Genomic DNA, 113,886 nt, shown 5'->3' with positions numbered 1-113,886 from the left:
TACATATCGAGCGTGTACGTACAGAGGACGACGGAGACCCGCATCGTCTTCGGGGTAGTCCAGGCGGGATAAAAGAGGTTTCCGTCGTCGGCGGGACCCGGCGAGGCCTGCAGATTCCAGTCGTAATGACAAGGCATATGGTTGCGTTGGCAGTGCGTGTTGGTAATGAGTAGCGACGCTTCGGGAGGCCCCTCCATCTCCCGAGAAGACGCGTTGGCGTACGCCAGGGAGTGGTATCACGTCGCTGCGCTCGCGCTCGTCATCGTGTTCATGTTCGCGATACGGGTGCAGGCGTGGCAGAAATTCATCGTCAACGGGAAGGTGTACTTCTCCGGAAACGACCCCTGGTACCACCTCCGGCAGGTGATGTACACGGTACAGCACTACCCGAGCGTCATGCCGTTCGACGTCTGGACGGGCTTCCCGACCGGGAAGACCGTCGGTCAGTTCGGCACGCTCTTCGACCAGATCGTCGCGACGGTCGCGCTCGTCATCGGCCTCGGAAGCCCGTCCGACCACACTATCGCGATGACGCTCCTCTTCGAGCCGGCAGTCGCGGGCGCGCTCACAGCGATTCCCGTCTACTTCCTCGGGAAGCGCCTCGGCGGCCGCCTCGGCGGCGTCGTCTCCGCCGTGGTCCTCGCGCTCCTCCCCGGCCTCTTCCTCGGCCGGAGTCTCGTCGGCGTCGCCGACCACAACGGCACGGAGCCGCTCTTCCAGGCGTTCGCCGTGCTCGCGACGATGGTCGCGCTCACCGCCGCCCAGCGCGACTACCCCGTCTGGGAGCAGGTCGTCGACCGCGATTGGGACGCCCTGCGCAGCGTCGTCGGGTGGAGCGCGCTCGCCGGTGTCGCCACCGGCCTCTACCTCTGGGTGTGGCCGCCGGGCGTCCTCCTCGTCGGCGTCTTCGCCGCGTTCTACACCGTCGCGATGTGCGGCGAGTACGCCCGCGGGAACAGCCCTGACCACGTCGCCTTCGTCGGCGTCATCAGCATGGTCGTCACGTTCGTGATGGCGCTCGTGCCGGTCGGCGAGAGCGGGTTCGCCGCGGCCGCGCCGACCCTCCTCCAGCCCGCGCTCGCGCTCCTCACCGCCGGCGGCGTCGTCTTCCTCGCGTGGTTCGCCCGCGAGTGGGACGAACGCGCTGTCGAACGCGAATACTATCCGGCCGCCGTCGTCGGCATCCTCATCGTCGTCGCCGCTATCTCCGCGGTCCTCCTCCCCGGCGTCTTCGACAAGCTCGTGAACCAGCTCGTGCGGTTCGTCGGGTTCACGACCGGCGCGACGACCCGGACCGTCGGCGAAGCGCAGCCGTTCCTCGGCGGCGCGTCGACCGGCGCGGCAGAGAAGTTCGCCACCATCAGCCAGCAGTACGGCGCGACGTTCTACACGGCGCTCCTCGGCGCGGCCGTCCTCATCTACGAGCCGCTCGTCCGCTCCGAGAAGACCAACGAACTCTACTACGCTATCGTCTCCGTCGTCGCCATCGTCCTCGTCTTCTTCTTCCCTAACCTCATCGTTCCGGGCGTCGCCGGCGCGCTCGGCATCGACGCGACCTTCCTCGGTATCCTCGTCGTCGGCGGCCTCCTCTTCGGGGCCGTCGGCCTCACCGACCGGTCCGCCGCGGCGAAACTCCTACTAGTCTATGGGATGTTCATCGTCTCCGCCGCCTTCACGCAGGTCCGCTTCAACTACTACCTCGTCGTCCCGGTCGCCGTCCTGAACGGCTACCTCGTCTACTGGATCGCCGACCTCCTCTGGAACGGCGAGTTCAACGCGAGCGACATCCGCGGCGACCAAGTCATCGCCGTCGCCGTCGTCCTCCTCGTGCTCGTCGTCCCGCTCGCCGCCCCCGTCTCCGCGTGGACGGCCGACGACCCGCACGTCACGCAGGCCGGCGCGGCCGCCGACTCGAACGGCCCCGGCTCGGTCGTCGGATGGGACTCCATGCTCACGTGGATGAACTCCTCCACGCCCGCGGAGGGGAACTACAACGGCACCGGTAACGCCGACCAGCTCGACTACTACGGCACGTACTCGAAGACCGACGACTACCAGTATCCGGACGGCGCGTACGGCGTGATGTCCTGGTGGGACTACGGCCACTGGATCACGACGAACGGCGAACGCATCCCGGTCGCCAACCCGTTCCAGCAGAACGCCGAAGTCGCCGCGAACTTCCTGCTCGCGCCGAACGAGACGGCCGCGCAGGACGTGCTCAACAACCTCGGTGAGAGCGGCGAGCAGACGAAGTACGTCGCCGTCGACTGGAAGATGGCGACGACACAGGGCCAGAACGGGAAGTTCTTCGCCCCGACCGTCTACACGTCGATGAACGTCTCGCAGTACGACTACTTCCAGAACTTCGCGAAGGTCTCGAGTCAGAACGGCCAGCTCGCCTACGAGCAGAACCTCGGCACCGTCCACACGCAGAAGTACTACGAGAGCCTCATCGTCCGGCTCTACCGGTACCAGGGCTCCGCCGTCCAGCCGAGCCCGGTCGTCGTCGACTGGGACTACACGGCGCGGACGAACGACGGGACGCCCGCCGCTCGCTACTACCAGCAGAACGGGCAGAACGACACGGCGTACAAGCAGTTCAACTCGATGCAGGCCGCGCGGAACTACGTGCAGAACGACTCCGTCGACCAGTTCGGTGAGCCGACGAGCCAGGTCGGCGGCGTCGGCAAATACCCCTCGGAGTTCGTGCCCGCGCTCCAGCACTACCGCATGGTCGGGACGAGCACGGACTACGCGCCCGCCCGCCAGGTCATTCAGGGTGAGCGCTTCTCGAACATCCCGACGTGGGCGAAGCTCTACGAGCGCGTCCCCGGCGCGACCGTCCAGGGACAGGGCCCGGCGAACAGCACGGTCCGCGCGAGCGTCCAGATGGACGCGACGCGCATCGGCCAGAACGCGACGTTCACCTACACGCAGTACGCGCAGACCGACGAGAACGGTGACTTCACGATGACGCTCCCGTACTCGACGACCGGCTACAGCGAGTACGGCCCGGAGAACGGACACACGAACGTCAGCGTCCGCGCGACCGGCTCGTACGAGTTCACGGCCGGCCAGCAGGTCGTCATGAAGAACGGCAGCCTCCAGGTCGTCCCGGCCTACTCCGCGAACGCCAGCGTCTCCGAAGGCCAGGTCATCGGCGAAGACCCGAGCGCGGTCACCGTGACCCTCGAACAGACCGCCAGCCAGCCCCCGACCAACTCGACGTCCGGCACCTCAACGTCAGGTGACACGACGGCGTCGCTCGTCGAACCCGACACGCTCGACGCCGACACCGCCGCACTCGCCTAACCCACGATGCCTGCACGCGACCTCGCCGTCGTGTATCTGAAGGGCGCGTGCATGGGCGCGGCGGACGCGGTTCCGGGCGTCTCCGGCGGCACAATCGCCCTCATCACGGGCATCTACGAGCGCCTCGTGAACGCGGTCGCGTCGCTCGACCCGCGCGACGTTCTCGCGCTCGTCCCGCTTCTCGCGGCCGCCCGCCACGCCGAGCCGCGCGCGGAACTCCGCGCGGAGCTCCTCCGGATGGACGTTCCCTTCCTCACGGTGCTCGCGGTCGGCGTCCTCTCCGCGGTCGTCACCGTCGCGAACGTCGTGACGGCGGCGACGGCGGTCGCGCCCGGCCCGACGTACGCGTTCTTCTTCGGGCTCGTCGCCGCCTCCGTCGTCGTCCTCCGCGCCGACTTCACACTCAGTAGCCCGCGCCTCCTCGGCATCGCCGTCGCCGGATTCGCGCTCGCGTTCCTCGTCAGCGGGCAGGCGTCCGGCGGCACCGGCACGACGAACCTCCTCGTCGTCTTCCTCACCGGCGCGCTCGCCATCTGCGCGATGGTCCTCCCCGGCATCTCCGGCTCCCTCATCCTCCTCACCATCGGCCAGTACCTCGTGATGACGACCGCCGTCCACTCGCTCACCCGCGCGCTCTTCCGCGGCAACCTCGCCGCCGCGACCGACCCCTTCCTCGTCCTCGCCGTCTTCTCCACCGGCGCGCTCATCGGCCTCCTCACCTTCGCGCGCGTCGTCTCCTACGCCTTCGACCACTACCGCACCGCGACGCTCACCTTCCTCATCGCGCTCATGGCCGGGTCGCTTCGCGCGCCCGGCGAACAGGTCCTCGCCGAAACGCCCGCGTGGACGCCCACCGCCGTCGCGGCGCTCCTCGCCGCCGCCGCCGTCGGCGGCGGCCTCGTCGCCGCCCTCGACCACTACACCAACGACCTCGGCTACTGACCCCGCCGCCTCGTTCTCTCCGCACTTTCGACGTCCGCACGTCCGGGGAACTTCGATCCGCCGGCCCGCTCACTGCCCCGTCGCTTTTAGTCGCTCCCCCGCTCCGAACGATCACGCCACCGCTCACGCCTCCCTCTTGCGGTCGCTCGGCGTTCGCGTGTCCGGTGCGTCTCGGCCGCCTTCCGCGGCCTCCGAAGCAGTCTCACGCGTCGCTCCTGTAGTCGCTCGGCGTTCGCGTGTTCGGTGCTTCTCGGCCGCCTTCCGCGGCCTCCGAAGCACCTACACCTAGAAGTCTGGGAGGTCGTCGGGGGCGTCGTAGTCGTCTTCCCAGTCGACGTACTCGTGGAGCTCGTCGGCGATGATGCGGCCGAGCGTGGCGAGTTCGGCGTTGATGGCGGAGACCTGACTCCACGAGTCGAGGTCCGGGTGGAGGCCGCGTTCCTTCCAGTCCTCCGGGATACCGGGGGTGTGGTAGCCGACGCGCTGCGCGAAGGAGTCCCAGAAGAAGTCGAACTCCTGGAAGAGCCCGAGGTCGCGCGCGATCTCGTACTCGGCCTCGTCGAGGTCGGCGTCGGCGGCCCACTCCTCGATGGCGTCCGCCCACGCGCCTTCGGCGAGGAAGTCGTCGAGGTCGTCGCGGTGGGTGTCGGTCGGGTTCACCTCGACGTCGTCGTACTCGCTCACGTCCTGTTCGCGCGCCAGCATCGGCGGGTCCGGGAGGTCGTCCGGGTCGATCATGACCGGAGGTTGGCGGAGGGAGCGGTTAAACCCCGCGTCACCCACGACGCCCGCTCATTCGACGTGGTCGGGCTCCTCGGTGAGCGCGTCCTCGCGGAGCTCCTCGCCCTCGACGCTGTCGACGGTGAGCGGCGGGACCTCGTTCGGCTCGCCGTCGTCGTCGATGGCGACGTAGACGAAGTAGGACTCCGTGGTGAGGCGCTTCTCGCCCGTCCGGGGGTTCTCGGCGTACGCGCGGAGGCGGACGCGGACGCTCGTCGTTCCCGCCTGATAGACGTACGCCTCGATGGCGGCGGTGTCGCCGATGGGGACGGGGCGTTTGAAGTTCACCTCGTTCATGCGCGCGGTGACGACGGGCTGGCCGGCGAAGCGCATCGCGGACATCGCGCCGACCTCGTCCATCCACTTCATCACGTTCCCCCCGTGGCAGGTCCCGTTGATGTTCGCGTGGTTCGGCTGCACCATGAAGCGGTTCTCGATGACGGTGTCCAGAACGTCCATACCCGAGGTAGCTCGTAGGCGGGGAAATACTCACTGTCCTCGGTGGCACAGCCCCGAAGTACATCACGCCGGCGACCGAAGACGGAGTGAATGACGTCGCTCCTGGAGCAGTACGGTATTCACTCGGTCTCGGAACTCCCGCTCGTCACCGACACCGGCCACATCTCCCACGTCAACGCCTTCGACCGCCACCGCGAACACGAGATGCGCGCGGCGGTCTCCCGCATCCTCACCGAACACGGCCTCGCGGACGCCGTCGCCGGCGAGCAGGTGAACTGGCAGCAGGCGATGACGGACGCCGAACGCCTCCCCCGCCATCACCGCTCGAAACTCCGCGAGCTCCGCGACCGCATCGAACGCGACTTCCCGAGTCTCGTCGAGATAACGGTGGACATCGACGGCGACATCGACTACGCCGCCGGCCAGTTCGTCGGCTTCCGCTACGACGGGCGCTCACGGGCCTACTCGCTCTCCTCCTCGCCGAACGACGACGACCTCGCGCTCTGCATCCGGCGGGTGCCCGGCGGCCGCATGACGGACCACTTGCTCTCGAACGCACAGGTCGGAGACGACGTGACGATTCGCGGCCCCCAGGGCCACTTCACGCTCGACGAGGACTCCACGAAGGACCTCGCTTTCCTCGCGACCGGGACGGGCGTCGCCCCGCTCCGCGGGATGATTCGCTACCTCTACCAGGAGGACTTGGCCGAGGACCGCGACGTCTGGCTCTTCTACGGCACCGCGTGGAAGGACGACCTCGCGTACCGCGAGGAGTTCCGGCAACTGGACGAGGAACACCGCGGGTTCCACTTCGTCCCGACGCTCACGCGCGAGCGGACGGTGACGACGTGGCGCGGCGAGACGGACTACGTCCAGCAGACGTTCTGCAAGTACCTCGCCGACGGCGTCGACCCGGCCGGCCTCAACGCCGACCTCCGGAAGTGCCTCCGCGAGGCCCCGAACACCGACGCGCCCGCGACCATCGACCCCGACGAACTCCAGGTCTACGCCTGCGGCATCTCCCTCATGGTCAACACCTTAGAGGACGTCGTGCACGCCGTCGGCGTCCCCGAATCCGACGTCTACTCCGAGGGGTTCGGGTAGTCACTCGACGACTTCCTCGACGGTCACGCGGTAGAGCGTCCCGTTCCGCTCGACGTAACGCGGGTGTTCCGCGGCGAGGGCCTCGAAGCCCGCCGGTTCGTTCTCAGTCGTCCCCTCCCACTCGACGGTTCCGTTCTCGATGGCGCGCCGGAGGACGTCCCGGTCGGCGGGCCCGACGGGGGCGTTTTCGAGCGCGGTGACGTGGTGCTCGCGAACGTACGCCTCCCACGCGGACTCGTTCGACGCGACGGTGTCGAGCGTGTAGGTGACGCGATACCGGACTTGCTCGCTCGTCCGCGACGGGTCGAGTTCGAACTTCCAGAGCGTCCCGTCGTAGCGGACGACGTGCGTGTCGCCGTCCGCGAGCGTCGCGTTCTCGGGGACGGTCCCGTTCCGGAAGTAGTGCCAGTAGCCGATGCCGTGGTAGCCGTCGTAGGGGCCGCTGGAGATGCCGATCGTCGCGGCGACGGCGCGGCGGTCGGCCCGGGAGAGCGCGCTGTCGTTCACCGCGCGTTCGCGGTAGGCGTCGAGTTCGTCGCCCTCGTAGGAGTTCTCCAGTGGTCCGTCGGCGTGCACGAGGTGGGCGGTCACGCTCTCTCGCGTGGTTACGGTGGCGTTCACGCGGGCGTACGTGCCGTTCACGGCGACGAGCTCGCCGTCGAGGCCGAGGTTCACGTCGGGCCCCATCTTCACGCGGGACGCGGACCCGTTCGCGGCCGCGCGGCGGACGAGCCGCGCTTCCTCCGCGCGGTGTCGCGCGAGGTCGTCCGGCGTCCGCGCGACGTCGGCCGCTGCGTCGTCGAGCGATGCGGGTGACGCCCGAACCGTGTACGCGCGGTAGTAGCCGCCGTCGCCCAAGCCGGTGGTGGTCTGTGTACCGTCTGTCGTCGTGGTGGTCTGTGGGTTGGCCGGCGTCGTGGTCGTCGTGGACTGTGTCGTCTGTGGGTCGTCCGGCGTCATCGTCGTCGAGCCGCCCGAACAGCCCGCGAGGACGAGGAGCGCGACGACTGCGAGAGCGCGGAGGGCGCGCGACATACGTCGAACGTCCGATGGGTTCGGGATAGGTTTTGTGTCGGCGCATCCGCCCGCCGACCCCGCGAGCGGGAGGTGGGGTCGCGAGCGCGCGAGCCGACGCCGAGTCAGTGAACGACACACGTAAGGACGCGGCGAGGACTACGAGGAGTAATGAGCGATTCCGCCGCGTCCGAGCGTGGGTCGGTCCGCGTCGTCGGGACGGCACACGTCTCTCACGAGAGCGTGGAGGAAGTCGAACGCGTCATCGAGGAGGAGGAGCCGGACGCCGTCGCGGTCGAACTCGACGAGGGCCGCTACCGGCAGATGAAGGGTGAGACGCCGGACGACATCGACCCGAAGGACCTCCTGCGGGGGAGTATGGCCTTCCAGTTCCTCGCGTACTGGCTGCTCTCCTACGTGCAGACGCGGCTCGGCGAGAAGTTCGACATCCAGCCGGGCGCGGACATGCTCGCGGCGGTCGAGACCGCGGAGGCCCTCGGTATCGAGGTCGCGCTGGTCGACCGGAACATCCAGGTGACGATTCAGCGGTTCTGGACGCGGATGGGGATACTGGAGAAACTCCGGTTGGTCGGCGGGCTCGCGCTCGGCGTGGCGGACGGCTACACCATCGGCGCGGCGCTCGGCGGGTTCGTCGGCGTCTTCGCCGGCATCGCCGCGGAAGCCGTCGCCGGGCCGTTCCTCGTCGTGCCGCCGACGCTCTCCTCGGCGATTCTCACGGCCGCACTCAGCGTGCTCGCGAGCGTCGTCGAAGTCGTCGCCATCGCGCTCGCCGCCGCGCTCGTCGGCGCGGCCGTCCTCGGGACGCTCCTCCGCCTCACCGAACCCGAGGGCACGGACGTCGAGGAGCTCGACATGGCGGAGCTGATGGACCAGGACGTGGTCTCCGTGATGATGGACGAGTTCCGGCGGTTCAGCCCGAACGGCGCTGAAGCCCTCATCGACGAGCGCGACGCCTACCTCGCCCACGGCATTCACGCCCTGCGGATGCAGGGGAAGGACGTCGTCGCCGTCATCGGCGCGGGCCACCGCGAAGGCGTCGAAGCCTACCTCGAAAACCCCGACAGCCTCCCGCCCATGGAGTCTCTTACTGGTCGTGCGGAGAAGCGCTTCAGCCTCTTCAAGGCCGTCGGCGTCCTCATCACCCTCGGCTTCCTCGTCTTCTTCGCCCTCCTCGTCATGGCGGGCGTCTCCAACCTCGTGTTGCTGAAGGTCTTCGCCGCCTGGTTCCTCTTTAACGGTATCTTCGCGGGCGGCCTCGCCTACGCGGCGGGCGCACGCCCCCAGTCCGCGCTCGTCGGCGGCCTCGTCGCGTGGCTCACCAGCCTCAACCCCCTCCTCGCGCCCGGCTGGTTCGCCGGCTACGTCGAACTCCGCTACACGAAGGTCAGCATCTCGGACATCTCCACGCTGAACGCCCTCCTCAGCGACGAGGAGCGCCCCGTCCGCGACCTCTTCGCCGACATGCTCGACGTCCCGCTCTTCAAGCTCATCGCCATCGTCGCCGTCACGAACCTCGGGAGCTTCGTCGCGAGCATCCTCTTCCCCTTCGTCGTCCTCCCCTTCGTCTCCGGGTTCGACTCCGTCGACGCCGTCACCGCCGCGATGCGCGCCGGCATCCAGAACAGCATCGACCTCCTGACGAGCCTCGCATGAACGTCACCCGGACCGAGCTCCGCGACCTCCTCGTCGCCTGGGTGGCGCTCGGCGTCGCCTTCGCCTTCCTCCAGCTCCGCCTCGACCCGACGGAGCTCGTGACCGTGTTCACCGTTCCGGGGTTCTACCGGCTCCTCGCGGTCACGATGCTCACCGCGGGCGTCGGCTTCCTCCTCCACGAACTCGCGCACAAGGTCGTCGCCGTCCACTACGGCCAGTACGCGGAGTTCCGCGCGGACTACGGCATGCTCCTCCTCGCCGTGGCGAGCGGCCTCGCCGGCTTCCTCTTCGCCGCCCCCGGCGCGGTCCACCACCGCGGCCGCCTCACCGACCGCCAGGGCGGCCTCATCGCGCTCGCCGGCCCCGTCACTAACCTCGTCCTCGCCGGGGGCTTCTACGCCCTCTCCCTCGCCGGCGGCGTCGTCGCCGCCGTCGCCGGCTACGGCGTGACGATCAACCTCCTGCTCGCCGGCTTCAACATGCTCCCCTACGGCCCGCTCGACGGCCGGAAAGTCCGCGCGTGGAGCACCGCGGTCTGGGCCGCCACCGCCGTCCCCTGCGTCGGCCTCGCCGTCTACGTCCTCTTCTTCTGAACGCGATTCACGGCGGACGCGGCTAGCGGGTTAGTTCGCCGGGGCGAGCCAGGTGAGCGCGAGGCCGACCGCGGCGAGCGCGGCGGCGTAGCCGAAGGCGGCGACGTAGCCGGAGCCCTCGATGAGGGAGCCGGCGGCGATGGGCGCGGAGAACGCGCCGAAGATGGAGGCGGCACCGAGGAGGCTGAGCGCGGTGCCGGCGATGGTCTCGTCGACGGCCTCCCGGACGTAGCTGTAGAGGATGCCGATGGAGAGCTGGACGGCGAACCCGGCGACGACGAGCGCGGCGAGGAGGACGGTGACGTCGGTGACGAACGCGACGACGGCGACGACGGGGAGCGTGACGAGGAAGGACGTGACGACGATGGGGAGGCGGCGCTGGCCGAGGTAGCGGTCGGAGACGACGCCGCCGGCCGCGCGGGAGACGACGCCCATCGCGGGGAAGACGGCGACGACGACGCCGCCGGCGGCGAGGGAGACGCCGAGGTCCTGGGAGAGGTAGGTGGGGAGCCAGGAGTTGAAGATGAGGAAGAGCGAGTAGGCGGCGAAGCCGAAGGCGCAGCCGTAGCGGACGGCGGGCTCGGAGAGGGCGGCGCGAACATTACGAAACGCGGAGGTCGCGGCGGGGGCGTCGACGGGGTCGGTGCGGCCGTGGGCGAGCGCGAAGAGCGCGAAGCCGCCGAGGGCGGCGACACCGAAGAGCCCAATGGCGACGGGCCAGCCGGCGGCGTCGGCGACGCGCGGGCCGAAGAGCTGGCCGACGGCGAGGCCGGCGGGGGCGCTCGTCGTGAAGAGGCCGAGGGCGGTGCCGGCCCGGCTCGAGTGGAACGTGCGGCCGACGAGGTTCGAGCCGGCGGTCCAGATGCCGCCGATGGCGACGCCGGCGACGACGCGGGAGGCGACGAGGGAGCCGAAGGCCCCGTCGACGCCGGCGTAATAGCCCCAGACGCCGGCGACGGCGACGACGAGCGTGCCGACCGCGCACACGGTGTAGTCGCCGTAGCGGTCGATGCCGACGCCGACGCCGAGGTTGGTGAGCGACCAGGAGAGGAAGGCACCGCTAATAACCCAGGCGGCGGTGGCGTGGTCGACGCCGGTGTCGGCCATGATGAGCGGGAGGACGCTCGACGGGACGATGAGGTAGGCGTTGACGACGAAGGAGAGCACCCAGATGCCGGCGAGCGTGAGCCAGGGGTCGAGGCCGGCGTCCTCGCGCGCGCTCATCAGCGAGCGGTCCAGCCGCCGTCGGCGGCGAGACACTCACCCGTGAGGTAGCTCGCCGCGTCGCTCGCGAGGAAGACCGCCGGCCCCGCGATTTCCTCCGGCTCCGCGAACCGGTCGAGGGGCGTGCGTCGCTCGATGGACGCCCGCAGCTCCTCGTTCTCCTGGAGGTCCGCGGTGAGGTCGGTGGCGACGTAGCCGGGCGCGAGCGCGTTCACGCGGACGTCGGGGGCCCAGTCGAGCGCCATCGACTTCGTGATGCCGACGAGCCCGTGCTTCGAGGCGACGTAGGGGTGCTGGCGCGGGAGGCCGACGAGGCCGCCGACGCTCGCGACGTTCACGACGCTCCCGCCGCGCTCGCGCAGTGAGGACGCGGCCGCCTGCGTGCAGCGGAAGGCCGCGCGGAGGTTCACGTCCGTCACTTGATCGTAGGCGTCCATCTCGACCCGTTCGGGCGTGCCGAGCGCGCCCTCGGCGTTGATGCCGGCGTTGTTCACGAGGACGTCGACGCCGCCGAACTCGGCTTCGACGCGCGCGAAGGCGTCGTCCACGGCGTCGTCGTCGGTCACGTCGAGCGGCGCGACGAGCGAGTCCGCGCCGCGCTCGCGGACGGCGTCGGCGGCCGCTTCCACGTCCGTCTCGGTCCGCGAGGTCGGGACGACGGCCGCCGCGTTCGCGTCCGCGAACCCCTCGCTTATCGCGCGGCCGATGCCGCGCGTCCCGCCCGTCACCACTACCACTGCGCCGTCGAGGTCGAACGAATCGAGCGTCACACTCTCTCTCCCGTCGCCGCGGGCAAAGGCGTTCGCCCATCCGAACCCAACGACCCTGCACATATCGAAGACGTTTAGAGAGTGAGATACGCACAGTCGTGTATGTCTGAGGACGACGAGTCGCTGACGTACGCCGACGCGGGCGTCGACATCGAGGCGAGCGAGGCCGCGACCGCCGCGCTCGTCGGCGCGACGAAGGGACTCGACGACGACACCGCCTACGCCGGCCTGCTCGACGTCGGCGACCGCTACCTCGCCCTCGCCACCGACGGCGTCGGCACGAAACTCCTCGTCGCCGACGCCGTGGGGGAGTACAGTACAGTGGGAATCGACTGCATGGCGATGAACGTCAACGACCTCGTCGCCGCCGGCGTCGACCCGGTCGCGTTCGTCGACTACCTCGCCATCGACGACCCCGACGAGGCCGTGATGGCGCAGATCGGCGACGGCCTCGCCGCCGCCGCCGAGGAAGCCGGCGTCGTGCTCGTCGGCGGCGAAACGGCGGTGATGCCCGAAGTCGTCAAAGGGTTCGACCTCGCCGGCACCGTCGCCGGCCTCGCCGCGAAAGGCGACGTCTTCGAGAACGACGCGGAACCCGGCGACGTCCTCGTCGGTTTCCCCTCTTCGGGGGTTCACTCGAACGGCCTCACGCTCGCCCGGAAGGCCGCCACGCGCGACGGCGACTACGACGACCCGTACCCCTACGACGGCTACGAGACCGTGGGCGAGGCGCTCCTCGAACCGACGCGCATCTACACCTATCTCCTCGACCCGCTCCGCGAGGCCGGCGCGAACGCGGCCGCGCACGTCACCGGCGGCGGCTGGACGAACCTCTCCCGGATGGGCGACCACCGCTATTCAGTGACGGACCCGCTCCCCGCGCAGGACGTCTTCGCGTTCGTCCAGGAGCGGGGGAACGTCTCCGACGAGGAGATGCACCGGACGTTCAACATGGGGACGGGCTTCGTCGCGGCGATTCCGGACGCGGACGCCGCCGAGGCGCTCTGCGACGCCACCGACGGACAGGTCATCGGCGCGGTCGAGGCGGGCTCGGACGTCGCGGTGCGCGGGCTGACGCTCGACTAAGCGGTGAGCGCGTCCCGGATGCGTTCGCGGTAGATCCACGCGCCGAGCGCGACGGCGGCGAGCGCGGCGAGCACGACGAGCGCGGTGTCGTAGCGGCCGTGTGCGGCGTTCGACCCGGCGTACGCCGCGGCGAAGAAGCCGGGCGTTCGGCCGAGCGCGGCGACGGCGGTCATCTTCTTCACGTCGAGGTCGGTGAGGCCGGCGACGAAACAGACGACGTCGTCGGGGAGGCCGGGAATGAGGAAGACGCAGAAGAGCGCGAGGAGGCCGTGGTCGTGTGAGAAGGCGTCGAGCCAGCCGAGGGCGTCGTCGTGGAGGACGCGTTCGACGTACGGGCGGCCGAAGCGCCGGGCGAGCGAGAACGCGACGTAGCTTCCGATGGTCGCGCCCGTGACGCCGTAGACGGTGCCCCAGACGGGGCCGAAGAGGTAGCCGGCGACGAAGGCGAGCACCTGCCCGGGGATGGGCGCGGCGACGACCTGCACGGCCTGCAGGAGGACGAACGCGAGCGGGGCGAGCACGCCGAAGCCGCGGACGAATCGCTCGACGGCGGCGGGCGTCGCGAGCACGTCGACGCGAGTCACGAGAAACGCGAGGAGGAGGCCGGTGGCGGCGAGCGCGAGCGCGGCGACGAGCGCGCTCCGCTTGGTGTCGTGCGTGCGGAACAGCCGGCGGGGGCGAGGCATTTAGGAGACGCGCGCGGCGACGTCGGCCTGCGTGATGATGCCGACCGTTTCGCCGTCCTCGGTGACCATGACGGCCTTGTAGTGGTCGAGGAGGCTCGACACCTCTTCGAGCGTCGCGTCGGGGGAGACGGTCGGGAAGGACTCGCTCATGACGTCGCGGACGGCGAGGCTGCCGGCGTCGTCGCCGGCGTGGACGACGTCGCTCTCCGAGATGGAGCCGACGGGGACGCCGTTCGTGAGGACGGGGAGCTGGCTGAAGCCGGCGTCCTGCATGCGGTCGACGGCGTCGCGGACGGCGTCGTCGGGGGAGACGGTGACGAGGTCCTCGTGCATGAGGCTGCGGGCGCGCACGACGTCGCCTTCGGCTTCGTCGAGCGCTTCGACGATGCGGCGGAGCGTGGAGAGTCGCGGGTCGACGTCGCCGCCCTCGATGCGGGCGATGAGGGGCTGTGAGACGTCGGCGCGGTCGGCGAGTTCGGCCTGCGTCAGGCCGAGTTCGGTCCGGCGCTCCCGGAGGTCCTGCGGCGTCGGGAGGTACATACCCGCTCATAACCACAGGTAATGAATAAAGCTTTGGCTCCGCGGTCGTCCGCCCGGCCGCCGGATTTTTTGCGGCTTCGTGGGAACCCCCAGCTATGACCGACTACCACATCCCGAAGGGCGTCGACTTCGATACCCTCCGAGAGATCATCGCCGGGTGGGCCGAGGCGGGAGCCGCGACGGAGCCGAAGTACACGTCGGACGTCGAGTCGGTCACGGGGATCCGCGACGCCGTCGGCCGGCAGAGCCGCTTCCTCGAATCGCTCGGCGTGCTCGAACGCCACGACCGGGAGCACGAACTCACGCAGGACGGACGAGAGCTCGCTGGCGCGCTCCTCGAAGGGAACGACGACCGCGCTCGCGAGCACGCCCGCGCCCTCCTCGCCGACTGGCCGCTCACCGAGGAGGTGCGCGACGCCGTCGCCGACGCGGACGGCGGCGTCCCGGAAGTCGACCTCGTCGAGACGACCGCGGACCTCGCCGGGAAGGACCTCGAAACCACCCGCGTCGAACCCGGCATCGAGACGCTCCTCGACCTCTACGAGTGGACGGGGCTCCTCGACCGGGACGCCGACGACAGATACCGCCTCCCCGCCGACGAGAGCGACGAGGCCGGGTCGGCGGACGGCACCATCGAGGCGGTCGAGCGAGCGGGTGAAACCGCACGCGAAGCGGTCGACGCCGCAGCGACCGCGCGAGAGGCGGTCGAAGATACAGGTGAAGAGACGTCGGCCGGCGAGCCGGTCGAGGCAGCGGAGACGCTCGAAGAGACGATCGAGGACGTCGCGGAGCAGACAGTCGCAGAAACCGCCGAATCGACGGCCGAAGCGGCCGCGCGAAACGTCGCCGAGACCACAGCGCGGGAGACCGCACGAGAGGCGGCTCGCGAGGCCGCCGAGGAGGCCGCGGCGAAGACCGCGCGGAACGTCGCCGCCGAAACCGCGGCGGAGCGGGCGGAGTCGGCCGCCGAGGACGTCGTCGGGGACGCCGCGGACGAGCTCGACGAGGCCGCCGAAACCGCCGTCGACGCGGCCGAAACCGCCCGGTCGGTGGCCGAGGAAGTGGAGACCGAGGCCATCGAGGAGACCGCGAGAGCCACCGCCGAGGAGACGGCGGCGTCAGTCGCGCGGGAGGTCGCGGCGCGGACGGCGCGCGAGACCGCGAGAACGGTGGCGGAAGAGGCGGCGGCGGAGGCCGCCGAACAGACCGCCGCGCGAGTCGCCCGAGACACCGCGCGCGACGCCGCACGTGAGGCCGCGGAGGACGTCGCGGCGTCAGCCGCCGAAGCGACTGCAGCGGAGACGGCCACCGAGACAGCCGAAACACTGGTGAGCGAAGCGACCGCGGACGTCGAGCGCGCCGCCGAGGCCGCCGCGGACGCCGCCGACGCGGCCCGCGAGGTCGCCGCCGCACGCGAGAGCAGCGAACCGGCGACGAGCACGGACGCGGAGTCGGCCGAGGACGCGGCCGCGGGCACCGGTGACGCCGCGGAGGAACTCGAGTCGGCTATCGAGTCGGTCGGGACCGAACCCGCAGAGGCGGTCGAGTCGGCTGTCGAGCCGAGCGGGACCGAACCCGCAGGGGGCGAATCCACCGAGCCGGTCGAAGCCGGCGGTGAGGAGGTCGAAGATGCGGTCGAGACAGCGGCGCGCGACCTCTTCGAGGACGCGGTCGAAATCTCGCTCGGTGACTCCGGCGTCGAGCTCTCGGTCGACGAAGAGTCCGGCGTCGAGATTCACATCGACGACGACGTCGACCTCCGAGACATCGACCTGCCGGACGACCTCCAACTCGGCAGCGACTCGCCGCTGGGAGTCGACATCGACCACGAGAACCTCGAAACCGACGGCGGAACGGTCGACGACGACAGCGCGGTCGAACTCGTCGAAGACGACGACACGGTCCGCATCGACATCGACGCCGGTCCCGGCATCACCATCTCCGTCGGCAACGACGACGCAGCCGGGAACGAGGGCGGACGGGGACCCGAGAGCGCGGAAGAAGCGGGCAGTGACGACGAAGCGGCCGCCGACGAGGAAAGCGTGGGAGAGGCGGCCGACGAATCGAATACGGGAGGCGAAGCCGGCGAAGACGGCGAGAGCGCCGCCGAAGACGCTGACGAAGCGGGGGGCGAGGACGGTGACGAGGACGCCGCCGAAGAGGCCGGCGAAGCGGGCGATGAAGACGGTGGAGCGGAGGGAGCTGCGGACGCCGACGGAGCAGGCGGCGAGGAGAACGGGGAGGAAGTCACCGAAGGTTCCGGCGAAGCCGAGGGTGAGGAGAGCAGTGAAGACGTCGCCGAGGCGGGTGTGGAGGGAGTTGGCGCGGATGCCGAGGGCGTGATTTCGGATATCGCGGACGCAGCGGAGGAGGCGCGGGAGGCGGCGGCGGAGGCGAAGGCTGCGGCGGAGCGGGCGGAGTCGGCGGCCGAGCAGGCGGCGTCGGGCGGTGGCCCGGCGGTGTCGGCCGGTGAGCCGGCAGCGTCGCAGCCACACGCGATTTCGCTGGACCTCGACGTCGACTCGGAGGACTTAGAGGCAATCGTTCGCGGGCTACGGGAGGGACTGACGGCGGAGGACGAGTGAGAGCGGTCGCTCTCGGCTGTGAGAGAGCGGGGTCGGAGAAGTCCTAGTCGTCCTCGGGTTCTTCGACGACTTCGATGACTTTGAGCGGGACGTCGCGGAGCGCGCCGCCGACTTCGCTCTTCGCGATGCGTGAGGCGTGTTCTTCGGAGTCGGCGTTGAAGATGGTGAGTTCGAGGACGAGGCCGACGAGCGCGGTCTCGGCGGCGAGGAAGGCGGCGTCGAGCGGCTCGGCGCAGGCGGGACACGAGGTGACGCCGGCTTCGACTTCGACGTAGTCGAGGTCCTTGTCGTTCAGACGCTTCCCGGCTTCGCTGACGGCGACCCCGATAGCGTCGTCCGAATTCTCGACGTCACGGACGAGCCAGGCCGCCTCCATGGCGACGACGTAGTTGCTCATACGCACTGGTGTGGCCGAGGGTAGTCGTGCCTTACGGTTCACGTCCCGACCAAAGCGACCACCGGGAGCGACGGGAGGGACGTGAACTAAGGAGCGCTAGCGACCGTAGTTCAGATTCCGAGCGGGAGCGAGGAGATCTGTGCGGAGGTGTGGAACGCGACCAAAGCGACCACCGGGAGCGACGGGAGGGACGTGAACGAGGGGGGCGTCGGCGGGGGGCGTCGACGGCCGGTTCGCGGGGCGGACGTTACGCGAGAGCGCTGTATAACTTAGAGAGACGAGTGAGGAAAGGACGGGTGGGGCTACGGGAGACCACGGGCGACATCCAGTTCGGTTTACTCGGGTACTGGCTGGGTTGAATCGCAAGACTGCGTCGGGTTCGACGGGGCGTCGGGGGCGGAAGTCATTTATAGGGGATGTCGCGTGAGGAGGAGGTAAGCCAATGCAGTCACAGGTCGCCCGTTTCACGACGGCGGTCGCCTATCAGACCAGCCTCGCAGTCGGTATCATGCTCCTCCCGTTCGCGCTCGTGGCGCGTCGGATGGGGGTGACACTCCCGGTCGGCCGGCTCGTGGAGCGCGCGGAGGGCGCGTACGAGTCGACGCGCTGAACACCGGAAGGGTTGCTTTTATCAGTTAGCCACCTGTACGAACACCCAATGTACAACCCCAATCAGTCGTCGGATTTCTCCCGTAACCTCGACCGGTTCCAGGGTAAGTTCGAGAACCCGTACGGGCCGGAGCTCGGGGATATGCCGCAGAACGAGATGACGCAGGCGGACATGGAGAACGTCAACAAGACGGGGACGACCATCGTCGGGATGGTCACGCAGGACGGCGTCGTGATGGCGTCCGACCAGCGCGCGAGCCTCGGCGGCCGCGTCGTCTCGAACAAGAACGTGCAGAAGGTCGAGGAGATTCAGCCGAACGCGGCGATCACTATCTCCGGGAGCGTCGGCGGCGCGCAGTCCTTCATCCGCTCGCTCCGCGCCGAGGCGAACCTCTACGAGGCGCGTCGCGGCGAGTACATGAACATCCCCGCGCTCTCGACGATCGCGTCGAACCTCCTCCGCGGCGGCCCCTTCTTCGTCGTCGTCCCCATCCTCGCCGGCGTCGACGACGACGGCGGGCACGTCTTCAGCCTCGACCCGAGCGGGTCGAGCATGGAGGATAAGTACACGGCGCAGGGCTCCGGGATGCCGTACGCGCTCGGGACGCTCGAAAACGAGTTCGAGGACGGCATGACGACGGACGAGGCCGTCACGGTCGGCGCGAAGGCCATCAACGCCGCGACCGAGCGCGACACCGCGTCCGGCAACGGCATTCACATCACGAAGATCACGCGCGAGAACGTCGAGATCTCCGCGTACGAGGACGTCGACGAGCTCCTGTAAGTCGACGAGAACCGACGACCCGCCGCTTTCTCTTTCGCTCACCCGGTGAGCGATTGCGCCGTCGAGACCGGAGCGCTGGGTCGGTCAGTCGTCCATATTCTGCCCGCGCCCCACCCAGTCCGCGAAACTCCCCTCGAGGAGGGTTTCGTGTTGGTTCTGGAGGTACTCGAACTGCATCTCGTAGACGGCGTTGGTGAAGTCCGCGCCCTCGTCTAAGTGTTCGCTGACGCGCGCTCGCTTCCACATGGCGGGCGTGACTGCGTGGCGGGCGCGCTGGCGGAGCGGCCAGAGGTATTTCGCGGCGGCGGTCTCGGAGAGGCCGCGGTCGGTGAGGCCGGCTTCGGCCTGCTCGAAGAGGTCGGTGTAGAGTTCGGTGTGGTCGGTGGTGGTGTCGCCGTCGGCGGTGACGTAGGTGAGGTCCGCGCCGATGCCGTTCCGCGCGGCGTTGTAGAAGTTCGTCTTCGCGGTCTCCCAGTCGAGGTCGTAGAGCGGGTGGTCGCGCTTCACCATGGATTCGAGGAGGCCGGCGAAGAGCGCCTGCACGGCCATCGTGTCGCGGACCGTGGGCTGGCAGGGAATGGGGCGGAACTCGATGCGGGCGTTCGCCTCCTCTTTCGTCGCGCCGCCGAAGACCGGGCGCACCCACCGCCAGTACGTGCCGTGTTTCATTCGGAAGTCCGCGAACTCGTCGTCAAAGCGGCCCTGGCGCTCGACGGGCATCGGGACGATGACGGGGTCGTCCGCGACCATGTCGACGAGGTCGAAGACCGTGTCGGCGTCCTCGGGGAAGCGGACCTTCTCCTGCTTGCCGGGGACGTTGAGGACGTCTTCGAAGACGCCGATGCGGGATTCGTCCCAGCCGTCGGCGATGATGTCCTCGCTACTCGCGCCGTCGTCGTAGAGGTCGGGCGGGAAGAACGGGGAGTTCCCGGTGAGCGCGACGAGCGGGGCGGCGATGCGGAGCGCGTACGTGTAGTAGGTCGCGAGGTCGACGGCCTGCGGGACCTGGTAGTGCGGCTGGATGGAGGTGATGAGCGCCTCCGGCATGACGGTGTCCGCGTCGAGGGAGACATGCGGAAAGTCGAGTTTCATCCCCGCGGGCTGGTCGGTGTTCGCCATCGCTTGGTAGCGCGCGGAGCTGCTCATGTTCGTCGCGAGGCGGACGCCGTCGGCTTCGATGCTGTCGGCGAGGTACTCGCTCGCGGTTTCGCCCTCGGGCGGGATGGTCCAGAGGGCGTCGCTGACGAGGTGGAGGCCTTCGGCGTCCATCGGGCCGGCGGCGGCTTCGAGGCGGGATTGGACTTCGGCTTCCTGGGCGTCGAGGCCGTACTCGTTCAGCGGCTGTGGCGACGCCGTCATCTCGGCGTTGTGCAGGCCGAGTTCCTTCTCGAACCCGACGTATTCGAGGAGGCGACGGGGGATGCGGGCGAGCGCGCCGTCGTCGTTCACGGCGTAGAACTCGTACTCGAGGCCGATGATGGCCTGCGGGTTGTCGAAGGTCCCGGCTTCGAGTTCGGTCTTGATAGTCTCGGCGTCCGCGCGGACGCGCTCCTGGAAGGCCTCGGGGTCCGTGTCGAGGACGTCGTGGATGTCCGCGAGGAGCTCCGGTTCGGGCATACCCGGGAAGTTCGCCCGCGAGGACTTCAAACCCGACGGCCGCGGGTCGCCGCCGTTAAATCCGGCGTCGTCTAACTCCTCTCCGATGGAGTTCAGCGAGTTCGTCGAACACGCCGCCGCCATCGAGGCGGAGCCCGCGGACCTGGAGACGGTCGACCTCGTCGCGGCGCTCCTCGCGGACGCCGGGGGCGACCTGGAGGCGGTGACGCGGTTCGTACAGGGCCGGGTGTTCCCGGCGTGGAGCGAGCGGAAACTCGACGTCGGCCCGGCCGCGGTCTACGAGGCGCTCGCGCAGGCCGCCGGCCCGAACGTCACCGCAGGCGACGTCGAGGACCGCCTCGCGGACGTGGGCGAAATCGGCGCGGTCGCGGCGAGCTACGACCTCGACAGCCAGCGGGGCCTCGCGGCGTTCACCGGCGACGAGAGCGAGGATGACGCGCTCTCGCTCGCCGACGTCGTCGACGAACTCGACGCAGTGGCGGAGACGGAGGGGTCGGGGAGCGATAAGGAGACGGTGCGCCGGCTCTTCGGCCTGTTCAATCGGTGTTCGAGCGAGGAGGCGAAGTACCTCGCGCGGCTGGTGCTCGGCGAGATGCGTATCGGCGTGGGCGAGGGCGCGGTCCGCGACGGCATCGCGGCGGCGTTCGGCGTCCCGGCCGAGCGGGTAGAGCGCGCCCTGCAGGTGTCGAACGACTACGGACTCGTCGCCCGGACGGCGCGCGACGCGGGCGAAGCGGGTCTCGACGGCATCCACCTCGAAATCGGCCGGCCGGTGCAGGCGATGCTCGCGCAGGCCGGCACGGTGACCGACGCGCTGGACGCGTGGGAGGAGGCGGCCGTCGAGACGAAGTACGACGGCGCGCGCGTCCAACTCCACTACGACGGGGAGGACGTCCAGATATTCTCGCGGAACATGGAGGAGGTGACGCACGCGCTCCCGGAGGTCGTGGAGTTCGCCGAGGCGGAACTCCCCGTGCCGGCGATTCTCGACGGAGAGGTCGTCGCGGTCGACGCGGACGGGAATCCGCGGGCGTTCCAGCACGTCCTCCGGCGGTTCCGGCGGAAACACGACGTGGCGAAAGCGCGCGAGGACGTCCCCGTCGAGCTGCGGGCGTTCGACTGCCTGCACGCGTGGGGCGACGACCGCCTCGACGACCCCCTTGTCGACCGCCACGATGCGCTCGACGCCTTGCTCGGTCACACGAACGCCGTCTCCGACCTCTCGGTCTCCGGCGACGTCGAGGAGATCGAGGCGTTCGAAGCCGAGAGCCTCGACGCCGGCCACGAGGGCATCATGTTGAAGAATCCTCGTTCGCACTACTCGCCGGGGAAACGCGGACAGAACTGGCTGAAGCGCAAGCCCGACGTGGAGACGCTCGACCTCGTCGTCACCGGCGCGGAGTGGGGCGAGGGCCGCCGCGCCGAACTCCTCGGGACCTTCCTCCTCTCCGCGAGAACAGAGGACGGATTCGAGACCATCGGGAAGGTGGCGACCGGCATCACCGACGAAGAACTCGCGGAACTCACCGACGTACTCGAACCGCACGTCCGCCACGAGGAGGGCCAGACGGTCGACATCGAACCCGCCGTCGTCTTCGAAGTCGGCTACGAGGAGATCCAACAGTCACCCACGTACTCCTCGGGGTACGCCCTCCGCTTCCCGCGGTTCGTCACCGTTCGCGAGGACAAGACGCCGGCGACGGCGGACTCCCTCGAACGCGTCGAACGCCTCGTCGCGAACGACTAAGGACGGCCCGCGAGACATGGGGGTATGCGCGAACAAGACCGCGTCGCCGACTTCTTCGACGAACACGACCTCGAAGGCGAACCGGCGTACCAGCTTCTCGACCTCACCTCTGAGGTCGGCGAGCTCGCGAAAGACGCCGTCGAATCCACCGATTACGGCGCGAGCGGCGAGGTCGAGGTGAAGTCGGACGAGGTCGGCGACGTGCTCTTCAGCCTCCTCGCCGTCGCGAACTCGCTCGACCTCGACGCGAGCGCCTGCCTCGACGAGGCCATCGAGAAGTACGAATCCCGCATCGAGGCGACGGGAACGGCCTCTTCCGGCGAATGACTGCGGCGTATCGGGCGGCCGTCGTCGACCTCGACGGCACGGTGCTCTCCGGCGAGTCGCTCCTGCCGGGCGCTGCCGACGGCCTCCGCGCGCTCCGCGACCGCGTCGAACGAATCCTCTTCGTGACGAACAACCCCACGCGGAGTCCGGAGGCCTACGCGGAACACCTCCGCGACATGGGCGTCGAGGCGACGCCGGACGAGATTCTCACCTCCTGCGACGCGACCATCGCCTACCTCCGCGCCCACCACGCCGACGACGCGCTCTTCGCCATCGCCGAGGAGAGCGTCACGAGCCAGTTCGAGAACGCGAACCTCGACCTCGTCGAGGACCCGACCGCGAGCGACGCCGTCGTCGTCGGCTACGACCGCGGCTTCGGCTACGACGACATGACCGCCGCCATCCGCGCGTTCGACGCCGGCGCGACGGGATTCGTCGGCACCGACCCCGACCACACCGTCCCCAGCCCCGACGGCCCCGTCCCCGGCTCCGGCGCGCTCGTCCACGCCGTCTCCGGCGTCGTCGACCGCGACCCCGACGCCATTCTGGGAAAACCCTCGGCGGAGACCGCGGACATCGCGCTCGACCGCCTCGGCGTGAACCCCGGAGCGTGCCTCATGGTCGGCGACCGCCTGAACACCGACGTCGCCTTCGGAGACGCCGTCGGGATGACGACCGTCCTCGTCCGCACCGGCATCGCGACCGACGCCGACCTCGCCGACAGCGACGTCGCCCCCGACTACGTCCTCGACGGCCTCCGCGACATCGCCGCCGTCCTCTCCGACTGACGAAACGTTATCCCTCCAGCGGGTGAACTACGGGGCGTGACCGTTCACTTCGCCGGCCTCACGCTCGACTGGCTCGGCTACGCCACCACCCGCATCGAGAGCGACGCCGACCAGTCCGCCGAACCGGGTCGGAAGCGCGACGGCTCCGTCGTCTACCTCGACCCCGGCCGGTACGGCGTGCTCGACGACTACGACGCCCGCGACGGCGACGTCGTCTGCGTCACCCACGACCACCACTACGACTCCGACGGCATCGAACGCGTCGCCGAGGAGGACGCGACCATCATCGTCTACGAGGGCGTCGACACCGCGAACATCGACCGCGACGTCACGCCCGTCGACGACCTCGATTTCTCGGTCATCCGGCTCGGTGAGCGCGACGAAACCGTCGTCGGCGACGTGTCCGTTCGCTCCCTCCCCGGCTACAACGAGGTCGGCGGCCCGAACGACGACGGCGACGGGAACGTCCCGCACCCCGAAGGATTCGGCGTCGGCTACCTCGTCGGCGTAGGTGAAAAGAACGTCTTCTACCCCGGCGACTCGGACGCGCTCGGCTTCTACGACTCCCTCGTCGTCGACGTCCTCCTCCCGCCGATCAGCCACTCCTACACGATGACGCAGGATGACGCCGCGGCGCTCGCCGGCCGCCTCGACCCCGGCCTCGTCATGCCCGTCCACTACGACACCTTCGACGCCCTCGAAGCGGACGAAGACCGCTTCGTCGCCGACGTCGCGCACGAACAGGTCCCCGTCGTCCTCGACGACCCCAACGAGCAGTAGCCCGTTCGGACTCCGCTCCCCAAGACCCATTACGCTCTCGCGGAGAGTCCGAGTATGCGTCGCCGCGCCCTCCTCGCCGCGCTCGCGTCCGGAGCCGCCGCTTCCGCCGCCGGCTGCGTCCGCGCGCCCGGCTTTCGGCCGCCCGTCCCCGACCCCGACGCGGACGCCGCGCTCGCCGTCACCGACTTCGACGTCACCACGGAGAAAGTCGCCCCGGACTACCGGTGGCTCGTCCGCATCACCGGCGTCTACTCGACGGACGCCGTCGGCCGCCACTTCACCGACCCGGTCGTCGTCGACGTCGCGGACATCGACGACCCCGAGATCCGCGACGCCGTCGAGCGCACGCTCCGAGACGGGGAGTACCGGACTAATTCGATTCCGGACGGTCTCCGCGACTTCGTCGCGCGCACCGACCTCGTGACGTGGGCGGCGAACACCGCCGCCGACGCGACCGCCACCCACTGGAGCCTCGGCGTCTTCGACGCCGACCCCGGCAGTTCGCCCGCCGTCCAGTTCGACGCCCGCGTCACCGACAGCGGCGTCAGCGCCGACGACCCCGCCGCCATCGAGTTCTCGCTCACCAACGTCGGCGGCGAGACCTACGCCGTCTTCAGCGGGACCGTCCCGCCGTTCAGCCTCCTCAACGCCACCCGGCCGAGCGACCTCGGGAGCGAGAGCCCGACAGACTTCCTCCTCTGGAACGACCGCTACGCCGACGACGAGTGCGTCGGCATTCAGGACGACCGACTCGTCGTCTGCGCCATCGGCGTCCGCACCCCCATCGAGCCCGGCGAGACGATCACCCGCGAGTACGCCATCGACCCCGCGAAACCTCGTACTCGCTCGCTCGGCCCCGGCGACTGGACGATTTCCGACACGCTCACCTATCACCGCGAGGGCGAGGCGCAGGGACCGAGCACGGAGGTCGAGTGGCGCGTCGACTTCACGCTCGAAGACGTCGAGACCGAGTGACACCGACAAGGTAGAAGGCGTGTCGCCGCGTCGAGTCGAGCGATGCTCCACAACCCCGTCCACTACGTCGACGTCTTCGCGCAGGACCGGTATACGGGGAACCAGCTCGCCGTCGTCCGCGACGCCTCGGCCCTCGACGCGGCGGAGATGCACGCGGGAGACGAACTTCTCCGAAGCCGCGTTCGTCGAGTCCGAGGAACCCGTCGACGGCGCGTACCCCGTCCGCATCTTCGACCCCGCCGAAGAGCTGCCGTTCGCCGGCCACCCGACGCTCGGCGCGGCGAACGTCGTCCGCGAACACGTCGCCGACGACCGCCCGGACGAACTCGTCCTCGACCTCGGCGTCGGCCGCATTCCGGTCTGGGTCGAACGCGAGCACGACGAGGCGGTCTACTGGATGCAACAGATCGAACCCGACTTCGGCGACGAACTCCCTCCCGCGCTCCTCGCGGCCGTCCTCGGCCTCGCCGAAGCCGACCTCGACGCCGAACATCCGGTGCAAGTCGTCTCCACCGGCCTCCCGACCGTCGTCGTCCCGCTCGCCTCCCTCGACGCCGTCCGGCGCGCCGACACCCAACTCGACGCGTACTACGACCGACTCATCGACGTCCACGGGAACCTCAACGTCCTCGTCTTCACCGACGAAACCGAAGAACCCGGAAACGACCTGCACGCCCGCGTCTTCGCCGACTGCGCGGGCGTCCCCGAAGACCCCGCCACCGGCTCCTCGAACGGCTGCCTCGCCGCCTACCTCGCCCGCCACGACTACGTCGACGCCGACCCCGTCGACGCCACCGTCGAACAGGGCTACGAGATGGATCGTCCCTCGCGCCTCCATCTCCGCGCCGAGGAAACACGCGACGGAATCGACGTCGAAGTCGGTGGCCGCGTCGAACCCGTTCTCGACGGGCGACTCCGGTAGCTCGTCAAACAACAGACGGGGTGAGCGTCCGCGACCCTACCGGTCCCGCCCAGAGCCCGGTAGGGTCGCGGTTCACTCGCGGCGAGCGAATGCGAGCCGCGAGGCCAACGAGCGACTAACGCGCCCAGAGGGCGCGGCAGGAGCGAGGAGGCTTTTAGTCCAGGTTTTTATCGGGCGGTCGGCGAAGCCGACAGCTCGTGGTTCGAGAGACGGCTTCGCCGTCTCTCGTCATCGCGAAAGGCGCAACGCGCCTTTCGAACGACAATAAAAACGTGGGTGTTTAGATGACGCCCATCTCGTCGAGGCGTTCGGGGAGGTAGGTGTCGGTGACGAAGTCCAGCCCGCGAGACGCGAGCGCCTGCTGTTCGGCCTTCTTGCCGATGTCGAGTTGGAGTTCGATCTGCTCGGTCCAGTAGTCGTCCTGGAAGCGGGGGTCCTCTAACTCGCTTTCGAGGGCGTTGACGTCGGAGTCGGAGAGCGAATCAGTAGGTAAGTCGTATTCGACGATGTCGCTCGGTTGGATGCCGATGAACTCGGCCTGAGGGGTGGCGAGGTATTCGGAGAGGTGGGCGGATTTGATAGAGCCGTAGGAGACGGAGCCGAAGATGCGGTAGCTCCAGGGGTCGCCGTCAGTGAAGACGGTGACGGGGAGGTCGAGTTCGTCGTGGAGGCGTTTGGTGAGGCGGCGGGTGGCGCGGGCGGGCTGGCCGCCGAGGTGGACGACGAGGGCGTTGTACTCGTCGTCGAAGCCGTTCTCGACGAGGCGGTCGCGCATCCCGCCGGTCTCGACGCAGAGGACGAAGTCGACGTCGTGGTCGAGGAACTCGATGGTGTCGGGGTTGTTGGGAATCTGGTAGCCGCCTTGGCCGACGTCCTCCTGACAGTGGATTTCGCGGTCGCCGCGGTTCGTCTGCTCGCGAATGCGCAGCGGCCCCATGACTTTCGCGCCCGACTCTTCGGGGCGCATGTGGAAGTCCTCGCGTTTCACGCCGGAGACGATCTCTAAGTCTTCGACGAGTTTGTCGGACTCCGACTGGTCGTTGAACTTCGCCTCCGCCTCGTCCCAGGACTCGGAGAGGTAGTAGAGTTCACGCAGCGTCGACGAGCGGTCCTCCTCTAACTGCTGTTCGAGGAATTCGACGGTGTAGACGGCTTTGAGGAGTTTGCGCGCGCCGCGGACGGAGTTCGCGGAGCGAGTGCTCTTCCGGTCGCCGTAGACCCAGACCTGAGACTCTTCGTCGAAGACGATGTTCGACTTCGAGCGCGTCGGGATGTCCATGTGGGGGATCTCCCCGTCGAGGAACTGGTCGTAGAACTCCTCGGCGAGGTCGAGGAGGCGTTCCTGTGCGATTTCGTCGGTGTTGTCTGTCTGACTCATTGGTTGACGGTTAGTTTCTCGTCGTCGACGCCTTTCACGGTGAGACCGCCCTCGCTGCCGTCGGGGACGGTGTAGGAGAGGACGGCGTCGTCGCCGCTCGCGACGGAGGGCGACCACTTCACGAACCACTCGCCGTCCATCTCGACGACGGTGCCGTCCGAGAGGTCCGTGGGTTCTTCGGTGACGATGTCAGTGACGTCGAGGTCGGCGGACTGCCCGGAGTGGTTCTCCACGACGATTCTCGCCGTGTCTCCCTCGGATTCGCGTTCGACGAGGACGTTGTTCATGATGCGGGCGAGGGAGTCGTCGACGACGAGCTCCTCGCGGCCGGTCATCTCGGAGACCTTGTGCGCCATCTTCGGGAGGATGTCCGCGATGACGTTCTGCTTCTGCCGGCGCTTCTGCCGGGAGCGCTGCGCCTTCAGGTAGGACTTCAGGTCGCGCGCGGCCTCGCGGACGGCGAGTTCGATTTCGTCCTCGATGGCGGGAACGTTCGCGAGCGCGTCCTTCGACTCGCTCGTGAAGGGCACGTTCGTCGAGGCGACGTGGATCATGACGACGCAGGGGCCGCTCGGCATCCCGCTTCCCCCGGGCTGGTCGAGGCCGTAGTTCCGCCAGCCGATGTTCTTGATTACTTGCGTCGTCGCGCACGCGCCGCGCTGGTAGACGAGCGGCACGCGGTTCGCGAAGCGCATGAGGTCGACGCTCCCCTCCGCGGCGAGTTCGCCGCCGTACGCGATGCCGGCTTCGACGATGAAGGGGTCGCCGCCGTGGACGTCCGCGTCCCGCGTCGCCGACGCGTAGAAGTCCGCGTCGTACTCCTTGCGTAACCCCGCTTCGACGAGCTCGGCGGTGATGGGCGCGAGGCAGTCCGTCGGCGGAGCCATGACGTCCGTGCGGGTCATCGCGTCGAGCAGGTCGCGGGCGAGGTCGCGCTCCCCGGCGATCTCGCGGACGAGCGGCACGTCGTCCTCGACGCGCACCATCGACGCCCAGATGGCGTCCGCGACGTTCTCCCGCGCCGTCTCGCCGACGGTCGCGTCCTCGACGTCGGCCGTCATCTCCGCGGCGCGCTCCACGAACGTCTCCAGCGTCCCGCGGGTCACGCGCGCTCGCGGCGTCTCCTCGTCGAACTTCTCCGCGATGCGCTCGGCGAGGCCGTGGACGACCGCGTCGCCCTTCTGCACCGTCGTCGCCTCGTCAACGAACGGGTAGAGGCTCTCCGTTCGGTTCTCGTCGGCGGCGAGCACGCCCCAGAGCGCGTCGACGACGTTCTCCTGCACCGTGTCGCCGAACGACTTCCCGGTCTCGCCTTCGACCGTATCAGAAACGTTCGCGACGACGGCTTCGAGGTCCGTATACGAGAGCCGGTCGCGCTCCGCGAAGGCGCGCTCGACGTGCTCGGCGAACGCCGACGTCGCCGCCGCGCCCTTGTTCGAGATCGCGTCCGTGACGACGGCCTCGACGTCCACATCGTCGCCAGCGCCGGGCGTCTGCCAGGCGGCTTCGCGGCCGAAGTGGTTGTCGCGGAAGGCGTCGAGGATGCTGTCCGCGGTCTTCGCGCCGACGCGCGTGAACTCCTCCTGGAGGAAGCCGGAGACCGAGTGCGAGTCGGTCTCACCGAGCATCTTGATGAGCGCGCCCAGTTCGACGCCGTGGGGGTGCGGGCGGATCTCTTCGGTCTCCGCGGGGAGCCCCGCGTTCTCCGCGCGTTCGTACTTCTCGTGGGCGTTCGGCTCGCGGAGTTCGAGGCGCGCGTGCGGGTTCACGACCGCCGTGTGCTCCATGTAGTCGTGGAGCTGACCGCGAGCGCGCATGTTCGCCTCCATCTCCAGTTCGATGCGCGTCCCGTGGGTTCGGTCCCACGACGTCGTCTCCGCCGTCTGAATCTCCGGCTCGTTCGTGTCCGTGTCGATGATGAGCTCGAAGTATTCGGCGGTGTCCGAGCCCTTCGTCCGGCTCGTGATTTTCGCGGGCGTCCCGGAGGTGAGCTGACTGTAGAGGACGGCCGCTGAGATCCCGATGCCCTGCTGGCCGCGGGTCTGCTCGCGGGAGTGGAAGCGCGAGCCGTAGAGGAGTTTCCCGAAGACCTTGGGGACTTGTTCTTTGGTGATGCCGGGGCCGTTGTCCTCGACGACGAGCGTGTAGTAGTCGCCGTTCTCGGCGATTTCGACGTAGATGTCTGGGAGGATTCCGGCTTCCTCGGCGGCGTCGAGGGCGTTGTCGACCGCCTCTTTCACGGCGGTGACGAGCCCGCGGGCCCCCGAGTCGAAGCCCAGCATGTGTTTGTTCTTCTCGAAGAACTCGGCGATGGAGATCTCGCGCTGGTTCTGCGCGAGCTCCTCGGCCACCCCGTCGCCGAGCGTCGACTGGAAGGACGTCATTCAGTACCGGATGTATCCCTTCCCGAGATAAGAACGTCCCGGTGGCGGAGTGAAAGTGAAGACCGACGCGAGGAGCCACGAAAACGCCGACGCGGGGCGGAACGTCGAAATACCCGCTCGGAGCGGGTCGTGTCGCGCGCCGTCGAACGCATCCGTCGACGGCGTCAGGTCGGAGGGCGCGCCGTCGAGCCGAACGGTCGCGCCGCGAGGCTGGCCCGTCGAGTCGCACTCTCGGTTCGCCGACGCCTCGGCCCGCGGATGCTTCGAGCCGCGGTGTCGAACACGTGTCATACGCGCGTCGCGCACGCGCACGAGAGGCTTTTTAAGAGAGTAGGACCTAGCAGCGAGTAACCATTCATGGCAGACGAAAGTGAGTACAGCGCTGGCCAGATTCAGGTCTTAGAGGGCCTGGAAGCGGTGCGGAAACGGCCAGCGATGTACATCGGTTCTACCGACTCTCGGGGTCTCCACCACCTGGTCTACGAAGTGGTGGACAACTCCATCGACGAAGCGCTCGCCGGGTACTGTGACGAGATCGAGGTGACTCTCCACGACGACGGATCGGTCAGCGTCGAGGACGACGGCCGCGGCATCCCCGTCGACACGCACGAGGAGTACGACCGGCCGGCGGTCGAGGTCATCCTCACCGTCCTCCACGCCGGCGGGAAGTTCGACAACAAATCCTACCAGGTCTCGGGTGGGCTGCACGGCGTCGGCGTCTCCGTGGTGAACGCGCTCTCCGAGCGCTTCGCCGTCGTCGTCAAGCGAAACGGCACGCAGTACCGAGAGAAGTTCGAGCGCGGCGAACCCGTCACGGACTTAGAGGAAATCGGCGACGTCCCCGAAGACGAGACCGGGACGCTCATCCGGTTCCGCCCGGACACCGACATCTTCGAGACGACGGAGTACAAGTTCGAGACGCTCCAGACGCGCCTCCGCGAACTCGCCTTCCTCAACGAGGGCGTCACCATCACGCTCACGGACGAGCGCGAGGGCGAAGAGGAGAGAACGGAAACGTTCCACTACGAGGGCGGCATCCGCGAGTTCGTCCGCTACCTCAACGAGTCCCGGCAGGCGCTCCACGACGACGTCATCTTCATCGAGGACGAAGACCAGGGCGTGCAGGTCGACATCGCGATGCAGGCGACCGACGACCTCCAGTCCTCCACGCACGCGTTCGCGAACAACATCAACACCCGCGAGGGCGGCACGCACCTCACCGGCTTCAAGACCGCGCTCACCCGCGTGGTGAACGACTACGCGAACACCAACGACCTCCTCGGCCCCATCGACGGCGACAACCTCAAAGGCGAGGACATCCGCGAGGGCCTGACGGCGGTTATTTCCGTCAAACACCCCGACCCCCAGTTCGAGGGACAGACGAAGACGAAGCTCGGGAACTCGGAAGTCCGCGGCGTCGTCGAATCCGCGCTCCACGAGGGCCTCGGCACCTACTTCGAGGAGAACCCCGACACGGCGCGCGCCATCATCAACAAGGCCGTCGAAGCCGCGAAGGCGCGGAAAGCCGCGAAGAAGGCCGAAGAGCTCACGCGCCGGAAGTCGGCGCTGGAGTCGACGGCGCTCCCCGGGAAACTCGCGGACTGCCAGTCCCGCGACCCCGAGGAAGCCGAGCTCTTCATCGTCGAAGGGGACTCCGCGGGCGGCAGCGCGAAGCAGGCGCGGAACCGCGAACACCAGGCGGTGCTCCCGATCAAGGGAAAGATCCTGAACGTCGAGAAACACCGCCTCGACCGGATTCTGGAGAACGACGAGATCCGCGCGCTCATCACCGCAATCGGCACGGGGATCGGCGAAGAATTCGACATCGAGGACCGCCGGTACGACAAGATCATCCTCGCGACTGACGCCGACGTCGACGGCGCGCACATCCGCACGCTCCTCTTGACGTTCTTCTACCGCCACATGCGGCCGCTCTTAGAGGGCGGGCACGTGTACGCGATTCAGCCGCCGCTCTACCGCATCCGCTACCGCGGCGAGACCTACGACGCGATGACCGAGGCGGAACGCGAGGAGATCATCGAGGAGGTCTGCGGCGGGAACCCGACGCAGATTCAGCGATTCAAGGGTCTCGGGGAGATGAACCCCGAGCAGCTCTGGGACACCTCCTTCAACCCGGAGAACCGCATCCTGAAGCAGTTCAACGTCGAAGACGCCGCCGAAGCCGACAGAATGTTCAGCGTCCTCATGGGTGACGCGGTGGAACCGCGCAAGCAGTTCATCCAGGAGCACGCGACCGACGCGGAGTGGGTGGACATATGAGCTCAGACGCACCAGACGTCACGGACACGGTCGCAGAGCGCGTGAAGAGCGTTCGCGTCGAAGAGGAGATGGAGCAGTCCTACATCGACTACGCGATGAGCGTCATCGCGGGACGCGCCCTCCCCGACGTGCGCGACGGCCTCAAACCCGTCCACCGCCGCATCCTCTACGCGATGCACGAAATCGGCGTCACCTCCGGCTCCACGCACCGGAAGAGCTCCAGCATCGTCGGCGAGACGATGGGTGACTTCCATCCGCACGGTGACTCCGCTATCTACGACGCGCTCGTGCGGATGGCGCAGCCCTTCTCGATGCGCTACCCGCTCGTCGACGGTCAGGGGAACTTCGGTTCCGTTGACGGCGACCCGGCCGCGGCGATGCGGTACACGGAAGCCCGGATGGCCCCCATCGCGGAGGAGCTGCTCGCGGACATCGAGAAGGACACCATCGACTTCTCCGCGAACTACGACGACCGCCTTCAGGAGCCGGACGTCCTGCCCTCTGCGGTGCCGAACCTCCTCGTCAACGGCTCGTCCGGGATTGCGGTCGGCATGTCGACGAACGTGCCGCCGCACAACCTCACCGAGGTCGTCGACGCCGCCGTCCACCTCGTCGACAACCCGGACGCGACCGTCCGCGACCTCATGGAGTACGTGAAAGCGCCGGACTTCCCGACCGGGGCGAACATCGTCGGCCGCTCGCCGGTGAAGAAGGCCTATCAGACGGGACGCGGTCGCCTCCGCGTCCGCGCCGAATACCACGTCGAGGAGAACCAGGAGCGCAGCGGGAAGCAGATCGTCATCACCGAACTCCCCTACCAGCAGAACAAGAGCCGGCTGGTGGAGCGCATCGCTGAGGACGTGAACGACGGCGACTTAGAGGGCGTGCGCGACCTGCGCGACGAATCCGACCGCGACGGCATCCGCGTCGTCGTGGAGCTGAAGCGCGGCGCGAACGTCGACGTCGTCGAGAACCACCTCCTAGAGTCGCATCTCGAACGCACGTTCGGCGTCATCAACCTCGCGCTCGTCGACGGCGAGCCGAAGGTCCTGACGCTGAAGGAGATGCTCCAGCACTACCTCGACCACCGCCGCGAGGTCGTGCGTCGCCGCAGCGAGTTCGACCTCGCCGAAGCCGAGGACCGCGCGCACATCCTCGAAGGCCGCCTGAAGGCGCTCGACAACGCCGAAGACGTCGTCGAGACGATTCGGAACGCCGAGGACCGCGACGGCGCGCGCGCCGCGCTCCGCGAGACCTTCGGCTTCTCCGAGGAGCAGGCCGCGCACATCGTCCGCATGCAGCTCGGCAGCCTCACCTCGATGGAGGCCGCCGAAATCGAAGACGAGTACGAGGAGGTCACCGCGGAAATCGAACGCCTGGAAGCGATCCTCGAGAGCGAGGAAGAGCTCCTCGGCGTCGTGAAGGACGAGCTCCGCGAGATGAAGGAGACGTACGGCGACGACCGCCGCACCTCCATCATCGAGGACACCGGCACGGTCACCGACGAGGACCTCATCCCCGAGGAGGACGTCGTCGTCGTCCTCTCCGAGCAGGACTACATCAAGCGCGTGCCCGCCGAGACGTTCAAGAGCCAGCATAGGGGAGGAAAAGGCGTCATCGGCTCCGACCTGAAGGAGGGCGATAAGGTGTCGACGGTGTTCCACGCGAACACGCACGACTACCTGCTCGCGTTCACCAATCAGGGCCAGGTCTACCAGCTCAAAACCTACCAGGTCCCGGAGATGAGCCGGACCGCCAGAGGAACGTCCGCGGTGAACATCCTCGACTTAGACGACGGCGAGCGCGTCACCGCCATCGTCAACACCGACGACTTCGAGGAGGACGAGTACCTCACGATGGCGACGCAGGACGGCTACGTCAAGCGAACGGAAGTCGGGGACTTCTCGAACATCCTCTCCACCGGCATCATCGCCATCAGCCTCGAACACGGGGACGCGCTCGTCGACGTCGAAGTGACGAACGGCGAGAACGAACTCGTCCTCGGGAGCGAACGCGGGCACGCCATCCGCTTCGACGAGTCCGACGTCCGCGCGATGGGGCGGAACGCCCGCGGCGTCCGCGGCATGAAACTCGACGGCGGCGACGCCGTCGCCGGCCTCGCGGCCGCGACCTCGGACGACCCCCGCGACCTCCTTACAGTTACGGAGTTCGGCTACGGGAAACGCACCCCGCTCGCCGAGTACCGCGAGCAGTCCCGGAACGGCAAGGGCCTCGTCGACATCAAGACCGGCGAGCGCAACGGCCGCGTCTCCGCCATCAACGCCGTCGCCGCCGACGACCACGTCGTCGCGATGAGCGAAGCCGGCCAGATAATCCGCATGCCCGTCGCGGAAATCTCCGAAATCGGCCGGAACACGAAGGGCGTCAAAGTCATGGACTTAGGCGACGACGACCGCCTCGCCGCCGTCGACGTCTTCACGCCCAGCGAGGACACCGACGAAGAAGACGCGGAAGCAGCAGGCGAAGCGGACGAGTCCGAAGACGACGAATAGCTCGCTCGAAACCCGAATCTTCCGGTTTTTCTCTCAGAGGATGCGTTTCCCGAGCGCGGACGCCGCGAGTTCGACCGCGAGGTCCGCGGTCTGGTTGTGGGAGTCGAGAATCGGGTTGACTTCGACGAGCTCCATGGAGCGGAGGACGCCCTCGCTGGCGTGGCGTTCGGCGACGAGTTCGAGCGCGGAGTGGGCTTCGCGGTAGCTGGAGCCGCCGCGGACGGGCGTCCCGACGCCCGGGGCCTCGTTCGGGTCGAGCCAGTCCATGTCGAAGCTGACGTGGATGCCGTCGACGCCCGCGGTGGCCGCGTCGAGGGCGTCCTCGACGACGGGGCCGATGCCGCGCTCGTCGATGTCGCTCATCGTGAACGCCGTCATCTCGCTCGCGTTGATGGCGTCGCGCTCGTGGTCGTCGACGGAGCGCAGGCCCACGTAGACGACGTTCTCCTCGCGCAGGCGGTTCTCGGACGCCCACGGCTCCTCGGCGAACGCGCCGCGGCCGAGCGCCGCGGCGAGCGGCATCCCGTGGACGTTCCCGGACGGGCTCGTCTCCGGCGTGTTGAAGTCGCCGTGCGCGTCGAACCAGATCGCGCCGACGTCCGCGTTCTTCCCCGCGCCGTTCAGCGAGCCGATGGCGATGGAGTGGTCGCCGCCGAGGACGAGCGGGAACATCCCCGCCTCGATGGCGTCCGCGACGCGCGCTTCGAGCGCCTCGCAGACCTCACGGGTCTCCCGGAGGAACTTCGCGTTCCCCGACCGGAGCTGCTCGACGTCGGGGTCACGCGTCTCCGCGCGCGGAATCGGGAGGTCGTCCTCGTCCGTCGTCTCCAACCCCATCGCTTCGAGCTCCTCGGCGAGCCCGGCGTACCGGATGGCTGACGGCCCCATGTCGACGCCACGGCGGTTCGCACCGTAGTCGGAGGGCGCGCCGATGATTCGCACAGGTCGGTCGAGCGTCATAGCCCACACTCGGCGTGCCCGCCTGAAAGTACGACCGGTTCACACCCCACCCCAGAACTCCACCACGGGAGCCGTCTCCGAACGCGCTCTCGACACCTCTCTACTGGTGCTCCCGTGCGACCCGCTCGGCGGGCGATTCGACGCCTCGGCCCGTCCCGGCCTTCGAGAGTTTTATGCGGTTCTCGCACGAACCTGCACGTATGTCATCAATCGAGCTGACGTCCAGTCAGCGCGCGATTCTCACGGCGCTCGTGAACCTCTACACGGAACGCGAAGAAGCCGTGAAGGGCGAGGACATCGCCGCGGAGGTCGACCGGAACCCCGGGACGATTCGGAATCAGATGCAGAGCCTGAAAGCCCTCCAGCTCGTCGAGGGCGTCCCCGGCCCGAAGGGCGGATACAAGCCGACGTCGAACGCGTACAAGGCCCTCGACGTCCAGCAGCTCGACTCCGCCGCCGAAGTCCCCGTCACGCACGACGGTGAGGAAGTCGACGCGAACGTCGAAGAAATCTCGCTCACGAGCGTCCACCACCCCGACCTCTGCCGCGCCGAAATCCACCTCCGCGGGAGCGTCCGCGACTTCCACGAAGGCGACCACGTCGTCGTCGGCCCGACCCCGCTCTCCAAGCTCGTCGTCGAAGGCGACGTCGACGGCAAGGACGACACCAACAACGTCCTCATCCTCAAAATCGACCGGATGGAAGCGCCCGCCGAGCAGCCCGCACACTAACTCCCGCGCTCTCCCACTCCGGTCGTCTGACGGGCGGCGGACGCCCGCGTTTACCGCGTAACGCCCGTAACCAAAGGCTTTGTATTCGTCGGCGTTCCAGCCACAGGTATGTCTGACAGAGTCGTCGTTCTCGGCGCTGGCTACGCTGGCGCGGGCGCAATCGCCCCGCTCGAGGACGCACTACCCCGCGACGCCTCGCTCACCTGGGTCTCCGACACCGACTACCACCTCGTTCTCCACGAATCCCACCGCGTCATCCGCGACCCCAGCGTCAAGGACAAGATCACCATCCCCGTCGACGACATCAAATCGCCCGAAACCGAGTTCGTCCAGGGCCGCGTCGTCGACGTCGACACGACCTCCCGCCGCGTCCAACTCGAGGACGGGAGCACCGTCGACTACGACTACCTCCTCGCCGCTATCGGCAGCGAGACCGCGACGTTCGGCATCCCCGGGATGGACACCCACCCGCTCTACCTCAAGAGCCTCGACGACGCGCTCGAAATCCACGAACAGGTCAAACAGGCCGCGAAGAACGCCACCCGCGAGAGTCCCGCGCAGGTCGTCGTCGGTGGCGCTGGCCTCTCCGGCATCCAGTCCGCCGGCGAGATCGCCGAGTTCCGCGACAACCACAACGCCCCCATCGACATCCACCTCGTCGAAGCCATGCCGGAGATCTTCCCGCCGGGCGACTCCCAGGTCCAGGGCGCGCTCCGCCACCGCCTCGACGAAGCCGGCGTCAACATCCTCACCGACGACCCCATCGTCGAAGCCACCGCGAACCAAGTGCAGTTCGAGGAGCGCGACGCCCTCGACTACGACGTCTTCCTCTGGACCGGCGGCGTCACCGGACCGCAGGAGTACGGAGACGTCGACATCGAGAAGGAACACAACCGCCTCCAAGCCGGCATGGACTTCCAGACGAGCGACGAGCGCGTGTTCGCCATCGGTGACAACGCCGTCATCGACCAGCCCGGCGAACGCCCCGCCCCGCCCACCGCGCTCGCCGCCTGGCAGGCCGCCGAAGTCGCGGCCGAGAACATCGTCGCCGCCCTCCACGGCCGCCCCCTCAAGAAGTGGACGTACCAGGACCAGGGCACCCTCATCTCCGTCGGCGAAACCGCCATCGCCCACGACGTCACCGTCGCCGACTTCGACCTCCCCATCCGCACCTTCAACAGCCTCCCCGCGAAGATCCTGAAGAAGGGCGCGGCCGCGCGCTGGATCGCCAAGATCACCTCCTGGAACCGCGCGCTCGACGCCTGGGACGCCCTATAGCACGTTTTGCTGCGCGCGCCTGACGGCGCGCTGGCAAAATCTCCACCAAAAGCTTCCTCCTTCGGTCCTTACAGTCCCTCAGTCGTCGGCCTCGCGGCGAAGCCGCGAGTGAACCGGCGGCCGTCACGCGAGCGAACGTGGTGAGTGAGTGTGACTCAGCGAGAGCTTGCTCTCGCGAGATTCCGGGGTCTTCGACCCGCTCGGTCGCCGGATGCTTTCTCTCTGTTTCTTCGACGCTGGTTCCGTGGATCGGTTCTGTTCCTCCGAGCGTTCAAGTACGAAGACGCGGCCAACTCGCGTCGTGACGTGATGATGGCCGCGGGGCGCGCGATTCGGTGAGCGCGACGCCACGTCCCGCGACGACGAAGTTCGGTGTCGCCTGTTCGCTATCCGCCCGAAGTGTAGGTTTCCCGCGACGTCGTTAGTCGAGGCTGAGGCCGGCGTGCCATTCGTCGACGCCGGCGTCCTCCTTCACCTGATCCATCTTCGCGAGGAGTTTCACGGCGAGGCTCGCGGTTTCGGCGGCTCTGGACTCGCCCTCCGTCCGGAATTCGCCGGTGACGCGGTTGGCGTAGACGGAGCAGACCGCGCCCGCGCGGAGGCCGTAGACGTTCGCGATGGTGAGAATCGCCGAGGCTTCCATCTCGATGTTCTTCACGTTCGCGTCTCGGAGGTCGTGAACGAGGTCCTCGCCGCCGGCGGCCATGAACTCGCCGAAGCCCGGTCGCCCCTGGCCGGCGTAGAAGGAGTCCGCGCTCATCGTGATGCCGACGTGGTAGTCGTGACCGAGGCGTTCGGCGGCGGCGACGAGCGCGGAGACGACTTCGTGGTCGGCGCTCGCCGGGTAGTCCTCGCGGACGTACTCGTCGCTCGTTCCTTCTTGTCTCACTGCGCCGGACGTGATGACGAGGTCGCCGACCTCCATGCCCTGTTGGATCGCGCCGCAGGAGCCGACGCGGATGAAGGTGTCCGCGCCGACGCGCGCGAGCTCCTCGACGGCGATAGCGGCGCTCGGACTCCCGATACCCGTCGACGTGACGGAGATCGGGGCGTCCTCGTAGGTCCCGGTCGCGGTCCGGTATTCGCGGTGGGACGCCTTCTCCTCGTGCTCGTCCCAGAGCGCGGTGATCTTATCGACGCGCTCGGGGTTCCCGGGGAGGAGGACGCTCCCGGCGACGTCGTCGGGCGTGACGTCGACGTGGTACTGCCGGTTCGCGTTCGGGTCTTCGGAGTCGTCGGTCATACTGAGAGCAGGGCGGCGGACGCCCATGGTTCTTCCCGTTCTGCAACCGAGTGGTGTTTCCGGGGGGACGCCGTACCGCGACTCGTGTCACGTTCTCGGTATCTCGCTGCGGCGCTGTTCGCCTACGTCTCGCTCGCCTGGGGCGGGTCGTTCGTCGCGATCAAGGCGGGCCTCGACGCGCTCCCGCCGCTCCTGTTCGCCGCGTTCCGCTTCGACGTCGGCGCAGCCATCCTGCTCGGAATTGCCTTCGCTCGCACGGAGCGCGGCGCGTTCCTCCCGCGCACTCGGGGCGACGTCGTCGACCTCTTGGTGAGCGGCGGCCTCATCGTCGCCGTCAACAACGGCCTGCTGTTCGTCGCCCAGCAACACCTCACGTCGGGAACCGCCGCTATCGTCTACAGCCTCAACCCCATCCTCTCCATCGGAGTGGCGAGCCTCCTGCTCCCATCGGACAGCCTCGACGCCGTCGAAGCGCTCGGCGTGCTCTGCGGGCTCGTCGGCGTCGTCATCGTCGCGAACCCCGAGCCGAACGCGCTCCTCGGCGCGGACACGCTCGCGCTCGGTCTCGTGTTCGTCGCGGCGGCCGCAATCGCGCTCGGCAGCGTCGTCTCTCGGCGCGTCCAGCCGTCGATCGAGACCGCCCCCGGGACGGCGTGGGCGATGGTCGTCGGCGCGGTCGGCCTCCACGCGTGGGCGGCGGCGTCCGGGGAGACGCTCGCCGACGCGACGATGACGCCGACCGTCGCCGGCATCCTCCTCTACCTCGGGCTGTTCGCGACCGCGTTCGCCTATCTCGCGTACTTCACGCTCATCCGGACGGCCGGCCCGGTGCGCGCGAACCTCGTCTCCTACACGGTGCCGCTCGTCGCGACGGTCGCGGGCGCTGCTCTCCTCGGCGAGCCTGTGACCGCCGCGACGCTCCTCGGGTTCTCGGTCATCGTCGCCGGCTTCGTCCTCCTGAACCGCCGGCAGGTCGTCGACGCCCTCCCCTGATTACTTTCCGAGCCGGCCGCGGTCGATAGTGTCAGGGATGAGTTCGCCGACCGTCCACTCGTCGAAGCCGTCGCCGGTGTCGCAGAGGACGCGGACGTCGTCGTCGCAGAACTCCGCGAGCGACTGCCGGCACATCCCGCAGGGCGTGAGGCCGTCGCGCTCGTCGTTCGTCACGACGACGGTGTCGAACTCGCGGTGGCCGTCGCGGACGGCGGCGGCGAGTGCGACTTCCTCCGCGTGGAGGCTGTTCGAGTAGTTCGCGTTCTCGATGTTCGCGCCCGTATAGACGGTTCCGTCGGCGGTGCGGAGCGCCGCTCCGACGCGGTACTCCGAGTAGGGGACGTAGGCGGCGTCGAGAGCGTCGCGGGCGTCGGCGAGCAACTGCTGGTCGTCGGTCATAGCGGCGGGTTCGACAGCCGAGAAGAAAAGACGGGGTGGTTCGCTACCGCTGGTCTTCGCCGGTGTCGTAGTGCTCGCCGGCGGCGTCGGGGACGCGCGTGCGGCCGACGAGGGCGAGCACGATGATGACCGTGATGTACGGAATCATCTCGATGACGGCGGAGGGGATGGCGAGGCCGATCTGCTGGAGGCGGACCTGGAGCGCGTTGAGCGCGGCGAACAGGAAGCTCGCGCCGAACGCGCCGAGAGGGTTGTAGTTCCCGAAGAGGTACGCCGTGATCGCGATCCAGCCGCGGCCGGACACCATCGTGGTGCCGCCGCCGATGAACTGGCCGACTTGGCCGAGCGCGAGGCCGGCACCGCCGATTCCGGAGAGGAACCCGGAGATGAGGACAGAAGAATAGCGGACCTTCCGGACGTCGACGCCGACGGTGTCGAGCGCCTTCGGGTTCTCGCCGCTCGCGCGCACCCAGTAGCCGAAGTTCGTGTTGTAGAGCACGTGCCAGCAGACGGGGACGGCGATGAGCAGCATCCAGACGGTGGGCGTGATGCCGAACCAGACGTCGAGCGTCGGGACGGAGGGGCTGTTGACGTTCCCCCAGATGACGTTCGACGCGAACGGCGCGAAGCCGAGCGCGACCAGCCAGACGGCGAGGCCGGCGATAATCTGGTCGGCTTTGTACTCGATACAGATGACGGCGAAGACGAGGGAGAGGAGGACGCTCGCGACGACGGCGGCGGCGAAGCCGATCCAGACCGTCGACTGGCTGGCGTCCCCGGAGCCGACGACGGAGGTGACGGCGACGCCGGTGAACGCCGCGATGATGAGGAGGCCTTCGAGGCCGATGTTGATGACGCCGGATTTCTCGGCGAAGATACCGCCGAGCGCGGCGAACGCGATGGGGACGGTGAGGCGGAGCGCGGACTGGAAGTAGGAGACGTCGAAGACGCCGGTGAGCGACTGGAGGGGCTGTGCGAACACCGAGGTGAGGACGAGGCCGACCGCGGCGGCGACGCCCGCGCCGAGCGTGATCTGCGCGCGGCGGGAGACGCCGTCGATGCCGGTCATTCGCTCTCACCTCCGGTGGCCGTCGCGTCCGACCCGAGGCCGAGTTTCAGGCCGAGCATCCGGAAGAACTCCGGCATCGCGACGAAGAGGATGATGAGCCCGCGGAGGACGTCCACGAGCTGCGGCGGGACTTCGAGGCCGAACTCGATGGCGATGCTCCCGCCTTTGAGCACGCCGAAGAGGAGCGCGGCGGGGAGGACGGCGAGCGGGTTGTTGCCCGCGAGAATGCTGACGGTGATGCCGTCGAAGCCGAAGGAGGGAACGCCGTCTTGGTACTTCCCGAGCACCATGAGGATGTAGATTGCGCCGGCGACGCCGGAGATCGCGCCGGAGAGCGCCATGGAGGACACCATCGTTCGCTTGGAGTCGACGCCGCCGTACTCGGCGGCTTTCGGCTGGATGCCGCTCGTGCGGAGGTCGTAGCCGAAGGAGGTCTGCGTGAGCAGCCAGTAGACGCCGACGGCGAGCACCATCGCGCCGAGGAGGACGACGATGGAGAACCGCGAGCCCGCGCTGAAGGCGGAGAGCACGGGGTCGAGCCGTGCGGCTTCCGGGATGGCGCGCGTCTGCACGGCCTGCGAGCCGGGGTCCTGGAAGACTTGGGTGACGAGGACGAACGCGAGGTTCGCCGCGATGAAGTTCAACATGATGGTCGTGATGACCTCGTTCGCGTCGGCGTACGCTTTCAGCGCGCCCGGAATCGCGCCGTACGCGCCGCCGACGACCGCGCCGACGAGGACGGCGAGCGGGACGAGGACGAGCGTGCCGACGAGGCCGCCCGGGACGAACGGCCCGGCGGCGATGACGGCGAGCGCGGACGCGAGCGCGCCGAGGACGAGCTGTCCCTGCGCGCCGATGTTGAACATCCCGGAGCGGAACGCCACGGCAACGCTCAGCCCGGCGATGAGGAGAATCGTCGTCTCCTGCAGGGTGATCGCGAGGTTGAACGCGGAGAACGCGAGGGAGTCCGGGCTGGCGAACGACCCGACGAAGAGGTATTTGTAGACGCGGAAGGGGTCGTAGCAGAACGAGCCGATCCCCGGGAGCGTCACCCACGCGGTGCTGCAGGTCGCCACCCAGCCCGCGCCGGTGACGACGAGGCCGCCGACGATGATCGCGGTGACGAGCGCGGCGACGCTGATGGCGACGCGCTCGCCGGTCGAGGCGTTCACGAGCCGTTCGAGGGTGGCGTCGACCGTATCGCGGACGCTCACGCGTCGTCACCCCCGGACGGGAGGCGTTCGGCGCGCGGCGCGTCCGCGTCCTCGCCCGCCATCAGCAGGCCGAGTTGTTCCTCCGTGACCGCGTCCGGGTCGACGACGCCGCTGAGGCGGCCGTCGTGCATGACGCCGAGGCGGTCGGAGAGCTGGCGGACTTCGTCGAGTTTCGAGGAGACGAGTAGAATGGCTTTGCCCTCTTCTCTCAGGTCGAGGAGTCGGTCGTGGATGAACTCGATGCTCCCGACGTCCACCCCGCGCGTGGGGTGGCTCGCGACGACGAGGTCGGGGTCGCGTTCGAACTCGCGGCCGACGATGAACTTCTGTTGGTTGCCGCCGGAGAGCGATTCCGCGGTCGCGTTCGGGTCGGGCGGGCGGACGTCGTACTCGGTGATGACGTCGCGCGCGTCGGCTTCGACGGTGTCCCAGTCGATGCGGCCGCCGGGCGCGACGCGCTCGTCGTGCTGGCTCCCGAGGATGTCGTTCTCCACGAGGTCGTACTCCATGACGAGCCCGCGCTCCTGGCGGTCTTCCGGGATGTACGCGATGCCGGCGTCGATGTGGTCGCGGCGGGACGCGTGCGTGACGTCGTCGCCGAGGAAGGAGACGCTGCCGGCCGCCGCCGTCCGGATGCCGGTAACGGCCTGCACGAGCTCGGACTGGCCGTTCCCGTCGACGCCCGCGACGCCGAACACTTCGCCCTCTCGAACCTCGAAGGAGAGGTCGTCGACGGCGGTGATGCCGCGGTCGTCCTCGACGGTGAGGTGTTCCACGCCGAGCACGCGTTCGCCGGGCTCGACCGGGTCCTTGTCGGCCTCTAAGAGGACTTCGCGGCCGACCATGAACTCCGCGAGCTCCTCGCGGGAGGTCGCGTTCGCGTCCACGGTCCCGACGTTCTTCCCGTCGCGGAGGACGGTGATGTCGTCGGCGGCCTCCATCGCTTCGCCGAGCTTGTGACTGATGAAGATGATCGTCTTCCCCTCGGCGGCGAGCTCGTCGAAGACGTCGAAGAGCTCGTCGACTTCCTGCGGGGTGAGGACGGCCGTGGGTTCGTCGAGGATGAGGATGTCCGCGCCGCGGTAGAGGGCTTTCAGAATCTCGACGCGCTGCTGGACGCCGACGCTGACGTCCTCGATGCGGGCGTCCGGGTCCACGTCGAACCCGTACTTCTCGGAGAGGTCGCGGACTTCCTCGCTCGCGCGGTCGTGGTCGACGGCGAGCCCGCCCCACTTCCGGGGTTCGCGGCCGAGGACGACGTTCTCCGCGACCGTCATCGTGTCCACGAGCATGAAGTGCTGGTGGATCATCCCGACGCCGGCGTCGATGGCGTCGCGCGGCGACGCGAACGACCGCGGTTCGCCGCCCACGTTCACCGTCCCCTCGTTCGGCGTGTAGAGGCCGTAGAGGACGTTCATCAGCGTCGTCTTTCCCGCGCCGTTCTCACCGAGGAGCGCGTGCACTGTCCCTTCCCTGACGCGTAGATCGACGTCGTCGTTCGCGACCACCCCAGGGAACCGCTTCGTGATACCGTCTAGATGAACTGCGAGAGACATTGATAGCTGTGCGCGTCGGCGACAGCTTCAGACGTTCTCGGGTTTCTGCGGAACTTCGATCTCGCCGGACGCGATCTGCTCTTTCGACGTCGCGAGTTTGTCCTTCGCGGACTGCGGGATGTCACCGCCGAGTTCCGCGCCGTAGACACACGCGACGCCGTCTTCGGCGAGACCGAGGGAGTGGACGGAGCCGCCGTCGAACTCGTCGTTCACGACGTTCCCGACGCACTCGAACACCGCGTTGTTCACGCGTTTCACCATCGACGCGAGGATGACGTCGGCGTATTCGGAGGCGGACTTCGACTGGTCGGAGTCCACGCCGAACGCGAACCGGCCGCGTTCCTGTGCGGCCTTGAACACGCCGATGCCGGTGCCGCCGGCGGCGTGGTAGACCATGTCCGCGCCCTCGTCGAACATGGAGAGCGCGATCTCCTTCCCGGTCGCGGGGTCGTTGTACGCGCCGGCGTAGGCCGCGCGCACTTCGATGCTGTCGTCGGCGTGCTTGACGCCCGCGCGGTAGCCCGCTTCGAACTTCTGGATGAGCGGGACTTCCTTCCCGCCGACGAACCCGACGACCTTCTCGTCGGGCTTCGTGCTGCCCGTGCCCGCGGAGAAGTCCTGCGTCGACAGGAGGCCCGCGAGGTAGCCGACTTGGAAGGACCCCTGGTGTTCCTTGAACGTGTACGAGGACACGTTGTCCATGTCGACGACGGAGTCGATGATCTGGAACTGCTGGTCGGGGAACTGCTCGGCGTTCGTCTTCAGCGCGTCAGCCTGCACGTAGCCGACCGTGGTGACGAGCTCGTAGCTCGGGCTCTGCGAGGACGCGAGCTTCCGCTGGAGCGTCGAAATCTCGCTCTGCGAGCCCGGTTCCATGTTCTGGTAGGAGACGCCGTACTCGTCTTCGGCTTCCTGCACGCCGCGGTGCGCCATGTCGTTGAAGGATTTGTCGCCGAGGCCGCCGAGCGCGTACACCATCCCGACGTTCGTCGGGTCGCTGCTCGTCGTCTCCGCGTCCTCGGAGTCCCCGCTCTCCGACCCGCCGCTCTGCGTCGTCGTCTCGTTGCCTCCCCCTCCCGAGCAGCCGGCCAGTCCGGTCATCGCGAGTGTGCCTGCCCCACCGAGCGTCTTGAGAATGTCTCGTCGTTCGAAGTCCGCCATACCTGCCGGAAACACAGGATGGTTTGCGCATAAATCCGTCGTTCCGTCCCTCGTGCGTGCCTCACGGCCGCATTCACGTCGGTCGGGCGAAAGGACGCGAACGGATTCGCGTTACGACGTGGCCGCGACCGCGTCCTCGACGACGCCGACGACGGTCTCGACGAGGTCGTCGACGGTCTCGCTCTCCGCGTACACCCGGACGTAGGGCTCCGTGCCGGACGGTCGGACGAGCGCCCACGACCCGTCGTCGAACGCGAGGCGGACGCCGTACTCCGTGGAGACGGCCGCCTCGGGGAACGTCTCGGGAAGCGCGTCTTCGAGCGCGGCCATCACCGCCGGTTTCGCGTCGTCCGGGCAGTCCACCGAGACTTTCCGGTACGGGCGCTCCTGCACGTCGGCCGTGAGCGCGGCGACGCTCCCCGCGTCCGCGACGAGGCGCGCGAGTACCGCAGCGGAGGTGACGCCGTCGATCCACGACCCCCACTCCGTGTGGATGTGCTTCCAGGGTTCCGCGGCGAACACGACGTCGCCGCCGTGCTCGCGGGCCGCGGCGATGCCCTCGTGGAGCGCGCCGAGGTGGATGCGCTCTACGCGCCCGCCCGCCGCCTCCACGCGGTCGTCGATACGCCCGGAGGCGTTCGGCGTCGTCACGACCACGGGGTCCGCGACGTCGACCGTGCGCGTGTAGTGTTCCGCGAGCACCGCGAGCACGGTGTCCTCGTGGACGACGTCGCCCTCGCTGTCGAGCGCGACGATGCGGTCGGCGTCCCCGTCGTGCGCGAGTCCGAGGTCGAACTCGCCGCCGGCGACGAACGCCTGTAGGTCGCCGAGCGTCTCGGGCGTGGGCTTGCTCGGCCGACCGGGGAAGTGGCCGTCGACGTTCGCGTTCAACGCGACGACGTCCGCGCCGAGCGCGCGCAGGACTTGCGGCGTCGCGACGCTCCCCATGCCGTTCCCGCAGTCCACGGCGACGCGGAGGCCGTCTGCGGCCGCGCCGTGCCCGCGGGCGTAGTCGGCGACCGCCGCGCGGTAGTCTCCGAGCACTGACGCGTGCGTGCCCTCGCCCCACTCGTCCCACGCCGCCGGTGCCGCCCCCGCCGCGACGCGCTCCTCGATGCGGCCCTCCTCGCTCCCGTCGTACTCCGTGCCGTCGACGAAGAGCTTCAGCCCGTTGTCCTGCGGCGGATTGTGGGAGGCGGTCACCATCACGCCGCGCCGCCCGCGGCTCGCCCACGCGAGCGCCGGCGTCGGACACTGCCCGAGGCGGACGACGGACGCGCCCGCCGACTCCAGTCCCGCTTCGACGGCCGCGGCGAGCGCCGGCCCGGTCACGCGGCCGTCCCGCCCGACGACGAACTCGCCGCCGTTGACGCCGGCGGCCCGCCCCACGTCCAGCGCGAGCGACGGCGTCACCCGCGTCTCGGCGCTGCCACGGATTCCCGCAGTCCCGAAGAGTTCCATGCAGGCCATCCGCCCGCGCCGCACTTGAACAGTTCGAACCCTCAAACGCCCTCGACCGGCGTCCTGTCACCCCGTCGTCCGTTTCGACACGGGCGTTTTTAGTCTCACCCGCCTATTAGGGGTAGTAGATGTCGAGTGACTTCCTCTCCAGCGTCGAGGCGCGCGCGTCAGCGGTCCGCTGGCAGCTCCACCGCTACGTCGACGTGCTCCGCGGCGCGGACCTCGACGTGGAGAACTACGACCCGAGCGAGCACGGCCCGCTCGTCTCGTTCTCCGGCGTCGACGGCATGGAGGAAGTCGACCGCTACTGGGTGAACGCCCCCTTCGCGTTCGTCTCCGTGAACTACAGCGAAGCGGAGAACGAACACCGCTACGTCGCCGTCGAACCCGAACTCGACGAGTTCGAACGCGACCTCCTCGAAGACCTCTACGAGGACATTCGTGAGTCCCTCGTCTTCCGCGCCGAATACGACCCCGAGAACTCCGAAGCCATCCTGAAAACCCAGATGGAGGACCTCCTCGAAGAGTACGGGGTCGTCCTCGACATGAACACCTTCTACCGGCTCTTCTACTACCTCTACCGCTCCTTCGAGGGGTTCGAGAAAGTCGACCCCATCATGGAGGACCCCCACATCGAGGACGTCTCCTGCGACGGCTACGACATCCCCATCTTCGTCTACCACGACGACTACGCCGACATCGGCACGAACGTCACCTTCGAGGAGGAGGACCTCGACTCCTTCGTCGTCCGCCTCGCCCAGCAGTCCGGGCGGCACATCTCCATCGGCGACCCCGTCACGGAGACCACCTTGCCCGACGGGTCGCGCGCCGAACTCGCGCTCGGCACCGAAGTCACGCCGCGCGGCTCCGCGTTCACCATCCGGAAGTACTCCGAAGAGCCGTTCACGCCCGCGACGCTCGTCGACTTCGACACCTTCGACCTCGACCAGATGGCCTATCTGTGGCTCGCCATCGAGTCCAACAAGAGCCTCCTCTTCGCCGGCGGGACGGCGTCCGGGAAGACCACGAGCATGAACGCCGTCTCCATGTTCGTCCCGCCGCGCTCCAAAGTCCTCACCATCGAGGACACCCGCGAACTCACGCTCTACCACGAGAACTGGCTCTCCTCCGTCACCCGCGAGAGCATCGGCGAGAGCGAGGACATCACGATGTACGACCTGCTCCGCTCCGCGCTCCGCCACCGCCCCGAGTACATCATCGTCGGCGAAGTCCGCGGCGCGGAGGCGATGACGCTCTTCCAGGCGATGAACACCGGTCACACGACGTACTCGACGATGCACGCCGACAGCGTCCAGACGGCGATCAATCGCTTAGAGAACGAGCCCATCAACGTCCCGCGCGCGATGATTCAGAGCCTCGACATCCTCTGCGTGCAGACGCTCACGTACGTCGGCGACGACCGCGTCCGCCGGAACCGCGTCATCGCCGAAATCGAAGGCATCGACCAGCGTACCGGCGACCTCGACTACTCCACCGCCTTCGAGTGGAACCCCGTCGACGACTCCTTCGAGCAGTACGACAGCCAGGTGTTGAGCGACATCCAGGACGAACGCGGGTGGAGTCGCTCCGAACTCCTCCGCGAACTCCAGAACCGAAAACGCGTACTCCGGTACCTCGTCGACCAGGACGTCACCGACTACCGGCGGTTCACCGCGCTCGTCAACGAGTACTACGCCCACCCCGAGCGCGTCGTCGAGCGCGTGACCGACCGCCTCGACGAGGACGTCGACACCGGGTTCGGCGGCGAATGATCGCGGAGTTCCTCCCGCTCGCCGGCGTCTTCGCGCTCGTCCTCCTCGTCTCCACCACGCCCTACGTCCCCCGGCTCAACCGCCTCTTCACGCGCATCGCGCTCACGACGTTCGGCGCGTACACGCGGCGGCGCGAACCCGTGAACCGCCACCAGGTCCAGACGCTCCGCGCCGCCCACCGCAGCGAGACCTACCGCGTCTTCGCGTCCAAGACCTTCCTCTACGCGACGTTCGCCGCGCTCGCCGGCAGCGTCCTCAGCGTCTACGCCGTCGCCGCCGTCGTCGTCCTCGTCGTCGCCGGGAACGCGGCGCTCGCCGACGCCCTCCCCGGTGAACTCTCCGCGCTCCTCGGCTCCATCTCCCCCGGCTTCTCCGTCCTCCAGCTCGCCGGCATCTTCCTCCTCGCGAGCGCGACCGTCGGCGTCGCCGCCGCCTTCGCCGTCTACCGCTTCCGCTGGTCGATGGTCGAACACGACGCCGAGACCCGCGGCCGTCACATCGACGCCAGCCTCCAGCGGAACATCGCCTTCATGTACGCGCTCTCGCGCTCCGGCATGGCGTTCACCGACATCATCCGCGTCCTCGCGCGGAACAAGGACGTCTACGGCGCGACCGCCGACGAACTCGAAATCGTCGTGAAGGACGTCGACATGTTCGGCACGGACATCCTCGCGTCCCTCCGCCGGCTCGCCGACCGCACGCCGAACGACGACCTCCAGGAGTTCGCTGAGAACCTCGTCAGCGTCCTCCAGTCCGGGCAGAACCTCCCGAGCTTCCTCCGCGACGAGTACGAGTACTTCAAAGAGCAAGCGGAGTCGAAGCAGACGCAGTTCCTCGAACTCCTCTCCACGCTCGCCGAAGCCTACGTCACCGTCTTCGTCGCCGGCCCGCTCTTCCTCATCACCGTCCTCGTCGTCATCGGCCTCGTCATGGGCGGGATGCTCATCTACCTCCGCCTCCTCGCCTACCTCGTCCTCCCCGTCACGACCCTCGGCTTCCTCGTCTACCTCGACTCCGTCACCGAGTCCACCGTCGCCACCTCGCCCGAGGAGCGCACGCAGCACCAGACCCTCCCCGACGCCCGCCACGCCGAAACCGCGAACACCGACGCCGACGCCAGCCCCGTCACCGACGGCGGCGACCGCCGGCGGAAGAACCACGCGCGCCTCGCCGCCGCCTGCCGCCTCCGCCCCATCACCTACCGCCTCCGCCACCCCGTCGAGAACCTCGTCGACAACCCGCTCGCCGTCCTCTACATCGTCATCCCCGTCGCCGTTCTCGCCGTCGCCGTCGACCTCTACCGCGCCGCGACGGCGGGGTCGCTCACGCTCGCGCGCGCCGACGACCCGCTCGTCATCGCCACGCTCTTCGTCACCGGCACGTTCGCCGCCGCCCACGAAGTGCGGAGCCGCCGCATCAGCGCCATCGAAGCCGTCGTCCCCGACTTCCTCGACCGCCTCGCCAGCACGAACGAAGCCGGGATGTCAATCGTCGAGAGCATCGGCCGCGTCGTCAACACCGAACTCGGCGCGCTCTCCCGCGAACTCGAACGCGTCTGGGCCGACATCCAGTGGGGCGCACACGCCGAGACCGCCCTCCAGCGCTTCGAATCCCGGATGGGAACCGCGACCGTCACCCGCGTCACCACGCTCGTCACGAACGCGATGGGCGCGAGCGGCGACCTCGGCCCCGTCCTCCGCATCGCCGCCGACGAAGCGAAAGCCAGCCAGCGCCTGAAGCGCGAACGCCGCACCGAACTCCTCACCTACCTCATCGTCATCTACCTCTCCTTCTTCGTCTTCATCGCCATCATCGTCGCGCTCGTCGTCGTCTTCATCCCCTCCATCCCCACGGACCTCGGCCAGCTCGGCTCCGGCGCGGCCGGGACGTCGATCCCCGGCGGCACGCCCTCCTTCGTCGGCGGCAGCAGCGGCGGCGGCGAGAAGCCCGAATACCGCCTCCTCCTCTTCCACACCGCCATCGTGCAGGCGGTCTGCTCGGGGTTCGTCGCCGGCCACATGGGGCAGAGCACGACGCGCGCCGGCGCGAAACACGCCACGCTCCTCCTCCTCGTCGCGTACGCCACGCTCCTCGTCTTCGGCGGCTGAAAAGAACTGACGGGGGCGGCTTAGTCGTCGGCGGGCGCGCCGTCGAGGTGGCAGGCGGTCGGCCGACTCGACCCTTCCGCGTCCAAGGCCGGCTCTTGTCGCTCGCAGACCGTCTCGAACTCCTCGGCGAGGCGGTCGCGGGCCGCCGCGACGTTCCGGTGGACGACGTCGTCGAGCGCCCGTTCGAGGACGGTCTCCGCGCTCGCGTCCGTGAGCGACTCGGGGATGTCGTGCTCTCTGCGGAGCTCCGCTTTCATCTTCGCGGCGTCCGCCTCGGAGACCGACTCGCCGTCGTCGAGGCCGACGAACTCGCGGAGCCCGTCGACGTCGACGCCGTGGCGCTCCATCGCGACGCGGAGGTCCATGACGCTCCGCCAGTGCTCCTGTTCGAAATCGTATCCTTCGGGCTGGATGACTTCCGGACACCGCGTGTAGAAGTTACAGCCCGAGGGCGGGTCCGTCGGGTCCGGGACTTCGCCGCGGAGGCCGGCGTCGATGCCGCGCGAGTCGAGGTCGAGCGTCGGAATCGACCGGAGTAACGCCCGCGTGTAGGGGTGTTCGGGGTTCGCGAAGAGCTCTTCCGTCGAGCCGATTTCGACGATCTGTCCGAGGTACATCACGGCGACGCGGTCGCAGACCTCGCGCACGACGCTCATGTCGTGGCTGATGAAGAGGATGGCGAGGTTGAACTCCTCCTGGATGTCCTGGAGGAGGGAGAGCACTTCGGCCTGCACGGAGACGTCGAGCGCGCTCACGGGTTCGTCGGCGACGACGAGGCGCGGGTTCACGACGAGCGCGCGAGCGAGCGCGACGCGCTGTTTCTGCCCGCCCGAGAGCTCGTGGGGGTAGCGGTCGGCGTCGTCCGCGTTCAGCCCGACGCGTTCGAGGAGGTCGCGGGCGATTTCGAGCCGGCGCGTCCGCGGGCCGACGCCGTGGATGCGCAGCGGCTCCGAGACGGACTCCCCGATGGTCATCCGCGGGTCGAAGCTCGAATCCGGGTTCTGGAAGATCATCTGCGCCTCCCGCCGGAACCGCTTCAGCTCGCGGTCCCCGTACTCCGTGATGTCCTCGCCGTCGAACTCGACGCTCCCCGCGGTCGGGTCGTCGAGCCGGAGGATGGATTTCGCGACGGTCGACTTCCCGCAGCCGGACTCCCCGACGATTCCCACCGTCTCGCCGGGGTGGACGTCGAAGGAGATGCCGTCGACGGCGCGGACGCGCGCCACCTCCTGTTTCAGGACGCCCTTCCTGATGGGGTAGTGTTTCTCCAGGTCTCGCACCTGCAAGAGCGGTTCGTCTGCGTCCGTCGGCCGGTCGAACGTGCGTTGACTCATCGCGTCCCTCCGTCAGCCATCGTGTCTCGACTGCTCGTCTCGTCCGCGCTCCCGGTGTCGAGCTCCGCTTCGTCGTAGCCCGCGCCGTAGTAGACGCAGGAGGCCTCGTGCGTCTCCGAATGGACCGCGTGCATGGCCGGCTGGCCGCCCGTGCGGCAGTCCTCGGTCGCGTACGCACACCGCGGGCTGAACCGACAGCCCTCGGGCGGGTCCGTGACCGCGGGGAGCGACCCCGGGATGCGGTTCATCGACCCGCCGCGCCCCGGCAGACACTCGATGAGCGCCTTCGTGTAGGGGTGTGCGGGGTTCCGGAAGACGTCTTCCACCGTGCCGGCCTCCATGACCTTCCCCGAGTACATCACGACGACGCGGTCCGCGATCTCGGAGACGACGCCGAGGTCGTGCGTGACGAAGATGACGCTCATGTCGAACTCGTCCTGGATGTCTTCGAGGAGGCGGAGAATCTGCGCCTGGATGGTGACGTCGAGCGCGGTCGTGGGTTCGTCCGCGATGAGGAGGTCGGGGTCGCAGGCGAGCGCCATCGCGATGAGGACGCGCTGTTTCATCCCGCCCGAGAACTCGTGCGGGTAGTCGTCGACGCGCGCCGACGCCTCCGGAATCCCCGTGCGGTCGAGCAAGTCGACGACGCGTTTCCGAACCTCCCCCTTCGAGAGGTCGTCCCGGTGGATGCGGAGCGTCTCCCCGATCTGCCGACCGACCTTGTAGACGGGGTTGAGGCCGTTCTGCGGGTTCTGGAAGATGTGACTGATGCGGTTCCCGCGGATCTTCTGTAACTCTTTGTCCGTCTTCGTCGTGAGCTCCGTCCCGTCGAACGTGATGGAGCCCTCGACGATTTCGCCGGGCGGCATGTCGAGGATTTTCGTGATCGACTCGCTCGTCACGGTCTTCCCGCTCCCGGACTCGCCGACGATGGCAACCGTCTCGCCGCGCTCGACGTCGAAGGAGACGCCGTCGACGGCGTACGCGGTTCCCTCGTCGGTGTGGAAGTACGTCTTCAGGCCGTCGACGGAGAGCAGCGGCTCTCGGTCGCTCACAGGCCACCACCCCCGCCGACCTCCTGTCGCGGGTCCATCGCGTCACGCATCGCCTCCCCCGCGTAGTAGAAGGAGAGCACGGTGAAGAACAGGAAGACGCCCGGAATCGTCGAAATCCACCAGGCGTCGCCGAGGTGCGCCTGCCCCGCGGAGATGGTGCGCCCCCACGAGAACGTGCTCGGGTCGCTGAACCCGAGGAAGGCGAGCGCCGCCTCCCCGAGGATGAACGTCGGAATCGCGACCGTCGCGTTGATGATGATACTGTTCGCGGAGTTCGGAATCAGGTGTTGACGGACGATGTACATCATGTTCGCACCGGACGCGCGCGCCGCCTCGATGTACTCCTCGGACGAGCGCTGGAGCGCCTCGCCGCGCACCGTGCGCGCGATGCCCTCCCAGGAGAGGAAGCCGTAGATGAGGATAATCATCCAGAGCTGACTCCCGAAGAGGTAGACGAGGAGCAAGAGGAGCATGAACGCCGGGAAGACCGACTGGATGTCGACGTACCGCATGAGGACTTCGTCCAGCCACCCGACGTCGAGCGCGGTCGCGAGCGCGGCGACCGCGCCGACGACGGAGCCGATGACGACGGAGAAGACCGTCGCGATGAGGCCGACCTCCATGCTCACGCGCATCCCGTAGACCACGAGTTTCAGGACGCTGTACCCCTCGCCGGTCGTGCCGAGCGGGAACTGCCACGACCCCGTCTTCACGACGCCGTTCACCGTCGCCGTCACGCCGACGGGCGGCACGATGCGATTCCCGAACCGGATCTGCGGCGGGTCGAGGAAGAGCGGCCCGACGATACCGACGAAGAAGATGGTGACGAGGTAGCAGAGCGCCACCACCGCGATCTTGTTCTTCTTGAACCGCCGCCAGTAGAACTCCCGCATCCGCGCGTTTCGGGCGAGCGGGATGACGCCGTGGAAGAACATCGCGATGAGCGTCCCCATCAACATCCACTCGACGCTCAACACGTCCCAGTTGAGCACGAGCGGCCCCGCGTTCTGCAGGACCGCGTAGTCGTAGAGGAACGCGCCGGCGAGCACGAGGTACGCGACGATTTCGGCCGCGCCGGCCGCCGAGAGTGAGAACTTCGACACCGAGTGGGCGTCCCAGTCGATATCTTCGAACGACGTGTCGTTGTCTGTAGCCATGAGTTATCGGTCTCCGTAGTCGATGCGCGGGTCGAGGACGACGTACGCGATGTCCTCGATGAGGTTCCCGATGATGGCGAGGAACACCGTGATGAGCGTCGTCGCCAGGATGAGCGCGGTGTCCTGCTCGACGAGCGCGGTGTAGGACATGTAGCCGAGCCCGGGAATCGCGAATATCTGTTCGATGATGACGGACCCCGACCAGAAGATGGCGATGAGGCTCCCGACGAAGCTCGTCGAGAGCGGGACCGCCGCCATCCGGAGGACGTGATAGATCATCAGGCGGAACTGGCTCGCGCCCTTCGCCTTCGCGACCTTCACGAACTCCTGATTCATCTGTTCGAGCGCCTGCGCCCGCGAGTACCGCATCTGCCACGCGAGCGACGCCGTCAACATCACGGTGATGGGGAGGACGAGCTGCATCGCGTTCGCGAGGGAGAACCACCCCTGCTCGACGGGGATTCCGCTCTGGTAGTAGACGGGGATGAAGTCGAATCGCGTCCCCAGTAACATAATCAACACCAGCGCGAACCAGAAGTTCGGGATGCTGATACCGAAGAACGCGACGAACGACCCGGCGTAGTCCGTCAGCGTGTAGGGCTTGTAGGCGGAGTAGAGCCCGATGCTGTACCCGATGAGCGTGGAGAGCACGATGACGGGTATCGCGTACTGCGCGGTGAACTTCCACGCGTCGGCGATCGCCGACGTGACGTACTGCCCTCTGGAGTCAGACCACCCCCAGTTGAGGGTCGCCATGTTCACCATGTAGTTCTCGTACCGCTCGGTGACGGGGATATCGAGGTCGTGTTGCTGTTTGAACTGTTCGCGGCACTGCTGGGGGTCGTCGCCGGCGGCGGCGCAGCCCATCACGGCCTTCGTCATGCCGGGGTTCGGCGTGACCGAGAGGAGGCCGAACGTGATGGTGAGCGCGATCCACACGGCGACGACCGTCCACAGAAGGCGTTTCGCGATATACCACTTCATGGAGTATGTAGCTAAGTCGGTAGTTGCGGGGGGTTACCGGCCGCTCTCGCCGTTCGAGAAGAACATGCGGGAAGAAGAGCGGTTCTGGAGGTTCGCGAAGTAGCTCTCCGGCGGGCTCTGCCCGATGCCGTGCACGTCGTTCCGGTAGGCGTAGTAGTTGTAGGGGTTGTACTCGAAGATGACGGGGCGTTCCTCGGAGATGAACGCGAGCATCTCCCGAATCGTGCTCGCAGCTGCTTCGCGGGTGTCGGCGGTCTGCGCTTCGTCACGCATCTCGGCGAGGTCCTTGCTCGGCGAGTAGCCGTAGGCGTTGAAGTTCTCCCGCTCGCCGAAGAGCGACGCGATGGTGCCGGCGGGCGTGAGCGGCCCGTAGTCGAACCCGAGCGTGAGCATGAAGTCCCAGGGCTGCGCGGAGACGGCCTCATCCCACGGGCCCTTGTTGTACGCGGACGGCTGGACGTTGTCGTCGCCGTAGCCGATTTCGCCGCTGAAGCCCTCGGCCTTCTGCGACGTCTGGAAGTAGTTCCCGAGGAGGTTCGTCCACGACGTCGTCTCCTGTTTCAGCTCGATGCCGACCTGATCCAGCCGCTGTTTGAGGTAGGCGGCGCGGAGGTCGTCCGTCTCGCCCGACTGGTAGACGACCGTGAGTTCGACCTGCTCGCCCTCCGGACCGAGGAGTTTGCCGCCGTCGTAGCCGTAGTCGCTCGACGTCCCCTCCTTCAGGAGCTGCTTCGCCTTCTCGAGGGAGTCGTCGAAGGTCACCGCGTCCTCCTCTGGGTAGTACGGCCCCCACGTCGGGTAGAGCGTGTTCTGCACGCCCGCGCGGCCGTCGAGGATGTTCTCGACGACGTACTGGTTGTTGTAGATGTGCGCCATCGCGTGGCGGACCTTCTTGTTCCGGAGCTGCGTCCAGCCGTTCGCGCGGTGGTTGATGCCGAGGTAGCCCGACCACGAGCGGTACGGGTTCTTGTAGAGTTTGAGGTCGTCTTTTTGCTTGTACGTCCCGACCTGCGTCGACGGAATGTACGCGGTGTCGATCTCGCCGGCCTGGAGCGCCTGCCGCGCCGTCTGGGACTTATCGAAGTACTGGATGTGGTACTCGTCGAAGTACGGGGCCTCCGCGAGAACCTCGGGGACGCGGTCGTCCTCTTTCGCCCACTTCCGGAGGTAGTACTCGTCGGCGCGCTCGAACGCCATGACGGACTGCTGGGACCAGCGCTTGAGGTCCCACGGGCCGAGGTTCCCGTTGAACGTCGCCTTCATGACGGACTCGTCCTGCGCGAGCCCCTCGGCGTCCTGGCTGTCGACGTAGGGCTTCGCGAGGCCCTTCGGAATCGGGAACATGTCGGAGAGCGGCTCGTTGTACGGGAAGAACGGCCGCGAGTCCGGGATGGTCTCGCGAATCGTGTACTTATCGACCTTCTCGAACTGAATCGGGTCGTCGTTCTTCCCGACGTAGAATTCCTTCGCGTACGTGAAGCTCGCCCAGTCCGCCTTCCAGAGGTTGTCGATACACCAGAGGTAGTCGTCGGCGGTCAGTTCGCCGTAGCCCTCGCCGAACTTGAGGTTGTCGCGGAGGGTGATCTCTACCTCGTTGATCGGCTGTTTGACCTCGATCTGGTCGAACCAGAGCGGGAGGAAGTCGTCGTACTCCGGGCCCTCGTTCGTGTAGCCGGTGTCCATCACGAGGAGCGCGCGGTCGGACGTTTCCCCGTCCCCGATGCGGAAGACGTTCACGCCGTTCGTCGTGTTCGTCGACGCCGAGATGAACGTCCCGCCGTGCGTCCGCTCCGCCTGTTGCGTCGGCTGCGTCGTCCCGCCCGTTCCCTGCGTCGTCGTGCCGCTCCCGCCGCCGGAACACCCGGCGAGGCTGGCGGCGACGCCCGTCGCCCCGAGATACTTCAGGAGCCGACGACGGCTGGTCGAACTCTGGGAGTCCGCGAAACGATTGAGGAGCGAGAGCCGGTCTCGTCTGTCGTCATCTACCATGGTAAATCCAACCAAAACATACGATATATTTCCTTCGGTCCAGTCATGTTATGCGACTTATGTACCTCGCGAGTACCGCCGTCTTAGACGCCCGAGCCGGACGATAAGTGAACGCCCATCCACTCACAAGCCGTTTATTGAGACGAACAGTCACGTTCGCCCGTCCCGAACTGTTTCGGACCGTAACACGTTCGAACGCCCTTCTTCCGTCGGATGCGAACAGCTATCCGTCCCGGCCGATAGCTATCGCACCACGATGACGGAGCGACGCGACGTCCGCGCGACCTACGAGGAAATCGCGAGTCACTTCTCCGAGACCCGCGAGTACGCGTGGCCGGAAGTCGAGGCCTTCCTCGACGGCCGCCGCGGCCGCCGCGGCCTCGACGTCGGCTGCGGGAACGGCCGCCACACCGAACGCCTCGCCGACTGCGTCACCCACGCCGTCGGCCTCGACGCCAGCCGCGGCCTCCTCGACGAAGCCCGCGCCCGCCTCGCCGCCGCCGACCTCGCCGACCGCACCAGCCTCCTTCACGGCGACGCCGCCGCCCTCCCCCTCCGCGACGACGCCGCCGACCTCGCCGTCTACGTCGCCACCCTCCACCACCTCCCCACTCGCACCGCGCGCCTCGCCAGCCTCGACGAACTCGCCCGCGTCCTCACCCCCGACGCCACCGCCCTCGTCAGCGTCTGGAGCACCGCCCACGACACCTTCGACGAAACCGAGAGCTTCGACACCACCGTCGACTGGACCCTCCCCGGCGGCGACACCGTCCCGAGATACTACCACATCTACAGCCCCGACGACTTCCGCACCGACCTCGCCGACAGCGACCTCCACCTCAGCGACCTCGAACTCTCCAGCGGCAACTGCTACGCCACCGTCACACCCGAATAAGCCGCGCTAGCTGGCCCTTAGTCCGCAGAACGTACACGGTCCGAGATTTGAACCACGGTCCAGCATTGGAACGACGGTCCGGGATTTGAACCACAGTCGTTCCGCTTCGCTGCGCACGTCCTCCCGAGTTCAGAATCCCTCTGGTGGTTTTCACGCTCGCTGCGCCCGCGTCGAAAATACGCGGTCCGGGATTTGAACCACAGTCGTTCCGCTTCGCTCCACTCCCTGCTTCAAATCCCGGACGGTTCCCTCGCTCACTTCGTTCGCTCAGTGCACGGTCCGGGATTTGAACCCGGGTCATCAGCTTGGAAGGCTGAGGTCATAGCCGCTAGACCAACCGCGCGCACCTCATCGTATTCATCGTGTGGGATAAATGGGTTTCCCTTCCCCGCGGTCGGTTCGGGCGGCGACGGTCAGCGTTCGGGGCGGGGCTCGGGGTCGGCGGCGGTGGTCGGGAGGGTGAGCGTGACGGTGGTGCCGCCGTCCGGGGGCGTGCGGAAGCCGATGGTGCCGCCGAGAGCGTCGACGGCCCAGCGGACGAACCAGAGGCCGAGGCCGCTGCCGTGTTCGAGGTCGGTTTCGTTCCCGCGCGTGATGGGCACGAGCTCGTGGTCGGGGATGCCGGGGCCGTCGTCGCGCACTTCGATGGTTGCGGTGTCGGCGTCGCGAGCGACGACGGCGATTGTGAGCGCGACGTCGGGGCCGCCGTGTTCGAGGGCGTTGCGGGCGAGCGACGCGAAGAGGCCGTCGACGAGTTCGGGCGACCCGTAGAGCGCGAGGTCGCCGGGGACGTCGAGGGTGACGCCGCCGTGTTCTGCGTCGTCGGTGACGCGGTCGACGGCGTAGGCGATGGCGTCGCGGGCGTCGACGGCGGTCGCGTCGCCGGCGGTGGCGAGCGCCCTCTCGATGCGGCGGGAGGTCTCGCCGAGGTCGATGACGCTCTCGACTTTCCCGTCGGCCATCTCGACGAGGCGGCGGACGTCGTCGTCCTCGGCGCGTTCGGCGGCGAGGTCGAGGTTGCCGGCGGCGACGTTCAGGTCGTTCCGGAGGTTGTGGCGGAGCACGCGGTTGAGGACTTCGAGGCGCTGTTTCAGGCGGCGTTCTCCCGTGACGTCGTAGAGGAGGAGGGTGTAGCCGACGTGCGCGCCATCGGGGTCGTTGAGCGGGTTCGTCGTGACGTCGAAGACGCGGCGGCCGTCGTCGGTGTCGACGGTGAGCGTGCCGCCGTCGCCGTCGAAGGAGACGGCGGCCGGGAGGAACGCGTCGAGCGGACGGGCGAGCGCGTCCCGGGTCTCGACGCCGAGGACGCGTTCGGCTTCGGGGTTCATCGTCACGACGCGCTCTTCGGTGTCGACGATGACGACGGCGCTCCCGAGGTCGTCGACGGCGGCGCGCTCGCCGACGCGACGGGTGGCGGGCGTGAGGTCGAACATGCCCTGTGAGAAGAGCGCGTACATGTCGAGGCCGAGGTGGAGGGGGAAGACGAGCGGGGTGAGGTTGAGCGCGGGGGCGGGGCCGAGGCCGAAGAGGTAGAGGATGTAGGCGACCCCGGGCGGGACGGGTGAGAGCGCGAGCGCGACGGCTTGCTTCCGGTAGAGCGGCCCGTACGCAAGCACGGTCTCCAGCAGGAGGAACGCCGCGAGGGCGACAGTGAGCGCGACGCTCGTGACGTTCACGAAGAGCCAGGGCTGGCGAGTGTACTGGACGGTGGCCGCGCCGAAGACGGGGTCGAGGTGGTAGTTCGTCCAGACGAGATGGTGGTAGTCGTTCGTGATGACGGCGACGCTGTTGAACGTCGCCCAGAGGATGAGCGCGCCCATCCACCAGGAGTCCACGCGGTTCCCGCGGCCCGTGTAGGTGAGCGCGAACGCGAGGAAGGCGACGCCGACGAAGTTAACCGACAGCCAGATCGGGACTTCGAGCGCCAGGCGGAGCATCGGGTCGAACACCGTCAGCGCCGCGCCGTAGGACAGCGACCAGACCGCGACGAAGCCGATCGTCACCAGGAACGCTCGCCCGCCCGGCACGTCGCGCCGCGGCCAGAGGAAGTAGAGGAAGGACAGCGAGATAGCGCCGGCCACGAGGGAGGCGACGGCCGGCCAGGAGAGCGCAAACACGACCGCACCCACTCGCCGAATCGTAATAAGTACGGGCGGCGGGACCGACGCGGCGTCCCCGATCGGCGACCGTGGCGGGCGTCGCCTCAGAACCGGCGGGTTCGGTGGAGTGCGTCGTCAGTCGTCGGCGGTGACTGCGGTGCGCGTCGGCTCGGAGAGTGCGCGGGTGACGAGGAAGAGGCCGGCGGAGACGGCGAGGAAGCCGGCGGCGGCGACGAACCCCATCGCGCGGCCGAGCGCGTCCATGACTGCGCCGATGGCGACGGGGCCGGCGACCTGTCCGACCTTCCACGAGATAGAGCGGAGGCTCATGGAGGAGGCGACGGAGTCGAAGCGCTCGCCTTCCTCGACGAAGAGGCTCATGCTGGCGGGGAGGCGGATGCTGTCGGCGACGCCGAGGACGCCGTAGGCGACGAAGAGCGTGGCGACCGCGCCGGAGACGGCGAGTTCGCGGCCGAGCGCGGTGACGGAGAGCGTCGGCGCGACGTCGTGGACGACGCCGGCGAGCGGGATGGCGGCCGTGCCGAGCGCGTAGAGGAGCGCGCCCGCGAGCACGAACCGATGGGTCTGTCCCACGCGGTCGGTCCACGTCCCCATCTTCCCCTGGAGGAGCGCCTTCGTGAGTTTCCCGCCGGCGAGGATGCCGCCGATGGCGACCGCGGAGACGCCGAAGTCCTTCCGGGCGTAGACGGGGAGGAAGATGATGACCGCCATCTTCCCGACGGAGAAGGCGAAGCGGAAGACGACGAGCGAGCGGACCATCGGGCGGTCGAGGAGGTTCAGGAAGGTGTCGATGGACGTGGCTTCCTCGGGGTCCGTCCGCCCGCCGGGGTTGTCGCGGAGGAAGAAGAACACGCCGACGGTCGCGAGGATGGTGATGGCGGTCAGGACGATGTAGGTGAGGGAGAAGTCGTAGGTGTGGAGGAGGTAGCCGCCGACGAGGTCGCCGGCGAAGCTGGAGAACGCCGCGACCTGATTGTACGTCCCGAGCCAGAGGCCGCGGTCGGCCTCCGGGGAGATCTCGCCGACGACGGTCGAGCCGGTTATCCAGAGGATGCTCGCGCCGAACCCCTGGACGACGCGCATCAGGATGACGTGCGCGGCCGACTCGACGAACATGAAGCCGACGAAGACGAAGACGTTGACGAGCAGGCCGCCGAGCAGGAAGTGCTTCGCGTTCTTCGTGTCGACGAGGCGGCCGAGCGGCAGGACGATGACGAGCTGGACGACGGCGAACGCGGTGCCGAAGAGGCCGGCGACCGTGTCGCTCGTGTTGAAGAGGTCGGCGTAGAGCGCGAGCGCGATGAGGATGGTCGAGTACGCTTGCGCTCGCGCGAACGCCGTCCCGGAGAGCGCGAGGAACTCGCGGTTCCGGAAGAGGGAGAGCGGGTCGCCGTGGGCGGTACTGGACACTACGCCCACCTAGTCGCATAGTGAGTATAAGTCGTCTGGCGGGCGGTGGAATTGCCGGTTGTGGACGCGTCTCAGGCGCGCTGCCAGTCGTCCGCGTCGTCGAGCGCGTCCTCGACGCCGTCGTCGACTTCGTAGAACCGCCGGTGGCCGACGGGCGAGCGGAGCGCGAGAATCCGCGTGTGTTCGGTCGCGGGGTAGAGCCTGATGCCGCCCGGCGACGCCGCGTGGTCGAACGCCGCGACCGGCGTCTCCGCCGCAGTCAGTCGGTCGCCGAGCGCGAAGGAGAGCGCGCGCCCGTCCACGGGGAGCGCGTCGGCGGACGGACGCCCCGCTCCCTCGGTCGTCCCACGAGTTGCCATGCCACACATAGCGAGAGTGACCAATAAAACCGTGACGGTTCGGGGCTCAGGCGAGCCACTCCGCGGGCTTCGTGTCGTAGTCGACGTCGTCGGCGGCGAGGTCGGCGACGACCTCCCACGCGACTTCCTCGCGCGTCGCCTCCTCGCCGTCGTATCGGATTCGGAGCCCGACTTCGTCCGCTTCGGGCTCGCCGCCGGTCTTCTGCGCGAGCGTCACCTGGCGGTCGTCGTAGACGGGCGCGATGGTGTCCAGCACCACCGGCCGCCCCCAGAGGTCGAACAGCCGCTCGACGACCCGTTCCGCTCGGTCGAGGTTCATCGGCACGCCGTTGTACTCGTGGCCGAGGCGGAGCTCGCCCGCGTTCTCGAAGTTCGCGTCGTAGATTTTTATCGTGGGTTTCCCGAAGTTCGCCAGCCGGAGGAGCAGTTTCTTCTTCACGTCGTCGGCGTCGACGCTGGAGACGTGGTACTGGCCGGTGGCGTGGCTCTGCTCGTACGCGAAGTAGTCGTTCGCGTCCACGAACTCCTGGGTGAGGAAGGCGTCGACGAACGTCACGTCGTTGTGGCTCGCGCGCACCTCGAACAGCCGGTCCCAGCCCGCCGTCCGGTCCACGGCCGCGAGCGCGTCCCGCACCGAGGCGTACCGGTCCGTCTCGAAGAGGTAACGGTGGACCTCCTCGAGGTCTGCGCGCGTCACGCGCCGGAGGACGCCCGCGTACTGCGGCTTCGCCAGCGAGTAGTGCCGCACCGCCAGCCCCTCGCTCGTGAGGACGCGCCACGGGTAGTCCGCCGGGTCGAACTCGCCGGCCGCCGCCGCCTCGACGCCCTCGGCGTCCACCCACGCCGCGGGGAGGTCGTCGAGGAGGTGGAGACGCTCTCGGGAGAGCTCGTCCAGCGCCGCGGGCGGCGCGAGCGCCGCGAGGACGGCATCTATGTCTACGCGCTCGTGGAACGTCGCCGGCGTCACGCCCTCCACGCGCAGGAGGTGTTCGAGGACCTCCCGCCTGTTCGTCGTGTTCTCCACGTGCTCCCAGAGCTGTTTTCCGACCTTGTAGGGGTTGAACCCCGGGCTGCCCAATACTTTCGCCTGGTGGTCGGCGTAGTCGAGGAACTCGTCGTCGCCCGCGAACGCCTCCTCGCCCATCATCAGGGACTCCCAGAGCGCCGCCCACCCCTCGTTCATCACCTTCGTGAGCTTCTGCGGCGCGAAGTAGTAGGCCTCCTCGCGGACCACGTCGAGGACGTCGCGCTGCCAGTCCTCGTAGTCGACGGCGCGCCCGGCGTCGCCGTCGTACGCCTGCCCGAACCGGCGGAGGAACCCGAGGAGGTCCTGTTCCGGTTCGGCGGGCACCGCCACGCGCTCGGCGTCGTCGTCGAGGCCGGCGAGCCACTCGTCGTCGAACACCTCGTCGACGACGTCCGAGTCGAGGCCGAGGTCGCCGAGTCGCTCCTTCAGGTCGTCGTCCGTCTCGACCGTCTCGCTCCCCGGCGGGTCGGTGCCGCGGTGCGGCGTGATGCAGTCCGCGATAGTGAGCGCGCTGTCGAGGAAGGACTCCAGCTCGGAGCGCTCCACGTCGGGGTCGTCGAGGTGACGCTGGATGCGTTGGGCGTGCCGTTCGAGGGTCGCGGCGGCGTTCGGCTGCTCGCCGTCCTCGCGGAACCACCGGTTGTTCGCGAAGAAGTCCGCGTGCGCCTCGACGTGCGTGATGACGGCCTTCTGGTCCGCCATCGAGTTCGACGCCTGCAGGAAGGCGTGCGCGGGGTCGTCGTTGTTGACGATCTCGAACGCCTTCCCGCCGAGGAAGCGGTTCTGCTTCGCCTGGCGGTCGTACTTCATCCCCCACCGCCAGTGCGGGTAGCGCGTCTGGAAGCCGTCGTAGGCGATGAGCTCGTTCATCTCGTCGTTGTCGACGACCCAGTAGTTCACGTCGCAGGGCCGCAGCCCGAGTTTCTCCGCGAGCTCGCGGGCGTCCCGCGCCGGCGTTTCGAGCGTCCGTGCGATCTCCGTCTTCTCTCTCGTCATTGTTCCGTGCTGAGGATGGTCTCGATGGCGTCCACGACGTCGTCGGCGCTCCCGACTCGGGTCACGGCGACGTTGTCGCGGTCGCCGAGCGCGTCCTCGACGCGCTCGCCGTGCCGGCCGCCCATCGAGCCCGGCGTCGTCTCCACGTACGCGTGGAGGTTCGCGTCGATGGCCTCCATCAGGGGGACGACGCGGTCTTCGCTGTCGTTGTGGCTGTTCTCGCCGTCGCCGGCGGCGAAGACGTAGCGGTTCCACTCGCTCCACGGGTAGTGCTCGTCGAGCACCGCCGCGGCGAGCTCGTACGCCGAGGAGATGCGCGTCCCCCCGCCGGATTTGATGCCGAAGAACGCCTCGCGCTCCACCGACCAGGCCTCGACGTCGTGTGCGATATAGACGAACTCCGCCGTGTCGTACTTGCCTGTCAGGTACCAGTCGAGCGGCGTGAACACGCGCTCGATGAGGTCGCGTTTCTCCTCGCCCATCGACCCGGAGACGTCCCGGATGTTCACGACGACGACGGATTTCTCCGTCACCTCCTCCACCGCGGGGTAGCGGTAGCGCTCGTCGTCGCGCCGGAGCGGCACGGGGCCGAGGCCGTCCCGGCGGATGCGCGCGTTCACCGGCGTCGGCGCTTCTACCGCTTCGTAGGCCTCGATGGACGGGTACTCGTCGCGCTCGCTCTCGGGGAGGGCGTCGAGTCGCGTCTCGTACCACGCTCGGGAGACGGGGAGGTGGTTCGCGCGCGCCCACCGGAACGCCTCGTCGACGCCGACGCCCGACACGCGGAGCACGCCCGCCGCGTACGCCTCGTCGAAGTCCACCGCGAGCTTCCGCTTCAACCCCTGCTTGAAGAGGGAGTCGACGTCGAGCGTCGACCGCGGCCCCGTCCGGGCGACGTCGGTGAAATCGCCCTCGACTTCCTCGACCACCGTCTTCCCCTTCGGTTCGAGGTCGAGGCCGAGCTCGTCGTCGAGGGCTTCTGCGAACTCTTCAGGATTCATCTCGTAGTAGCCGTGGTCGCCCTCGCCGTCGCCCGCCTCGTCGCCCTCGCCGTCACCGTCGCCCGGCTGCGGCTGGCCGACCGGCTGGCCGACGTCCGGCTGTCCGCCCTCGCCCTGTCCGACGCCGCCCATCGCGGGTTTCTGATAGCTGAACTCGGGGAGGTCGATCCGCTTGATGGGAATCTGGATGTCCGTGCCGTTCCCGAGCTCGCCGTGCGTGATGAACGCGCGGAGGTCTTCGCGGCGCTCCTCGCCGACCTCCCGGTACCGTTCGAGGTCGTCTCTCAGTCCCATGACTCCTCCACTTCGGCCATCACGGCGCGACTCGTCAGTTCGGCGGACGCCGGCGTGTAGCCGGCGTCGGCGACGAGGCGCTCGACGGTCGCGGCCTTCACGCGTGCGGTCTCCGTTCCTTCGGGCGGCTCCGCCCACTGCGCGGGGTCGAGGTCCGGGAACGCCCGCGCGACGTCCTCGGCGTCCGTCGCTTCGAGCACCGACCGGATGACGGGGATGTCCGTCAGGTCGACGTCGCCGACCGCGAACCCCGTCGTCCGGCTCTCCCACGCGTGCCGGTTCAGCGCGGGGAGAATCGTGCCTTCGCGGAACTCGCTCACGGCGGACCGCGGCTCCACGCCCCGGTAGTCGCTCTCGTCGAACCGCCCGAGGTGCTCGGTCTCGAAGACCTTCAGGCGGAGCGCGTCGGGTTCGACGCGCTCGCCGTGCGCGTCCTCGACGTCACCGCCGGTCGCCCACGCGTAGACGTGCTCGACGTAGTCCGCGACCGTCTCCGCGTCCACCGTCACGTCCGCGGTCGCGGCGGCGAACACGTCGCGCGTCTGCCGGTCGAGCACGCGCTCGCGCACGCCGTCGACGCGCTCTCTGAACGTCTCGCGCTCCGCGCGCGACAGCACCGGCGCGTCGTCCATCCGCGCGGCGAGCGCGTCCAGCACGTCGGCGGGCATCACCACTGACTCCACGGCGAGGTCGGGGTGGCGACGCTCTGAGCGCTCCGCGAGGAGGTCCGCGACGACGTCCCGCGTGTACGTCACGGGCACGCCCGTCCGCCCCTCGGTCTCGTCGTCGAAGTCGAAGTCCTCTCGCGTCCGCACGTCGTCGCCCTCGCCGAGCTCGCCGGCGTCGTAGAGCAACGCTTTCTCCACGAGCGAGAGTTCCCCCGTCTCGTCGAGGCGGGTGACGACGTCGAAGAGCGCGGCGGCTTCGACGGCGTGCGGCGCGAGTTCGCGCTCCCCGCCGTCGCGGCCGCCCGGCAGGACGAGCGGGGCGCGCACGCGCTCGTCGATGGCGTCCGCGTCCGTGTCCGTCCAGAGCTCCGTCGCGCCCGCGAGCTCCCGCCGGAGGAGCTGCGCCTCCAGGCTCACGTTCGTGAGGTAGGTGAACTCGCGTTTGTCGAGGCGGCGTTTCAGCGCCTTCAGCGGGTCGTGGCTCTGCCGGTCGGCGTGCTGGTTCAGCGTCGCTTCGAGGTCGAGGTTCGAGATGACGACCAGCTGGGTGTCGAGGTCCATCCCGACGCCCTTGTCGAGTTTCACGCGTTTCTCGTCGGGGACGTTGAGCAGCTTCTGCAGGAGGTCCGCGTGCTGCGTCGCGTCCTCGACGACCGTGACGCCGCCGTTCCCCTGGCTGAGCACGCCGTCGTAGCTGAACGCCTGCGGGTTCTTCCGCCCCCTGCTGTCGAGGCTCGCGAGGAGCTCGGGCATCCACGATCCGACGAGGCGTTCTTTCGGCGTGCCCGCGTCCTCCGCGTGCAGCACGCCGACGCCACGGCCGACGTCCACGACGTAGTTCTTCACGCGCACGTGGCCGGGGTCCGAGACGGCCGTGAAGAGGTCGTCGCGGCCCGCCCGCCGGTAGCGCTCTTCGAGGACGTCGTACGCCTCCCGGCAGAACGGGTCGATGTCCGCGAGCGCCGGCGTCAACACGCCCGCGTCCGCGAGTATCTCCGCGCGCGTCCCCGGCGGGAAGACCGAGAGCGGGTGGCTCTGCACCGGCGAGGCGTACCAGTCGTCCTCGCGCTCGACCGGGATGCCGTCGCCGTACGTGAAGTCCGCGCCGCCGCCGTCGCCCGACGCGACGTTCCACTCCACGGTGTACCGGCGACCCGCGGGCGTCTGCGAGTACGCCCGCAGCCCCGCGACCAGACACCGCTTGAACTCCGACTTTCCGGTTGCCGTCGGCCCGGCGAACCAGAGAATCTTCTCCGCTTTCGCCCGCCCCGACGCGATAGCGCGCAGGTCCTCGACGAACCCGTTCAGCTCGCGGGAGTTCCCGAGGACGGCGTGCTCGCCGTCGTTCGCGGGGTCGTCGAAGAACCGGTAGCGTTCGAGTTCCTCGCCGTCCTCGATGACGGGTCGCGTCCCGAACGACTCCACCGCCGCGAGCACGTACTCCGTCGCGCCCGCCGCCCGCTCCGGATGCTCGGCGAGCGAGTCGACGAACTCTCGCAGCGAGAGCGGGTCGTCGTACGCGCCCGTCAGCGCCGCGTCCGCGCTCGCGATGTAATTACTCGTCATCGGTCAACTCCGCCTTCGCGACCTCCGCGCCGGCGAACTCCAACACCTCCAGCGCGCCGTCCGTCGAGTAGCCGCGGTCCGTGAGCGCGTCCACCCAGCCGGAGCGCTCCTCGCCGAGGTCGTTCGCCGACACCAGCGCGGAGAAGTTGATGTTGTGCTTCTTGTCCGCCCAGAGCTTGCGTTCGAGCGCGCGGCGCAGCCGGTCGTTGTCCTGCGGGTGGAACGTATCGCCCTCGCGGGCCCGGCGGCTCACCCAGTTCGACACCTCCTGACGGAAGTCGTCTTTCCGGTCCTCCGGGACGCTCAGTTGTTCTTCAACGGCGCGGAGGAACGTCTCGTCCGGCTCGCGCTCCTGACCCGTCACCTCGTCCGGGATGGTGCCGTCGTCGATGTACGCCATCACGTGGTCCATGTACTTCTCGCCCTGGTGCTGGATCTCCTCGACGTCGTAGGCGAGCGCGTGCCGGACGTCCTCGATGGCGCGCTCGCGGTACTCGTCGCGCACGAGTTCGAGGAAGCGGTGGTAGGTGTCGAGTTTCTCCTCGGCGATGGAGCCGTGGTGGTCGAGGTTCTCGTCGACGTGTCGGAAGACCGCGAGGGGACTGAGGTAGGATCTCTCGCGGTGCATCGATTCGACGATGGCGTCCGCGATTTCGTCGCCGACGAACCGCGGGCTGACGCCCTCTAAGCCCTCGCCGATGTCGGCGGCGGCCGCGCCCTCCTCGCGGAGCTTTCGGACGTCGACGTCCTCCTCGCCGATGTCGCCGTTGTACGCCTTCGCTTTCTGGACGACGTCGACGGCGTCGTTGTCGGGTTCGGTGATGCGCGTGAGGACGCCGAAGAGGCCGGCCATCGTGAGCGTGTGCGGCTCGACGTGGACGTCGGGGACGTCGGCGTTCCGCAGGAGCTTCGCGTAGACCTCGGCTTCCTGTTCGTATTCGAGGACGTACGGGAAGTCGATGCGCTTCGTCCGGTCGTTGAACGCCTCCATCGTCTCGTCCGCGCGCTTATCGCGGTACTCCGGCATGTTCGTCCGGCCGACGATGACCTGGTCGATGTCGATTCGCGGGTTGTTCTTCGGCTTGATCGTCTGCTCCTGCGTCGCGTGCAGGAAGTCGTAGAGGAACTCGCGCTGGAGCTTGAGGAGCTCTTCGCCGCTGAAGATGCCGCGGTTGGCGTTACAGAACGCGCCCGAGTAGTCGAACGCGCGCGGGTCGCTCTCGCCGTAGACGGCGATCTTCGAGTAGTCGACGTCTCCTGTGAGTTCCGTCTCGTCCTGGTTCTTCTTGTCCTTCGGCTCGAACGTCTCGATGCACTCGCGGTTGTTCTCGTCGGCGACGAGCCTGATGACTTCGACGTGCTCGTCGAGGACGGCCTTGAGGTCGTCGTCGTAGCGTTCGAGGAGCGCGTCCATGTAGAAGGCGCTCGCCGGGTCGAGCGACTGGTCGTTCCGAATCGTGTAGGGTGCGTCGAGGCGCTCGTTGAGGTCGTCGACGACGTCGTCGCGCTGTTCGACGGGGAGGAGGACGAGCGGGTCCTGATTCATCGGGGAGCGCACGACGTCGTCGGCGGGGTCTTGGTCGGGGATAACGTCGCAGAGGTTCGTCCAGCGGAAAGTGTACATCCGGCCGTCGTCGCGGTGGGTGTAGTCCTCGAAGTATCGGCGGACTTGGGCGTCGAAGGCGGATTTCCCGGAGCCGACGGGGCCCAAGAGGAGGAGAATGCGTTTCTCGGGGCCGAGGCCGCGCGAGCCGCTCTTGACCTTGTTGACGAACTCGTGGATGGCGGCGTGGACGTCGCGGCCGTAGAAGGTGTTCTCGCCGTCGCCGAGCGGGTCCTCTGAGGCGAGGTGGTACTCGACGAGTCCGCGGTCGTCGTCGTAGGCGGAGCCGTAGTAGTCGAACATGTCGGCGAGGCGCTGGTGGGCGTTGCGCGCCACGCGGGGGTCCGCGTACACGGTGTCGAGGTACCACGCCACGTCGTGGTGCTGGCGGAGGTCGGTGGGAGTCGATTCCCGGTAGCGCTCGGTGAGCGCGTCGAGGGTGGTCGTGTCGCCTGTCATGGTTTGAGGGGGCGTCGACGACGACCGGTGGGGGTCGCCGCAACCGAAGCCACTGTGTCGTGTTAACGAGACACTAAAATATAAGTATGTCCCTGAAACCGATAGGCGTAACAGACTTGGAACGGCGAGAACGGCCGCGAACTCCGGCGAGACGCCTTCTGTCGGCGGTTCGACGACTGAATTCCCGTGCCTCGCGCGTCAGAGGTACTGGCCGACGGCCGCGACGTGGCCGTCGTCGAACGCGCGCCGCGCCTGCCCGACGAACGCCGCGGCGTCCACGACCGCCCACTGGCCGTCGTAGGCGGCCATCACCGGCCCGTCCCGGTACTCTCTCGTGACCTCGCCCAGCGGGGACGCGGCCACGGACTCGACGTAGACGTACTCGCGCCCGCGAACCGACACGACGCGCGGGTCCGCGGCGTCGACGTCGACCGCCGACCGCGGCACCCCGACCGCCGCGTGCCCCGGCAGGAAGAAGAGCACCGGGTCGACGGCGAACGGCGCTCGCGACAGCACGCCCGCGAGGAGGATGGCCTTGTCCTCGCAGTCCCCGACCGCGTCCGCGAGCGTCTCTGCCGCGTACCGCACGTACTCCGCGCGCCCCGACGACGCCGCGTCCGTCTCGAACGGCACGGACACCGCGAGCGACTGCGCCGCCCGCACCGCCGCCGTCGCGTCCGTCGTCGCCGCCGGCGCGACCGTCGCGAGCGTGCGCGCCACGCGCCCGACCACGTCCCCGCGCTGTGCCGCCTCGAACGCCGCCGGCACCGTCCGCTTCACGTCGCCTCCCGCGTCCGGAATCGTGAACGCGACCGTGACTTCTTCCCCGTCGATGTCCCACGAGAACGACCGGCGGACGACGCGGCGCGCCGACTCGTGCGGCACGCCCGAACAGCCCGTCGTCGCCGCCGCTACCGCCGCGGACGCCCCGCCGAGGAACCCGCGTCGGGACAGTCGACCGCTCGATGCTCCACCGCCGCCGGCCGCGTCTGACGGCATCCCTCGAACACCCGCGAGGAGGGTGGTCGAACCGCCGCAAAACCGCTGCTATGACCTCTCCTGTGAGTGGCGTTGTCGTGGGGTCGACGCGCGCCTACCACTCGGCGACGCTGCCGTCGTCGTGCCGCCAGACAGGGTTGTGCCAGTCCTCGTCGCGGGCCGCGGCGCGCTCCTCGACGACGGATTCGTCGACGTCGATGCCGAGGCCCGGGCCCTCGGGGAGCGCGACGAACCCGTCCTCGTAGTCGAAGACGGAGGGGTCGGCGAGGTAGTCGAGGACATCCGCGGTCTCGTTGTAGTGGATGTCGAGGCTCTGCTCCTGAATGAGCGCGTTCGGCGCGACGGCGTCCACCTGGAGGCAGGAGGCCAACGCGATGGGGCCGAGCGGGCAGTGCGGGGCCATCGCCACGTCGTAGGCCTCCGCCATGTCCGCGATTTTCTTCACCTCGGTGATGCCCCCGGCGTGCGAGAGGTCGGGCTGAATCAGGTCCACGGAGCCCTGCTCGAAGACCCGCTTGAAGTCCGTGCGCGAGTACATCCGCTCGCCCGTCGCGATAGGCGTGCTCGTCCGGGACGCGATTTCGGGGAGCGCGTCGTTGTGCTCGGGGAGCACCGGCTCCTCTAAGAAGAAGGGCTCGTGGGGTTCGAGCGCCGCGGCGAGGCGCTTCGCCATCGGCTTCGACACGCGGCCGTGGAAGTCCACGCCGATGTCGACTTCGTCGCCGACGGCCTCGCGGACCGCGCGCACGCGCTCGACGGCGGCCTCGACCGCGGCAGGGTTGTCGATACGGCGCAGCTCGGGCGTCGCGTTCATCTTCAGCGCCGTGAATCCGGCGTCCACCTTCTCTCGCGCCGCGTCCGCGACCCCGTCCGGGCGGTCGCCGCCGATCCACTGGTAGACGCGCATTCGCTCGCGGACCGGGCCGCCGAGGAGCTCGTAGACCGGCGCGTCGAAGTGCTTGCCCCGGATGTCCCAGAGCGCCTGGTCGACGCCCGCGATGGCGGACATGAGCACGGGACCGCCGCGGTAGAACCCGCCGCGGTACATCGTCTGCCAGTGGTCCGCGACCGGGAGCGGGTCCTCGCCGAGCAAGTAGCCCTCCATGAGCTCCTCGACGGCGGCCTCGACGGTGTGCGCGCGCCCCTCGACGACGGGCTCGCCCCAGCCGACCGTGCCGTCGCTCGTCTCGACGCGGAGGAAGAGCCAGCGCGGCGGCACCCGGTAGAGGTCGTAGTCGACTATCTCCATAGTTCGAGGCGTACTCGCCACCGAGTAAGCAGTACCGGTTCGTTTCCTCACACGTATCCGGCGGCAAACTCTTTGCGGGTGGTGGACAATGGGGGTGTAGAACCGCCTATGGATTGCGCCCAGCACTGCGCCCTCCTCGACGAGGCGCAGGACAAAATCGTCGTTCTCGACGATACCGGGACCTACCAGTACGTCAACGGTGCGGTCCGACGCATCCTGGGCTACGACCCCGACGACCTCGTCGGCGACGCCACCTTCGACTACATCCACCCCCGAGACCGCGAGCGCGTCCGAACGGCGTTCTTCGCCACCGCCGACGGTAGCGTGGAACCCGCCGGCATCGAGTACCGCCACCGGACGGCCGACGGCGGGTGGCGCTGGCTGGAGAGCCGGATGGCCGACCACTCGAACTCCGAAATCGGCGGGTACGTCGTCAGCTCGCGCGACATCACGGAACGGAAGGAAGCGGAGTTCGCGCGTCGCGAGACCGAGACCCGGCTGGAGGAAATCGCCGCGAACACGTCCGAGGTCCTCTGGATGTTCACCGCCGACTGGGGCGAGGTCCTGTTCCTGAACGACGCGTTCGAATCGCTCTACGGGCTGTCGCCGTCGGCGCTCGATGACGACCCGGAGGCGTTCCTCGACGCCGTCCACCCGGACGACCGCGAGCGCGTCCGCACCGCGATGGCGCGCCTCTCCGCGGGCGAGACGGTGGACATCGAGTACCGCGTGAACGAGGCCCAAGACTACTCCCGGTGGGTGTGGGTGCGCGGCGTGCCGGTCGTCGAGCACGGCGACGTCGCGCGCGTCACCGGATTCTCGCGCGACATCACGGACCGGCGGCGGCGCGAGCGCCAGCTCCAAGTGATGGATCGCCTCCTCCGGCACAACCTCCGGAACGAACTCAACGTCGTCATCGGGCGCGCGGAGCTCGCCGCCGAGAACGGGTCGCCCGACGTCCGCGAGCACACCACCGCCATCGAGCGCATCTGCCGGAGCATCCTCGCGACCGCGGAGAAAGAACGCGACATCGTCAACCTCCTCTCGCAGGCGGGGACGCGAGTGACCTTCGACCTCGTGGACACCGTGCACGCGGCGGTCGCGTCAGTCGAACAGGAGTACCCGAACGCGAACGTCGCCGTGTGCGCGCCCGAGGAGGCGCTCGTCGTCGGCGTCGCGGGGTTCGACCTCGCCGCGGTCGAGTTCATCGAGAACGCGGCCGCACACGCCACCGGGGCCGAGCCCTCCGTCGACGTCTCGGTTCGCATCGAGGAACAGATGGCCGCGTTGACGGTCGCCGACCGCGGGCCGCCGATCCCCTCCGAGGATATCGATGTCCTGCTCGGGGACCGCGAGGCGGACGCGCTCTCCCACGGGAGCGGCCTCGGGTTCTGGCTCGTGCGCTGGGCCGTCGAACTCTCCGACGGCAGCGTCTCGCTCGACAGAACGGAGTCAGGAAACGAGATCACCGTGCGGCTCCCGGTGCCGTCGACGTGATCGGCGACGTGACCGGTGACGTAATCGACTCAACTACGTGACGCCGCCCGACCGCGCCGTGTACGCCTCGTGGGCGTCCGAGTCGAGGATGTCGTGGAGTTCTGCGGCGACGTGCCAGACGTCCTCGTGCGTGACGTAGAACGGGTTGGGGCAGACGCGAATCACGTTCGGCGGGCGGTAGTCGACGACGACGCCGCGGTCCTTCAACGCCTGACTCACGCGGTCGGCGTCGGGGTGTTCGAGGGCGACGTGGCCGCCGCGCCGCGAGTGCTCGCGGGGCGTGCCGACCGTCACGTCCTCGAAGTAGGCGTCCACGAGGTCGACGAGGTAGTCCGTGAGCGCGAGCGAGTCCGCGCGGACGTCCCGCATCTCCACGTCGTCGTAGACCGAGAGCGCGCCGTGGAGCGACGCGGCGGAGAGGACGGGGACGGTGCCGATCTGGTGGCGGGCCGCGCCCGGCGCGGGGTCGTGGACCGGTTCGAGGTCGAAGCGCGTGTCGGGGTCGTTCCCCCACCAGCCCGGCAGAGCGGGAGAGAGGTCGAAGTGGCGTTCGTTCACGTAGAGGCCCGCGAGCGTGCCGGGGCCGCCGTTGAGGTACTTGTAGCCGCACCAGACGGCGAAGTCGACGCCGTGCTCGTCGAGGTGGTGGGGGACGATGCCGACGGAGTGCGCGAGGTCCCAGCCGACGTACGCGCCGGCGTCCTTCGCGTAGCTCGTGATGCGCTCGACGTCGAGGCGCTGGCCGCTCTTGTAGAGCACGCTGGGGAGGAAGACGAGGTCGGGGTCTTCGACGTCGATGGCGGCCTCGATGTCGTTCTCGCCGACGATGCGCTGGTCGGGCGAGGCGACGACCTTCAGGCAGTCCGCGGGGTCGAGGCCGCGGGCTTCGAGCTGGCCGACGACGGCGTACCGGTCGGTCGGGAAGTTCAGTTCGTCCACGAGCACCGTGGGTTCGTCGGCGTCGCAGGCGTCGAGGAAGGTACCGACGAGCGCGTGGATGTTCACCGTCGTCGAGTTCGCGGCGACGACTTCGCGCCCCTGCGCGCCGAGGAGCGGGGCGAGCCGGTCGCCGATGCGCTCGCCGAACTCGACCCACGGCGGCTCGCCCGCCGTCCACCCGTCGATGCCGAGCGTCCGCCACTCCTCGACCACGCGCTCGATGCCCGCCGCCGCGCCGTCCGAGAGCGGCCCGAGGCTGTTCCCGTCCACGTAGTAGGTGTCCGGCGGCGTCGTGAACTCTCGCGCGACGCCGGCGAGCGCGCGCTCCGCGTCGCGGTCGCGCGCGTCGGCGAGGTCGAGGTTCGGGTCGCCCGCGTCGCCGTTCGCGTTCCCGTCGGAGTCGTCGGCCATGTCCAGCGGTCGGCGCGGCACTCACAAACCGATTGCGGGACGCGTCGACGGACGCGTAAGCCGCAGTCCCTAAGTGCTCCGTTATCCAACTCTTTCCCATGGGAGTCAAACGCGCACTCAAGCTCCTCGTACTGCTCGTCTTCATCGCCTCCGCCGTCCACTACGCGCTCTTCGGCAGCCTCCCCTTCGGGACGCCCGCGATGGCCGAAGACGACGCGTAACCGGCCGAACCACTAAGTCACGCGAACCAGATTTCCCGGGACACCCGTGACCCTCCCCGCCTTCCGTCCGCCGACGCAGTTCGCCTTCTACGCCGCGTACGCGCTCTACGCGCTTCCGGAAATCGCCGACGCCGTACGTCGCGACGACGGTCTCGGGCCGGACCTCGACGCGCGCTCGAAGCACGGCATCTACGCCGCCGTCGCCGCGTCCGTCGCAGTCGGATTCGCGCTCGGGCCGCGCGCGCCGGCGTGGGCGACGTTCGGCGCGCTCGCCGTCCCGCTCTTCGCGGTCGGTCTCGCCTGCGTGGTCTGCGGGGTCGCGCTCCGCTGGTACAGCGTCGCGATTCTCGGCGACGCCTTCTCGCGGGTCGTGACCGTCCGGGACGGGCAGGGAGTCGTCGACGACGGTCCGTACGGCGTCGTCCGCCACCCGACCTACGCGGGCGGGCTGCTCGCGCTCGTCGGCTTCGGGCTCGCGTTCGGGACGTGGCCCGCGCTCCTCGTCGCCGTCGCCGCCGGCGGCCTCGCCTACGGCTACCGAATCCGCGTCGAAGAGCGCGCGCTCCGCGCGGAACTCGACGGCTACGCCGACTACTGCGAGCGCGTCCCCGACCGCCTCGTCCCCGGCGTCTATTAGGGGTTCCTCGCCGTCGCCGGCGGTATGGCCGAACTCGACTCCGAACTCGCCGCGGTCGTCGCGGACATCGAAGCCGCGGGCGTCCCCGAGTGGCACGCGCTCTCCGTGGAGTGCGCGCGGCGCGTCGAAGACGACGTCTTCACGCCCGAGGAGACCGACCCCGAGGTCGCGTTCACGCGCACGCTCGCCTTCGAAACCGAGGCGAGCCGCCCGGATGACGCGGCAGCCCTCGAAGACGACGTGTCCGTTCGCCTCTACCGCGACACGGCGGAGACGCCGGTCCCCGTCCTCGTCTTCTACCACGGGGGCGGGTGGACGCTCGGCACGCTCGACTCAATCGACGGCGTCTGCCGCCGACTCGCCGCGCGGACGGGGTGTCTCGTCGCGTCCGTCGACTACCGACTCGCGCCCGAACACCCGTTCCCGACGCCGCTCGACGACGCGTACGCGGCGCTGGAGTGGGTCGCCGAGAACGCCGACGCCTTCGGCGGGGACGGCTCGCGGCTCGCGGTCGCGGGGACGAGCGCCGGCGGGAACCTCGCCGCCGCCGTCGCCCGCCGGAGCGCCCGCGAGGATGGCCCGACCGTCGACAGACAGCTCCTCCTCTACCCGATGGTGTCGACCGACCTCGACCGCGCGTCCTACGTCGAGAACGCGGACGGCCCGCTCCTCACCCGCGCCGACGTCGCGTGGTTCTGGGAGCAGTACCTCCGAAGCCCGGTGGACGCCGCCAACCCCTACGCGGACCTGCTCGCCGCGCCCGACTACGCGGGGCTGCCGCCCGCGACCGTCGTCACGGCGGGCGCGGACCCGCTCCGCGACGAAGGCATCGCGTACGCCGACGCCCTCGTCGACGCCGGCGTGGACGTCACGCACCGCCACTATCCGGAGATGGCGCACGGCTTCCTCAGCCTCACCGACGACGTCACCATCGCCGACGACGCTCTCGACGCCGTCGCCGTCGACGTCGCCGCGACCTGGGAGTGAGCGCGCCGAGTCAGCGCAGACGGCGAGCGACGAGGAGCGCACCGCCCGCGAGTATCGCCACGGTCCCGAAGAACGCCGCGGACAGCCCGCCTTCCGACTTCCGCACCGGCGTCTGCGTCGGTGTCGCCGTCCCCGGGGTTCTCGTGACGCTGAACGCGCCGGCCCGCGTGTCGTTCACGGCGAACGCGTACCGCCCGGTCCCCGCGACGTCGCGGCTGAACCGGACGGTGCGCGTCTCTCCCGGTGGGACCGTCACGTTCGCCCGCGCGACGGCCGTCCCGTTCACCGTTAGCGCGAGCGACCGCGTGCCCATCACGCGACCGGTGTTCCGGACCGTCGCCGCGACGAGGACCTCGTCGCCCGTTCTATCCGCGACCGTCGCGTCCGTGACGCTCACGACGGCGGCGCGCGAAGCGAGCGCGAACACACCCGTTGCGGGGACGCGACTCCTGACCGTCACCGTCCCGTTCTCGGCGACGACTCGCTCGGTGGCGTATCGGCTCCACGACCCGTTCTCCAGCCGGTAGAGCGCCACGTTCCCCTGTCGGCCGTCGAGCGCGCTCGCGTTCGCGTCGAGTGTGAGCGTCGTCCCGGACACGTTCGCCGCGTCGAGCGAACTTCGAACCGAGACGTACCGCACCGGCTCGACACCCGCGCGCGCTTCCAGTGACACCGCGTCCTCCGGCGCGTCGGCGAGCCGCCGAGCGGTGAGCGAGAACGACCCGTTCCGCTCCGGCGTCACCACGAGCCGCGAGACGCCCGCCCGCTCGCTCGCGTTCGCCGGCACGTCCACCGCGACCGCCTCACCGGCGTTCGCCCGCGTCACGTTCACGCGAACGCGTTCCGTCACGACGACCGACGTCTCCACGTCCTCCGCCCCGCCATCAGCCGTCTCACTCGTCGAACGCGCCCCGCCCGAGTCCGTTCCGCCCGAGTCCGTTCCGCCCGAGTCCGTTCCGCCCGAGTCCGTTCCGCTCGAATCCGACCCATCGGAACCGGTCTCGTCCGGTGTCGTCGATTCGGTCGTCGTGGTCGGTTCGGCGGTCGTCGTCGTCGTCGACTCGGTCGTAGTCGTGGACGTCGTTGGTTCGGAAGCCGTAGTCGGGGTCGCTGTCGGTTCGGCGGTCGTCGTGGTCGCTGTCGGTTCCGTTATCGTGGTTGGCGTCGGTTCAGCGGTCGTCGTTGGGTCGGTGGTTAGAGTTGTTGTCGTGGTCGTCGTCGACTCGGTAGTCGTGGAGGGCGTCGTAGTCGTCGGTTCAGCGGTTGCGGTCGTCGTCGGTTCGGTGGTCGTCGAGGTCGTGGTTGTGGGTTCAGTGGTCGTGGTTGTGGGTTCGGTAGTCGTTGAGGTCGTCGTGGTCGTTGTGGGTTCGGTAGTCGTTGAGGTCGTCGTGGTCGTTGTGGGTTCGGTAGTCGTTGAGGTCGTCGTGGTCGTTGTGGGTTCGGTGGTCGTGGTTGTGGGTTCGGTGGTCGTGGTTGTGGGTTCGGTGGTCGTCGTAGACGTCGTTGTGGGTTCGGTAGTCGTTGTGGTCGTCGTTGTAGGTTCGGTAGTCGTTGTGGGTTCGGTAGTCGTGGTTGTGGTGGTCGTCGATGAGTCGGTGACGGTGATTGTGCGGGTGTCCGTGTCCGTCTGGCCGACGGCGTCGACTGCGGTGAGTGTGGCCGTGTAGGTCCCGGCGTTCTCGTAGGTGTGCGTGGCGGTTCGGCCGGTCGCCGACGTGCCGTCGCCGAACGACCAGCGGTAGGTCTCGACGTTGGTGTTGTCCGTGGAGCCGTCGCCGTCGAAGCCGACGGACGTGCCCGCTTCGACGGTTCGATTCGGGCCGGCGTCCGCGCGCGGCGGGGTCACGTCCACTCTGACGGTGGTCGAGGTCGCGCGGTCGGTGTGGTCGTACTCGTTCGTCGCGCGGATCGTGACCGCGTGACTCCCGCTGGTCGCCTTCGACCCGTCGACGACGAGCGTCCCGCGGTACTCGCCGCTGGCGTCGTCGAGTGTGATGGAGTCCACGCCGAACGACGACGCCGTGGCGACGACGCTGTCGAGCGCGCTCTCGTTCGCGACGGTGGCGGTCACGCGGAGTTCGTCGCCGTCGCCGACGATGCCGTCGTCGTCGTTCACGGCGGTGAGCGTCACGTTCGAGACGGTCGGGGTCGGCGTGGCAATTTCGACGGTTCCGCGCTCGCCGTCTGCGCCGTCAGCGCCGTCGGCGTCGGCGGCGGTTTGGAGCGTCGCCGCGTAGGTGCCGTCGCTCGCGGCCGTGTAGGTCCCTTCGTAGTGAGTCGGCGCGCTCCCGCTCGCCGTGAAGTCGCGCTCCGTGAGGGTCGCGACCGTCGTGTCCGTCTCCGGGTCCGTGACCGCGACGGAGACGTTCGCGAGCGAGTCGCTCGAATCGAAGGCCATCTGGATGGTCCGGCCGTCGGGGTTCGTCACGGCGTAGTTCGAGATGCGCGGTTCGGGCGGGGGCGTCGCGGGCGAGACGCCCGGCGCTCCCGTGACCGTGATCGGCGTCCCGCTCGCGTCGTCGACCGTGCCGGTCTCGCCGTCGAGCGTCGCCCAGCGGAGTCGCTCGTTCGTCCCGACGAAGAGCACCTCGGGCGCGCTATCGCCCGTCCAGTTCCCGCCGGCGACGCCGGCCTTCGCGGCCGGGCCGTTCGACGTGAGCGTCGTCACCGTGCCATCGGCCGCCATCAGGCCGATATTATTGCTCCCGGTGGCGAGCGGCACGCGGGCCGTTCCGTCGCCGTCGACGTCGACGGGCGGCCCGATGCCGATGCCGTTGTTCGACCCGAGGTTCGAGTTCCCGGTGCTCTCGACCGTCTGTCCGTCGTAGTATTTCACCGTGCTCGAACTTCCGAGGTAGACGAGGTCCGCGTCGCCGTCGCCGTCGAAGTCCGCGACGCCGACGGGGCTGTTCGTCGCGAGCGTCTTCCCGTCCGGGCCGGTGACGACCGTCGCGCTCTCGCCCGGTGTGACGCGCCCGAGCTTGCCGTTCGACGTCGTGTAGAAGACTGACGGCGTGCCGTCTCCGTCCCAGTCACCGACGCCGAGTCGGGTTTTCACGGACGACGACGCGTCGCTCGCCAGCGTCGCCGTGTCTCCCGCGGTGTCGACGACGCGGAGCTCGCCGTTCGACGTCGTGTACGGGATTTCGAGCGCGCCGTCGTCGTCGAGGTTCCGCATCGGCCCGACGACGGTCGGGGAGACGCCGAGCGACTGCGTCGTGCCGTTCCCGTAGACGGCCGTGAGCGTCCCCGAGTCGTCCTCGTAGACGGCGACCGGTGGCGACGTGCTCCCGGCGGCGGTGGTGGTGTCGACCGCGGCGCCACTCGCGAAGGCGGTGGCGACGAGCAACGCGACGACGGCCAGCGCGCGGAGCGAGCGGGCTCCGCGCCGTGAAGCGTTGGGTGCGTGCATTCGGGGGGAAACGGCTGTGACGACTCGGACGCGCCGAGTTGTCAGTGCAGTATATACTCATTTCTACTGTCATAAAAGAACGGTGGCCACTGGGCGGCCCGCGTCACGGGGCGTGACGGTCAGGCTATCGGCGGGCGGCGGCGAAGCCGAGGGCCGTGCCGGCGGTGAACGCCGCGCCGGCCGCCGCCGTCGCCGCAGTCGGGAGGAGGGCCACGAGGACGACCGCGGGGACGGCGAGCGCGAGGCCGAGCGAGACAACCACGGGCGGTGCGGTGCGTGTCGGGTGGTCTGCGTGCGGTTCGTGTCGGGGGTTCGGTCGAGTCATCGGATTAGGTGTTGGCGTGTGGTCTGCGTGCGGTTCGTCAACCGCGGTCGATGTCGCGGACGGCGCGGACGGCGTAGCGTTCGCCGAGCGCGTCGGCGAGGTCGCGTTCGTCCGCCGCGTCGACGACGAGGTCGACGGTGACCTCGGCGCTGAGCGCGTTCAGGTCGGGTCGAATCCGGTGGACGCGGACGTCCGCGACCTCGTGGACGCCGTCGACGCCGGCGAGGACGGCCTCCGTGCCTTCGACCAGGCCCTGTCGACCGTTGCGCGAGATTTCGACCGTGAGCTCTGCGATCAGTCTGTCGGCGTTGGCTGCTGCCATAGGCTCCCGCCGAGGCTCGAACTCGGTGGCGTGCCGGCTCACGCGGGAGCGGCACGCGACACAGGGACGGCTACTCGCGATGAATCAGGAGAAGCGCGCCCCGCGTCGCGTACCAAGGGTGGTCGCGTCGGATTACGCGTTCGCGACAGTGGGGCGCGTCCCGATGCCGGAGACCCCACTCTTCGGGGAGGCGAAGAGCATGTATGGGGTCTCGCGGGTCATCGGTACTCACTCCTACCTGTTCCCGCCGGGATAATAATCGTTACCCTGGGGTGGGAGTCAGTGGCACGATATGGCGAACGGCTAAGGGCTTCGGCGCGAAGGAGCGGACAGCGTGGCATACGATTTCGACTTCCTCGACGACTGCCTCGACGCCGGTCGGTACAGCACGCGGGCGGCCGACCGCGAGCAGGTCGCGGGCGACGCGAGCCCGCACGAGCCGCGGCGGCCGGACGCCGTCGCGTGGCCCGCGAGCACGGCGGAGGTGTCGCGCGTGCTCGCCGCGGCGAACGACCGAGGGATTCCGGTGACGCCGCGGTCGGGCGGGTCGAGCCTCGAAGGGAACGCCATCCCGGTCGCTGGCGGCCTCGTCCTCAGCACCGCGGACCTCACGTCGGTCGACGTCCGGCCGGACGACCTCTCCGCGACGGTGGGCGCGGGCGTCGTCTACGACGACCTGAACGACCGGCTCGCGCGCCACGGCCTCCGGTTCCCGCCGGGCATCTCCAGCAGCGACGTCGCGACGGTCGGCGGGATGGTGGCGAACAACGCGAGCGGGTTCAACGCGGTGCGGTACGGGGAGACGCGCGACCACGTGCGGGCGCTGGAGGTCGTGCTCGCGGACGGCCGCGTCGTCGAGTGCGGGAGCGACGTCGTGAAGTCCTCCTCGGGGTACAGCCTGAAGGACCTCTTCGTCGGGAGCGAGGGGACGCTGGGAATCGTGACCGAGGTGACGCTCGCGCTCTCCGGGATTCCGGCGGAGAAGCGCGCGGCCATCGTCTCCTTCCCGGACGTGGGAGCGGCAGCGCGGACGGTCGCGGACGTCGTCGGCGCGGGCCTCCAACCGGGCGCGATAGAGTTCCTCGACGCGTTCACCGTCGAACAGCTCCGCGCGTACGCCGACGTCGCGCTCCCGGAGTCGCCGACGCTCATCCTCGAACTCCACGCCAACAACGCCGGCGTGGACGAGGACTTGGCGTTCGCGCGCGGCATCTGCGAGGAGCACGGCGCGGAGCGCTGGGAGGACGCGAGCGACGGGGAGATGGACGAGATCTGGCAGGCGCGACGGGACGCCCTTCCGGCCGCGCGCGCCTACGACGCGGAGAAGGACGTGGTCGTCATCGGCGACGTGGTCGTGCCGATTTCGAAGTACCCGGACATCGTGACGGCGGTCGCGGACGCCGCGGCGGACCTCGGCGTGCCGACGCCCTCCGTGGGGCACGCGGGCGACGGGAACCTCCACTACACGCCGCTCGCGGATTTCGACGACCCGGACGCGATGGAGCGCGCGCACGAACTGAACGAGCGCGTCGTGGAGACGGCAATCGACCTCGGCGGGACGTCGACGGGCGAGCACGGCGTCGGCACGGGGAAGCGGAAGTTCATGGCGCGCGAGCACGGCCCGGCCGGCATCGACCTCATGCGCTCGGTGAAAGAGACCTTCGACCCGAAGGGGATTCTGAACCCGGGAAAGGTCCTCCCGGACGATTAGGGCCGCCTAAAACTCGAAACGACTATAGGTGCTTAGGCAACCCTAAAGAGTATGGACCGTAGGACGGACGACGAGCCGATGTCGCGGCGGCGCTACCTCGGGACGGGAGCGGCGCTCGGCGGCGCGCTCCTCGCCGGCTGCAGCGGCGGCGGGAGCGACGGGACGACGACCAGTTCGACCGACACGACGACCGACGCGGACACGACCACGCAGAGCCAGTCGTACACCGCCTCGGTGGCCCCCGTGGGCGACGTCGAGTTCGACAGCGTCCCCGAATCGGTTTTCACCGTCTTCCCCCAGTACGCCGACATGGCGGTCGCGCTCGGACACGGCGACGCCATCAACAGCGTCTACGTCCCGAAGATGTCCGGGACGACGATGAACCAGTACTACGCGCGCCTCGACGACGTCTCCTTCGACTGGGAGGGCCTCCCGGACCCGCTCTCCGACGGGCTCTCCAAGGAGTTCCTCTACAGCCTCGACAGCGACGTCCACCTCACCGACCCCGCGTGGGCGTCCACGCAGCAGAACTGGAGTCAGAGCGACGTCGAGGAGATCCGTGACACGCTCGCGCCCTGGTTCGGGAACTTCTACAGCGGCACGAACGCCGACGCCCCCGACGGCTACGCCGACGCCTACGAGTACTACACGCTCTGGGAGCTCTTCGGACACGTCGCCGACGTCTTCCGGGAACGCGCGCGCTACGAGGCCCTCGCCTCGGTCCACGCCGACCTCATGACGACCATCGAGGACGGCCTGCCCCCCGAGGACGAACGCCCCACCGCCGTCCGCGTCACTTACAGCGACGGCTCCTTCTGGACCTACCACATCAACTGGCCGGGCTACTGGCAGGCCGACACCCGCCCGCTCGGCGCGCACGACGCCTTCGCCGACGAGGACTGGGGGCAGCTCTGGGGTCAGGTCGGCATGGAGGCCATGGCCGAAGCCGACCCCGACGTCATCCTCCACCTCTGGGGCATGACGCCGAACTACGACATGGCGCAGGTCCGCAGCCAACTCGAGTCCCACGACGTCGGCAGCCAGCTCTCCGCCGTTCAGAACGACCGCGTCTACGCTCAGGGGATGCGCTACCAGGGCCCCGTCATGAACCTCTTCCAGCTCGAAATGACCGCGAAACAGCTCTACCCCGACGTCTTCGGCGAGTGGCCGGGCTACACGGGCGGCGACTACCCCCAGATTCCCGAGGACGAACGCCTCTTCAGCCGCGCCGACGTCTCCGCCGCCATCGACGGCGACGTCTAACGCACCCACCTACTCGCTCACTCTCGCTCAATCGCGCCCTCTCTCTCGCCGTCTGCGCGTTGTGTCTCCCCGCTCGTCCCTCGTCCACACCGCCGCCATCCGAGTCGTTTTCCCGCTCCCCGCGAACCAGGGAGTGTGCACGCCGACCACACCATCGACGCCACCGAGGAGACCGTCCACTACGCGTGGGACAACTCCCTGGACCCCGTCCTCGAAGTCGACCCCGGCGACGTCGTGACGTTCGAGTGCCGGGACGCCACCGATGGCCAACTCGGTCCGAGCGCCACCGTCGACGACCTCCGCTCGATGACCGTCGAAGGCCACGCGCTCACCGGTCCCGTCGCCGTCGACGGGGCGGAGCCCGGGGACACGCTCGCCGTCGACTTCCTCGACTTCGACCACCACGGCTGGGGCGTTTCCTACGTCGTCCCCGGCGAGCAGGAGTCCGGCCTCCTCCCCGAGGAGTTCCCCGACGCCTACGTCCACACCTGGGACCTCGACGGCGACACCGCACGCTTCGACGATGACGTCGCCGTCCCCATCGACGCCTTCCCCGGCTGCGCGGGCGTCGCCCCCGGCGAGAATGGCGCGCACTCCACGATCCCGCCCCGCGCCGTCGGCGGCAACCTCGACATCAAACACCTGTCTGCTGGCAGTACGCTCTACCTCCCGGTCGAGGTTCCGGGAGGATCGTTCTCCACGGGCGACTGTCACGCCGCGCAGGGCGACGGCGAGGTCTGCCTCACCGGCATCGAAGCCCCGATGGACGTCACAGCCAGGCTCCGCATCGCCGACCGCGACGTCGACGCCCCGAGCTTCGAGACCACCGGCCCCTTCACGCCGACCGGCGCGGACGAACCGATGTTCGCCACCTCGGGCGTCCGCGACGACCTCATGGACGCCTCGAAGGTCGCGCTCTCCCGGATGCTCGACCACCTCGAAGCCGAACGCGGGCTCAGTAGGCCGAACGCGTACGTCCTCGCGTCCGCCGCCGTCGACCTCAAGATCAATCAGGTCGTCGACGCCCCCAACTGGACCGTCTCCGCCTACCTCCCGGAGAGCCTCTTCAGATAGCCCGAAAACGCCGCCGCGGCGTCGCCGCCGCTCCCGGTTCGTTCGGTGTCCGCGCGGCGAGCGCCGTCGCTCGCGAGTAGTTGAGAAGACGGGGTAGGGCAGTCGGCGTGTGACCACACGTGGCGAACCACGTATTGCCGAAAGGAGCCGGCTGACCGTGCCGTCCGAGTAGTTCTGTGCGTCCACGTCGGAAAACCCCTCCGGTACGCCGGTCGTCTCCCGGCGCTCGGTCGCGCTCGACGCCGTGTCCGCGAACGCGAAACCCGTTTGAGGGTGTGCGTCCAAGTCGCGGGTAGTGACTGACGAGGAGTTCTCGCTGGCGGATTTCTACGACACGCTGGACGAACAGGGCCATCCGCTGACGACGGCGGCGCGGCTGGCGGCGCGGCTGGACGTGACGCACGCCGAAGCCGAGGACCGCCTGGAGGCGCTCGTGGGCGAGGGCGTCGAGCGCGTGGACGTCTCCGCCGACCCGGTCGTGTTCTATCCGAGCGACTGGGCGGACACGCAGGACCGAGAGCGCGTCGTCCTGTTCGCGGACAACCGCGAAATCGTCGCGGACCAGCCGAGTCAGTGGACGCGCGCCCGGCTCTCGAACATCGCGCACCTCGAAGACACGACGCACGAGGGAGCCTACAGGTACCGAATACGGAAGGAGGACATCTGGGCGGCCCCGCACGAGACGCTGGACGCGCTCCTGTCGACGCTGCGGGAGGTGACGGGGAAGCGCGATAACGGATTAGAGGAGTTCGTGGAGTCGCAGTGGCGGCGCTCGCACGCGTTTAGACTCGAAACGCACGAGGACGGCTACGTGGTTCTCACGGCGCGGAGCGACGACCTGATGGGGAACGTCGGGCGGCAGAAGCTCGACGACGGCCAGCTGCGCGCGCGTATCGACGACCGGACGGCGTGGGTGAACGAAGACGAGGTCGCGTCGGTCAAGCGTACGCTCTACGAGGCAGGCTATCCGGTGCAGGACGAACGCCACCTCGAGGAGGGCGACCCGCTCCCGATGGACCTCACGCTCGACCTCCGCGACTACCAGCAGGAGTGGGTGAACCGCTTCGTCACGTCGGAGTCGGGCGTGCTGGTGGGGCCGCCGGGGAGCGGGAAGACCGTCGCGGCGATGGGCGTCATGGACGCGCTGGAGGGCGAAACCCTCATCCTCGTCCCCAGCCGGGACCTCGCGCGGCAGTGGCGACAGGCCCTCCTCGACCACACCACGTTGACGCGCGAGCAGATCGGCGAGTACCACGGCGGCGAGAAGAACATTCGCCCGGTCACCATCGCGACCTACCGAACGGCGGCGATGGATAGGCATAGACACCTCTTCGACGGCCGGAAGTGGGGGCTCATCGTCTACGACGAAGTCCACCACATCCCGAGCGATGTCCACCGGCGGACGGCGGACCTCCAGGCGGTTTCGCGCCTCGGCCTGTCGGCGACGCCCGTGCGGGAGGACGACCGAGAGACGGACATCTACACGCTCATCGGGCCGCCCATCGGCACTGACTGGGACGCGCTCTTCGAGGCGGGGTTCGTGCAGGAGCCCGAGGTCGAAATCCGCTACGTCCCGTGGGGCGACGACCTCGACCGCTACGAGTGGGCGGACGCCGACGGCCACAAGCGCCGACAGCTCGCGGCGTCGAACCCCGCGAAGACCGAGGAAATCCGCCAGATTCGGCGGGCGTACCCGCGCGCGAAGACGCTCGTCTTCGTCGACTACCTCGACCAGGGGAACCGGCTCGCAGAGGAGTTGGGCGTGCCGTTCGTCTCCGGGGAGACGCCGCACCCCCGCCGCGAGCGGCTGTTCAGCCAGTTCCGCGCCGGCGAGCGGGACACGCTCGTCATCTCGCGCGTCGGTGACGAAGGCATCGACCTCCCCGACGCCGAGCTCGCGATTCTCGCGTCCGGCCTCGGCGGCTCCCGACGACAGGGCTCCCAGCGCGCCGGGCGGACGATGCGGCCCGCCGGCCGCGCGCTTGTCTTCGTGCTCGCCACCCGCGGGACCGGCGAGGAGGACTTCGCGCAGCGCCAGACCCAGCACCTCGCCCGGAAGGGCGTTCGCGTCACCGAGCAGGACGCGCAAGCGCCAGCCTTCCGGGAGGAGGAGGACGAAGCCGTCGGTGGCGAGGACGCTACCGACGGAGACGCTGTCGAGCCGCCTGCTGAGGAGTCGGAGGGGAACCGCTAACCGGCTGGCAGACGTTTGGCGGAGTATGAGCGAGACAGACCGCGACGGCGACGGGGAGACGCGCGACCTCCCGCAGACCGAGGCGGAGTGGCGGGAAATCTTGACTGAGGAGGAGTATCGGGTGCTCCGCGAGCAAGGCACAGAGCGGAAGTTCACGGGCGAGTTCATCGGGAAGGACGACGACGGCGCGTACACGTGTGCGGGGTGTGATGCGGTGCTCTTCGAGTCGGAGACGAAGTTCGACTCGGAGGGGTCGGGGTGGCCGAGTTTCGACGACGCCGTCGACGGCGCGGTGGAGCTCCGCGAGGACCGCAGCCACGGGATGACGAGAACGGAAGTCGTCTGTGCGAACTGTGGCGGCCACCTCGGCCACGTCTTCGACGACGGGCCGACGGAAACGGGAAAACGGTTCTGCATCAACTCCTGCGCGCTCGACTTCGAGGACGACGAGTAGGATCGCAGAGCCGGTGGGGACGCGACAACCCAATCCCTAAGCGCGTCCGCCGGGAAGCCGGTGGTAATGGCCGACTTCGACCTCTACGAGGACCGCCTCGCCCGCCAGCTGGAGGGCGAGGAGTTCGCCGTCGCCGTGGTGACGGCGACGAAACCCGACTTCTACAAGCAGGCCCCCGTCGTCACGGCGGCGCAGGAACGCGGCCTGCCGTGCTTCGTCCTCCACACGGGCCAGCACTACGACGACGTGCTCGGCCACGGCCTCGCCGAATACGGCATCGAGGACCAGATCGGCGTCGACATGGGCATCCGCGGCGGGCTCAGCGAGAAGACCGCCGACCTGATGACGCGGACGAAGGCGTTCGCCGACTACCTCGACGAGGAGTATCCTGACACCACCATCCTCCCGCTCGTCCACGGCGACACGCACGCCGCCGGCGTCTTCCCGCAGGCGTGGGCGTTCGCCACCAACCAGTTCGTCGCGCACAACGAAGCCGGCCTGCGCGGCATGGCCCCGAGCTTCGACAACCTCGGCGACCCCGAAGCCTTCGTCCGCGACCAGTGGGAAGGCGACTGGACGCTCGACCGCACCGAGCCCTTCCCCGAGCAGTACGACACCTTCGTCGGCTCCGCCGCCGCCCTCTACCACTTCGCGCCCGTCGAACGCAACCGCCAACACCTCCTGAACGAGGGCTACCCCGAATCCGTCCGCGGCGACGAACGCATCCCCGTCGTCGGCAACTCCATCGTCGACGCCATCGAAACCAAACGCACCGAGGAACTCGACGAATCCGTCTTCGACATCTACCCCGTCCTCGAAGAACGCGACGACTGGATCCGCGTCGACATCCACCGCCGCGCCAACCTCCTCCCCGAGCGGTTCAGCGCTATCGTCGACGCCGTCATCGGCCTCGTCGAGAACGGCTACAACGTCAACTTCCTCGAACTCCACGCCACCCGCCAAGCCCTCGAAGAATACGGCTACCGCGAGACACTCCTCGACCTCGACGACGAACGCGAGAACTTCCTCTTCACTGGCCTCTGGAAGAAGCACGCCCACGTCTACGAGTTCCTCGACTCCGGGCAGTGCTTCGCCGAATTCACCGACTCCGGCAGCATGCAGGAAGAACTCAACGTCATCGACGACGCCCTCTGCCTCACCGCCCGCTTCAACACCGACCGACCAGAAACCGTCGCCGACGCCGGCTCCAACCTCCTCGTCCCCCCCACCGACGGCGAAACCGTCCAAGCAATGATCGAGTACGTCTACGAGACCGACCGCGTCCGCGACCACCTCGCCGACGCCCCCGAACTCTACGGCCAGCACGTCGGCCGCGAAATCGTCGACTTCCTCGACGACCGCCGCGACGTGGAACCCTTCGAATGGTCCCACCAACGCGCCGGCTTCACCGGCGGCGACACCGCCTTCGACTACCTCTAGCACTAGCACGCCCTCGCGCGAGCGCCACGTACCTGAACGAAGTGAAGGCACGAAAAAAGCGAACGGCGTAGCCGTGAGCGTCCCACGAGACGCTCGCGCTCGCCCTTGCAGCGTCCCTACGAGAGAGCTTCGCTCTCTCGGGGGCGAGCGGGACCTACGGTCCCGCGGCCATCGCGAACCTTCGGTTCGCTCAGTCCGGAAAACCTCCGATTTTCGAGACCACCAGGGTCGCTCACTGCCGTTCGCTTCGTGGTCGGTGTAGATTGAACCGTGGAGTGCGAGCGCCCCGGGAGGCGCTCGCACTCTCCGGTTTCCGTACCGCGGGCCTCAGTTCGTGTGGCCTGTGGCAGCGGCCGTAGATCGTTTCGCTTCGAAACCCACGTATACCGGCGTGTGCTCCTCTCGGTAATGGCTAGCCGTCGCGACGCGCTCCTCTACCTCGCTCTCGCCGCCGTCTGGGGGACGGCGTTCCCGGCGACGAAAGCCGCGCTCGCGGACTTCCCGCCCGTCCTCCTCGGCGGCCTCCGGTTCACGCTCGCCGCCGTCCTCCTCTTCGCCGTCGCCGCCGCCACCGGCCGCTCGCTCCGCCCCCGCGGCCCCGGTGACTGGACGCCCATCCTCGTCGGCGGCGTCTTCAACATCGGCGCGCACCACGCCCTCCTCTTCGCCGGCCAGGACTACGTCACGAGCGCCGTCGCCTCCACCCTCCTCGGCCTCGTCCCCGTCCTCACCCCCGCCGTCACCGCCGTCTTCCGCCCCGACGAATCCATCTCCGCGCGCGGCGTCGCCGGCGTCCTCCTCGGATTCCTCGGCGTCGTCCTCATCGCCAACCCCGACCCCGATAACCTCCTCCGCGACGTCGGCGTCTGGCTCGTCCTCGCCTCCGCCGTCGCCTGGGTCGCCGGCGCGGTCTTCACCCGCGAGGACGCCGCCGCCCTCCCCGGCCTCAGCCTCCAAGCCTGGATGCTCGCCGTCGGCGCGCTCGCCCTCGACGCCGTCTCACTCCTCCTCCCCGGTCAGGGCCTCGCCGCCGCCACCCCCACCACGGAGAGCCTCCTCTGGGTGGGCTACCTCGCCGTCATCCCCGGAGCCTTCGGCTTCCTCGTCTACTTCCGCCTCCTCCACCGCCTCGGACCGATAGAGATGGGCCTCATCGAATACGTCATCCCGCCGTTCGCCGCCGTCTTCGGCTGGCTCGTCCTCGACGAATCCCTCGCGCCCTCCACCGTCTACGGCTTCGCCGCCATCCTCGCCGGCTTCCTCCTCGTCAAATGGCGACACGTCCAGCGCTACCTCCGCCAGCGAATCGACGGCACCGGCCCCCCCAGCGCCGACTGACTGGGAAGCGACTCGTCCCCGGAACGTTGTAGTCACCACCGGTCGTGGCGTTCACCAATGACGTTGGACGACTTCGGCGGGTCGAGCACGGACCTCCGAGATGCCGTCGACGAATTCATCGAGAAAGACCCACAGGAGCACGCCCGAAGCGTCGTCTACGGAATCTACGACACGGAATCCGGTGAGTGTCTCTACGTCGGCGAGGCGAAGTGGCTGGTCAGCCGCCTCAACGACCACTACAACACGCGGACGGGGAGCCAAATTAAGGCGTTCGTCGAAAACGACGACAGCATCGACATCGACGCCACCGACGTCTGGGAGCGAACCGCCGTGAAGTACGTCGACGGTATCGAGGACGGGAAAGCCGGCCGGATGCGCGTCGAATCCGCGCTCATCGACGAACTTAACCCACGATACAACACGCGATAATCCTTTTTCGTCGCACCCCGTCTCGTTACCCTCTCACTACCGCGTCCATCGGGTAGCCGGCCCGTGAGAGCGCGGCGTCTCGTTCTCCGTCCGTGAGTCGGTAGGCGTCGAGTTCGTCGCCGAGGTCGCCGAGCGCGGCTCGTCGTTCCTGGTGGCGTTCGAGGAAGTCGCTGATTCGGTCGGCGGCGGCGTCCTTCAGCTCGCCGCTGAGCAGGTCGCCGGCCTCGTAGCCCGCGGCGAGGTCGCGGAGGCGGTCGTCGTCGGGTTCGAAGAAGAACCGGAGGTACTGGAAGGCGACGTCGACGCTCGGGTCGCCGCCGTGCTCGCGGTGTTCTTCGAGGCTCGACCGGCCGCCCGAGTACGCGTGCTGGTGGAGTTTCTCGCGAACCGTGTCGGGGTCGTCGGAGAGTCCGATGCTCGGCGCGTCACTGGACGAGGACATCTTTCCGGGGCCGTCGAGGCTCGAGAGGAACTCCGAGAGCAATGCGCCGGGCTTGTTCACCTCGTAGCGTGCTTTCGCGGCGACGTCCCTGGAGACGCGGACGTGTGGGTCTTGGTCGACGGCGATGGGGACGAGCGTCGCGTGGCGGCCGTGGACGAGCTGGGGGAGGAGGAGGTGGGCGGTCTGGACGGCGGGGTAGAAGGAGAGCCCGACTGTTTCGGGGTCGCCGTAGGTCGCGTCGACCGTGGACTGCGTGATGGCCTTCGAGAACGCGGCGGCGAGCGGGTAGACGACGTCGGCGTCGGCGGTGTCGACCACGACCTTCGTCTTCGCGGGGTCGAAGCCGACCGCGAGGACGTCCCGGAGGTTCTCCCGCGTGTGGCCGGCGATGCTCTCGAGCGACTGGTCTTTGAGGAGGTGCTTCTCGTCGTCGGAGAACGGGATGTAGACGTGCGCGCCGGTCGCGTCCTGGACGGCTTTCGCGAAGTAGAACGGGAGGACGTTCCCGAGATGCATCGGCCCGGACGGGCCGCGCCCCGTGACGAGGGAGTGGGTTTCGTCTGCTCTCGCCGCCGCGGTGAAGGCGTCGATGTCCCGACCGGCGTAGAAGATTCGTCGCCGCACGAGCGGGTGGTCGACCGGGAACGCACGAACCTGCGCGTCGGTCAGCGCGTCCGCGCCGAACGACTCCACGAGGTGCGCGTAGTCGATGTCTCCCTCGACGTCGTACGGCGTCACGGTGTAGTCGGCGTCGGGACTATCGCTATCGGTGCTGTCGGTGTCGGTGGGTGTTGGCATCGGTGATCGGGTGTCGCTGGTGGTCTGGGGGCGAGGCGTGCGAGAGAAGCGAGGGAGCGCCGCGCCCCGACCCGAGCGAGTTACGCCCGCCGCGTCGACGCCGCAGCACTGTCCACTCCCGGACGCTGCCAGCGCCAGCCCGCGACGGCCGAATCCCGACGCGACGAGCGGGATTCGCGGAGAGTGGACTCCATACTCGCTCCTGTGGGGGGACGCCTAGTTAGGTGTTACTCTCGACGAGCACGCCGAGCCGTGCGAAGGTTTATCAGCCGTCTGGGTGACGGTTCGGTCGCGGATGGTTTCTCAGTATCCCACGCGCTTAGCGGCGTGTTCCTGGACGGACGTCGAATCGGCGCTCGAAGACGGCGTGGACACGGTCGTCGTCGCGGTCGGCGCAATCGAACAACACGGGCCGCACCTCCCGCTCTCCGTCGACGCGACCATCGGGGACGCGCTCGCCGAGCGGCTCGCCGAGGAGTTGGGCGACGCGTTCGCCGCGCCGACGATTCGCCCCGGCTGCTCCGGCCACCACATGGAGTTCCCCGGGACGATTACGGTTCCGGCGGAGACGCTCATGGACCTCATACGGGCGTACTGCCGCTCGCTCGACGACCACGGGTTCGCGCACGTCGTCCTCGTGCCGACGCACGGCGGGAACTTCGCGCCGGTGAACACCGTCGCGCCCGAAATCGCACGCGACGTCGACGCGAACGTCGTCGCTCTCGCCGACCTCCACGAGTACATGGACCTCCAGAACGAGGGGCTCGCGGACGCGGACGTCGACTACGGAGAACCCGTCGTGCACGCCGGCGCGATCGAGACCGCGATGCTCCTCGCTATCGACGACGGCCTCGTCGACCGCGACCGCCTCGAACGCGGCGTGGAAGGCGAGATTTCGACGGCCCGCCTCCTGAGCGAGGGGTTCGAAGCGATCACGGAGTCGGGCGTGCTCGGCGACCCGCGGGAGGCGACGCGGGACGCCGGCGACGCCATCCTCGACCGAATCACGGCCGCCTACGCCGATCGCGTCGAAGCCGCGAGAGACGCCGTCTGAACGCTCTAACGGCTGCTGATCGCGTCGTCGAAAGCCTCAATAACGCCGGTTTCTCACTCGCGTCGCTCCCGCGCTCCGAGTCGAGAGAGAAGAGCCGCCTGTCTGTGCGCGACTACGCTTTCCGCCGCGCCTCGGTCTCTGTCTCGTCGTAGACCGCGTCCACGACGTCGCCGTCCTCCACGCGGACGTGGACGACGGCGTTCGGCCCGGCCTCCGCCGGGAGGTCGCCCGAGCGCACTTCCAGTTCGTCCGTCGCCGCCGTCCCCTCCTCGACGGAGAGTCGGCTCCGCCCGCTCTCGACGCAGTCGACGACGGCCACGTACACCCCATCGGCAACCATGTGGCCTCAGGTAATTTACCGCGTAGTAAGTATCTACTGCCCAGGGCTTCGCGCGCGGCCGCCGGACTGCGACGACCCGCCCGACGCACTCAGCCAGCACGTCCCTCGGCTGTCGGCTCGTCCCGATATCTCACCGGCTGTCGCTCGGCCCGTCCCGTTACGCACATCCCGGTGGGCCGACTCTCTCCGGGTATGTTGGAGTCACTGCCGTCACGACCGCTGACGACCGCCGAGGGGTTCGCGCTCCACCAGAGCGACGCGTTCCGGATGGTGACGCCCGCGTCGGTGTCGACGCGCGCGGAGAGCGACGACGAACTCGTCTCCGCGCTCGTCGCCGTGCGCGACGGCGTCGTCTTCGGCGTCTACTACGACGTCGAGGCCGACGGCTGGGACGTCGTCTACCGCGAGACCTACGAGGAGCCGAGCGAGTCGAACGCGCTCGTCGACGAGGCCGGGCGGGCGGCGCAGGACGAAGTCGGACTCGACGAGGCGGACTGGGAGGCCGTCGACGACGCGGAGGTCGTCCGCCGCGAGCGCGGGGAGAGCGAGTACGCCCGCCGGCTCTTCGACGCCTACGACCGCGGCACGGAGTAGGCCTCCTCGTCCTGCGTGAACGCCACCCAAATACCGCGGCAAGCGTGGTACGTTTAGTCCTCCCTGTCTTCTACCGGGGTAGAGATGACACGCGTGAGCGTTATCGGCTGTGGGAACATGGGGGGTGCGCTCGTCGAGGGGCTCTCCCGGGCCGACGCGTACGACGTGACGGCCATCGACCTCGACGACGCCGCTCTCGAATCAGTGGCGGACTTCGCGGCTGAGACCACGACGGACATCGGCGTGACGCGGGAGACGCCGCTCGTCGTCGTCGCGGTGAAGCCGGACGCGGTTCCGGCCGTGCTCGACGACCTCGACCTCAGGGGCGACCAGACGCTCGTCACGGTCGCGGCGGGCGTCCCGCGGGCGTTCGTCGCCGAGCGAACGGACGCGCGCGTGGTTCGCGTAATGCCGAACCTCGCCGCCGCGAACGGGAACATGGCGGCCGCCGCGGTCGAAGAGGGGTCGACGGACGAAGTGCGCGACCTCCTCGACGCCGTCGGCGAGTTCGTCGAAGTCGAAGAGTCGGAGATGGACGTCGCGACGGCCGTGAACGGGAGCGGCCCGGCGTTCGCCTTCCACCTCATCGACGCCGTGAAGCAGGCGGGCGTCGAGGGCGGCCTCGACCCCGAGCAGGCGGAAGTGCTCGCCGCACAGACGTTCAAGGGCGCGGCGGAGACGGTGCTGCGAGACGGCCGGAGCGTCGACGAGCTCGTGGACGCGGTCTGCTCGCCGAACGGCACGACTATCGAGGGGATGGAGGTGCTCTGGGAGAGCGACGCCGACGACGCCGTCGAAGACGCCGTGTCGGCGGCCGCCGAGCGCTCGCGCGAACTCGCGGAGGACTACGATGAGTGAGGGCGTCGCGGCGGACGCCGTCGACGACGCGGCCGTCGAGCGAGCGCGCGAGCAGGCCGCGAACGCCGACCGCGTCGTCGTCAAGGCCGGGACGAACTCCCTCACAGACGACGAATCCCGGCTCGACCGCGGAAAACTGGATAAGCTCGTCGACGACATCATGGCGCTCCGCGAGCGCGGCAAGGACGTCCTCCTCGTCTCCTCAGGGGCGGTCGGCGCGGGCATGGGCCGCATCGAGGCCATCGAGGAGACGACGCGCGCCGGCCGGACGCTCGAAGAGCAACAGGCGCTCTCGACCGTCGGGCAGAGCCACCTGATGCGTCACTACACGGCGAGCTTCGAGCGCTACGACCAGAAAATCGCCCAGCTCCTCCTCACCGACCACGACCTCTCGAACCCCGAGCGGTTCACGAACCTCCAGAACACCGTCGAGACGCTGCTCGACTGGGGCGTCGTCCCGGTCGTGAACGAGAACGACGCCGTCGCCACGGAAGAACTCCACATCGGCGACAACGACATGCTCTCCGCGTCGCTCGCGGTCGGCGTCGACGTCGACCTCCTCGTCACGCTCACGGACGTCGACGGCGTCTACACGGGGAACCCGAAGGCCGACCCCGGCGTCGAGCGCATCGAAGCGGTGCGAGAGAACTACGACGCCGTGCAGCGGTACGTCGCCGAGAGCACGCACGAGGCGTTCGGCGGCGTGCAGACGAAAGTCGAGGGCGCGCGGAAGACGAGCGAGCACGGCATTCCCGCCGTCATCGCCGGGTCCGCAGAGCCGGACGTGCTCGAACGCGTCGCCACCGGTAGACCTACGGGTACGCTCTTCGTTCCCACGGGTGATTCCGATGCGTGAGAGCGAGCACGGCGAGAGCGAGACGCGGCGGCAGGTGGACGCGGCGGCGCGCGCCGCGCTCGACCTCGCGAACGTCGACGAGGCCGCGCGGAACGACGCGCTCCGGAGCATCGCGGCCGCGCTCCGCGAACACACGGACGAAATCCTCGACGCGAACCGCGAGGACGTCGCGGCCGCCGAGGAGCGACTGGAGCAGGGCGAGTACCCCGCGGCGCTCGTCGACCGCCTCCGCCTCGACGCGGGGAAGGTCGAGGACATCGCGGAGATGGTCGAGTCCGTCGCCGAGCAGGACGACCCGCTCGGGGACACGCTCGACGCCCGCGAACTCGACGACGGCCTCGACCTCTACAAGGTCTCCGTCCCTATCGGCGTCGTCGCGACGGTCTTCGAGTCGCGGCCGGACGCGCTCGTCCAGATCGCCGCGCTCGCCGCGAAGTCCGGGAACGCCGTCATCCTCAAAGGCGGGAGCGAGGCGAGCGAGTCGAACCGCGTCCTCTACGACCTCATCCGAGAGGCCACGAGCGATCTTCCCGGGGGTTGGGCGCAGCTCGTCGAGGCGCGCGAGGACGTCGACCGCCTCCTCGACATGGACGACGCCGTCGACCTCGTGATGCCGCGCGGCTCCAGCGAGTTCGTCTCCTACATCCAGGACAACACGCAGATTCCCGTGCTCGGCCACACCGAGGGCGTCTGCCACGTCTTCGTCGACGACGCCGCCGACCTCGACGTGGCCGAAGACGTCGCGTTCGACGCGAAAGTCCAGTACCCCGCCGTCTGCAACGCCGTCGAAACCCTCCTCGTCCACGACGCCGTCGCCGACGACTTCCTCCCTGGAATGGTCGAGCGCTACGAGGACGCCGGCGTCACCCTCCGCGGCTGCGAGCGCACTCGCGACATCGTCGACGTTGACGAAGTGCGAGACGACGACTGGGACACCGAGTACGGCGACCTCGAACTCAGCATCAGAATCGTCGACGACGTCTACGCCGCCGTCGACCACGCCAACACCCACGGCTCCAAGCACACCGAATCCATCCTCACCGAAGACGACGACCACGCCGCCGTCTTCATGCAGGGCATCGACGCCGCCAGCGTCTTCCACAACGCGTCGACCCGCTTCGCCGACGGCTACCGCTACGGCCTCGGCGCGGAAGTCGGCATCAGCACCGGGAAGATTCACGCCCGCGGCCCCGTCGGCCTCGACGGCCTCACCACCTACAAATACTACCTCGAGGGCGACGGCCACCTCGTCGCCACCTACTCGGGCGAGGACGCCACACCCTTCACCCACCGCGACTTCGACGGCGACTGGACGCCCGGCGGCAGCGAGTAGAGCCGTCGGCCGCGACCCCAACCTCGGGTCCACGCGTTGTACTGCGCCCGTCTCACCCGACGTTGTGGGTAGAACCAAACGCCGCTTCGCAGATTTCCGGTACTCAATAGCGTTTCGTGTAGCCACCACACTGAACCGTGAGTCGTGTGAACAATCCTCTGTGAGAGAATCCCATAGGGAGTTACATCAGTTCGTCACGGAGCACGCGGGCGACGCGTATCGGTCGATGTTCTCCTACGAAGAAGACGACTGGAGCGCCCTCTACATCCGGAATGACGTAGCGACTGAACGCCTGCGAGACACGGTGGCGGACATAATCGAGCGAACGCGGGAGGCGCGGGCACTCGTGAGAGAGGAGGATTACGAGGAGCTTGGGGAGAAAACCGCGACGACCGAAGTCCACGAGTCAGGCGTCATCCTCCACTTCCCGCAAGGAGACCAGCGAGGAATCATCATCTCGCTCGACCGGGAAGCGGCACGACGACTGACGGCTTTCGTAAGCCAATGCGCCACCATCATTCACTCACCCGCCACGTCAACCTTTGAGGCCCAACTAACGACGGATTAGTTCATTGCTGGGACGACCAACTCTGGGAGAGGAGTGGGCAGATAGCACACCTACCTAACACCGATTTCAAATCGAGTTTCGAGCGAAACAAACGACGTGACGAGCATCCGCGAACGAGCGGTCCGAAGGACCCGGTAGTGAGCGGTTCACCGAGCGCGACCGTAGGAGCGCTCGGGCCGACGACTGAGGGACTGCAAGGACCGAAGGAGGAGGGCTTTTAGTGCAGGTTTTGCCGAGCGCGCCCGGAGAGCGCGCGCAGCGCAAAACGTGCGTTGTTAGAGCTCGATGCGTTCGACGAGTTGGTTCTCGTCGCCGCTAGTGTTGAGGGCGACGATTTTGATGTGGCGTTCGAGACGGGAGTCGTGGAGTTTCTCTTTGAGGAGGTTGTCGACTTGGTAGACGCCGGCGGCGTTCCGCATGGTGATCTCGACGAGGACGGGGGTGTCGTCGCCGTCTTGGAGGGTGACTTGTTCGATGGCCTGGCTGGAGAGGGTGTTGATGCCGCGGCCGCCGCGTTCGTAGGGGATGCGAGAGCGGCCGCGTTCCATGTCGAGGCCGTCGGCGACGCGGACGACGCCGGCTTCGGTGGTGAGCGGGGTTTCCTCGGTGTGGTGGCAGAGGATGGCGTGGAGGACTTCGGCTTTCACGCGGACGGCGTTGGCGGTGTCGTAGAACTCGGGGAGGATGCGGTCGAGGAGGTCGGCGGCGAGGGGGATGGAGTAGTAGGAGTGGTCGTCGCGGTGGACGATGTGGCCGATGTCGTGGAGGGTGGCGGCGAGCGCGATGATGACGGGTTCGTCGGCTTCGTCGAGGCCTTCGTCGGCCGCGCCGTTGAATTCGACGTCGCCGGCCTTGAGGAGGTCGTAGAGTCGGAGGGCGCGGTTCCGGACGATTTCGATGTGTTTCGTGCCGTGGTCGTTGTAGCCCTTGCGGACGACGGGGTTGACGTTCTGCGCTTCGAGGAGCGTGGTGATTTCGTCGTCGCCGCGGAGGAAGTCGAGGACGTCGTTCACGCGGCTGTCGGGGTAGGCGTGCGCCTCGCTGGGGTCGTACTCGTGCGTGCCGCTCATGCTGTTTCGTCCGAGGGGCGCGAGCAAAAACCCACTGGGACCACACGGACGAGCTAGGAGACGGTTTCGGCGAGCGCGACGAGTTCCGTCCGCGTGCGTTCGGTTTCGAGGTCGAGGGAGACGGAGGCGGTGACGTCGACGCCGTCGCCGACGCCGTCCCCGCTGACGGAGACGGTGTCGCGTTTCGCGTAGTCGGCGGCGGGGTACGCGCCGCCGGCGAGCAGGAGCGCGTTCCGGTCGGGCTTCCAGACCGACGTGAACGCGTGGATGGGGAGGAGGCCGCCGGCGAGTTCGAGCGTTCGCGTTCCCACGTCGGGAATCTCGACCTCGCGCTCGATAGTCGGCGTCGGGTAGACGCCGTCGAAGGCGAGGTGCTGTGCGCCGTCGATATCCGGGGTCGGCGACCGAGTGTCGGTGCGTTCGACGCGCCGGATGCCGCGCGCTTCGAACTTCGCGCGGATCCGCGGCGCGACCCGGTCCGCGACCACCATCGGCTCGATAGCCGCGTTCAGGTAGCCCTCGAGGCTCACGCGAGTCGCGAAGAACATCGCCAGCGGCCGGTCGAACTGCCCGAGCGTCTCCGCCCGAACGGTCTCGCGGAGCGCCGCGTCCTCGTAGAGCCGCGTCCGGCCGTACCCCTCGACTGTGACTGGGCCCGCCGAAAACGTGAACGTCGACGACTGCGTCCCCGTCGCCGCCCACCCGTCGACGGCGCTCTCGTCCACCGACGGCAGCGGATAGTCGGACGCTGCCCCCGACGAGTCAGGCCCGCTCGACGTCGAACACCCCGCGGCGGCCGCGGCCCCGCCCGCAGCCACCGCGCCGAGGAACGAACGTCGGTTCATACGATAGTTCGCCGCCGCGCGAATAAACGTCTTGGGCCGCGAGAAAACGCGTTATTCGGCCGCTTCGCGCGCCGCGTCCGCGACTTCCTCGTAGTCCGGCTCGACGCTCGGGTCGTCGCTCACCCAGTCGTAGGTGACGTCGCCGTCGGCGTCGATGACGAACACCGAGCGCTTCGCCACGCCGTGGACTCCGAGGCCGTCGAAGTCCATCCGCACGTCGTAGGCGTCGACGAGTTCCTTCTCGTGGTCGCTCAGCAGTCCGAACGTCAACCCCTCCGCGCTCCGGAACGCGTTCTGCGCGAACGGCAGGTCGACGCTCACCCCGTAGACCGTCGCGCCGACGTCCTCGAAGCCCGCGAGCTGGTCCTGGAACGTACACATCTCCGTCGTACACGTTCCCGTGAACGCCCCCGGGAAGAACGCGAGCACGAGCGGCGCGTCGTCGAGGTTCTCCGAGAGCGTGAACGGCGACACGTCCCCGTCGGCGAGCGGTGCGGTGAAATCCGGCGCGGCATCCCCGGTGCGTACCATACTCCATACGACGACGCCCGCCCGCATAATCCTTCCCGTGCCTCACTCAGGACTCACCGTTCCCGCTCTCCAGCCGTCCCGCGGACCCACAGTCTGATGCTGGTACACCGCGCCGTCTCTTGCGGTGGCCGTCCGCCGCTGGCGAGTAACGATAGGACGGTCACCGACCTCTGCCGGTTCGTCGAGGACCGCGGTGAAGACGAGTGGTTTCGATTGACTCACTCTCGGTTCTCGTCGGTGCGGGAGGCCCTGGGGGTCGTCGGAATAGAACGGCCGTACGCGAACTACCGCGACCGACGCGACCGGATCTTAGCTCTCCACGCCGAACTGCTACGGAACCATACACAGCGCGCCGATGACGAGCGGAATCCGACTCACGAGAAACCTGGTAAGCGACACGTTGTGCACGCATATCACTCAGATGGGTTAGACCCGATCAGGTGCCGTGAGCCACGATGCTATCTCGCCCCCTTCGATGAGCGCCCCGTGTTATCGATGGATGCGAGAAACGTGCGGACGTCCGATCGCCGCACATCGCGACCCGGCAGCGAACCGGTGGCGGAAGCAGTTCTTCTCCTGACGGGACGGAGGAGCTCTCCCAGAGATGTATCGCGAACGTCGAATACGACATCAAACCCCTCGAGCAGCGCCTGACGACACACCGCGTCCGGAATGTTCCATATGACGGCTCTTCGACGCGGCCGCTATCTCCTCCGAATCCGCTACCGAGTTGGAGGAGCACGGGTCATCTGAAACGGAGAGTTAGCAGAACCAAACGACCCGTGCGGACGGTCAACCGAGACCGTCGTGGTCGCCGGGACGTCAAAGTGTGTCGCTCCTGCGGCGATACTCCCGCTTTCCGCCGTCGTCGTCGTCGTGGCGACGTCGGTGGTCACGCTCGGTCGGCTTCCCGCGGCCGCGGTGCCGAGCACGGCGAAGAGGACGACGATATAGACGAAGGCGGCAGCCCCGGCTTGCACACCGCCGCTCGCTCCGATTCCCGGGAGGTGGTGGAGTTTCTGTGCGGCGCCGCCTCGGTTCGCGTAGACGATGTAGGCGAACCAGAAGGGGATGAGGCCGATGACGAGCGGGAGGAAGGCGACGTGGAGGAGTGCGACGACGACGTTCCGTCCGGTGCTTCCGGCCTTCCAGCCGAGTACGACGTCGGTGATGGCCATGACGAAGTCTCTAACACGCGCCCGTATAAACCTCATCCCAACGACACGACTGCGGGGACTACTCGCCGACGGCGACAATCGACATATCACCCCCGACGCCGGCAACGCCCCCTGTCCTCGGTGAGGCCGACTGTACCGAACGCGTACATCAACCCACCGACCTCTACCGGTCCGTCGACGACCCCCGGGAGAGTGAAAGGTCGTAACGGGTCGGTTAGCTCCTAACGCGTCAGGAAAAGAATCGCGCTACCGATCCCCACGCCGGCAGCGGTTCTTTTCCGATTCATAGATTCCGCGCTTTTCTGAGATGGGGTTTCTCCTCGTGCATTCCGGCTATTCTACTGGGCTCTGGGGCGTCGTTCCGGGACGGCTTTTGTCCCTGTCAGATCGGGGCCACCCCCGGCCGGTGTGAGTACTCGTTTCTGTTCACGCGCGGGAGCGGCGTACACACCTCTAACCCGAGTAGCATCGGTCGTTTCACCCCGATAGCTGATATGCGAACGTCGTCGACGCGAGTTGGACGACTGCCTGCGGGGGTCTGCTCGATAGTGCGTAGTTAGAGCGCCCGGCGACGGGGTCGCTCAGTCGATTCACGAGGGAGAGCGCGATCTGCCCGCAGCCCTGCTCGGTCGTCACGCCGGAGACGTCGAACCGACAGATACGACAAACCCCTCGCCGACACAGTTACGCGAGAGGGCTGTGTCGGATAGAGTGGTGACAGCTGATCTCTCCGTTTTCGGTGTCGTGAAGTCGTCTACGCTCGGAATACTGGGTGAGGCAAAAGGCCTATAAATGACTGCTGGCTACCAACGAGTAGCGATGTTCACTACCGCACCACTGTTCGCCGGCCTCCCTGGGGGGATGGAGCTCGCCGTCATTCTCCTGATCGCCGTGTTGCTCTTCGGCGCGAATAAGATCCCGAAGCTCGCCCGCTCCACGGGGCAAGCCATGGGCGAGTTCCAGAAAGGCCGTCAGGAGCTCGAACAGGAGATTGACGAGATGAAGGACCCGGACAACGCCGACACCGAGGCGTCCAGCGTCGACGCCGACGCCGACACCACGTCGAAGAACGAGTAAACGACCGGTTTTTCTTCTCGCGCACGCAACACCGAGAGCGGGGCGTGTGGCCAAGCGGATACGGCGAGAGGTTCCTAACCTCTAGATCGCGGGTTCGAACCCCGTCACGCCCGCTTTCCGAGGAGCGAAGCGCGTCGTGAAAGCGGCGGTGCTCCGCGGGGCGCAGAGCGTCCCGCTGGCTCTCGATCGCTCGCGGTCGCGAGAGTCCCGTCACGCTCGCTGTTCTGGGACGGGTGAGGCGTACAGCGACGCGTTCGTCTTCGACTCACGCGAACCCGGCTTGCTCGTGAGACCGCAGTCACGCGCGCTTTCGGAGGCGTCAGCGGCGAGTTCGCGTATCGGGGGAGTATTACGTCTCGGCCGTCTCTAGCCGGTGTGAGTAGTCTACTTCGTCGGTTCTTCGAGTCTCCTGCCTCCTCGCTGGAGGCGTGTGTGCAGTGCGGTGAACGAACGCTCCCTGGGGCGGGTTCGCGCCGGGAGTGCGTCGTCGGGGCGTAGATGGGCGGCGATTCGGTGCGGGAGGCGTGGTCGGAGCGGTCGGGGGAGTACTCGCCGGATTACTACGCGTACTACGGACCGGACGAGGTGAGCGAAGCCGTGCTGGACGCGCTGGACGAGTCGGTGGGGCGGGGCGCGTCGGTCCTCGAACTCGGGTGTAGTTCGGGGCGACACCTCGCGCACCTCCACGAGAACGGCTACGAGTCGGTCGCGGGCGTGGACATCAACGCGGACGCGTTCGACGTGATGGCGGACGCCTACCCGGACCTCGCGGAGGACGGCGAGTTCCACGTCGGCGCGATTGAGGACGTCGTCGCCGAGTTCGAAGACGGCGCGTTCGACGCGGTCTACTCGGTCGAGACCCTCCAGCACATCCACCGCGACGACGAGTGGGTGTTCGAGGAGATCGCGCGCGTCGCCGGTGACGCGCTCGTGACGGTCGAGATAGAGGAGACGGAATCCGCCGCACCGACCGACGAATCGGGAGATACGACCGACTCGGGCGTGACGTACGTCGACGACGGCATCCCGCTCTACTGTCGGAACTGGCGGGACGTCTTCACGGTGTACGGCTTCGAAGAGGCGGCATCGCGGGCGCTCGACCGCGACGTGCTGCGCGTGTTCCGCGCGACCAACTGATTCGTTCTCACCCGGTCGACTCACTCGTTCTCACACAGTCACCTGAGTCGTTCTCGCGCGGCCGGCGGTCGCGTCGCTCGCGGTGTAGATATGCCAGACCCGTTTCGTGCGGCGGAGTCCCACGGCGTCCCCTTCCCCCCAGAAGGTGGGCCTTCGACCGGCACGTCGGGCCCGGCGTGTGAATCCTGGGAATCCACCCATATATACCTATTCGTGTGAGTATCTCCGGGCGGGCGATACGACGGCTCCCCCGGGTCTCGTCACTCCACGGCGTACCGTAGTAGGAAGTCTGTCAATATGCGGCCGACGGGTCGGCCGCCGTCAGGACGTGAGGGTGACGTCGAGTGTGACGACGCGGACCACGAGCGAGTCGGTCTCGACCGTGCAGGAGACGGTGACTTCGGGCGCGGTCGCGTCGCGGTCAGTGACGGTGCAGGATTGGGTTTCCGGTCGGCTCTCGATGGCGTTCCGCCACGCGGTCGGTCGCGGCGTCGTGACGTTCATCGTGACGCTCCCGCCCGTGTCGTAGGTGGTGACAGTCCGGTTCGTGCGCGTCGTCCGGACGAGAACCTGCGTCGACCCGCCGACCGACTGACGGCCGTTCGGCTGCGCGACGATGAGCGTGGCGAGCGTCCGGTCGCCGAAGAGGACTTCGGGCGGATTCGTCATCACCGACCCGCCGGACTCGCTCCGGATGACGGCCCCGTTGACGTAGACGATTTCGCCACCGCCGTTCGCTCGATAGACGAGCGGCCGCGTCTCGTAGCTGACGTTCGCGTCCGGGCCGGCGGTGAGGTTGACGGTGACGGGGTCGCCGTATCCGATGCTCGCCTCGGTCAGCTTGAGGGAGGTCGCGCGCGACGGCGCGCCCGAGTCGACGAGGTCGTCGACGTTGTCGGCGAGCACGTCGAACGCCCGCTGTGCGTTCGTCACCTGCTCGTTCTCGCGCGCGTCCTGAATCCCGCTCAGCCCCGCGACGTACGTCGTGCCGACGGCGAGGATGATGAGCGAGAAGACGATGACGAACGAGACGACTTCGCTCACGCCGCGTTCGCGTTCACGCATTCGTGACCTCCACGCCGCTCGCGTCGAAGCTGATTCGCACCGTGCCGCCGTCGACGGTTCCGGACAGCCCGTCGATGGCGTCGGGGTACGTCGTCGTCACGGAGATGTCGGCGGTGTCCGTGGCGAGGACGACGGTGTGGTTCGCGAACACCCGTATCTGGTAGGGATGGCCGGCGACCGTGGTGGGGAGGCGGAGGTCGACGTGACCGCTGTCCCCCGTGGTCGCGAGGCGGTCGGCGGTGGCGAGCCCGGCGGTGAACCGCTCGCCGACGACGCCGAGTTCGTCCTGCGTCGCGAGCTGCCGTTGGTCCTCGACGAACGTTCCCGCGGCCGTGAGGAGGCCGGTGACGAGGAGGAGCGCGACGGCGAGGTTGAGGACGTAGCCGACGGTCGTCGAGACCGCGCGGCGGTCCGGGGTTCGGGTCACATCCGCCACACGACCACCTCCACGTCCACGACGTTGTAGAGGTGGCTGTTCGGCGCGGCGTCCGGCGCGAAGTACCGCGCGGAACTCACCGTCGCGGCCGTCCATCCGTCGTCGTAGAGCCGGTCGTCGTCGTAGAGCGTCACCGACCGCGACGCGGTCACCGCGTTACTCGTCGGCGCGCCGGTGTAGTAGAACCGCTCCTGACGGCGCTCGCCGCTCGGCGTGACGTAGTAGAAGTTCACGTTGAACGCGATACCGTTCCCGGAGAACGTCGCTTTGAGCGTGTCCTCCAGCTCCGTCGACGACGAGTTCGACCCGTAGTACGGCTCGCCGCGGCTGGTGTTCGGGAAGCGGTTCGTCTCCGTGTCCCAGCGGAGCACGGCCGGGCGGAGCGAGTCGTTCTCGGCCGTGACGGCGAGCACGCCGCGCGCCACCGCTTCCTCCTGGTTCTCGATGTGCTGATTCGCCGTGCTCCCCGTCAGGGGCGTCACTGCGGTCATCTGGATGGCGAAGAGAACGCTCATGACGACGAGGAGCGCCGCGGCGACGCCTTCGAGCGTGTGAGCCTGCCCGCGCGTCACCAGACACGCACCTCCAGGTCCGCGCGCTTCCCGTCGTAGGAGACGACGCGCACCGCGACCGCGACCGACGCCGTGTTCGAGGGTTTCGGCCCCACGCTCGCGATGAGCGGCCCGCTCGCGCGCGCCAGCGTCACGTTCAGCCCACGGTCGACGGCGAGCACGGTTCTCGCGTTGGCCGCGCTCCCGCTAAAGAACGACTGCGTCGCCGACTCGTCGAGCAGGTAGGGGTGGTCGGGGTCGGCGAGCGTCTCCATCGCGAGCTGGTCGGCGGCGCGGTCGGCGGCGACGGTCTCCGCGCTCCCGCCGCCCGTGAACGGCGTGAAGAGCGTCGGCGTGAACGTGAAGATGAGCGCGATAGCGACGAGGAAGACGCTGATTCCGATGGCGAAATCGAGGGTCGTCTGTGCGCGGGACATGGGGGTGGGCCGCGAGCGGGGCTCTCGTTCCGCCACGGGATACACGACATAGTTTAAAGGTCGTGGACCGTAAAACTACCTGTCAATGAGCCGCGCTGCCGGAAGCCACGGAGGGTCGGGGGCCGGCGAGAGTTCGAACGGCGGCGCGCCACGCGACCGAGGGCAGTCGGAAGTCCTCGGCGTCGTCCTCCTCCTCGGTATCACGATTCTCGGCGTGACGAGCGTCGTCGCGCTCGGCGGGTCGGCCATCGACGACAGCCAGCACGCGGTCCGCGTCAGCTCGACCACGGACTCGATGACGCAGTTCGACTCGAAGGCGAGTCGCGTCGCGCTCGGCTGGTCGAACAGCCAGCGCGTCGACCTCGGCGCGGTCCGCGACGGCGAACGCGTCTACGCCACCGACGACGCCGGCTGGATGAACATCTCCGTGAACGACCGGGAGACGGGCGCGGCGAAGCAGGTCGTGATGAACCAGTCGCTCGGCGCGCTCGTCTACGAAGTCGGCGACACCACCATCGCCTATCAGGGCGGCGGCGTATGGCAGAAATCCGGGAACGGGAGCGTCATGGTCTCCCCGCCGGAGGCCCACTATCAGGGGACGACGCTCACCCTCCCGCTCGTCACCGTGAACAGCAGCAGCTCGCTCGACTCCACCGTCATCGTCCGCGACGACGGCACGTCCGCGAACGCGGTCGATAACCTCGAGAACCCGATTCGCAGCGGCACGGTCTCTATCACTGTCCACAGCGACTACTACCAGGCGTGGGGGCGGTTCTTCGAGGAGCGAACGGAGACGTCGGTCGCTTACGACCACGCGCGTAACACGGTGACCGTCACGCTCGCCGTCCCGATGGACACCGGCGTCGACTACGCCTTCATGATTCAGGGGAACGCCGGGTTCGGCGGCGGCGCGAGCGTCAGCAGCTACAACTCCACCAGCACGCCCGGGGCCGGGAGCGTCGGCGTCGGGAACTACGAAGAGACGTCCTCCGGCGACGTCTACGTCACCGGCGACACGTCGAGCTCCGGGAGCGGCACGGTCAACGGCGATATCTTCGTGAAAGGGAACTACACGATAGACGGCGAATCGGACGTGCAGGGAACCATTTACGCGACCGGTGACGTCGACATCGGCGTGACCAACTTCGACGGGGACGTCGTCGCCGGCGGGGACGTCACCGCGACGAGCTATCTCTCACAGAGCGAGGGGTCGACCATCCGCGCCGGCGGGAACTTCAGCATGGGGGGCGGCGAGCTCGCCGGAACCGTCCACACCGGCGGGGACTTCCGGGCGTCGAACGGCTGGAGCGTCCTCGAAGACACGGGCAGTATCGAGGCCACCGGGACCGTGAGCGGTCTCGACCGGAGGCACGGGACGGTCAACGAGGGCGCGTCGCCGCCGAACCTCCGCGCACTCGACCGGACGACGACCCTCCGGCAGAGCCCGAAAGACCGCGTCGAGCAGGCGGTCGCGACCTACATGGACGAGAGCGACCCCGCGCCCGGGCTCAGCGGCGGTGAAAACGCCCGGGAGACGCTCACCTCGGGGTCGTACTACCACGACGGCGACCTCTCGTACAGCGGCGACCCCTCTCTGACGATTAACTCCACGACGGGGCCGACGACGCTCGCCGTCGACGGCGACTTCTCCATCGAGGGCGACGCGGACATGACCCTCAACACGACCGGCGGCCCCATCCGCCTCATCGTCAACGGGAGCTTCACCACGTCGAGCACCGACGTCGACGTCACCTGCAAGCCCGGGTCGTGCCACAAGGTCTCCGTCTACGCGAACGGCACCGGCACGGTCGGGAGCGGCGGGTCCGTCACGAACGACGCGGGCCGCGGCGACCTCTTCTGGCTCTACACCGCCGCCGACAACGCGGGCACGACCATCAAGGGCAGCAGCTACTACGGCGTCGTCTACTCGCAGTCCAGCGTCGATCTCGGCGGCGGCACGAACGTCTACGGCGCGGTCCTCACCTCCCAAGCCGGCATCAACGGCGGCCAGCAGATCTACTTCGACGAAGCGCTCCTCGAGGCGAACACCTTCCCCGAGTACGCGAGCCTCCCCGAAGTCACCTACCTCCACGTCTCCACGAACCCCGTGAACGTCACCTCCTCGAACTGACCGAACGTTCCGCCCGCTCTCTCGGGCCCTTCGCCGACTGTATCCGTTCCTCCCGTTCCCTCGTCGCTCGCTTACCTCTGCCGTCGCCCTCGTCTGTGTGTTCTCGCCTGCCCTCCGTCTCTCTTCGTCTGTCGTCGACGGCGGCGGTGTGGAAGAAGGAGCAGAGAGGAGCGGATAGAGAGTAGCGAGACCAGCGAGCAGCGGGGGGAGACATGCGTTCGGCGTGGTTCGGGCCGTCGTCGGTGGGCGTCGACGGCGAGGGACGCCGGGAGAAGAGCGCGTGTTAGATGAAGGCGAAGACGACGAGGGCGATGGTGGGGAGGATGACGGCGAACTTGACGCCGGAGAGGATGTCGGCGTCGCGGATGTAGCCGGCGATGAAGCCGGCGAGGACGCCCTGGATGGTGACGGCGTGGAAGAACAGCATGTTGAGCTGGTCGACGTTGATGTTCCCGCCGAAGCTCATGCCGCCGCCCGCGCCGCCCCCGCCGCCGAGTCCGCCACCGCCCGACTGGGAGACGAGGCTCGCCATCACGTCGAGGAACTTCACCTTCAGGATGGCCATGACCGCGAGGAGCGTGATGTAAGTCATGATGATGATGACGACCTGCATCCGCGAGCGGCTCTTGCGCTCGCGCTCGATGTCGTCTTGGTTCTCGGAGGCCTGCGCCGCGGTGGTGAGGACGGCGGAAATCTGACTCGACGCCTCCTGCGCCTTCGAGATGAGTTTCACTGTGCGTGCGAGCCGCGGGATGTGGTACTTGTTGTTGAACTCGACGAGCGCCTCCCGCAGGCTCGTCCCGTAGTTCACTTTCGCGAACATGATCTCGAACTCCTCGCCGAGCTTCCCGGGGCTCGTGTCCGCGACGGTGTTGATGGACTCGAGGAGCGTGAGACCGGTGTCGTTCGCGCTGGAGAGCTTCCGGAGGTTGTCGGAGAGCTTGTTCGTGATGCGGCGTCGCGACCGGACGTTCCACTCGCGGAACGCCGTGAGCGGGATGAAGACGAGGTAGAGCGGGAGGTAGACCCAGACGAACGTCCCGCCGATGGGGTTCGCGAGCATCCCCTGATAGGTCGTCGGCGCGGCCCCGGACGCGACGCCGTAGCCGAGCGCGACGAACGCCAGCGGCACCGTGATAGCGAGCGTGTACGACGGGTTCCGACGCAGGAAATCGCCCGGATGCCGAGCGATCGTGAGGATGGTGTACGTGCCCTCCCGGCTCTTCACGCGGTCGAACACCTCGTAGTCGCCGACGTACTGCTCGATGAGACCGAGGTGGCGGAGACCCGGCTCCTTGCTCCCCGGTTCCTCGCCCTCGACGCTGAGGTAGCCGTCGCCGGGCTCGTCCTCCTTCACCGTCGAGACGAGGACGAGGAAGCCGACGCCGACGATGGGAATGAGGACGTAGACCGTCCCGAAGAGCAGGAAGTCTTGGCCCTGCCCGAGCATGCTCATGATGACGAGGATGATGATGAGGAGGAGCGGGAAGAGCGAGAGCGTCATGTACATCTCCCCGAAGAGTTCGAGCGTGTCGAGCGTCAGCTCCTGTTGCTGCTTCGCCGTCCGCATGTGTTTGTCCTTCTTATCGGAGAGGAAGTCCGTCATGTCCCCGCCGGAGTTGATGATGGAGAGCATGTCGGTGAGGAACTGGCCGAGCTCGTCGCTCGGCGTCTCCATCGAGCGCTTCCGCAGGGCCGTCCGGTAGTCCGTGTCGAAGTACGTGGTCTCCTGTTCGACGGTCCGGAACTCCATCGCGACCTCGCCGTAGGTGTCGTCGGCTCTCGCGACGGCCTCGATGATTTCGAGCTGGTTCAGGCCGCCGATGGAGAGCGCGTACATGAAGGAGACGGCGTCCGGCAGGAGCATGTTTATCTCGCGCTTCCGCGAGCTCGACTTCGAGTACGGGACCGCGACGAGCGACCCGAACCCGAGCGCGAACCCGAGACTCCCGAAGAACAAGCCGGTGACGAGGACGAGCGCCGGCACCTTGATCGCCTCGATGGCGCTCAACACGGTTTCGCTCGGAATCGGGAGGCCGATGAGGTTCTCCGTGTTCACAATCCCCGTCACGAAGAGCAGCCAGCCGAGGAAGATACCGATGAACCACAGGAGGAGGCCGACGAGCACGCCGACGCCGATGGCGCGCGAGAGATACATCTCGACCGTGTCGTCCATCCGCGCCTCCGACAGCTTCGTCTCGACGTCCGCCACGAAGTCGCTCCGCTCCCCGAACACCCACTGGAAGACCGGGTAGAACGTATCCCCGAGCAGGTCATTCGACCCGAACGACCCCTCCGCGCTCATTCCTCCTCCCCGTCAGTCCCGCCCTGACTCGACTCGCCCGACTCACCGTCCGCGTCCTCGACGACGAACCCGCCTTCGTCCGCCTCCGACGCGCCCGCATCCCCCGACTCCGCCTCGTCTCCCTCGACGCCCCCCGTCGAATCCTCCACGGAATCCGCCCCAGTACCGAACGCCGCGTCCTCATCGGCTTCCGGTGTCCCGACATCGTCGTCGGATTCGAGCGTCGCGCCGTCCTCGCCCGACTCGGGCGTCGTGTCGTCCTCGTCGCTGGGTTCGGGACGGAGGTCGCTGTCCGGATCGTGTTCGTCCACGACGACGTCGCGCTCCTCGGTCGCGCCGATCGCGAACGAGATTTCGGGCGCGTCCTCGCCGCGGTACTCCGCGAGGAGGTCGTCGTCCGCCTCCTCGAGGATTTCCCCGGCTTCCTCGTAGACCTCCTCGACGGGGTCGGGCCGCGGCACCATCTCCTCCTTCTCCGGATCGACGTCGATGAGCACGCTCTCCATCGCGCGGAGGTCCTGCAAGGAGTCCTCCAGTTCGTCGCGCGCGATGAGCGTCAGAATCGTATCCGAATCCGCGATGTACGCCTGCAGCGTCGCCGCGACCTGCGTGTACTCGTTCAGCCCGTTCCGGATGAGGTAGGCGAGCACCACGCGGCGCTCGAAGATCTCCCGCTCCAGTTCAGCGTGCGTCCACCCGCGGTCGAACCGAATCTCCTCCAGCGTGTTCGAGTCCGCGATCTGCCGGAACTCGTCGCGCTCCGGCTCCCACTGGAAGACGTCGCCGACGTTGATCTCGTCGTTCTCCGCGTCGTACGCGTTGATCTCCGTCAGCGCCCGGTTCCGCCGGACCTTGTTCCCCCGCACGCGCGTTGACGACTGAATGGAGACGAGGTCGAGCGCCGTGAAGAGCGTCTTCGAGACGTTGATCGGCGCGGTCGTGAACCGCTTCAGCACCTCGCTCACGTTGTCCGCGTGGAACGTCGTGTACGTCGTATGCCCCGTGCTCATCACCTGGAAGAGCGTCCGGCCCTCCTCCCCGCGCACCTCGCCCATCACGATGTAGTCCGGCCGCTGGCGGAGCGCGGCCTCCAGCAGGTCGAACTCGTCGATGTCGCCCTTCTCGTCCTCGCCGAACGACGGCCGCGTCACGCTCGCAATCCAGTTCCGCTGCGGCAACTCGACCTCCCGCGTGTCCTCGATACTCACGATCTTCGCGTTACTCGGAATGAAGAGCGAGACCGCGTTCAGCGACGTCGTCTTCCCCGACGCCGTCCCGCCCGCGAAGATCAGGCTCTTGTTGTTCTCGATGGCCAACCAGAGGAACGCCATCTCGTTCAGGCTGAACGTCTTCCAGTTGATGAGGTCGACGGGCGTGAAGGGGACGTCCTTGAACTGGCGGATCGTGTAGTTCGTCCCGTGGTCGGACACCTCCTTCCCCAGCGTCAACTGCGCGCGCGACCCGTCCGGCAGCGTCGCGTCCACCTGCGGCTGGCGCTTACTGATGCCCTTCCCCGAGCGCTGCGCGAGCTTCACCACGAAATCGTCCAACTGGCCTTCCCCGTGCACCACGTTCGAGATGATCTGCTCGTAGTCCGTGTGGTAGACGAACACCGGGCTGTTGTAGCCGTCGCAGGAGATGTCCTCGACGTTGATGTCGTGTTTGATGCCGTCGATGCGCTCGTACCCGATGAAGTCCCGATTCAACTCGTAGAGCAGCTTCTCCACCTGGTACTGCGTCAGCGTCTTCGAGTCCTCCGCCAACACCACCGGCTCCGGCCGCGCCGCAATCCCCTCGATCTCCTCGACGCCCTCCTCCACGTCCTCCTCCGCATCGAGCATCCCCACGAGCGACTTCAACTCCGACACGAACGACCGACTCCCCTCCACCGGCCCCGAGTAGAGGTCGTACCGATTCAGGAGGTTCCGCGTCTCCTCCTCGATAACCGACCGCCGCTCCGCCTCCGACCCCTCCGCCGCGACGTCCTCGCTCGCGTACTTAATCGACGCCCGCAGCTTCTCCGTCAAGAACTCCTCGAGCTCCCGCTCGAGCTCGTTCCGATACGGCTCCACGAGATAGTACTTCTTCTCGTTCCCCCGCGTCGAATGGAACAACACCACGAACGCGTACGGCTTATTCACCCAGTACCGCTCGATCTCCTCGAAATACTTCTTCTCCTCCATCCCGACCGCCTTCTCCAAATCGTACCGATTCGCAATCGTCGTCCGCCCGTCCACCTCCGAGAAGAACGCGTCCTCGTCGATCTCCGGATCCACATCCAGCGTCCGCTCGTCCACCACCCCATCCAACGCCTCCGCTCCATCATCCCCGCCCGACAACAACCCCGGCAGCGCCGACGGCTCGAACCCGAGATACTCCGCCGGCTCGAACGGCACCACCTCCCCCTCGTCGTCCGTCGGCGGCTCACCCTCCTCGTCGTAATAATACTCCGCCTTGAAATCCTCCCACGAATACTCACCCTTCACGACCGCCGGCTCCACGTCCTCGCCCTCCAGCGACTGGGACGCACCACCATCGGCCCCGTCCGTAGACATGGACCCCAGTTCACGTCGAAGTGGAATAAAACCTTCCGCCCACACGCCGAGCGAAACGAACGAGACCGCACCGCCGCCCCCCGAAACTGGCACCGACCCTACGCGATACAGAGATGCGAAATTGGCTCACCCTCATCAAGCGTTCGTCTGTAACCCATCGAGCCCTGGAAGAACCCGGACTTCCGCATCCATCTTCAACCGCTCAAGCGTTCATCTGTAACGCGCCGACTTCGGGACCTCCTTCAGCAGGCCGTGGCTTCAACCGCTCAAGCGTTCGTCTGTAACTCCCGGTCCTCGGCGAGCTTCGGGGCCACGACGGCGCTTCAACCGCTCAAGCGTTCGTCTGTAACGAGGACGCGGTACCAGTTGACCATGACGTCGCTGTCGCTTCAACCGCTCAAGCGTTCGTCTGTAACGAGGACGCGGTACCAGTTGACCATGACGTCGCTGTCGCTTCAACCGCTCAAGCGTTCGTCTGTAACGGCGACTGCTTCACTCATGGTTTGTGTTGGTTGCGCTTCAACCGCTCAAGCGTTCGTCTGTAACCGTCGGCGGCCTCGACGAGTCGGTCGATGGCGTCGCTTCAACCGCTCAAGCGTTCGTCTGTAACCGAGTTCCGCGCGGCCATTGAGCGCCTCGAAGAGATGCTTCAACCGCTCAAGCGTTCGTCTGTAACTCGCGGTCTATCTCCATCTTCCGCATCGCCCGCTCGCTTCAACCGCTCAAGCGTTCGTCTGTAACCATGCCCGGTTCGGGGCATATGGGGCTTGTACTGTGGGGTTTGTCTTGGGTGTTTCCGTCGACCGTCAGTAGTCCCTGAACCCCCCGGGGGTCGACGGCTGGGTGTGTTTCGGAAGGGGAGCGAGTGGATTTGGTGTATCTGAGGTTCGTCGACGGCTGGTGGGCCCGCAAGGGTTAAGAGCACCTGGGTAGTTACTCAGAACATGAGTAACCAATCGGGCGGGGCTGGGGAGCGCGACGACGCACACCTCGCGGACGTCGAGGACGGCGCTGGCTGCACGGAGATCTGGGAGACGCTCAGTGCGGACCGCGACGACGCCGAGAGCTGAACGCGACCGCGAGAGGGCGGGGCGTCGACGGCGGGAGAGCGCGGTCGAGCGAATACGAGCCTTTTTCAGCGCGGCTACCGGGAGTTAGCGGTATGGTATCCACGGCGGACGTGACGGCGCTCGTTCCCGCGTACAACGAGGCGGCGACGGTCGGGAGCGTCGTCGACGGCCTCCACGACGAGGGTATCGAGGACGTCCTCGTGGTCGACGGCGGGTCGGCGGACGAGACCGTGGCGGTCGCGGAGGAACACGGCGCGCGCGTCATCGTGCAGTCGGGGTCGGGGAAGGGACAGGCGGTCCGCGAGGGCGTCGACGCCATCGAGAACCCCTACGTGCTCCTCCTCGACGCGGACGGGACGAACCCGCCGGAGCAGGCGGGTCGCCTCCTTGATCCGCTCCTCGCCGGCGACGCCGACCACGTTATCGGCGACCGGACGGCCGAGATGGAGGAGAACGCGATGACGGCGCTGAACCAGGTGGGGAACCGCCTCATCAACGGAGCGTTCCGCTACATCCACGGGCACGACTACGTCGACATCCTCTCCGGGTATCGGGCGTTCACCCGCGAGTCCTTCGAGAAGAGCCACCTGACCGCGGACGGGTTCGGCATCGAGACGGAGA

General features: G+C 68.2%; 96 protein-coding genes, 2 tRNA genes, 1 pseudogene and 1 CRISPR repeat array (2 of these 100 cut by a window edge). Of the genes and pseudogenes, 47 read left to right on the top strand and 52 right to left on the bottom strand.

The window, feature by feature from the left end; all coding sequences use genetic code 11:
* Window positions 1-44 carry the beginning of a glucosyl-dolichyl phosphate glucuronosyltransferase gene (aglG, locus tag IEY26_RS08590; protein WP_188978919.1) on the bottom strand. 874 nt of this gene lie to the left of the window's left edge, so only the first 44 of its 918 coding nucleotides appear in the window; its start codon is at window positions 42-44; its stop codon lies beyond the left edge, outside the window.
* Window positions 45-165: 121 nt separating this feature from the next.
* Here aglG and IEY26_RS08585 point away from each other — a divergent pair, with 121 nt between their 5' ends.
* Both IEY26_RS08585 and IEY26_RS08580 read left to right on the top strand, forming a co-directional pair.
* Window positions 166-3,312, top strand: coding sequence for an oligosaccharyl transferase, archaeosortase A system-associated (locus tag IEY26_RS08585; RefSeq protein ID WP_188977942.1), 3,147 nt, complete (start codon window positions 166-168; stop codon window positions 3,310-3,312).
* A 6-nt stretch (window positions 3,313-3,318) separates the two neighbouring features.
* Complete coding sequence (locus tag IEY26_RS08580; RefSeq protein ID WP_188977940.1) at window positions 3,319-4,254, top strand: DUF368 domain-containing protein; 936 nt, start codon at window positions 3,319-3,321, stop codon at window positions 4,252-4,254.
* 285 nt (window positions 4,255-4,539) lie between these two features.
* On the opposite strand, the gene IEY26_RS08575 is transcribed toward IEY26_RS08580, so the two are convergent.
* Window positions 4,540-4,992, bottom strand: a complete 453-nt coding sequence (locus IEY26_RS08575) for a hypothetical protein (protein WP_188977938.1) — start codon at window positions 4,990-4,992, stop codon at window positions 4,540-4,542.
* A 54-nt stretch (window positions 4,993-5,046) separates the two neighbouring features.
* On the bottom strand, window positions 5,047-5,493 hold the full coding sequence (locus tag IEY26_RS08570) for an acyl-CoA thioesterase (protein WP_188977937.1): 447 nt from the start codon (window positions 5,491-5,493) through the stop codon (window positions 5,047-5,049).
* A gap of 90 nt (window positions 5,494-5,583) precedes the next feature.
* On the opposite strand from IEY26_RS08570, the gene IEY26_RS08565 reads away from it, so the two are divergent.
* Window positions 5,584-6,597: a ferredoxin--NADP reductase gene (locus IEY26_RS08565; protein ID WP_188977935.1), complete on the top strand. Its 1,014-nt coding sequence runs from the start codon at window positions 5,584-5,586 to the stop codon at window positions 6,595-6,597.
* Here the strand turns inward: IEY26_RS08565 and IEY26_RS08560 are convergent, their stop codons facing one another.
* Window positions 6,598-7,632, bottom strand: a complete 1,035-nt coding sequence (locus IEY26_RS08560) for a hypothetical protein (RefSeq protein WP_188977933.1) — start codon at window positions 7,630-7,632, stop codon at window positions 6,598-6,600. It lies immediately after the preceding gene.
* A 150-nt stretch (window positions 7,633-7,782) separates the two neighbouring features.
* Here IEY26_RS08560 and IEY26_RS08555 point away from each other — a divergent pair, with 150 nt between their 5' ends.
* The gene (locus tag IEY26_RS08555) at window positions 7,783-9,285 is read left to right on the top strand and encodes a TraB/GumN family protein (protein WP_188977931.1); all 1,503 of its coding nucleotides are present in this window, start codon (window positions 7,783-7,785) and stop codon (window positions 9,283-9,285) included.
* Complete coding sequence (locus tag IEY26_RS08550; protein ID WP_188977929.1) at window positions 9,282-9,878, top strand: zinc metalloprotease; 597 nt, start codon at window positions 9,282-9,284, stop codon at window positions 9,876-9,878. Before IEY26_RS08555 ends, IEY26_RS08550 begins: the two co-directional genes overlap by 4 nt.
* Before the next feature lie 30 nt (window positions 9,879-9,908).
* Here the strand turns inward: IEY26_RS08550 and IEY26_RS08545 are convergent, their stop codons facing one another.
* Both IEY26_RS08545 and IEY26_RS08540 read right to left on the bottom strand, forming a co-directional pair.
* Complete coding sequence (locus IEY26_RS08545) at window positions 9,909-11,102, bottom strand: MFS transporter (RefSeq protein WP_188977927.1); 1,194 nt, start codon at window positions 11,100-11,102, stop codon at window positions 9,909-9,911.
* Complete coding sequence (locus IEY26_RS08540) at window positions 11,102-11,872, bottom strand: SDR family NAD(P)-dependent oxidoreductase (RefSeq protein ID WP_229773989.1); 771 nt, start codon at window positions 11,870-11,872, stop codon at window positions 11,102-11,104. Before IEY26_RS08540 ends, IEY26_RS08545 begins: the two co-directional genes overlap by 1 nt.
* 102 nt (window positions 11,873-11,974) lie before the next feature.
* On the opposite strand from IEY26_RS08540, the gene purM reads away from it, so the two are divergent.
* Complete coding sequence (gene purM / locus IEY26_RS08535) at window positions 11,975-12,958, top strand: phosphoribosylformylglycinamidine cyclo-ligase (protein WP_188977923.1); 984 nt, start codon at window positions 11,975-11,977, stop codon at window positions 12,956-12,958.
* On the opposite strand, the gene IEY26_RS08530 is transcribed toward purM, so the two are convergent.
* Both IEY26_RS08530 and IEY26_RS08525 read right to left on the bottom strand, forming a co-directional pair.
* The gene (locus IEY26_RS08530; protein ID WP_188977921.1) at window positions 12,955-13,644 is read right to left on the bottom strand and encodes a TVP38/TMEM64 family protein; all 690 of its coding nucleotides are present in this window, start codon (window positions 13,642-13,644) and stop codon (window positions 12,955-12,957) included. The two genes, purM and IEY26_RS08530, sit on opposite strands and share 4 nt — an antisense overlap.
* Window positions 13,645-14,184: a CBS domain-containing protein gene (locus IEY26_RS08525; protein WP_188977919.1), complete on the bottom strand. Its 540-nt coding sequence runs from the start codon at window positions 14,182-14,184 to the stop codon at window positions 13,645-13,647.
* 95 nt (window positions 14,185-14,279) lie between these two features.
* Here IEY26_RS08525 and IEY26_RS08520 point away from each other — a divergent pair, with 95 nt between their 5' ends.
* Window positions 14,280-16,769 (top strand): hypothetical protein, encoded by a 2,490-nt coding sequence (locus IEY26_RS08520; protein ID WP_188977909.1) that lies wholly within the window; start codon window positions 14,280-14,282, stop codon window positions 16,767-16,769.
* Between the two features lie 43 nt (window positions 16,770-16,812).
* Here the strand turns inward: IEY26_RS08520 and IEY26_RS08515 are convergent, their stop codons facing one another.
* On the bottom strand, window positions 16,813-17,166 hold the full coding sequence (locus IEY26_RS08515) for a DUF555 domain-containing protein (RefSeq protein ID WP_188977908.1): 354 nt from the start codon (window positions 17,164-17,166) through the stop codon (window positions 16,813-16,815).
* Between the two features lie 442 nt (window positions 17,167-17,608).
* On the opposite strand from IEY26_RS08515, the gene IEY26_RS08510 reads away from it, so the two are divergent.
* A complete protein-coding gene (locus IEY26_RS08510; protein ID WP_188977906.1) occupies window positions 17,609-17,776 on the top strand; it encodes a hypothetical protein in 168 nt (55 codons plus the stop codon).
* A gap of 48 nt (window positions 17,777-17,824) precedes the next feature.
* Window positions 17,825-18,559, top strand: a complete 735-nt coding sequence (psmB, locus tag IEY26_RS08505) for an archaeal proteasome endopeptidase complex subunit beta (protein ID WP_188977904.1) — start codon at window positions 17,825-17,827, stop codon at window positions 18,557-18,559.
* Window positions 18,560-18,643: 84 nt separating this feature from the next.
* Here the strand turns inward: psmB and IEY26_RS08500 are convergent, their stop codons facing one another.
* Window positions 18,644-20,176 (bottom strand): hypothetical protein, encoded by a 1,533-nt coding sequence (locus tag IEY26_RS08500; protein WP_188977902.1) that lies wholly within the window; start codon window positions 20,174-20,176, stop codon window positions 18,644-18,646.
* Between the two features lie 85 nt (window positions 20,177-20,261).
* Between IEY26_RS08500 and ligA the strand changes: the two genes are divergently transcribed.
* From ligA to IEY26_RS08470, 6 genes and pseudogenes are all read left to right on the top strand, one after another.
* The gene (gene ligA / locus IEY26_RS08495) at window positions 20,262-21,923 is read left to right on the top strand and encodes an ATP-dependent DNA ligase LigA (RefSeq protein WP_188977900.1); all 1,662 of its coding nucleotides are present in this window, start codon (window positions 20,262-20,264) and stop codon (window positions 21,921-21,923) included.
* A gap of 24 nt (window positions 21,924-21,947) precedes the next feature.
* Window positions 21,948-22,250 carry a MazG nucleotide pyrophosphohydrolase domain-containing protein gene (locus IEY26_RS08490; protein ID WP_188977898.1) on the top strand — a complete coding sequence of 101 codons (303 nt, stop codon included), beginning with the start codon at window positions 21,948-21,950 and terminating at the stop codon, window positions 22,248-22,250.
* A complete protein-coding gene (locus IEY26_RS08485; RefSeq protein WP_188977896.1) occupies window positions 22,247-23,038 on the top strand; it encodes an HAD-IIA family hydrolase in 792 nt (263 codons plus the stop codon). Before IEY26_RS08490 ends, IEY26_RS08485 begins: the two co-directional genes overlap by 4 nt.
* 36 nt (window positions 23,039-23,074) lie before the next feature.
* Entirely contained in the window at window positions 23,075-23,818 is a 744-nt protein-coding gene (locus IEY26_RS08480) for an MBL fold metallo-hydrolase (RefSeq protein WP_188977894.1), read from the top strand.
* Between the two features lie 54 nt (window positions 23,819-23,872).
* Window positions 23,873-24,793: a hypothetical protein gene (locus IEY26_RS08475; RefSeq protein ID WP_188977892.1), complete on the top strand. Its 921-nt coding sequence runs from the start codon at window positions 23,873-23,875 to the stop codon at window positions 24,791-24,793.
* 42 nt (window positions 24,794-24,835) lie between these two features.
* Window positions 24,836-25,715: pseudogene (locus IEY26_RS08470) on the top strand (PhzF family phenazine biosynthesis protein).
* Between the two features lie 280 nt (window positions 25,716-25,995).
* Here the strand turns inward: IEY26_RS08470 and IEY26_RS08465 are convergent.
* Together IEY26_RS08465 and IEY26_RS08460 are read right to left on the bottom strand one after the other, a co-directional pair.
* Complete coding sequence (locus IEY26_RS08465) at window positions 25,996-27,093, bottom strand: DNA topoisomerase IV subunit A (RefSeq protein WP_188977890.1); 1,098 nt, start codon at window positions 27,091-27,093, stop codon at window positions 25,996-25,998.
* Window positions 27,090-29,477: a DNA topoisomerase VI subunit B gene (locus IEY26_RS08460; protein WP_188977888.1), complete on the bottom strand. Its 2,388-nt coding sequence runs from the start codon at window positions 29,475-29,477 to the stop codon at window positions 27,090-27,092. Before IEY26_RS08460 ends, IEY26_RS08465 begins: the two co-directional genes overlap by 4 nt.
* 357 nt (window positions 29,478-29,834) lie before the next feature.
* Between IEY26_RS08460 and gyrB the strand changes: the two genes are divergently transcribed.
* Both gyrB and gyrA read left to right on the top strand, forming a co-directional pair.
* On the top strand, window positions 29,835-31,757 hold the full coding sequence (gene gyrB, locus IEY26_RS08455) for a DNA topoisomerase (ATP-hydrolyzing) subunit B (RefSeq protein WP_188977886.1): 1,923 nt from the start codon (window positions 29,835-29,837) through the stop codon (window positions 31,755-31,757).
* On the top strand, window positions 31,754-34,270 hold the full coding sequence (gene gyrA, locus IEY26_RS08450; RefSeq protein WP_188977884.1) for a DNA gyrase subunit A: 2,517 nt from the start codon (window positions 31,754-31,756) through the stop codon (window positions 34,268-34,270). Before gyrB ends, gyrA begins: the two co-directional genes overlap by 4 nt.
* A gap of 33 nt (window positions 34,271-34,303) precedes the next feature.
* Here the strand turns inward: gyrA and rocF are convergent, their stop codons facing one another.
* A complete protein-coding gene (gene rocF, locus IEY26_RS08445) occupies window positions 34,304-35,230 on the bottom strand; it encodes an arginase (protein WP_188977882.1) in 927 nt (308 codons plus the stop codon).
* A gap of 200 nt (window positions 35,231-35,430) precedes the next feature.
* Between rocF and IEY26_RS08440 the strand changes: the two genes are divergently transcribed.
* Both IEY26_RS08440 and IEY26_RS08435 read left to right on the top strand, forming a co-directional pair.
* Window positions 35,431-35,961 (top strand): Rrf2 family transcriptional regulator, encoded by a 531-nt coding sequence (locus IEY26_RS08440; RefSeq protein ID WP_188977880.1) that lies wholly within the window; start codon window positions 35,431-35,433, stop codon window positions 35,959-35,961.
* Between the two features lie 108 nt (window positions 35,962-36,069).
* Complete coding sequence (locus tag IEY26_RS08435) at window positions 36,070-37,239, top strand: NAD(P)/FAD-dependent oxidoreductase (RefSeq protein ID WP_188977878.1); 1,170 nt, start codon at window positions 36,070-36,072, stop codon at window positions 37,237-37,239.
* A gap of 421 nt (window positions 37,240-37,660) precedes the next feature.
* Here the strand turns inward: IEY26_RS08435 and IEY26_RS08430 are convergent, their stop codons facing one another.
* Entirely contained in the window at window positions 37,661-38,482 is an 822-nt protein-coding gene (locus IEY26_RS08430) for a nucleoside phosphorylase (protein ID WP_188977876.1), read from the bottom strand.
* An 84-nt stretch (window positions 38,483-38,566) separates the two neighbouring features.
* Here IEY26_RS08430 and IEY26_RS08425 point away from each other — a divergent pair, with 84 nt between their 5' ends.
* Window positions 38,567-39,475 (top strand): DMT family transporter, encoded by a 909-nt coding sequence (locus IEY26_RS08425; RefSeq protein ID WP_188977874.1) that lies wholly within the window; start codon window positions 38,567-38,569, stop codon window positions 39,473-39,475.
* On the opposite strand, the gene cdd is transcribed toward IEY26_RS08425, so the two are convergent.
* The 6 genes from cdd to IEY26_RS08395 form a co-directional block, all read right to left on the bottom strand.
* Window positions 39,476-39,874 (bottom strand): cytidine deaminase, encoded by a 399-nt coding sequence (cdd, locus tag IEY26_RS08420; RefSeq protein ID WP_188977872.1) that lies wholly within the window; start codon window positions 39,872-39,874, stop codon window positions 39,476-39,478. It lies immediately after the preceding gene.
* A 43-nt stretch (window positions 39,875-39,917) separates the two neighbouring features.
* Window positions 39,918-40,943 (bottom strand): ABC transporter permease, encoded by a 1,026-nt coding sequence (locus IEY26_RS08415; protein ID WP_188977865.1) that lies wholly within the window; start codon window positions 40,941-40,943, stop codon window positions 39,918-39,920.
* A complete protein-coding gene (locus IEY26_RS08410) occupies window positions 40,940-42,157 on the bottom strand; it encodes an ABC transporter permease (protein WP_188977863.1) in 1,218 nt (405 codons plus the stop codon). Before IEY26_RS08410 ends, IEY26_RS08415 begins: the two co-directional genes overlap by 4 nt.
* Entirely contained in the window at window positions 42,154-43,713 is a 1,560-nt protein-coding gene (locus IEY26_RS08405; protein ID WP_188977861.1) for an ABC transporter ATP-binding protein, read from the bottom strand. The genes IEY26_RS08410 and IEY26_RS08405 overlap by 4 nt, the downstream gene beginning before the upstream one ends.
* 27 nt (window positions 43,714-43,740) lie before the next feature.
* The gene (locus tag IEY26_RS08400; RefSeq protein WP_188977859.1) at window positions 43,741-44,874 is read right to left on the bottom strand and encodes a BMP family lipoprotein; all 1,134 of its coding nucleotides are present in this window, start codon (window positions 44,872-44,874) and stop codon (window positions 43,741-43,743) included.
* A gap of 111 nt (window positions 44,875-44,985) precedes the next feature.
* Entirely contained in the window at window positions 44,986-46,335 is a 1,350-nt protein-coding gene (locus IEY26_RS08395) for a phosphopentomutase/phosphoglucosamine mutase (RefSeq protein WP_188977857.1), read from the bottom strand.
* A 128-nt stretch (window positions 46,336-46,463) separates the two neighbouring features.
* Here IEY26_RS08395 and IEY26_RS08390 point away from each other — a divergent pair, with 128 nt between their 5' ends.
* Window positions 46,464-48,107, top strand: coding sequence for a type II/IV secretion system ATPase subunit (locus IEY26_RS08390; protein ID WP_188977855.1), 1,644 nt, complete (start codon window positions 46,464-46,466; stop codon window positions 48,105-48,107).
* On the top strand, window positions 48,104-50,215 hold the full coding sequence (locus IEY26_RS08385; RefSeq protein ID WP_188977853.1) for a type II secretion system F family protein: 2,112 nt from the start codon (window positions 48,104-48,106) through the stop codon (window positions 50,213-50,215). Before IEY26_RS08390 ends, IEY26_RS08385 begins: the two co-directional genes overlap by 4 nt.
* A gap of 20 nt (window positions 50,216-50,235) precedes the next feature.
* Here IEY26_RS08385 and IEY26_RS08380 read toward each other — a convergent pair whose 3' ends face one another.
* The 5 genes from IEY26_RS08380 to IEY26_RS08360 are packed head-to-tail and all read right to left on the bottom strand — an operon-like array spanning window position 50,236 to window position 56,734.
* A complete protein-coding gene (locus tag IEY26_RS08380) occupies window positions 50,236-51,549 on the bottom strand; it encodes an ABC transporter ATP-binding protein (RefSeq protein ID WP_188977851.1) in 1,314 nt (437 codons plus the stop codon).
* Window positions 51,546-52,604 (bottom strand): ABC transporter ATP-binding protein, encoded by a 1,059-nt coding sequence (locus IEY26_RS08375; RefSeq protein WP_188977849.1) that lies wholly within the window; start codon window positions 52,602-52,604, stop codon window positions 51,546-51,548. Before IEY26_RS08375 ends, IEY26_RS08380 begins: the two co-directional genes overlap by 4 nt.
* Window positions 52,601-53,761: an ABC transporter permease gene (locus IEY26_RS08370; protein WP_188977847.1), complete on the bottom strand. Its 1,161-nt coding sequence runs from the start codon at window positions 53,759-53,761 to the stop codon at window positions 52,601-52,603. The genes IEY26_RS08375 and IEY26_RS08370 overlap by 4 nt, the downstream gene beginning before the upstream one ends.
* Before the next feature lie 3 nt (window positions 53,762-53,764).
* On the bottom strand, window positions 53,765-54,745 hold the full coding sequence (locus tag IEY26_RS08365) for an ABC transporter permease (protein WP_188977845.1): 981 nt from the start codon (window positions 54,743-54,745) through the stop codon (window positions 53,765-53,767).
* A 33-nt stretch (window positions 54,746-54,778) separates the two neighbouring features.
* Window positions 54,779-56,734, bottom strand: coding sequence for an ABC transporter substrate-binding protein (locus tag IEY26_RS08360; protein ID WP_188977843.1), 1,956 nt, complete (start codon window positions 56,732-56,734; stop codon window positions 54,779-54,781).
* Window positions 56,735-56,990: 256 nt separating this feature from the next.
* Here IEY26_RS08360 and IEY26_RS08355 point away from each other — a divergent pair, with 256 nt between their 5' ends.
* A complete protein-coding gene (locus IEY26_RS08355; protein ID WP_188977841.1) occupies window positions 56,991-57,629 on the top strand; it encodes a class I SAM-dependent methyltransferase in 639 nt (212 codons plus the stop codon).
* 271 nt (window positions 57,630-57,900) lie between these two features.
* Here IEY26_RS08355 and IEY26_RS08350 read toward each other — a convergent pair.
* The 10 genes from IEY26_RS08350 to dgoD all read right to left on the bottom strand — a co-directional run bounded on the left by IEY26_RS08350 (window position 57,901) and on the right by dgoD (window position 71,380).
* Window positions 57,901-57,972: transfer RNA gene (locus IEY26_RS08350), tRNA-Gly, on the bottom strand.
* Window positions 57,973-58,042: 70 nt separating this feature from the next.
* Complete coding sequence (locus tag IEY26_RS08345; protein WP_188977839.1) at window positions 58,043-59,746, bottom strand: sensor histidine kinase; 1,704 nt, start codon at window positions 59,744-59,746, stop codon at window positions 58,043-58,045.
* 117 nt (window positions 59,747-59,863) lie between these two features.
* Window positions 59,864-61,159, bottom strand: a complete 1,296-nt coding sequence (locus tag IEY26_RS08340; RefSeq protein WP_188977837.1) for an MFS transporter — start codon at window positions 61,157-61,159, stop codon at window positions 59,864-59,866.
* Between the two features lie 71 nt (window positions 61,160-61,230).
* The gene (locus IEY26_RS08335; RefSeq protein ID WP_188977835.1) at window positions 61,231-61,518 is read right to left on the bottom strand and encodes a hypothetical protein; all 288 of its coding nucleotides are present in this window, start codon (window positions 61,516-61,518) and stop codon (window positions 61,231-61,233) included.
* Between the two features lie 46 nt (window positions 61,519-61,564).
* Window positions 61,565-63,541: a SpoVR family protein gene (locus IEY26_RS08330; RefSeq protein ID WP_188977833.1), complete on the bottom strand. Its 1,977-nt coding sequence runs from the start codon at window positions 63,539-63,541 to the stop codon at window positions 61,565-61,567.
* A complete protein-coding gene (locus IEY26_RS08325) occupies window positions 63,538-64,836 on the bottom strand; it encodes a YeaH/YhbH family protein (RefSeq protein WP_188977831.1) in 1,299 nt (432 codons plus the stop codon). Before IEY26_RS08325 ends, IEY26_RS08330 begins: the two co-directional genes overlap by 4 nt.
* On the bottom strand, window positions 64,827-67,070 hold the full coding sequence (locus IEY26_RS08320; RefSeq protein WP_188977829.1) for a kinase anchor protein: 2,244 nt from the start codon (window positions 67,068-67,070) through the stop codon (window positions 64,827-64,829). The genes IEY26_RS08325 and IEY26_RS08320 overlap by 10 nt, the downstream gene beginning before the upstream one ends.
* Window positions 67,060-69,132 (bottom strand): PrkA family serine protein kinase, encoded by a 2,073-nt coding sequence (locus tag IEY26_RS08315; protein ID WP_188977827.1) that lies wholly within the window; start codon window positions 69,130-69,132, stop codon window positions 67,060-67,062. Before IEY26_RS08315 ends, IEY26_RS08320 begins: the two co-directional genes overlap by 11 nt.
* Before the next feature lie 198 nt (window positions 69,133-69,330).
* Complete coding sequence (locus tag IEY26_RS08310; RefSeq protein WP_188977825.1) at window positions 69,331-70,131, bottom strand: twin-arginine translocation signal domain-containing protein; 801 nt, start codon at window positions 70,129-70,131, stop codon at window positions 69,331-69,333.
* Between the two features lie 94 nt (window positions 70,132-70,225).
* Window positions 70,226-71,380: a galactonate dehydratase gene (dgoD, locus tag IEY26_RS08305; protein WP_188977823.1), complete on the bottom strand. Its 1,155-nt coding sequence runs from the start codon at window positions 71,378-71,380 to the stop codon at window positions 70,226-70,228.
* A gap of 108 nt (window positions 71,381-71,488) precedes the next feature.
* Between dgoD and IEY26_RS08300 the strand changes: the two genes are divergently transcribed.
* The gene (locus IEY26_RS08300) at window positions 71,489-72,877 is read left to right on the top strand and encodes a PAS domain-containing sensor histidine kinase (protein ID WP_188977821.1); all 1,389 of its coding nucleotides are present in this window, start codon (window positions 71,489-71,491) and stop codon (window positions 72,875-72,877) included.
* 33 nt (window positions 72,878-72,910) lie between these two features.
* On the opposite strand, the gene kynU is transcribed toward IEY26_RS08300, so the two are convergent.
* Entirely contained in the window at window positions 72,911-74,227 is a 1,317-nt protein-coding gene (gene kynU, locus IEY26_RS08295; RefSeq protein WP_188977819.1) for a kynureninase, read from the bottom strand.
* Window positions 74,228-74,325: 98 nt separating this feature from the next.
* Here kynU and IEY26_RS17660 point away from each other — a divergent pair, with 98 nt between their 5' ends.
* From IEY26_RS17660 to IEY26_RS08285, 3 genes are read left to right on the top strand one after another with little or no spacing between them, the layout of a single operon-like run.
* Window positions 74,326-74,448: a hypothetical protein gene (locus IEY26_RS17660; protein ID WP_268239803.1), complete on the top strand. Its 123-nt coding sequence runs from the start codon at window positions 74,326-74,328 to the stop codon at window positions 74,446-74,448.
* A 46-nt stretch (window positions 74,449-74,494) separates the two neighbouring features.
* On the top strand, window positions 74,495-75,085 hold the full coding sequence (locus IEY26_RS08290; protein ID WP_188977816.1) for a methyltransferase family protein: 591 nt from the start codon (window positions 74,495-74,497) through the stop codon (window positions 75,083-75,085).
* A gap of 24 nt (window positions 75,086-75,109) precedes the next feature.
* Complete coding sequence (locus IEY26_RS08285) at window positions 75,110-76,072, top strand: alpha/beta hydrolase (RefSeq protein ID WP_188977814.1); 963 nt, start codon at window positions 75,110-75,112, stop codon at window positions 76,070-76,072.
* A 10-nt stretch (window positions 76,073-76,082) separates the two neighbouring features.
* Here IEY26_RS08285 and IEY26_RS08280 read toward each other — a convergent pair whose 3' ends face one another.
* From IEY26_RS08280 to IEY26_RS08270, 3 genes are all read right to left on the bottom strand, one after another.
* Complete coding sequence (locus tag IEY26_RS08280; RefSeq protein ID WP_188977812.1) at window positions 76,083-79,484, bottom strand: PKD domain-containing protein; 3,402 nt, start codon at window positions 79,482-79,484, stop codon at window positions 76,083-76,085.
* A 124-nt stretch (window positions 79,485-79,608) separates the two neighbouring features.
* Entirely contained in the window at window positions 79,609-79,809 is a 201-nt protein-coding gene (locus IEY26_RS08275) for a hypothetical protein (RefSeq protein WP_188977810.1), read from the bottom strand.
* Between the two features lie 37 nt (window positions 79,810-79,846).
* Window positions 79,847-80,131, bottom strand: coding sequence for a hypothetical protein (locus IEY26_RS08270; protein WP_188977807.1), 285 nt, complete (start codon window positions 80,129-80,131; stop codon window positions 79,847-79,849).
* Window positions 80,132-80,465: 334 nt separating this feature from the next.
* Here IEY26_RS08270 and IEY26_RS08265 point away from each other — a divergent pair, with 334 nt between their 5' ends.
* From IEY26_RS08265 to IEY26_RS08230, 8 genes are all read left to right on the top strand, one after another.
* Window positions 80,466-81,842, top strand: coding sequence for an FAD-binding oxidoreductase (locus tag IEY26_RS08265; RefSeq protein ID WP_188977805.1), 1,377 nt, complete (start codon window positions 80,466-80,468; stop codon window positions 81,840-81,842).
* 51 nt (window positions 81,843-81,893) lie between these two features.
* Complete coding sequence (locus IEY26_RS08260) at window positions 81,894-83,105, top strand: ABC transporter substrate-binding protein (protein WP_188977803.1); 1,212 nt, start codon at window positions 81,894-81,896, stop codon at window positions 83,103-83,105.
* A gap of 135 nt (window positions 83,106-83,240) precedes the next feature.
* Window positions 83,241-84,179, top strand: coding sequence for an acetamidase/formamidase family protein (locus tag IEY26_RS08255; RefSeq protein WP_188977801.1), 939 nt, complete (start codon window positions 83,241-83,243; stop codon window positions 84,177-84,179).
* 295 nt (window positions 84,180-84,474) lie between these two features.
* Window positions 84,475-86,373: a DEAD/DEAH box helicase gene (locus tag IEY26_RS08250; protein WP_188977799.1), complete on the top strand. Its 1,899-nt coding sequence runs from the start codon at window positions 84,475-84,477 to the stop codon at window positions 86,371-86,373.
* Between the two features lie 25 nt (window positions 86,374-86,398).
* On the top strand, window positions 86,399-86,827 hold the full coding sequence (gene msrB, locus IEY26_RS08245) for a peptide-methionine (R)-S-oxide reductase MsrB (RefSeq protein WP_188977797.1): 429 nt from the start codon (window positions 86,399-86,401) through the stop codon (window positions 86,825-86,827).
* Between the two features lie 66 nt (window positions 86,828-86,893).
* The gene (locus IEY26_RS08240; RefSeq protein WP_188977795.1) at window positions 86,894-88,267 is read left to right on the top strand and encodes a UDP-N-acetyl glucosamine 2-epimerase; all 1,374 of its coding nucleotides are present in this window, start codon (window positions 86,894-86,896) and stop codon (window positions 88,265-88,267) included.
* A 408-nt stretch (window positions 88,268-88,675) separates the two neighbouring features.
* Window positions 88,676-89,605, top strand: coding sequence for a DMT family transporter (locus IEY26_RS08235; protein ID WP_188977793.1), 930 nt, complete (start codon window positions 88,676-88,678; stop codon window positions 89,603-89,605).
* A gap of 57 nt (window positions 89,606-89,662) precedes the next feature.
* Window positions 89,663-90,034 (top strand): GIY-YIG nuclease family protein, encoded by a 372-nt coding sequence (locus IEY26_RS08230; protein ID WP_188977790.1) that lies wholly within the window; start codon window positions 89,663-89,665, stop codon window positions 90,032-90,034.
* A gap of 25 nt (window positions 90,035-90,059) precedes the next feature.
* Here IEY26_RS08230 and IEY26_RS08225 read toward each other — a convergent pair whose 3' ends face one another.
* Window positions 90,060-91,274 carry a tryptophan--tRNA ligase gene (locus tag IEY26_RS08225; RefSeq protein ID WP_188977788.1) on the bottom strand — a complete coding sequence of 405 codons (1,215 nt, stop codon included), beginning with the start codon at window positions 91,272-91,274 and terminating at the stop codon, window positions 90,060-90,062.
* Between the two features lie 295 nt (window positions 91,275-91,569).
* On the opposite strand from IEY26_RS08225, the gene IEY26_RS08220 reads away from it, so the two are divergent.
* The gene (locus IEY26_RS08220; protein WP_188977786.1) at window positions 91,570-92,328 is read left to right on the top strand and encodes a creatininase family protein; all 759 of its coding nucleotides are present in this window, start codon (window positions 91,570-91,572) and stop codon (window positions 92,326-92,328) included.
* A gap of 112 nt (window positions 92,329-92,440) precedes the next feature.
* Here the strand turns inward: IEY26_RS08220 and IEY26_RS08215 are convergent, their stop codons facing one another.
* The gene (locus tag IEY26_RS08215; protein ID WP_188977784.1) at window positions 92,441-92,668 is read right to left on the bottom strand and encodes a hypothetical protein; all 228 of its coding nucleotides are present in this window, start codon (window positions 92,666-92,668) and stop codon (window positions 92,441-92,443) included.
* 192 nt (window positions 92,669-92,860) lie between these two features.
* Between IEY26_RS08215 and IEY26_RS08210 the strand changes: the two genes are divergently transcribed.
* From IEY26_RS08210 to IEY26_RS08190, 5 genes are all read left to right on the top strand, one after another.
* Window positions 92,861-93,262, top strand: coding sequence for a hypothetical protein (locus tag IEY26_RS08210; RefSeq protein ID WP_188977782.1), 402 nt, complete (start codon window positions 92,861-92,863; stop codon window positions 93,260-93,262).
* A 117-nt stretch (window positions 93,263-93,379) separates the two neighbouring features.
* Window positions 93,380-94,120: a pyrroline-5-carboxylate reductase gene (gene proC, locus IEY26_RS08205; protein ID WP_394354827.1), complete on the top strand. Its 741-nt coding sequence runs from the start codon at window positions 93,380-93,382 to the stop codon at window positions 94,118-94,120.
* Complete coding sequence (proB, locus tag IEY26_RS08200) at window positions 94,113-94,976, top strand: glutamate 5-kinase (RefSeq protein WP_188977778.1); 864 nt, start codon at window positions 94,113-94,115, stop codon at window positions 94,974-94,976. The genes proC and proB overlap by 8 nt, the downstream gene beginning before the upstream one ends.
* Window positions 94,969-96,309 carry a glutamate-5-semialdehyde dehydrogenase gene (locus tag IEY26_RS08195; RefSeq protein WP_188977776.1) on the top strand — a complete coding sequence of 447 codons (1,341 nt, stop codon included), beginning with the start codon at window positions 94,969-94,971 and terminating at the stop codon, window positions 96,307-96,309. Before proB ends, IEY26_RS08195 begins: the two co-directional genes overlap by 8 nt.
* 160 nt (window positions 96,310-96,469) lie before the next feature.
* Window positions 96,470-96,877 (top strand): DUF7522 family protein, encoded by a 408-nt coding sequence (locus IEY26_RS08190; RefSeq protein ID WP_188977774.1) that lies wholly within the window; start codon window positions 96,470-96,472, stop codon window positions 96,875-96,877.
* Window positions 96,878-97,152: 275 nt separating this feature from the next.
* Here IEY26_RS08190 and IEY26_RS08185 read toward each other — a convergent pair whose 3' ends face one another.
* The 5 genes from IEY26_RS08185 to IEY26_RS08165 all read right to left on the bottom strand — a co-directional run bounded on the left by IEY26_RS08185 (window position 97,153) and on the right by IEY26_RS08165 (window position 101,137).
* Entirely contained in the window at window positions 97,153-97,947 is a 795-nt protein-coding gene (locus tag IEY26_RS08185) for an HD domain-containing protein (RefSeq protein WP_188977772.1), read from the bottom strand.
* Between the two features lie 53 nt (window positions 97,948-98,000).
* Entirely contained in the window at window positions 98,001-98,792 is a 792-nt protein-coding gene (locus IEY26_RS08180; protein WP_188977770.1) for a twin-arginine translocation signal domain-containing protein, read from the bottom strand.
* Between the two features lie 51 nt (window positions 98,793-98,843).
* Window positions 98,844-99,323 carry a redoxin domain-containing protein gene (locus tag IEY26_RS08175; RefSeq protein ID WP_188977768.1) on the bottom strand — a complete coding sequence of 160 codons (480 nt, stop codon included), beginning with the start codon at window positions 99,321-99,323 and terminating at the stop codon, window positions 98,844-98,846.
* A gap of 722 nt (window positions 99,324-100,045) precedes the next feature.
* Window positions 100,046-100,501 (bottom strand): hypothetical protein, encoded by a 456-nt coding sequence (locus IEY26_RS08170; RefSeq protein WP_188977766.1) that lies wholly within the window; start codon window positions 100,499-100,501, stop codon window positions 100,046-100,048.
* 477 nt (window positions 100,502-100,978) lie between these two features.
* Window positions 100,979-101,137: a hypothetical protein gene (locus IEY26_RS08165; protein ID WP_188977764.1), complete on the bottom strand. Its 159-nt coding sequence runs from the start codon at window positions 101,135-101,137 to the stop codon at window positions 100,979-100,981.
* A gap of 183 nt (window positions 101,138-101,320) precedes the next feature.
* On the opposite strand from IEY26_RS08165, the gene IEY26_RS08160 reads away from it, so the two are divergent.
* The 3 genes from IEY26_RS08160 to IEY26_RS08150 all read left to right on the top strand — a co-directional run bounded on the left by IEY26_RS08160 (window position 101,321) and on the right by IEY26_RS08150 (window position 102,715).
* Window positions 101,321-101,578, top strand: a complete 258-nt coding sequence (locus IEY26_RS08160) for a Sec-independent protein translocase subunit TatA/TatB (RefSeq protein ID WP_188977762.1) — start codon at window positions 101,321-101,323, stop codon at window positions 101,576-101,578.
* Between the two features lie 40 nt (window positions 101,579-101,618).
* Window positions 101,619-101,691 (top strand) — tRNA-Arg (locus IEY26_RS08155).
* Window positions 101,692-102,076: 385 nt separating this feature from the next.
* A complete protein-coding gene (locus IEY26_RS08150; RefSeq protein WP_188977760.1) occupies window positions 102,077-102,715 on the top strand; it encodes a class I SAM-dependent methyltransferase in 639 nt (212 codons plus the stop codon).
* Between the two features lie 321 nt (window positions 102,716-103,036).
* On the opposite strand, the gene IEY26_RS08145 is transcribed toward IEY26_RS08150, so the two are convergent.
* From IEY26_RS08145 to IEY26_RS08130, 4 genes are read right to left on the bottom strand one after another with little or no spacing between them, the layout of a single operon-like run.
* On the bottom strand, window positions 103,037-103,780 hold the full coding sequence (locus tag IEY26_RS08145) for a DUF7289 family protein (protein ID WP_188977758.1): 744 nt from the start codon (window positions 103,778-103,780) through the stop codon (window positions 103,037-103,039).
* On the bottom strand, window positions 103,773-104,216 hold the full coding sequence (locus IEY26_RS08140; RefSeq protein ID WP_188977756.1) for a DUF7266 family protein: 444 nt from the start codon (window positions 104,214-104,216) through the stop codon (window positions 103,773-103,775). The genes IEY26_RS08145 and IEY26_RS08140 overlap by 8 nt, the downstream gene beginning before the upstream one ends.
* Window positions 104,204-104,788 (bottom strand): DUF7288 family protein, encoded by a 585-nt coding sequence (locus IEY26_RS08135; RefSeq protein ID WP_229773987.1) that lies wholly within the window; start codon window positions 104,786-104,788, stop codon window positions 104,204-104,206. The genes IEY26_RS08140 and IEY26_RS08135 overlap by 13 nt, the downstream gene beginning before the upstream one ends.
* Entirely contained in the window at window positions 104,785-105,204 is a 420-nt protein-coding gene (locus IEY26_RS08130) for a DUF7287 family protein (RefSeq protein WP_188977754.1), read from the bottom strand. Before IEY26_RS08130 ends, IEY26_RS08135 begins: the two co-directional genes overlap by 4 nt.
* Before the next feature lie 85 nt (window positions 105,205-105,289).
* Here IEY26_RS08130 and IEY26_RS08125 point away from each other — a divergent pair, with 85 nt between their 5' ends.
* Window positions 105,290-107,335 carry a DUF7289 family protein gene (locus IEY26_RS08125; RefSeq protein WP_188977752.1) on the top strand — a complete coding sequence of 682 codons (2,046 nt, stop codon included), beginning with the start codon at window positions 105,290-105,292 and terminating at the stop codon, window positions 107,333-107,335.
* A 283-nt stretch (window positions 107,336-107,618) separates the two neighbouring features.
* Here IEY26_RS08125 and IEY26_RS08120 read toward each other — a convergent pair whose 3' ends face one another.
* Together IEY26_RS08120 and IEY26_RS08115 are read right to left on the bottom strand one after the other, a co-directional pair.
* Window positions 107,619-109,640 carry a type II secretion system F family protein gene (locus tag IEY26_RS08120; RefSeq protein WP_188977750.1) on the bottom strand — a complete coding sequence of 674 codons (2,022 nt, stop codon included), beginning with the start codon at window positions 109,638-109,640 and terminating at the stop codon, window positions 107,619-107,621.
* A complete protein-coding gene (locus tag IEY26_RS08115; protein WP_188977741.1) occupies window positions 109,637-112,195 on the bottom strand; it encodes an ATPase, T2SS/T4P/T4SS family in 2,559 nt (852 codons plus the stop codon). The genes IEY26_RS08120 and IEY26_RS08115 overlap by 4 nt, the downstream gene beginning before the upstream one ends.
* 191 nt (window positions 112,196-112,386) lie before the next feature.
* A CRISPR array of direct repeats spans window positions 112,387-112,936; the repeat unit is 30 nt; unit sequence GCTTCAACCGCTCAAGCGTTCGTCTGTAAC.
* Window positions 112,937-113,139: 203 nt separating this feature from the next.
* On the opposite strand from IEY26_RS08115, the gene IEY26_RS17655 reads away from it, so the two are divergent.
* On the top strand, window positions 113,140-113,265 hold the full coding sequence (locus tag IEY26_RS17655; RefSeq protein WP_268239802.1) for a hypothetical protein: 126 nt from the start codon (window positions 113,140-113,142) through the stop codon (window positions 113,263-113,265).
* Between the two features lie 92 nt (window positions 113,266-113,357).
* A protein-coding gene (gene aglJ, locus IEY26_RS08110; RefSeq protein ID WP_188977733.1) for an S-layer glycoprotein N-glycosyltransferase AglJ crosses the window boundary here: on the top strand, window positions 113,358-113,886 show its 5' portion. The gene runs 401 nt beyond the window's last position; 529 of the gene's 930 nt are visible here — the first part of the coding sequence; it begins with the start codon at window positions 113,358-113,360; its stop codon lies beyond the right edge, outside the window.

It is taken from the genome of Halocalculus aciditolerans (assembly GCF_014647475.1).
Taxonomy (GTDB): domain Archaea; phylum Halobacteriota; class Halobacteria; order Halobacteriales; family Halobacteriaceae; genus Halocalculus; species Halocalculus aciditolerans.
Note: the sequence above shows the minus strand (reverse complement) of the source record. Positions and strands in the feature narration are given on the sequence as shown.

What these genes read in the sequence shown, in the direction of transcription:
- IEY26_RS08580 (WP_188977940.1), top strand. Translation starts at nt 3,319, where the DNA reads ATGCCTGCACGCGACCTCGCCGTCGTGTATCTGAAGGGCGCGTGCATG.
- IEY26_RS08545 (WP_188977927.1), bottom strand. Translation starts at nt 11,102, where the DNA reads ATGAGCGCGCGCGAGGACGCCGGCCTCGACCCCTGGCTCACGCTCGCC.
- IEY26_RS08500 (WP_188977902.1), bottom strand. Translation starts at nt 20,176, where the DNA reads ATGCCCGAACCGGAGCTCCTCGCGGACATCCACGACGTCCTCGACACG.
- ligA (WP_188977900.1), top strand. Translation starts at nt 20,262, where the DNA reads ATGGAGTTCAGCGAGTTCGTCGAACACGCCGCCGCCATCGAGGCGGAG.
- IEY26_RS08530 (WP_188977921.1), bottom strand. Translation starts at nt 13,644, where the DNA reads ATGCCTCGCCCCCGCCGGCTGTTCCGCACGCACGACACCAAGCGGAGC.
- IEY26_RS08400 (WP_188977859.1), bottom strand. Translation starts at nt 44,874, where the DNA reads ATGGCGGACTTCGAACGACGAGACATTCTCAAGACGCTCGGTGGGGCA.
- IEY26_RS08300 (WP_188977821.1), top strand. Translation starts at nt 71,489, where the DNA reads ATGGATTGCGCCCAGCACTGCGCCCTCCTCGACGAGGCGCAGGACAAA.
- cdd (WP_188977872.1), bottom strand. Translation starts at nt 39,874, where the DNA reads ATGACCGACGACCAGCAGTTGCTCGCCGACGCCCGCGACGCTCTCGAC.
- proC (WP_394354827.1), top strand. Translation starts at nt 93,380, where the DNA reads ATGGGGGGTGCGCTCGTCGAGGGGCTCTCCCGGGCCGACGCGTACGAC.
- IEY26_RS08285 (WP_188977814.1), top strand. Translation starts at nt 75,110, where the DNA reads ATGGCCGAACTCGACTCCGAACTCGCCGCGGTCGTCGCGGACATCGAA.
- gyrB (WP_188977886.1), top strand. Translation starts at nt 29,835, where the DNA reads ATGGCAGACGAAAGTGAGTACAGCGCTGGCCAGATTCAGGTCTTAGAG.
- IEY26_RS08145 (WP_188977758.1), bottom strand. Translation starts at nt 103,780, where the DNA reads ATGCGTGAACGCGAACGCGGCGTGAGCGAAGTCGTCTCGTTCGTCATC.
- IEY26_RS08570 (WP_188977937.1), bottom strand. Translation starts at nt 5,493, where the DNA reads ATGGACGTTCTGGACACCGTCATCGAGAACCGCTTCATGGTGCAGCCG.
- IEY26_RS08430 (WP_188977876.1), bottom strand. Translation starts at nt 38,482, where the DNA reads ATGACCGACGACTCCGAAGACCCGAACGCGAACCGGCAGTACCACGTC.
- IEY26_RS08235 (WP_188977793.1), top strand. Translation starts at nt 88,676, where the DNA reads ATGGCTAGCCGTCGCGACGCGCTCCTCTACCTCGCTCTCGCCGCCGTC.
- IEY26_RS08115 (WP_188977741.1), bottom strand. Translation starts at nt 112,195, where the DNA reads ATGTCTACGGACGGGGCCGATGGTGGTGCGTCCCAGTCGCTGGAGGGC.
- IEY26_RS08370 (WP_188977847.1), bottom strand. Translation starts at nt 53,761, where the DNA reads ATGGCTACAGACAACGACACGTCGTTCGAAGATATCGACTGGGACGCC.
- IEY26_RS08230 (WP_188977790.1), top strand. Translation starts at nt 89,663, where the DNA reads ATGACGTTGGACGACTTCGGCGGGTCGAGCACGGACCTCCGAGATGCC.
- msrB (WP_188977797.1), top strand. Translation starts at nt 86,399, where the DNA reads ATGAGCGAGACAGACCGCGACGGCGACGGGGAGACGCGCGACCTCCCG.
- IEY26_RS08440 (WP_188977880.1), top strand. Translation starts at nt 35,431, where the DNA reads ATGTCATCAATCGAGCTGACGTCCAGTCAGCGCGCGATTCTCACGGCG.
- IEY26_RS08170 (WP_188977766.1), bottom strand. Translation starts at nt 100,501, where the DNA reads ATGGCCATCACCGACGTCGTACTCGGCTGGAAGGCCGGAAGCACCGGA.
- IEY26_RS08385 (WP_188977853.1), top strand. Translation starts at nt 48,104, where the DNA reads ATGATCGCGGAGTTCCTCCCGCTCGCCGGCGTCTTCGCGCTCGTCCTC.
- IEY26_RS08550 (WP_188977929.1), top strand. Translation starts at nt 9,282, where the DNA reads ATGAACGTCACCCGGACCGAGCTCCGCGACCTCCTCGTCGCCTGGGTG.
- IEY26_RS08185 (WP_188977772.1), bottom strand. Translation starts at nt 97,947, where the DNA reads ATGAGCGGCACGCACGAGTACGACCCCAGCGAGGCGCACGCCTACCCC.
- IEY26_RS08325 (WP_188977831.1), bottom strand. Translation starts at nt 64,836, where the DNA reads ATGGGACTGAGAGACGACCTCGAACGGTACCGGGAGGTCGGCGAGGAG.
- kynU (WP_188977819.1), bottom strand. Translation starts at nt 74,227, where the DNA reads ATGGCCGACGACTCCGACGGGAACGCGAACGGCGACGCGGGCGACCCG.
- IEY26_RS08225 (WP_188977788.1), bottom strand. Translation starts at nt 91,274, where the DNA reads ATGCCAACACCCACCGACACCGACAGCACCGATAGCGATAGTCCCGAC.
- IEY26_RS08355 (WP_188977841.1), top strand. Translation starts at nt 56,991, where the DNA reads ATGACGGAGCGACGCGACGTCCGCGCGACCTACGAGGAAATCGCGAGT.
- IEY26_RS08460 (WP_188977888.1), bottom strand. Translation starts at nt 29,477, where the DNA reads ATGACGTCCTTCCAGTCGACGCTCGGCGACGGGGTGGCCGAGGAGCTC.
- IEY26_RS08240 (WP_188977795.1), top strand. Translation starts at nt 86,894, where the DNA reads ATGGCCGACTTCGACCTCTACGAGGACCGCCTCGCCCGCCAGCTGGAG.
- IEY26_RS08120 (WP_188977750.1), bottom strand. Translation starts at nt 109,640, where the DNA reads ATGAGCGCGGAGGGGTCGTTCGGGTCGAATGACCTGCTCGGGGATACG.
- IEY26_RS08175 (WP_188977768.1), bottom strand. Translation starts at nt 99,323, where the DNA reads ATGGTACGCACCGGGGATGCCGCGCCGGATTTCACCGCACCGCTCGCC.
- IEY26_RS08510 (WP_188977906.1), top strand. Translation starts at nt 17,609, where the DNA reads ATGCAGTCACAGGTCGCCCGTTTCACGACGGCGGTCGCCTATCAGACC.
- IEY26_RS08415 (WP_188977865.1), bottom strand. Translation starts at nt 40,943, where the DNA reads ATGACCGGCATCGACGGCGTCTCCCGCCGCGCGCAGATCACGCTCGGC.
- IEY26_RS08490 (WP_188977898.1), top strand. Translation starts at nt 21,948, where the DNA reads ATGCGCGAACAAGACCGCGTCGCCGACTTCTTCGACGAACACGACCTC.
- IEY26_RS08485 (WP_188977896.1), top strand. Translation starts at nt 22,247, where the DNA reads ATGACTGCGGCGTATCGGGCGGCCGTCGTCGACCTCGACGGCACGGTG.
- IEY26_RS08270 (WP_188977807.1), bottom strand. Translation starts at nt 80,131, where the DNA reads ATGGCAGCAGCCAACGCCGACAGACTGATCGCAGAGCTCACGGTCGAA.
- IEY26_RS17660 (WP_268239803.1), top strand. Translation starts at nt 74,326, where the DNA reads ATGGGAGTCAAACGCGCACTCAAGCTCCTCGTACTGCTCGTCTTCATC.
- IEY26_RS08320 (WP_188977829.1), bottom strand. Translation starts at nt 67,070, where the DNA reads ATGACGAGTAATTACATCGCGAGCGCGGACGCGGCGCTGACGGGCGCG.
- IEY26_RS08380 (WP_188977851.1), bottom strand. Translation starts at nt 51,549, where the DNA reads ATGAGTCAACGCACGTTCGACCGGCCGACGGACGCAGACGAACCGCTC.
- IEY26_RS08555 (WP_188977931.1), top strand. Translation starts at nt 7,783, where the DNA reads ATGAGCGATTCCGCCGCGTCCGAGCGTGGGTCGGTCCGCGTCGTCGGG.
- IEY26_RS08360 (WP_188977843.1), bottom strand. Translation starts at nt 56,734, where the DNA reads ATGGTAGATGACGACAGACGAGACCGGCTCTCGCTCCTCAATCGTTTC.
- IEY26_RS08280 (WP_188977812.1), bottom strand. Translation starts at nt 79,484, where the DNA reads ATGCACGCACCCAACGCTTCACGGCGCGGAGCCCGCTCGCTCCGCGCG.
- IEY26_RS08310 (WP_188977825.1), bottom strand. Translation starts at nt 70,131, where the DNA reads ATGCCGTCAGACGCGGCCGGCGGCGGTGGAGCATCGAGCGGTCGACTG.
- IEY26_RS08520 (WP_188977909.1), top strand. Translation starts at nt 14,280, where the DNA reads ATGACCGACTACCACATCCCGAAGGGCGTCGACTTCGATACCCTCCGA.
- IEY26_RS08215 (WP_188977784.1), bottom strand. Translation starts at nt 92,668, where the DNA reads ATGGTTGCCGATGGGGTGTACGTGGCCGTCGTCGACTGCGTCGAGAGC.
- IEY26_RS08130 (WP_188977754.1), bottom strand. Translation starts at nt 105,204, where the DNA reads ATGTCCCGCGCACAGACGACCCTCGATTTCGCCATCGGAATCAGCGTC.
- IEY26_RS08475 (WP_188977892.1), top strand. Translation starts at nt 23,873, where the DNA reads ATGCGTCGCCGCGCCCTCCTCGCCGCGCTCGCGTCCGGAGCCGCCGCT.
- IEY26_RS08585 (WP_188977942.1), top strand. Translation starts at nt 166, where the DNA reads ATGAGTAGCGACGCTTCGGGAGGCCCCTCCATCTCCCGAGAAGACGCG.
- IEY26_RS08275 (WP_188977810.1), bottom strand. Translation starts at nt 79,809, where the DNA reads ATGACTCGACCGAACCCCCGACACGAACCGCACGCAGACCACCCGACA.
- IEY26_RS08365 (WP_188977845.1), bottom strand. Translation starts at nt 54,745, where the DNA reads ATGAAGTGGTATATCGCGAAACGCCTTCTGTGGACGGTCGTCGCCGTG.
- IEY26_RS08150 (WP_188977760.1), top strand. Translation starts at nt 102,077, where the DNA reads ATGGGCGGCGATTCGGTGCGGGAGGCGTGGTCGGAGCGGTCGGGGGAG.
- purM (WP_188977923.1), top strand. Translation starts at nt 11,975, where the DNA reads ATGTCTGAGGACGACGAGTCGCTGACGTACGCCGACGCGGGCGTCGAC.
- psmB (WP_188977904.1), top strand. Translation starts at nt 17,825, where the DNA reads ATGTACAACCCCAATCAGTCGTCGGATTTCTCCCGTAACCTCGACCGG.
- IEY26_RS08195 (WP_188977776.1), top strand. Translation starts at nt 94,969, where the DNA reads ATGCGTGAGAGCGAGCACGGCGAGAGCGAGACGCGGCGGCAGGTGGAC.
- IEY26_RS08390 (WP_188977855.1), top strand. Translation starts at nt 46,464, where the DNA reads ATGTCGAGTGACTTCCTCTCCAGCGTCGAGGCGCGCGCGTCAGCGGTC.
- IEY26_RS08210 (WP_188977782.1), top strand. Translation starts at nt 92,861, where the DNA reads ATGTTGGAGTCACTGCCGTCACGACCGCTGACGACCGCCGAGGGGTTC.
- IEY26_RS08515 (WP_188977908.1), bottom strand. Translation starts at nt 17,166, where the DNA reads ATGAGCAACTACGTCGTCGCCATGGAGGCGGCCTGGCTCGTCCGTGAC.
- IEY26_RS08565 (WP_188977935.1), top strand. Translation starts at nt 5,584, where the DNA reads ATGACGTCGCTCCTGGAGCAGTACGGTATTCACTCGGTCTCGGAACTC.
- IEY26_RS08560 (WP_188977933.1), bottom strand. Translation starts at nt 7,632, where the DNA reads ATGTCGCGCGCCCTCCGCGCTCTCGCAGTCGTCGCGCTCCTCGTCCTC.
- IEY26_RS08405 (WP_188977861.1), bottom strand. Translation starts at nt 43,713, where the DNA reads ATGTCTCTCGCAGTTCATCTAGACGGTATCACGAAGCGGTTCCCTGGG.
- IEY26_RS08465 (WP_188977890.1), bottom strand. Translation starts at nt 27,093, where the DNA reads ATGAGTCAGACAGACAACACCGACGAAATCGCACAGGAACGCCTCCTC.
- proB (WP_188977778.1), top strand. Translation starts at nt 94,113, where the DNA reads ATGAGTGAGGGCGTCGCGGCGGACGCCGTCGACGACGCGGCCGTCGAG.
- IEY26_RS08525 (WP_188977919.1), bottom strand. Translation starts at nt 14,184, where the DNA reads ATGTACCTCCCGACGCCGCAGGACCTCCGGGAGCGCCGGACCGAACTC.
- IEY26_RS08160 (WP_188977762.1), top strand. Translation starts at nt 101,321, where the DNA reads ATGTTCACTACCGCACCACTGTTCGCCGGCCTCCCTGGGGGGATGGAG.
- gyrA (WP_188977884.1), top strand. Translation starts at nt 31,754, where the DNA reads ATGAGCTCAGACGCACCAGACGTCACGGACACGGTCGCAGAGCGCGTG.
- IEY26_RS08315 (WP_188977827.1), bottom strand. Translation starts at nt 69,132, where the DNA reads ATGACAGGCGACACGACCACCCTCGACGCGCTCACCGAGCGCTACCGG.
- rocF (WP_188977882.1), bottom strand. Translation starts at nt 35,230, where the DNA reads ATGACGCTCGACCGACCTGTGCGAATCATCGGCGCGCCCTCCGACTAC.
- IEY26_RS08335 (WP_188977835.1), bottom strand. Translation starts at nt 61,518, where the DNA reads ATGGCAACTCGTGGGACGACCGAGGGAGCGGGGCGTCCGTCCGCCGAC.
- IEY26_RS08125 (WP_188977752.1), top strand. Translation starts at nt 105,290, where the DNA reads ATGAGCCGCGCTGCCGGAAGCCACGGAGGGTCGGGGGCCGGCGAGAGT.
- IEY26_RS08220 (WP_188977786.1), top strand. Translation starts at nt 91,570, where the DNA reads ATGGTTTCTCAGTATCCCACGCGCTTAGCGGCGTGTTCCTGGACGGAC.
- IEY26_RS08260 (WP_188977803.1), top strand. Translation starts at nt 81,894, where the DNA reads ATGGACCGTAGGACGGACGACGAGCCGATGTCGCGGCGGCGCTACCTC.
- IEY26_RS08575 (WP_188977938.1), bottom strand. Translation starts at nt 4,992, where the DNA reads ATGATCGACCCGGACGACCTCCCGGACCCGCCGATGCTGGCGCGCGAA.
- IEY26_RS08435 (WP_188977878.1), top strand. Translation starts at nt 36,070, where the DNA reads ATGTCTGACAGAGTCGTCGTTCTCGGCGCTGGCTACGCTGGCGCGGGC.
- IEY26_RS17655 (WP_268239802.1), top strand. Translation starts at nt 113,140, where the DNA reads ATGAGTAACCAATCGGGCGGGGCTGGGGAGCGCGACGACGCACACCTC.
- dgoD (WP_188977823.1), bottom strand. Translation starts at nt 71,380, where the DNA reads ATGGAGATAGTCGACTACGACCTCTACCGGGTGCCGCCGCGCTGGCTC.
- IEY26_RS08395 (WP_188977857.1), bottom strand. Translation starts at nt 46,335, where the DNA reads ATGGAACTCTTCGGGACTGCGGGAATCCGTGGCAGCGCCGAGACGCGG.
- IEY26_RS08330 (WP_188977833.1), bottom strand. Translation starts at nt 63,541, where the DNA reads ATGACGAGAGAGAAGACGGAGATCGCACGGACGCTCGAAACGCCGGCG.
- IEY26_RS08180 (WP_188977770.1), bottom strand. Translation starts at nt 98,792, where the DNA reads ATGAACCGACGTTCGTTCCTCGGCGCGGTGGCTGCGGGCGGGGCCGCG.